The sequence below is a fragment of the Legionella sp. W10-070 genome (assembly GCF_900640175.1).
Lineage (GTDB): Bacteria > Pseudomonadota > Gammaproteobacteria > Legionellales > Legionellaceae > Tatlockia.
Genome location: NZ_CAAAJC010000001.1, coordinates 115,343 through 216,729, shown reverse-complemented (window position 1 = coordinate 216,729; position 101,387 = coordinate 115,343). Strand labels below are relative to the sequence as shown.

Sequence of the window (101,387 nt, the reverse complement as noted above, 5' to 3'; positions counted from 1 at the left end):
TGTTGTTCCTGTACCAAGCACTTCTTACTCCATTAAAATAAAAAAGCTCTTAAACAGCATTATAAGAGCTTTGTCAATAAAAACTTAGGGCCAATTGGAAGCTTTATGCGCGGGATCCACTCAAACTACACGAAACTAACCATCCTCTTGACAAGGTTTGAGACTAGATTCCGCGCATAAAGCGCGGAACGTAGGCTCTGGCTCCAATTGTCAACAAACCCTAGCGTTCTGATACAAAGAGTAATGACCTCGCTCGTTGCAGTTAGTATATGAAAGGACGTAGCCTTGATGAGCCTAGGCTCATCAAGGCTACGTATGTTGTCAGATGCCATGAAACTGCAGTTGTCTCCAGGCTTCAAAAAGAATAATCGCTACTGAATTGGATAAATTAAGGCTGCGGCTATGCGGGCACATAGGGATACGAATCGCGGTATAGCGTTCTCTTAAATCAGCAGGTAAGCCTCGTGTTTCTGGCCCAAACAGCAACATATCCTCATCCTGATAACTTACTTCATGGTAATTTTTCTGTCCTTTAGTTGAGCAGGCAAAGATGCGCCGCTTTTGGTTTTGCTCAATAAAATGTGCTTCATTATCGTAATGAATGACATTAGCCCATTCATGGTAATCCAGGCCTGCGCGACGCATGCGCTTATCATCTATGGCAAAGCCTAAAGGATGGATAAGATGAAGCTGTGCGCCGCTATTGGCGCACAAACGAATAATATTCCCTGTGTTAGGCGGGATTTCGGGTTGATACAGGGCTATGTGAAGCATTTTTTATACTGGCATTAGTTGGTTTGGTATTTTTAACAGGGGGAGTGTCATCATCATCAATGTAATTGCCAAAGTCTTCTTCATCGATATACAGTGAACCATCCTCTTGTTGTTCTCCGGTAATCCGGAAGTTGCGATGCTGCAGGTAGGCATCCCGCATAAAGGCATATTTATCCAACGCCTGATCAAATACGGCTTCTGTTTCAAACATCTGTGAACGTAAATCAACATACCTCAAACCTGCCAGTCCCCAGATAACTGCATCATTTCTAATATAAAAATAAGGCGTAAAGATAGAGTAATCAAAAATCATACCCATGCCATCGCGGATGGTGCTTGGGCCTAACAGGGGAATGACGATATAAGGTGATTTCTTATCACCCCATTTGGCAAAGGTTAACCCCATATCATTATAGTGAGGCGGTAGGCTAAAATGTTGATCCGCAACATCAAATAGACCGGCTATGCCAAAGGTTGAGTTAATTAAAAAGCGCCAGCTGTCTTTAATCGCGAAGCGCCATTCCGCCTGAAAAAGATCATTGGCTACCGTTGGTAGCATGGCCACATTATTGTAGGCATTATTAACACCTGCTCTTACCGGGGCAGGTATTGCCGCTTTGTAAACTCTGGCGACCGGTTTCAGCATGGTGGCATCAACGGCCATATTAAATTTATAAATTTCACGGTTAATTGGCTCGTAAGGATCAGCTGGATTGGTTCCCTTATGCATACAGGCAGCAAGCATTAAAGCACTGATTAGGCTCGAAAGAATGGCAATTAAGCGCATGATTTTTTTATTTTTGTTTGCTATTTTAAGATGATGTTACACCAGTTTGAGTACATTGGAAACTCAAAGTTTGGGTCTGCCACAGGCTGTCTAAAACTGAAAAACAAAGGTTACTGGCCCATCATTACAAAGGTGAACCTGCATGTCGGCACCAAATTGTCCACTTGCAACAGTCGGATGATTCTCACGAGCAAGGGTTAACAGTTGTTGAAACAAGTCTTGACCTGCCTTTGGCGGAGCTGCCTTGGAGAAACTCGGACGTAACCCTTTATTGGTGTCGGCAACCAGGGTAAATTGTGGTACCAGTAATAAACCACCGTTGATATTCTTCAGGCTTAAGTTCATTTTCCCTTGATTATCGTTGAAAACTCGATAATTAAGGCATTTCTTAAGCATCTGAATCAGGGTTTGCTGATTATCATGACTCTCAAAGCCACAGAGGATAACTAACCCTTGAGAGATTGAACCTGCGATTTGTTCATTAATAGTGACATGGGCTTGCTGAACCCGCTGGATTACAATTAACATACATCCAAATCCTGCCTTGCAATTTCTTTAGTGGCTGTAACCAACGCATCAATAATCCCTGGCTCCAGCTCAGAATGTCCGGCATCCCGAATTATTCTCAGATTGGAGGCGCTAAGTACCTGGTGCAAATCCCAGGCACCCCCAAGAGGCGAAACCATATTGTAACGGCCATGAATAATATAAGCAGGAATATGCCTGATTTTATCAGCTTCATTAATGACCTGGTTTTCTTCAATAAAATAATGGTTACTGATGTAATAGGATTCGAGCTTGGCAAGAGCCAATGCAAAATGCGGTACGCTGTATTGGTCGATAAGGTTAAAGTGGGGGTGCAGGCTGTTGCAATGTGCCTGCCATAAAGCCCAGTGTTTAGCAGCTGCCATGCGGGCGAGTTCGTTGTTATCCTGCAGGCATTGAGCATAGTAGCCAATGATGTCATGTTGTTCATCAGGGGGAACTATACTGATGAAATGTTGCCAATAGTCGGGGAAAACAAGATTTGCGCCTGACTGGTAGAACCAGTCAATGTCTTTTTTCCTGCCCAAAAAGAGTTGGTTTAATAATAAAGCTGCAATTTGCTGTGGGTACATTTGGGCATAAAGCAGTGCCAGGAGTGAACCCCAGCCGCTGCCAAAGAGGACAAAGCGGGTGAGACCGAGGTAATCTCGGATAGCTTCGATATCATCCAGTAGATGAGGGGTCGTGTTATCCATTAACTCGGCGTAAGGTTTGGAGCGGCCGCAACCTCGTTGGTCGAAAAGGATAATACGGTAAACTTCCGGGTTAAAAAAACGCCGCAGGTCAGGGGTTATAGCGGCTCCAGGCCCATGATGCAAGACGATTACCGGCTTGCCTTTGGGATTGCCAACTTCCTCAATATAAAGAACATGAGGGGGACTGACCGGCAGTTCATGTTGATTATAGGGCTTGATGGCAGGAAAAAGGGAATGCATAACCCTCCTTGAAATTTTAATAGATTTATCCTCTCAATCAACAACAGCTTAGCTTATCCTGCATAAGAATAGCAACTGAAGCGATACTTTTGGGATAGCAATGGAGGGTGCAATTAACACCAACCACAGTTTAATTGCACCCAGCAATGGCTAAAATTTTGTTTTTGGCTGCTAAATTTAAGATAATGCGGGAAATTTAAATTAACAGGTTTTAAATTCAATGAAATTGCTTGACGGGTTAAATGAAAAGCAGCGGGAAGCAGTGACTGCACCGCTAGGGAATACATTAGTCCTCGCTGGTGCCGGGAGCGGTAAAACCAGGGTATTAGTGAGCCGTATTGCCTGGCTTATTGAGAAAGAGCATCTTTCTCCCCATTCTATTTTGGCGGTTACTTTCACCAACAAGGCTGCAGGTGAGATGAAGACACGATTAAATGCAATGCTTGAAACACCCTTGTCAGGGTGGTGGGTAGGGACGTTTCATAGCTTGTGTCATCGTTTGCTGCGGCGTCATTACCAGGAGGCCAGGCTGCCTGAACAATTTCACATTCTGGACAGCGAGGATCAGGCTCGAGTAATTAAACGGGTTTTGGCTTCCTTAAACCTTGATGAAAACCAGTGGCCGGTTAAACAGGCGCAAGCCTTTATTAACAATAAAAAAGATGAGGGGTTAAGGGCTCAGCATGTACATGTTATGCCCTATGGCCCTTCCCGTACCTGGGTAGAAATTTACAAGGCTTATGAGGGGGCATGTCAGACTGCGGGAGTGATTGATTTTGCGGAACTGTTGCTGCGTACCCATGAATTATTACGCGATAATTGCGATTTATTAGCCCACTATCGTCAGCGATTTCAGGCAATTTTGGTTGATGAGTTTCAGGATACAAACACGATTCAGTATGCATGGATTCGTTTGCTTGCTGGTGAGCAGGCTTCTGTAATGGCTGTAGGCGATGATGATCAATCAATTTATGGCTGGCGAGGGGCAAGGGTGGAAAACATTCAACAGTTTTCTCAGGATTTTAAGGGTACTCAGGTTATTCGTCTGGAGCAGAATTATCGCTCAACCTCAACAATCCTTGAAGCGGCCAATACGTTGATTGCCAATAATAATGCACGAATGGGGAAGAACTTGTGGACTGCAGGGGGCAGTGGTGAAAAGATCATTGTTTACAGTGCTTTTAATGAACTGGACGAGGCTCGTTTTATCAGTGAGCGGATCTTAATGGAACTCAACCAGGATCGCAGTGCCGATGAAATTGCTATCCTTTACCGGTCTAATGCTCAATCACGGGTGATTGAAGAAGCCTTGCTGCGGGCGGGCATTGCTTATCGTATTTATGGCGGAGTACGGTTTTTTGAGCGTGCGGAAATCAAGGATTCCCTTGCTTATTTACGCCTGCTGGCTAATCTGAATGACGATACGGCCTTTGAAAGAGTCGTCAATTTCCCTACACGAGGCATTGGTGAGAAGACTCTTGAAGAATTAAGGCATCTGGCTAAAACAGAAGGGATTTCCTTGTGGCAGGCAGCTGAAGGCTCACTAAATGCCAAGCTTCTACCCCAGCGAGCGGCAACCGCACTGTCCAATTTTGTTGAGCTGATTAAGAAATTACAGTTGGAAACGGCTGAGAAGGCGCTGGATGAGCAGATTGATGAAGTCATTAAAACCAGTGGCTTATATGCCCATTTTGCAAAAATCAAGGGGGAAAAAGCACAGTCCAGGCTGGATAACCTGCAAGAATTGGTGAATGCCGCCAAGCAGTTTCGTTATGAACAGGATAGTGTAGAAGAAGAGCTGCCCTTACTGGTTGCTTTTCTTGCCCATGCTTCCTTGGAGGCCGGAGAGATGCAGGCTGAAGCGCATGAACGTTATGTGCATTTAATGACATTGCATGCCGCAAAAGGATTGGAGTTTCCCTTGGTTTTCTTAACAGGGGTGGAGGAAGGTGTATTTCCATCAAAACAGAGTATTGAAGAGCCTGGTCGCCTTGAAGAAGAGCGTAGGCTTTGCTACGTTGGAATGACTCGGGCGATGGATAAACTTATTTTGTCTTATGCGGAAGTACGCCGCCAATATGGACGTGAAGAATACCATCGTCCTTCCCGGTTTTTGCGTGAGCTGCCCACAGAATTGCTGGATGAAATACGTGTTAAGGCGCGTTTCCAGCCTGCAGTTTCTCAACAGCGGTTACCCGATTCCGCCCAGGAGAAATCAGGTTTAAGATTAGGACAGGCTGTCAGTCATGCCAAGTTCGGCCAGGGAGTCATCCTGGCAATCGAGGGAAGTGGTGCCCATACCCGCGTGCAGATAAAATTTTCAGAGCATGGTAGGAAGTGGCTGGTATTGGCCTATGCCAATTTGACTATTCTTGAAGATTGCTCTTTTTAGATAAAGCTATTGAATTTAGTCAGCGCTGGTGCTACGTTGCTGTTGTTAAGTTTGACTCATAAACGACTAAGGGGAAGGGTGTGAAATTAAAAACTTTATTAACTGCCGGTTCACTAATAACAGCAATGGCTTCACCGCTGGCTATGGCTGCTGATGCTTCAGCTGCGATGTCTGAAGCACAAAAAAAAGAAATAGAAAAAGTAATCCATAACTACCTGGTTAATAACCCAGAGGTTTTACTGGAAGCCTCTCAGGCACTGCAGCAAAAACAACAGCAGGTTATGCAGCAACAGGCACAAGTCGCAATTAAGGAAAATGCCAACCAATTATTTGATGACAGTTTAACTGTAGTTGGCAATCCAAAGGGAAGTGTCACGCTGGTTGAGTTTTTTGATTACCAGTGTATCCATTGTAAAAAAATGGCACCTGTAATTAGTGAATTGGTTAAGAAAGACTCTAATTTACGGGTAGTATATAAGGAATTTCCTATTTTCGGTAAAAGCTCTGATATAGCGTCCAGAGCAGCACTGGCAGCAGCAATGCAAGGAAAGTACCAAGCCATGCATGAAGCCTTAATCAAGCAAGACAAGCGTTTGAATGAACAGTTAGTTATGGATGTTGCTAAATCGGTTGGCGTGGACATGACCAAATTAAAAACAGACATGGACAGCAAAACCGTTACTGATGCTTTAAATGCTAATCGTGAGCTGGCTGAAAAATTACATTTAATGGGAACTCCGGCCTTTATTGTTGCTGCCACTGCAAATGGCAAGTTGAAAGAAGGTGCTTCGCCTTCATTTATTCCTGGAGCAGCAAGTGAGCAGGTATTGCAGGAGTTAATCAAGAAGGCGTCCTCCAATAGCTAGACAATCATTTATGCTTGTAGGCTTAAACTTATCGTTCCAGTTCTCGAATAACTGAGATAGTTGCTTTAATAAATTAATTCGCTTTTTTATCCCCCCATGACTCGAATTCCCGCGGTTTGACCGCGGGAACCATAGTAAGCGGAACTGTGGTTTAATAATATCGGAAGTTAGGTTCAGGAAGAAAATGGGGTTTCGATTTTTTGTAGAAATGTTACCATCTGACCATTTCTGGTAGTATTCATGATTTGAGAAAAATATGGCAAAACCTGGCACATTCCAAGATATTATTTTAACGCTACAGCAATTTTGGGCAGAACAAGGTTGCCTGATATTGCAACCTCTGGATATGGAAGTTGGAGCTGGGACTTTTCATCCTGCTACCTTCTTGCGTGCAATAGGCCCTGAACCCTGGTCGGCTGCTTACGTTCAGCCTTCCCGGCGACCGACCGATGGGCGTTATGGTGAAAATCCAAACCGCGTCCAGCATTATTATCAGTTTCAGGTAGTGCTCAAACCCTCACCGCTGAACATTCAGGAAAAATACCTGGACTCTCTTCGTGCATTAGGTGTTGACCCACTGGCTGATGATATTCGTTTTGTTGAAGATAACTGGGAATCACCCACTTTAGGTGCCTGGGGATTGGGTTGGGAGGTCTGGCAAAATGGGATGGAAATATCCCAGTTTACCTATTTCCAACAAGTCGGCGGGTTAACATGCAAGCCGGTTACCGGCGAGCTAACCTACGGTCTTGAACGGATTGCGATGTTTATTTTGGGGGTGGATAATCTGTTTGAATTACCCTGGAGTAAAACCGCTTATGGGACAGTAACCTATGGTGACGTATTCCACCAGAATGAAGTAGAGATGTCTGCTTATAATTTTGAGTATGCCAATGTGGAAGTGCTGTTTAGACAATTTGATTATTATGAGGAAGAAGCGCAGAAGCTGGTTGCCCTGGATCTTCCCTTGCCTGCTTATGAGATGGTAATGAAAGCTTCGCATGCGTTCAATTTACTAGACGCAAGGCGAGCTATTTCAGTGACTGAGAGACAACGGTATATTCTGCGGGTTCGTCAATTATCCAGAGCAGTGGCCCAGACGTACTATAATGCGCGTGAAGCGCTGGGTTTTCCTATGCAGAAAGGTGTGTAATGGTGAATGATTTTTTATTTGAATTAGGATGTGAAGAGCTTCCATCAGGAGCAGTTTGGCCTTTAGCCGAAGCGTTGACAAGTAATCTTCTGGCCCTGCTTGATAAGGCTGAAATTGGTTATGGAAAGGTAAAATCTTTTGCCACACCCAGGCGATTGGCTATTTTAATAACCGATATGCAGGAAAACCAACCAAGTCAAATTGTATCTCGTCGTGGTCCGGCATTAGCTGCCGCTTATACTGCAGAAGGTCAGCCTACGCCCGCTCTGTCAGGATTTGCCAAATCCTGTGGTGCTGCGTTGGAACAGCTTAAGATCAGTAAAACGGATAAGGGCGAATGGCTAATTTATGAAACCTGCCGCGAAGGGGCCAAAACAAAAGAGGTTCTGCCAACCTTTATTCTTCAGGCACTGCATGCTTTGCCTATTGCCAAGCCAATGCGCTGGGGAAGCGGGGATGCAGAATTTGCTCGCCCTGTCCATTGGGCTGTTATGTTATGGGGTGAGGAGCTGATAGATGGAGATATCTTTGGTGTAAAGACAGGCCGTTACAGTTACGGACATCGCTTTCACCACCCGCAATCCATTGAGATTGATAAGGCTCAGGATTATGAACCCTTGCTTCGGGAAGCTTTTGTCGTTGCGGATTTTGCAGCTCGGCGGGAACTGATCAAAGAGCAGGTGCAGAAACTCGCTGCAGAGAATCATGCCCAGGCTATTATGCCGGATGAGTTAGTCGATGAAGTGACCTCTATTGTTGAATGGCCGCAAGCCCTTGTTGCCAATTTTGAGCAGGAATTTTTAGACGTTCCGCCTGAGGCATTGATTGCGTCCATGCAGTCACATCAAAAATGCTTTGCCCTGCAAGACAAGGCGGGTAACCTGTTGCCACATTTTATTACCGTAGCAAATATCAGCAGTTCTAATCCCCGACAGGTAGTAACGGGTAACGAAAAAGTAATGCGTGCAAGGTTAAGCGATGCTGCCTTTTTCTTCCATTTGGATAAAAAACAACCCCTAAGCCATCATATTGCTGCTACCGAGAACGTTGTTTTTCAAGCCAAACTGGGCAGTTTGCGGGATAAGGCAATGCGAATGCAGACATTGATGAGCATGTTAAGTACCCCATTTGCCTTAAATGAGCAGCAAGCAGAGCGGGCAGCAGAATTATCCAAATGTGATTTAATGACAGGAATGGTAGGTGAGTTCCCCGAGCTTCAGGGGCTGATGGGCTATTATTATGCCCTTCATGATGGGGAATCTGAAGAAGTAGCTCTTGCCTTAAGGGAACAATACATGCCTCGTTTTGCAGGCGATAAACTACCCTCCTCTAAATTAGGGCTTGCGTTATCGTTGGCAGACAGAATAGACACCTTAACCGGGATTTTTGCTATTGGGCAAAAACCGACTGGGGTGAAGGATCCATTTAAATTACGCCGCCATGCTTTGGCTGTTGTGCGTTTATTAATTTTAACTTCTGCGCAGTTTAATCTATCGACCTTGATTACTGAAACACTCAAAGTCTATGGGGAGCAATTGCCTGATAATAAGCCTGCAATAGCTGAGTTGCAGCCTTTTATTCTTGAGCGCATGCAATCTTATTATCAAGGCCAGGGAATTAATTCTGAATTATTCCAGGCAGTGCGTGCCCGTCAGTGGGATTGGCTTTTTGATTTTGACAAGCGAATCAAGGCGTTGGCGGAATTTATTCATTTACCAGAGGCTGCTGCATTATCTGCAGCTTGCAAGCGCGTCAATAACTTATTGCAGCAGTCTGAGTTTACAGACAGTACCAGCCCTGTTGATGAAAATCTTTTAGTGGAGGACGCTGAAAAATCGCTCTTTATGCAGCTTTGTATGGTTGAAAAAACGGTTGAGCCATTTTATGCAGCGAATGATTATAAGAATACCCTGACCACATTAGCCAGTATGCGAGAGTCTGTAGATGCTTTTTTTGAGCATGTTATGGTCATGGTCGATGACAAGGCGCTTAAAGCAAATCGGCTGCGGTTGCTAATTCGCTTACAAACCCTGCTGCAAGGGGTTGCAGATATTTCTTTACTACAGCTTAATTTATGAATAAGGTTATTCTTCTGGACAGGGATGGAGTTATTAATCAGGACTCTCTCCATTATATCAAATCGGTTGATGAGTTTATCCTTCTGCCTGGCAGCATTGATGCGTTGGTTCGTCTGACCAAGGCGGGCTATCGTATAGGGGTAGCTACTAATCAGTCCGGGGTATCCAGAGGCTATTATACTGAGCGTGATCTTGCAGCAATTCATGAAAAATTGATGTCAGCCGTAAGGGCAGCAGGAGGTGAGATTGAAGCTATTGAGTACTGTGTTCACTTGCCGGATGCTGGTTGTCTTTGCCGAAAACCCCAACCTGGCATGCTAAAGGCCCTTGCTGAGCGTTTGGGATGTTCTTCTTTTGAGGGAGTGCCTTTTGTTGGTGACAGGGTGTCTGACATCCAGGCAGCAGAGGCTGTTGGCGCCACACCGATGATGGTGCTTTCGCCGATGACAGATAGGCAAGCCCTGCGGCAATATCCCCATGTCCCTGTATTTACCTCTTTGGCGCAGTGCATTGATTCCTTGCTGGTTTACCATGAATGATTCTATTGCGATTGGTTATGAAAGTGCCGCTCAGGTTGGGAAAGCACAACAGCTTGCAAAGCAATTGGGGCTAAGACTTGATAATCAGGCCAAAGATCGACTGCTGGTGACAGCGGACAGGGTTGTTCTCAAGATTAATGGGTTTTCGCCTTTATACGCGGATTTCTCACGACAAACCTGGCAAAAACGCCGTGATGCAGGAAAAAAGCAAGGACTCATCAGGGCGTGTAAGCCGACGAAAGGACTCCGTATTATTGATGCTACAGCAGGTTGGGGGCGTGATGCTGCAGTGCTTGCAAGTTTTGGCGCTGAAGTGATCATGTTGGAGCGACAGCCAATCATGGCTGCTTTGCTTGCTGATGCATTGATGCGGCGTGATGACTCTTCAAAGAAGTCACTACAGTTGCAATTACATCCTTGCAATGCTCTGGATTTTCTCCACAACCTGGCTCCCCAGGATTATCCTGACGTAATTTATATTGATCCCATGCATCCGGAGAGACAAAAATCGGCTTTGGTGAAGAAGGATATGCAGGTATTACAAAAGCTTATTGACAGGCAAGATGACTCCCTTGAGCTTTTAGTACTAGCAAAAGCAAGGGTGAGCAAAAGAGTGGTAGTTAAATGGCCCCAGGGGTACAAGCCTTTATTGCCTCCGGATTTTTCCATAGAGGGAAAAACCGTACGTTTTGATGTTTACATCCCTGTGGACAGGGGAGGCGATTGATCTTTTGTTCCTGAACTTTATCCAGTATGCAGATGCATTGGCGTTTAACGGTATGCTATGAGAACTTGGGAAGCAGGAACAAAAGATTGTAATTAAATTAAATCAAATTCGTCCAACTCTTTTCTTAAGCGTTTTTCCTCAAAAAGCTCTTCGATGCGCCGGCGCCTTTCCAGTTTGGTACATAAGCCTGTTTCATTGACGCTGTCTTGTGATTCAAGGTAATCTTCAAGTTCTGTCTCGAAGTCATCAAAACGTCGAATAGCCATCGTCTTCTCCCTGTACCGAGTATTTAATTCCATAAAAAACAACTTGGGCTTTTTTGACAATAACAGAATTCCACTGTCAAAAACAGTGGAATTTTTTAGACATAATAATATTGAAATTTCAAGTGTTACCTAATGTATTGCCAGGTTGTGGGGCTGGTGCAGGCTTAGCGCTTTCGCGCATACCCTTAAGCTCTTGCTTTAGAGCAGACTGCTGTTGGGCACTTGGCTTGAATACTGCTTCGTTATATTGTTTTATTTCGCTTGCTATGCGTTGTGTACGAGCATAACGGGCACTTTCCCCTTTGAATAATTCACCAGGGGTGGTAACTTCACCCGTTTTAGGATCATATTTATCGCTCATTTGTTTACCATTGACGATGATGGTGATTTTCTTGGGGTCGAAGCCTGCGTTAATCGCTGCCTCATACATAACTCGCCCTGCTTCTTCCGCTTTTTTGGGATCATGATCATGATTTGCTTTCATCTCAATACTGTCATGACCACAGGCTCTGACTGCTTCGGCCAGACTTTGAGCCTGATATTCCATTCGCTTATGGCGGCTGAAAAAACTTTTAAGGAATTCTATTCTGCTTGACCCAATAGAAAATTCGCCGTCGCTATAGTTTACTTTCATACCGGTTATGGTTTGGATGGTATCCAAATTTTCTACTTTAACGTTTCTTAAGCTAATTTTCCCTTTATCCATATTATACTGAATGCTGGGGGCAGGATCTGCCGGGTGCTTTCTGGCCTCTCTTTCTATTGCTGCCCGCATATCCTTATTGTGTTCATACATGGCTGCCAGATAGGTAATACGATCCCTTTCCCGCTGTGCGGCACGGTGGATATCAGCCAGACTTTTATTAAAGGAATCCTCAAACGCTTTCAGGTTTTTTTGATGGGAGCTTTCCAATGCGTTTGTCATATCCTGCCTAATCTTTTCCAGCTCGACTTTCGATTGGGCAGGATCAGTGCTGACTCCCAAACTGGCTGTTAAATTATTAGTAAATTCAGGGTCTTTAAATAATGCGGCCAGCTGGGTTTTTTCATGTTGCTGTTGGGCTTTAATTGCGTCAACGGCTTCGGCTTTTGTTATATGCAGAAAACCAACAATCTTATGAGGATCGAATTCGGGGGGCGTCTTTTTTAATGCATTGTTAATGACTTCCAGGTTTTTTTGATACTCTTTTCTTTTAGTTTCAGTGCCAGGAACTGCCGGAGAAGCAGCTGATCCTGGAGTATCAGGAATTTCCTTTAATGCATTTTCCAAAGCATTGGCAACCGCTTCTTTCGAGTTTTTTATTTGCTCTGAATCAGTTGTTGATGGTTTAAAGGCATCGGCAAAAGAGGTGCCATCGGGTGCTTTGAGAACAGCATTGCCCTTGTCGTCCTTTAGGGAAGAAAAACCATTCATAGCTGAAATACGATTCTGGTTATAGGTTTCAAAGCTCTGGGTACCAGAAAGCCCCTTATCGAGGTTTACACTTTTTCGATAATCAGCAAAGAATTTTTCCTGTGCTTCATGGCTAAAATATTTATTAATATCTTTAGATGTTCTGAAACTACGCAATATGGGTCTATCCCAAAGAGACGACATAACGTTCCCCCTTTAAAACCGGTTAGATAAATTATAACATTAAATTCTTACGTTATAATTAAGCAAATTTAAAACAAAACGACAACATTTTTTATGCCGCACAAGTTTTTTACGGGCTTCTGAAATGAGATTAGCCCGGCCCATTAGTTTCAGTTGGGGTTTTCTCTTCTTCACTGATAGATATCGGGGATGGGGGTGGAAAAAATTGAAACCAGGCGGAAGGAAAAGCTTGATTTTTAGCAGGCTCTTTAGTCTGTTCAATATTTGAAGCAGTCTTTTGAGAGGTCAGGGTATCAAGAAAATCGCACAGGCCATCGGTATCCTTTATTTGCATGATTTTAGAATTTGAAGCGGGGTCTTGAGAGGTCAGGGTATCAAGAAAATTGTACAAGCTATTGAAATTTTCTATTGGTGGGAATGGAGGTAAATCCTCAGTGACTACCTTTCTTCTCTTCACCCCAGCTGCTGGATTTTTCTCTGGATGGCTGATTTTATGTAACGGTGAGGAAAATACTTTACTCTTGGATTTAGGTTTCCTGGCTAAATTGACAGATTGATTACGTCGGGATTTCAGTGCCTTATCATAATCCCCTTTAAATTCGGCTCTGGCCTCAGCAATACTCATCCTTGCTAAATTATTTGCTTGTAAGTTATATTTTTTCAGCTGATCCGTTAACGAGCTTGGGCATACACCAAGCAAAGTACTGGCTTTATTTACTCGCTTATCCCCTGTAAACGCATGATGAACATCTGAAAAAGTCAAACGACGAAGAAGGATTGTTTGTAGTGGCCACTTATATTCTTTACCAAACGAAGCCTCGTTTCTTTTACACAAGTTTATTAATATTTGATTTTTATCTTCTACCTTAAGGTATCTTGATAGAGAAATTTCTAATTCTTTTTCATCAACCTCAAGCATTCTTGCTAATAGTCCAAAAGAATTTTCCATAGAATTCACCAATAATGCCATTTGGTGGATAGTAGAAAGTTTCGTTTTAATTGGCATGGGCTCACCTGCAAAAATGTATATTATAAATATTGCTGTTTATTTTATCAGGAATTGTTAGGTTGTTAACCACTATGACAGGTTAACAACCTATAGGGTATTTGACTCTACCAGGCTGGTATAGCTGCATCGCCAAATAGCTCTTTAGCTTTGTCTTTAACTTCCTGTGAATTAAACGCCTTGACAAATTGCTCAAGCTGGGGCTTTTTATTACTGTTCTTACGAATAACGATTAAATTAGCATAAGGGGAATCCTTGCTTTCCATATAAATTGCATCGCGAGAGGGGCTTAAGCCTGCAGGAATTGCAAAGGTGGTATTAATAACGGCTGCATCAACGTCTGCTAAAACCCTTGGCAGCTGGGCGGCATCCAGTTCTTTGATATAGAGGTGCTTTGGATTGGCGGCAATATCAGCAACCGAAGAGGCGTCTTTGGTTTTCAAGCTTATCAGCCCGGCCTTCTTCAGGAGCAACAAGGCTCGTGCTTCATTACTGGGATCGTTGGGTATGGCGATGATAGCCTTATCGGGTAGTTGAGATAGCGACTTGTACCTGGCTGAATAAATAGCGGCAGGGAAGACAAAGGTTTTGCCTATAGGTTCGATATTGTAATGGTGAGCTTTCACTGCTGCTTGCAGATAAGGTAAATGTTGATATACATTCGCATCCAGACTGCCATCGTCCAATGCTTCGTTTGGCAGATTATAATCATTAAATTCTACGATTTTGATTTCCAACCCGTATTGTTTGCTGGCTACTTCTTTGGCCACTTCAACCAAGTCAGTCTCAGGGCCTGCAATTGTGCCAATAGTTAAGGTATTTGGCGAAGGTTTGCTGCAAGCAACCAGGCTGATAATGAATATAAACAAGCTAAGAATACGCATTAATTATTGTCTCCTTTATTAAGTATGCGAGAAGCGCTGTGCGAGGCGATCGCCGCCCATTTGCAGTAATTGCACGATAACAATAAGCACCACGATTGTGGCAAGCATTACCATCAGGTTAAATCGCTGATAACCATAACGAATTGCCAGATCGCCTAACCCCCCGCCCCCAACGGTACCGGCCATAGCAGAATAATTAACCAAAGTGATAGCAGTGACAGTGGTTGCCTGTATCAAAGCCGGGAAAGCCTCAGGTAATAAAATATGGCGGATCATTTGCCAGGTATTGCTGCCCATAGAAAATCCAGCTTCAATTAAGCCATTAGGGATTCCCTGGTAAACATTATCGACCAGACGGGCAAAAAAGGGCGTTGCTCCCAGAGTGAGGGGAACCATGGCGGCGTGAATACCAATGGATGTGCCTACCAGCAGACGGGTAAAGGGGATGAGCGCTACCAGCAAGATAATAAAGGGGATGGAGCGGGTAATGTTAATAAAGCCAGAGATTAAGCGACTGATGCCAGGGTACGGCTTTATCTTATTATTGGTAAAAAGAAGGGTACCTAGCGGTAAACCCAGTAAAACGGCAAATAGGGTACTGGCGATAACCATATATAGGGTTTCACCGCTGGCTATTAATAAATCATAAAGCATCGTCAGTGACATAACCTAGAATCTCCACGGTTAAATTGGATTTTTCACAACGCTTGATAAACAAGTCCAACAACGTACTGTCTGCTGATAATTCAACGATCAGTACGCCGCATGTGATCATATCAAACCGATCGATATTGGCGAGTAGAATATTAATGTCCAGATTCAACTCTCGACTGGCTTGGCTGATAAAAGGGACGGTCGCATTCTCGCCCTGAAATAGCAGGCGTAACAATGGTTTGTTATTGGGTATAGGTGATAAGCTATGGTTCAGGCATGCAGGTAATTTGGGGCTTAGTTGGCTATAGAGCATGCTGCGGGCCTGACTGTCTTTTTTATTCAGAACATTGGATAAGGCTGTTGTTTCGGTAATTTCTCCAGCCTCCATAACCGCCAATCGATGACAGATTCGCTTTACTACCTCCATCTCGTGGGTGATTAGTACAATTGTAATTCCATAGAGGTCATTAATTTTTTTAAGTAATTCCAGGATGGAGCCTGTGGTTTCAGGATCCAGGGCGGAGGTAGCCTCATCGCAAAGCAGGATTTTAGGCGAACAGCTTAATGCACGGGCTATTGCAACGCGCTGCTTTTGGCCGCCGCTAAGTTGTGCCGGGTAAAAATTTATTTTTTCCTCAAGCTCGACTAAAGGTAATAACTCATCAATTTTAGCCTTGATATCTGGCTCAGGTATCCCCTGTATCTGCATGGGAAGAGCTATGTTGTCATAGACTGTTTTAGAGCTTAACAGATTAAAGTGTTGGAAAATCATCGCCATTTTATAACGTGCCTTACGCAGGCGGCTGGCAGAAAGTGTGGTGATATTTTCATTATCGATAATGACTTCCCCTGTGTCGGGATACTCAAGTAAGTTGATGCAGCGTAGCAAGGTTGATTTACCGGCTCCACTTCTGCCAATTATGCCAAAAATCTCACCTTCCTGGATAAATAAATTAACATTACGCAAGGCAACTGTGGCTGCGTAGGATTTGTTTAACCCGTTTAATTCAATCATCACATAAAAACCTGAAGAGTGGCAGCATGCGGGCAAAGGGGAGGGACATCCGCTTTAGCCGTATTTACAGTGTTCACTGAGCGCCCGCAAGCTGAATTTCAAATCGGCGCAGGGTTAATATACATTGATGCAAGCCATTAGGCAAGCTGCTAATTTATTGTATTAAGGATTAACAAGTCAAGGGTACGGTCAATGGCTCCTGAAGGCAGGCGGGGTTCAGCCCAACCTGTCTGACGTGAGTTTTCCTTGCAGGGAACCATACGCTTGTGTGGCTTTAATTCCTACATTAACTCTCAAGGGGAAGCTGAATCAATAGCTGCCATTATTCCATCTAATTTCCTTTCCGAGTCTGTCTTGCAGAAAAAAATGAAGGAGCGGTTGTTCGCCAGGTTTATAGCTCCTTTTACTAATAACCCAAGTCCCAAAGTTGCTATTCCCAAGGCAAGATTACCCAGGAACTCTGACCAGCCTCTGTGTTCTTCGAGACGAATGCGTGCAGATTTGATGTGGTCTTCACATTGTCCTTTAAAAACTTGATAGTTTTTAGGGGTGGGATCATTAAAGAAAAATTTCCCTTTTTCGGTTAATTTCTCATGAAGAGTTTTTGCTGCCTGATAAGCCTCTTCAAGCTGGTGAAGTTTGAAGTAGCTGGCTATACTCTCATTAGACCAAAAATTTTCCTTTGCTTTATCTTTCCGATCACTCAAATCGCCTATTTTATTCTTCAGTAATCTCAGTTGAGAATAAAAATTTAGTTCTGCCTCGGATTTGGGGGCTTGTTTATCAGAAGGAAGGTTTTGGCTTTGCCCGGCTTTCAATAGTTCTTGTTGAGTTGGCTCTTTGTCACACTCAGGTTCTGGATGGTATGGGTCAATAAATTGTAATCCTTTGCTTGACAGTTGAATTGTTTCATCAGGCTTAAACGTCTCAATATCAGGATTGTTGCCAGGTTCATTCACTTTCGTAAAAAACAGGCATACGTCTTTTTTGTCCATACCTGTTGTGCTATTAAAGTGCAACTGACCTTCTTTTATCGCCTGGTATCCGAAGCGTCGTACGGGTTTATCACTCGCAATGATGCTCGTGCTGACCCCATGTTTGGCAAATTCTCTGGCTAATTTGTGCGCAAAACTGTTGTCTGCACCTGTAGTACCTAAAGCGCCATAACAAATGCTAAGCAAGATAGTTATGTGCTCTCCTGCTTTTAAACCTGCTTCCATTGACGAACTAACTATCTCCGCAGGTTCGCGCCTGATCTGATGATTAGGTTTATGTTCTGAAGAGTCATCGAATGCATCAACATAATTGCCTGAAATTGTATTGCCATTAGGGCTGCCATGACCGGTGATTACAATTAAACTATTGTCTTTCAGATGACCCGATAAGACGTGGTTGGCTTCCCGGCGATTTCCCTCTGAGCGCAATACAACAAAGGGGGCATGTAATGCTTTTGCCATAGCAAACCCCGTATGCCCATCCCCGGTTTTTTCCAGGCCAGGGTTATCCTTTATATAGGACTCTATTTGATCCGCAGGTAAAGCAATTTTTTTCTTATCTAGACTTTGCAAACTTATCACGGCTATTTGACCAGTAGGGATGCCATTTAACTGCTGCTTAAATTTTTTCCATTGCTCAGTTATTGGTGCCTTGTTATCTGTGGCAGTTTTGTGGAAATTAGACACAACAGTTTGTACCATGTGATTTTCTCTTAAGGCGAAATGAAAATATTTTATCACTATGGATTAATTATGTACATAATAATTTTGCTCAGAAAGCTTGCTGCTTCGGGAGAAGGAGCAAGCTTTACGGCTTCTCCTCTAAGAGTTTAAAAGATGAACGTCCGTGAACAGCGCACTGACAGAAGAGTATTTTTATCGAAGCCACCAGTGAAGCCAGATGGAAACTCAATGCTAAATCCAGTGCTGGGATCAAAGAAATCCTGAGACGAACTCCAGTAATCTGCAGATGAAAAGCTACCAAAGTTACAGGGAATTACGGCATTGGCACATAGTCCGGAAGATACTGTGCCTAACTCATTTAGGGCAGGAAGATACCAGTCCGTCTCGCCCTCTCTCATGCTTTCATTGCAGGCGCCGGCTGCGTAGTTGGTCGCTGTAACACCGGGTTGTCCGGATATCGCTGCAACAATATTAGCGGTATTGGTTGCTCCATTATTTAAATCTGTTGCAGCAACATCGGTGCAATCATTTGGATTATTACTGCAAGCGTTGCTTGAATCCCATGGTAGGATTCCCTCATCGGCTTCAGCAATTACTTTGACCTCCAGACCATCAACAGCATATACCAACCCTCCGCCAGCTCTAAAAGCAATCAATGCCTGCGGGCTGTTGCCGGTGTTGCTGCCGCTAACAGTGATGGTACAGGGCGCATAGGGATCATTGGAGGTTAATACCAGGGTACAGGAATCTCCCGGGGCAACAGCTGTGCAATCGTTGTCATCAACCAGAAGACCTGGGCAGGCTGCCTGATTACTGACTGTAACTCCATTGGCATTGGCTGTACTGCCAGCATCATTGCTGACTTCCAGGTTAAGTTGGGCGCCTGATACTGTGACTATCCGGCTTTGCTGCACAGGGCCGGTAATGCTAATCAGTGGTTGACTGGTAACCGTCACGTCCACATTGACCGTATTGGTGTTATTCCCTTCAATAGGGATCGTGGTTGGTCCTTCTACTGTAGGTGAGGTAAAGGTAATTGTACAGCTTGCCCCAACTGCAAGGCTTGCACCGCAAGTTGTGCTTTGGACGCTGATGTTGCTGCCGCCAGGGATGGTGGCTGTGACATTATCCGCTGCAACCGGGGAGCCTGGATCATTGGTGACTGTCACCTCGCCTGTGGAATTTGCGGTAAATGACAATGTTGTCGGATTGACATTTATCGTCGCCATGGGAACCGCTGTTACCGTTATTGCAACATTGACGGTATTGGTATTACTGCCATGAATAGTGATATTGGTAGGCCCCTCTACTGCAGGTGAGGTAAAAGTAATCGTGCAACTTGCCCCAACTGCAAGGCTTGCACCGCAAGTTGTGCTTTGGACGCTGATGTTGCTGCCGCCAGGGATAGTAGCCGCCACATTATCTGCTGCAAAAGGAGAGCCTGGATCATTGGTGACTGTCACCTCGCCTGTGGAGTTTGCGGTAAATGACAATGTTGTCGGATTGACGTTTATCGTCGCCATAGGGACTGCTGTTACCGTTATTGCAACATTGGCGGTATTGGTATTACTGCCATGAATAGTGATATTGGTAGGCCCTTCTACTGCAGGTGAGGTAAAGGTAATCGTGCAGCTTGCCCCAATTGCAAGGCTTGCACCGCAAGTTGTGCTTTGGACGCTGATGTTGCTGCCGCCAGGGATACTGGCTGCTATATTATTTGCAGGCTCTGGCGATGTAGCACTATTGGTTATAGTGACTAATCCATTATTTCCGGCGACAAAATTTAAGCTGGATGGGCTGGCTGTGATCATGACACCGACAGCAGGCCCACGGCTAATGTTTAAACTATTGGCGCTACTGGGCTGATAGCATTGGTTGGGATTGGGGCTGCCATCCGCGTTTGCCAGGCAGACTCTGGGGCCGCCATGAATCCCGTCTTTGGGCAGGGCGCTTCCTGTGATTGAAAGATTCAGCGTGCAACTGCTGTTCACTTGTCCTTTCGGAGCGAGTTGACAGGACGTGGTTTGCACGATACCCGGCATGGTTTGGATCACCAGTTTTTTAGGTTTTTGGGACTGGTTTTGAATGATATATTGAATAGTGGCTGTACGGTTTTCGGGTACCGTCTGGGTGGGATTGCTTCCTGGCGCAGGTGTTATCGTCCACAATGGCCCACCTGCATGCGCCATTGATACCATCAACCAGGATAACAGACTAGCCAATATTTTGTTTATCCAGAAATGTTTGTTTTTCTTTTCCATGTTAATACCTATAAATTATAAGGGCTATAATCGAGCATCGATAACAAATAACAGTATCAGATTTATGTCTCCAACTCCTTAAGGTTTTTAAAATACTTCAGGGTTTCAGGGTTTGCCAAAGATTGCAGATTATTGATGGGGCGACCATGAACTGCCTGACGCACCGCAATTTCTACTGTTTTACCACTCAATGTGCGCGGAATGTCAGGAACCTGCAATATTTTAGCTGGAACATGGCGCGGGGAGGCATTATGGCGAATAGTCTGGCGTATGGTGTTGATGAGTGCCTCATCAAGCTCTATACCTTCTTTTAGCTTGACAAACAATACGACACGGACATCTTCCTGCCAGTGCTGCCCGATAACAACACTGTCTAAAATATCCGGAATTTTCTCCACCTGCCGGTAAATTTCTGCGGTACCTATGCGAACCCCTCCTGGATTAAGGACGGCGTCTGAGCGGCCGTAGATAATAAGGCCATTATGTTTCGTTATTTCGGCAAAATCACCATGAGCCCAGACCTTGTCAAAACGTTCAAAATAGGCATGCCTGTACGCTTTTTTATCGTCATCTTTCCAGAAATAAATCGGCATGGAAGGGAAGGGCTTTGTGCAGACCAGCTCACCTTGTTGTTGGCGGATGGGATTTCCCTGCTCATCAAACACATTGACAGCCACACCTAAGCCAAAGGATTGCAGTTCTCCACGATAAACGGGTAGAAGCGGGTTACCTAAAGCAAAGCAGGAAACAATATCAGTACCGCCCGAAATAGAGCTGAGCTGTACCTCAGATTTTATTTCCTGATATACGAAGTCATAGTTTTTGGGAAGTAGCGGGGAGCCTGTTGACAGAATGGTACGCAGGCTTTTTAATGAAAATTGGTGCCGTGGGCTGGCGCCTGCTTTTTCCACAGCGGATATAAATTTGGCGCTGGTTCCAAAAACAGTGACTTTTTCTTCCTCAATCAATTGAAACAAACGGTTCGCGTCAGGGTAGACAGGTGCTCCTTCATAAAGCGTCAGGGTAGCGCCTAAAGCCAGAACAGAAACCATCCAATTCCACATCATCCAGCCGCAGGTTGTATAGAAGAAGAGGTTATCATAAGGCTGAATATCGGTATGCAAGCCAAGTTCTTTGATATGTTGCAGTAATGTGCCCCCTGCCCCGTGAACGATACATTTAGGTTGGCCTGTGGTTCCTGAGGAAAAGAGAATATACACAGGATGCGCAAAAGGAAGGCTTGCAAACTCACAATGTTGCGCGGGTTTGAGAAAACTGCTCCAACTGATTGCATGGGGGATGTGGTTTAGGTTGACTTGATTATTAATAATTGGGCAAATCACCACCTGAGTCAGCGAAGGCATTGCCTGGCTAACTTCTAAAATTTTGCTGCTGGCATCGTGTTTTTTGCCTAAATATTGATGGCCATCGCAAACAAATAATACTTTAGGTTCTATTTGTCCCAAGCGGTCGATTGCAGCTTGTGCGCCGAAATCTGGAGAGCAGGAAGACCAAATGGCACCTATTGATGTTGTAGCCAGCATGGCAATAATCGTACAAGCCACATTGGGCATGATTGCGGCAACCCGATCGCCGGTGTTTACGCCAGCCTCCCTTAGTCCGGCAGCACAGCGAGCTACTTCATGGTAGAGTGCCTGATAAGTTAGAACTTCTTTTTCTCCTTCTTCATTGACACTGATTAGGGCTGGATGATTGTCTCGGCGACGAAGCAGTTTCTCAGCGAAATTAAAGCGGGCGCCTGAAAACCAGCGTGCATCCATCATATGTTCATAATGATTGAGAATTTCATGAGCCGGAGTATCAAAAGTAAAATCGAAATATTCACAGAGCGCTTGCCAAAAAAGGGCGGGCTGCTCGATTGACCAATCATATAGTTGCTGATAGTCGTTTAATTCTTGCTTATGTGTTTGCGCCACAAAACACATAAACTCCCACATTCTGCTCGCTTTAGGCTCATTGGGCTGCCATACCACTGTATTCATCTGATTTCTTCCTAAGAAAACTTACCCTGTTTCAGACTTATGATAACTTGAGATAAAAAATAATGTAATGACTCAAAAGAGCGGTTTTTCTAATTCAATTCTCGTTCTAAGTTTCAGGGCGAATTTAACTATTTGATATCGGTTGTTGCTGGGTAATACAGTGAATACCCCCGCCGCCTGCAAAAATATCCAGGGCCTCTATTTGAGTAATGGAGCAGGATGGAAATAATTGACAAAAAAGCGTGTAGGCTGCTTCATCATAGTGTCGATGGCCAAAGGCTGGCATGACTACTCCTTTATTAGCCAGATAAAAATTGATATAGGAGAGGGTCAACCGTTCATCATTAAGCCAGGTTGCTGGCGGCTGCTCGACAGTAAACACTTCCAAGGCTCTTCCTCTGGCATCAGTTGCTGTTTTTAATCGTTCCAGGTTTTCATTGAGAATTGGGTAATTGGCATCCTGCTTATCAGAAGTAATCAGGGCTAATACTTTTCCTGGGGCAATAAAGCATGCTATTTCATCGATGTGTCCATCCGTTTCATCACCTGTTAACCCTTTATTTAACCAAATGATTTTTTCTGCTCCCAGGTAGTCGCAAAGATAGCGTTCAATTTCAGTTTGTGACAACTGGGGATTGCGGTTGGGATTAAGCAGGCATTCACGGCTGGTGAGAACGGTTCCTTCGCCATCAACATGAAAGGAGCCGCCTTCCATGACCAGAGGTGCTTTAAAATAATGGGCATTCGTTTTTTTTATAATCGCAGAAGCGATTTGATTATCGAGGAAATAATCCTGGTAATTCTCCCCCCAGGCATTATGAATCCAATCAACGCCGGCCAATTCGCTTTTCTTATTCAACAGGAAAGTAGCCCCTGTGTCTCTTGTCCATGAGTCATTGATAGGCAAACTCATCAGGTCTATTTTTTGACCGCAGAGTTGTTTTGCTGATTCTTCATCACCAGGATTGACCAGCATGGTGACCGGCTCATACTGGGCAATTGCCTGCGCCACCCTTGCATAAGCCTGACGTGCCCGTTGAAGGCCGATGGCTGCCCATGTCTTTGCATGGCAGGGCCAGGCCATCCAGCAGCCCGCGTGAGGATGCCATTCGGGGGGCATGTGAAAACCGGCTTGCTTGGGGGTTATCATGGTAATTATCCTTTTTTATTACTGCCAAGATAGGTTAATTGAGAAAAAATACTTCGCAGTTCATCGAGATAAGTTTGAATTTTTTCTTCTGGCAAATCAGCATGAATTAACTGCTTTTCATAGGATAGTAACAATCGTTTGGTATCAAAATGGGCATAATTTAATACATTCGTTACCGTGTCACCGCTGATTAAATCTGTGATTTCAAATTGACCATTCCCCGTCAGTTTTACATCGAGGGAGTTCGTATCACCGAAGAGATTATGCAAATTGCCAAGAATCTCTTGGTAAGCTCCAACCAGAAAGAAGGCTATCGCATAAGGATTTGTCGCATTATAAGGTGGCAACATCAAGGTGGAGTTGATACAGACACTGCCGGTATATTTTTTAATGGTACCATCCGAGTCGCAGGTTAAATCCTGAAGTACGCTATGCATGGTTGGCTTGTCAGTAAGGTGGGTAATGGGTACTACCGGGAATATTTGCCCGATTGCCCAGGCATCCGGCAAGGATTGGAAAAAGGAAAGGTTGCAGAATATTTTTGCGGCCATACGTTCATTAATCATGGTCAGAAGCTCATTATCACCAGGATTATTTTCATCCAGACGTTGCTGGATTGCAAAACAGATCGCGGTAAAAAACTGCTCTACTTTCGCTTTTTCCCGCAACGAAATGACACCATGTTTAAACATGGAATGCGCCTCTTCCAAAGCATGGGTCGCATAATTAAAAATTTCATTGGGTGAATTTTCAGAAACCGATTGGTAGGTATCCCAGATATCACGAAACACATGCGAATCGTCTACCTCGATAGGAGGTAGCTCGCCTGTTTTCTTAATCAGTTCCACATCGGTGATATTGGTAACCAGCACGGCATGGTGTGCTGTTAATGCCCGTCCCGATTCAGAAATCAGGTTGGGTTCGGGCATGTTGGCTTCTTCACATAAGGGGCGAAGAGCTAATAGAATATGAGTTGCATACTCTTTGATGGAGTAATTCATTGAACAGTCGGTTGAAGTATGCGTGCCTTCATAATCTACTGCCAGTCCCCCCCCCACATCAATTGTGGTTACAGGTGCTTGCAGACGTCTTAATTCAATATAGTAGCGGCCAACTTCCTGCATACAATGACGGATATCATGGATATTGGCAATCTGGGAACCTAAATGACAATGCATCAATTGCAGGCAGTCAAGTGAATTATTGGCTTTTAATTGTGTTATTAAATCAAGAACCTGTTCGGCATTTAAGCCAAATTTGGATTTTGCTCCGCCGGTATTTTCCCACTTGCCTGCTCCTTGGGTAACTAGGCGAATGCGCACACCCAGTTTAGGCTTTATGCCCAAGCGCGTCGATTCCCTAAGAATAATATCCAGTTCGGAGCGCTTTTCAATGACAATAAATACCTCATGTCCCATCTGTTGTGCGATAAGGGCTGTGCGAATGTAGCAGCTATCTTTATAACCATTGCATACGATGGTTGATGGAATTTGTCCCAGCAGTCCTATTACGGCCATAAGTTCGGGTTTGCTGCCGGCTTCCAGACCAACGGAATATTGAGGCGCTTTCAGAAGTTCGCGCACTACACTGGATTCCTGATTCACCTTGATAGGGTAGACAAGCTTGTAAGTACCGCGATAATCATTTTCGAGAATCGCCTGATTAAATGCTTCATTTAGCCTGATGACCCGATCATGAAGGATATCGGTAAAGCGAATCAGCAAGGGCAATTGTAAGCCTGCCCGACTGGCAGCGTTGACTATTGCCTGTAACTCAACCCCGTCAAATTCATCCAGGCTCTTGTTAACCTCTATATTGCCTTGAGCATTAATCGTAAAATAGCCTTCACCCCAGTTACTGATGTTGTATAAATTCTCTTCCGCCAACGCGTTGTTATTCATTAGTTATTCCTATCCTGGCATCCCGGGGGTTTAGCAGCTCCTGATAAGTATCTGGTTCTCGCTGACAGGCAAATGGGAAAAGGCGTCCCCATAATTCACGTTGATTAAAATCTAACTCTGCCACTAATACGGCAGGCTCATTGCGTGGTGCCTGGGCTAAAATTTCTCCCATTGGGGTACTGATAAAACTACTGCCGTAAAATTCAAGACCGTCCTCGCAGCCAATACGGTTGACCGCGACCATAAACGTGTTGGCCATAATCCCCTGGGCAACCATTACTTTTTGCCACATTGGTTGGCTATCGAAACCAGGTGCTGTCGGTTCTGCACCAATGGCAGTGGGGTAAATAATGACTTCAGCGCCTTTTAAACCGTAAATGCGCGATAGTTCAGGAAACCATTGGTCATAACAAGTCGGCAGGCCAAATCGATGCCCGGCAAGATCATGGACAGGGTAATTGGAATCTCCGGGTTTAAAATAATAGTTCTCATGGTATTTTTCCCCGCTGGGAATATGTTGTTTCCGGGTGACGGCAACCAATTCGCCGAATTCGTTAAAGGCCACTGCGGTGTTGTACCCTGCCTTTTCAAATAAGGAGGCGGTAATGCTGATATTTGCCTGTTTTGCCATTGCACTGACGAAACGTGCGGTAGGCCCTGTATTAATTTCTTCTTTGTAAGGGCTGCTGTCTACGTCATGCCGTGTACAAAAGTAGGGGGATAAGGTTAATTCCTGCAGGCAAACCAATTGGGCACCTTGCTTTGCGGCAGTTAAAATGCCTTCGGCAAGGCGCGCTTGGTGTTGCTGGGGATTGTCATGCCATTTCTGTTGAACCAAACCTATTTTGAAAGCAGTCATTTGTGGACTCTGTTTTAAAAGAATGCCAAAAGATATCACTGTTATTAGAAAACAAGAATAGTTTATCAATGAGAAGGGTGCGATTAAAATTGTGGTTGGTGTTAATATTGATGGCAGGCTGGATGGAGCGCCAGCGATCAAAGGACATGAGTTTATTATCAAGCTCCGATCCCGGGTTTTTCTGGCGCTCCATCAGCCTGCAATTTTCAAGAAAAAACGGTACTTAAAATCGCACCCCAATGAGAAATATTAAGGGTACTCCTGATTTGCCAGCAGCGCATTAGCAACTTTCGACTGGTTTTTTTTTCCTAGTGCCTTACAGATCATATCCCCGGCAACCACTATTTTGAAAATATCTACACCAGTTTCTATGCCAAGACCATGCATCAGGTATAAGACATCTTCAGTCGCTACGTTGCCTGTTGCACCACGAGCATAAGGACAGCCCCCAAGTCCTGCCACGGCACTGTCAAAGCGGCTGACACCACATTGAAGCGAGGCATAAATGTTCGCAACTGCCTGACCATAGGTATCATGAAAGTGCATGGCTAACTGTCGGAGGGGAAGGAACTCCAGGATTTCATGAATCACAGTGGTTGTTTGTTTTGGGGTCCCTACACCAATGGTATCCCCCAGACATATTTCATCAGCCCCTAACGATAGCAGGTCACGAGCGACTTTGGCGACTTGTTGTGGCGCTATTTCACCCTCATAGGGACAACCGAGCACACAGGAGATATAGGCTCTTACCGAAATATTATTGGTTTTTGCTAAAGCAATAACAGGCTCAAACCGTCTGATGCTTTCAGCAATGGAGCAGTTAATATTACGCTGATTGAATGATTCACTGGCTGCGGTGAATACGGCAATTTGTTTAACACCAGCCTCCAGGGCTCTCAGCATTCCTCTTTCATTAGGAACCAGCGCTGAAAAATGAATCGCCTGCGGTTTATTGATAGAGGTAAATACGCTTTCATTGTCAGCGAGTTGGGGAATCGCTTTTGCTGAAACAAAGCTGGTTACTTCAATATGCCGCAGGCCGCTTTGGCTGAGTAAATTGATTAATTCAATCTTGGTCTCTGTTGCTACAAAAGAGGCTTCATTCTGTAGCCCATCGCGAGGCCCTACCTCCACTATGGTAACTTTTTGCGGATAGTTCATGGTTATCCCTGATCTGTTTTCAGTGCCAATAACTCAGCCCCTTCATTGACTTGCGATCCTACCTCATAAAATAATTCAGCCAATACCCCATCTTCAGGAGCATGAATAGTGTGCTCCATTTTCATTGCTTCAAGGACGATAAGGCTTTCCCCCTCTTTAACTTTGTCACCCTTATTTTTCAGGATTGCGACGATAGTAGCTGGCATGGGAGCCGTTAGTTGGCCTTTTTTTGCAGCTTCAGAGGCAAGGTTTTGCCAGCTAAAACGTTCAATTGAAACAGGTCCCTCTTTTAAATGAAGCCTGATACTCTGTGCTTGATTATCAACCAGAGCAAACCGCGTTTGACGGCCATCGTCAATCACTAATTTTTCGCCAAGCAGTTGAGCATGCAAAACAAACTCCTCGCTTTCCATGCTTATTTTGAAAGTATCCTTTCCAAGAGGATGAATTTCGACGTTCTCTTGCTTACCTTCAATAACATAGCGCCAATGCCAATGGCTGGATAAATGCATTTGCCATGCAAAACTGCTTTGCTCTAAAGGGTCTTTTTTCTGGTTGACGAGGCTTAAGTAATCATAACTGGCTGCCATCAGCAGTGCCAGAGATTTATCAGGGACAGCAAGATGAATCGTTTCCCGGGTTAAAAAATCAGTGCTGAGTTCGGCATTGACAAATCGAGGGTGCCGACAGATGGCTTGCAGAAAAGGTATATTGGTTTTTACTCCGCCAATGGCATAACATTCTAATGCTCTCTGCAAGCGCTGTAGCGCTTCATTTCGATTTTCACCCCAGGTGATTAGTTTGGCAATCATCGGATCATAATACATCGTAATCGAGGCATTAGGATAAACGCCGCTGTCTATTCGTATGCCTTCTCCCTGAGGCTCTTTTAAAAAATCCAGTTTGCCTATGGAAGGAATAAAGCCCTGGTTAGGATCTTCAGCGTAGATACGGCATTCGATGGCATGCCCCTGTGTTTTAATTTGCTCCTGAAGCAAAGGTAAAGGTTCGTTGGCAGCAATTTTCAATTGCCAGGCTACCAAATCAAGGCCGGTTATCATTTCCGTAACAGGATGCTCGACTTGCAAGCGGGTATTCATTTCCATGAAATAAAAATGTTCCTTCCCATCAACTAAAAATTCTACTGTCCCAGCACCGCGATAGGCAATTGAACGAGCAACCTCACAGGCTGCTTCTGTTAAACCCTGGCGTAAAGTATCAGATAGGTGAGGGGCCGGTGCTTCTTCAATAATTTTTTGATGGCGGCGTTGGATGGAGCAATCACGCTCAAAGAGATGGACAACCTGGCCATGATTATCCGCCATAACCTGCACTTCAACGTGGCGGGGATTGGTGATTAGTTTTTCTATTAACATCGTATCATCAGCGAAGCTTGCCATTGCTTCACGACGGGCACCAGCTAATGCTTGAGAAAAATCAGCTTCCTGATGTACAGCACGCATACCTTTCCCGCCACCGCCACTGGCTGCTTTTAATAAAACGGGAAAACCAATGCGGCGGGCTTCATCCAATAAACGGGCATCGCTCTGTTCATTACCATGATAACCTGGAGTAAGAGGAACAGCCGTTTTTTCAAGAAGTTGTTTGGCTAACTGCTTTGATGCCATTGCTTCCATCGCTAAAACAGAAGGACCAATAAAAATAATACCTGCTTTTTCACAGGCTTTGGCAAAGGAGGGGTTTTCTGACAGGAAACCATAGCCTGGGTGGATAGCCTCCGCGCCGCTGGCAAGGGCTGCAGCAATAATTGAGTCGATGTTCAGATAGCTTGATTTGGCGGCTGCCTCACCGACCCAGAAGGCAGAGTCTGCTTCTCTTACATGTTGACTGTTTTTATCTACAGTCGAGTAGACTGCAACGGTATGAATACCCATTTGCCGACAGGTTCGTATGATGCGGCAGGCAATTTCACCACGATTAGCAATGAGAATCTTGTTAAACATGAGGTATTAATTCCAGTTGGGGGTTTCTTTTTTTAAAAAAGCCTGCAATCCTTGCTGGCCTTCCGCGGAAACGCGTTTTTTGGCAATCAGGGTTGCGGTATCCTTTAGCAATTGTTCATCAATTTCTTTATTACTGATTTTATCTACCAGCGTTTTACAGTCACTGATGGCCTGGGGGGCTCGCTGGACTATTTGTTCTGCGTAACTTAGGCTGAATTCGAGCAGTTTGTCTTTTTCGATAGAATGTTGTACTAAACCCAGCTGCTTGGCTTTTTCAGTATTAAATGTTTCAGCTGTCATAAATAGCCATTTGGCTGCTCGCTCACCAATTGCTTTTACCACATAAGGGCTAATGACAGCAGGAATTAAGCCTAACTTCACCTCTGAAAAGCAGAATTGCGCATCGTCTGCAGCAATGGTGATATCACAAGCCGCTGCAAGACCCGCGCCGCCTCCAAAAGCAGCGCCATGGACTGCGGCGATAGTTGGCTTTGGACTTTTATGCAAAGTAAACATCACCCGCGCTAGTACCATTGCATCCTGAAGATTTTCCTCTTCGCTGAATGCTGCCATTCGCTGCATCCAGGTTAAATCAGCGCCTGCAGAAAAATTACGTCCGTTTGCTTTCAATAGAATGACACGTGTTTGAGGATGGTTTATCGCTTCTTCAAGCTTAAGCTGCAATTGCTCAAGCATATTGTCGTCAAATGCATTATGTTTGCCAAGGCGGTTTAGCGTGACAATGAAAATATTATTATGAAGATCGCTTAATATATCGCTCACTATTTCTCCCTTAAGCCTTCTTGTTAGCAATTCCGGGACTGCAATTTTATTTCCCAGCTCGTTTTTATATTCCTTTCCTGTGACTCATTGTATTACATGCGGAATACGCCAAACCGGGTGGATTCAATCGGTGCATTCAAAGCGGCTGATAAGCTTAAGCCAAGGATTCTTCTTGTATCTTGAGGTGCAATGACGCCATCATCCCAAAGTCTGGCACTGGCATAGTAGGGATTTCCCTGGGCTTCATATTGAGCATGAAGACTTGTCTTAAATGCCAGCTCTTCTTCAGCTGTCCAGCTGGTTCCTGCTTTGGCATGTTTATCACGATTAATTTGAGCCAGTACGTTGGCTGCTTGTTCACCACCCATCACCGAGATGCGGGCATTTGGCCATGACCATAAAAAACGAGGGCTATAAGCACGGCCACACATGGCATAATTTCCTGCACCAAAGCTACCGCCAACAATGACCGTAAATTTAGGGACATTGGCATTGGCCACCGCAGTGACCATTTTGGCTCCATGCTTGGCAATACCCGCTGCCTCATATTTGCTGCCTACCATGAATCCGGTGATATTTTGTAAAAATAATAAGGGTATTTTCCGCTGGGCGCATAGCTCAATAAAATGGGCACCTTTAAGGGCACTTTCACCAAACAATATTCCATTATTAGCCACGATACCAACAGGGTAACCATATAAATGGGCAAAGCCGCAAACCAGCGTTGTGCCATAAAGCGTTTTGAACTCATCCAGTTCCGAACCGTCAACGATACGGGCTATGATCTCACGAATATCATAGGGTTTGCGCGGATCAGCAGGCACAATACCGTTAAGCTCGCCAGGATCATAAACTGGTTCGCGGCTTGGAATGCGACAAAGTCCGTCAGGCTTTTGACGATTTAAATGGCTTACCGCAATGCGTGCCAGATGAAGGGCATGGGCATCGTTTTCGGCATAATGATCAGCGACACCGGAATGCCGGCAATGAACATCTGCTCCGCCCAGTTCTTCGGCACTGATAATTTCTCCTGTGGCGGCTTTGACCAAAGGCGGGCCGCCTAAAAAAATCGTTGCCTGGTTACGTACCATAATTGATTCATCAGCCATAGCAGGGACGTAAGCTCCTCCAGCAGTACAAGAACCCATGACTACTGCAATTTGTGGGATATTAGCGGCTGATAAAGTGGCTTGGTTATAAAAAATACGACCAAAATGGTCTCGGTCTGGAAACACTTCATCTTGAAGGGGCAGAAAAGCGCCTCCTGAATCAACAAGATAAATGCAAGGAAGATGATTGGTTTTGGCTATTTCCTGAGCGCGTAGATGTTTTTTGACTGTCAGCGGGTAATAGGTTCCCCCCTTAACAGTCGCATCATTGACAACTATCATACACTCAATGCCTGCAACTTTGCCTATGCCGGTAATAATGCCGGCAGCGGGAACTTCATCTTCATAAGCCTGATAGGCGGCCAGTTGTGATAGCTCAAGAAAAGGGCTGCCCGGATCAAGTAACTGCTGCAAGCGATCACGAGGCAATAATTTGCCATGCTTTAAATGTCTCTGTCGGGCTTTTTCGTCTCCGCCTTGGGCAATTCGCTTGATTGTATTTTGTAACTTGTCAACCAGCGTTTGCATGCTTGCCTGGTTTTCTTTAAATTCATGACTCGATGGATTTAGCTGACTGATGATTTTAGCCATGATAATCCTAGCGTATTAAAATATTACTAAGCACAATCACAAGCCATAAGCACCAGGTTAATTCGAGAAAATAAGGCATTTCATTCCCTTTGATTAATCGGTAGCTGAATGCTGGAATTGCAGCAATGAGGATTGGTATGAATACCAAAAGAATAATTTTCCTTATTGTCAAACCTAATCCGCTATGACTGAAGATAGGGGTTAATTTAACATTGATGAAAGCATAGAGCATATCGATATAGACAATTAACATATGAGCAAATTTGGCAAAAACTACGACCAGAATACTCAATAATAAGTAGATAAGACTTTGTCTAAGCATGTACATCCTTTGATAAACTAATTAGATTAATTTTTTTGTAGCCTTGATCCAATGAGTCAAGGCTACCGATTTTTATTAAAGCATTTCAATAGCAATTGCGGTTGCTTCGCCACCACCAATACACAATGACGCAACACCACGTGCTTTTTGCCGTTGTTTGAGGGCGTGCATTAAGGTCACAATAATCCGTGCCCCTGATGCGCCAATCGGATGGCCCAATGCACAGGCACCACCATGAATATTCACATTATCGTCATTAAGCTCAAGCTGGGTAATCGCTGCCATAGCAACCACTGCGAAGGCTTCATTTATTTCATAAAGGTCAACTTCACTTTGGTGCCAGCCGGCCTTGCTCAGTACTTTACGAATAGCATCGACAGGTGCTGTGGTAAACCATTCTGGTGCCTGGGCATGGCTTGCATGAGCAACAATACGCGCCAGTGGTTTTAGCCCACGTTTCCTGGCATTAGCAGCTGTCATTAAGATAAGGCTTGCTGCGCCATCAGAGATGGAGCTTGAGTTTGCTGCCGTTACTGTACCGTCTGCTTTAAATGCAGGACGAAGCTGGGGTACTTTGGCAAGCTTGCTTTCATCAGGACCTTCATCCTTATCAACGACCACCTCTCCTTTACGACCGGCTACAGTAACTGGCGCTATTTCCTCAACAAAGGCATGATCTTGTTGTGCTTGAAGAGCACGGGTCATTGAGCGGATTGCATAGTCATCTTGCTGTTTGCGGCTAAACTGGAAATGACTGGCAGTCGCTTCAGCAAAAAAGCCCATTAATTGTCCTCGCTCATAGGCATCCTCAAGGCCATCAAGGAACATATGATCCTTTATTTCACCGTGCCCCAAACGGTAACCTGCACGTGCTTTGCTGAGTAAATAAGGCGCATTGCTCATACTTTCCATTCCACTGGCCAAAACAACATTTGCTGAGCCAACTTTAAGTAAATCATGAGCTAACATTACTGCTTTCATGCCTGAACCACACATTTTATTAATAGTGGTTGCTCCTGATGAGTCAGGGATGCCTGCGGCAATTGCTGCTTGTCTTCCAGGCGCCTGACCAATGCCTGCCTGTAAGACACAGCCTGTGATGACTTCATCAATTTCGGCAGGTGAAATTCCGGCTTGTTCCAGTGCTGCACGATGAGCAACAGCCCCTAATTCAGGCGCTGATAAACTTGATAATGCCCCCAACAGGCCACCCATTGGCGTTCTCCTGGCGGCAACAATAACAATATCATTCTGTTCCATGTTTTATTTTCCTTATGCGGTTTCTTTAAAAAGTTCACGTCCAATCAACATTCGTCTGATTTCCGATGTTCCGGCACCAATTTCATATAATTTGGCATCACGCAGCAACCTTCCAGCAGGGTATTCATTAATATAGCCATTACCCCCTAAAATTTGAATGGCTTGCAGTGCCATTTGGGTCGCTCGCTCTGCGGTATATAAAATAACACCAGCAGCATCTTTACGGCTGACCATGCCTTGATCGCAGGCACGGGCGACGGTATAAAGATAAGCCCTTGAAGCACTTAATTCAGTATACATGTCGGCTAACTTCCCTTGGATAAACTGGAATTCGCCAATTGCCTGGTTAAACTGTTTACGCTCATGTACATAGGGAAGCACAATATCCATACAAGCCTGCATAATACCAACAGGTCCTGCAGCCAGAACGGTACGCTCATAATCAAGTCCACTCATAAGGACTTTAGCGCCTTTGTTAACTTCCCCGAGCACATTTTCCGCAGGAACCTCACAATGTTCAAATACAAGCTCACAGGTATTGGAACCACGCATTCCCAGTTTATCAAGCTTTTGCGCGGTACGAAAACCTTTAAATCCTTTTTCAACAATAAAAGCGGTAATCCCTTTACTGCCAGCTTGCTTATCGGTTTTAGCATAAACGACCAGGACATCAGCATCTGGGCCATTTGTTATCCACATTTTAGTTCCGTTAAGGATGAACTTATCTCCTTCAGCATGTGCCTGAAGCTGCATGCTAATTACATCCGAACCAGAATTGGATTCACTCATGGCCAGAGCACCGACGTGTTCGCCGTTTATTAGTTTAGGCAAATAATGCTGTTTTTGCCTGTGATTTCCATTTAAATAAATTTGATTTACACAAAGATTAGAGTGAGCCCCATAACTTAAGCCAACAGAAGCAGAGGCACGAGAGATTTCTTCCATGGCGACCACATGAGCAAGATAACCCATGTTGGCTCCCCCATACTCTTCACTGATAGTGATGCCTAATAAACCCATTTCGCCTAATTTTGACCATAAATGGTTGGGAAACGCATTTTCGGCATCAATTTGTGCAGCTAAAGGGGCAATTTCTTTCTGGGCAAATTGGTAAATACTGTCTCGCAACAGATCGTAAGTTTCCCCAAGTTGATTTTGAAGGCCTGTGTGCATGGATGACTTCCTGTTAATTAAGCAAATAGGTTAGACTATACTTAATCAAAATTAAGTTGCAATATCTATTTGATATGGATTAATTCGCCCTTGTGAAAACGCCGGTTTTTAAGGCGAGGCATAATTATCAATAGGGTTAGGCAGCCAAAAGTTTAAAGGAGGTATTCATGCGGAAGCTGGTACTTTGGGGGCATCATATGGATGAATACCAGGAGATGTTTGATCTTGCAGGAATAGGCAAGACCGCATCTATTTTGGAATACGGTTGTGGCCCCAGTGCTGTTAATGTGGAATTAACCGGACAATCTCGGCGAATAGTCAGTTGTGATCCTTTATTTAATCTCGATAAAGCGACTTTATACTCTAAAGTGGAGTTGGTATTTGCAGATATGGTGAATAAAATCACTCGCGATCAGGAAAAATTTGATTTTAGCCTCTATGGCAGTCTTGATACCCTCATCAGCAAGCGACGTGATGGAATGGAGCAGTTTTTCAAGGATTATATCGAGGGGAAAAAAGAAAAGCGATATTGCGGTATTAATAGCTATGTCTTGCCTTTTTCTGACTTTTCCTTTGATTATGCTTTAAGCTCCCACTACCTGTTTGCTGATTTGGATGATCAGGATGTGGAGTTTCACTTAGAGGTTATAAGGGAACTTGCCCGTGTTGCCAAAGAAGTAAGAATTTTTCCTCTGATTGATCGCCACGAGAAGCCTTCGCCTTTTTTGGGTCCTGTACTGCTTGGTTTGCAAGAGGAAAATTTTGGTATAGAAGTGAAAGAGGTTGCTTATCATTTACAACCCAGTGGCAATGCCATGTTGCGTGTATGGGCGCAGCAATGCCAGGTTTAGGTATACTCAAGCTAGCGATAAGTGCACAGAACCTAACGTTTGATGATCAAAAAATTGAATCGTCTAAAATGTCGTGTCTTCAAGTATTACGGGTATATTCCCTCGATTACTTTACTGTAGAATAACCAATTAACTTTATATACCGGTTTTGAAGAATTGCCATGTATTCATTAATGCGCCCTTTGCTTTTTAGTATGGAGGCTGAGAAAGCACATCAGTTTACGTTATCGGCCTTGCATTGGTTGCCCAAGACTTGCTTTCGGCAACCTGAAAGTAAGCCAGTGAGTGCTATGGGGCTTAAATTTGCTCATCCGGTTGGTTTGGCCGCAGGCCTGGATAAAAATGGAGAGCATCTTGATGCCTTATCCAAGCTTGGATTTTCTTTCATTGAACTCGGTACAGTGACCCCGCGCCCTCAGAAAGGGAATCCAAAACCGCGTCTTTTTCGCTTGCCGCAGACTGCAGCGATTATCAATCGTATGGGTTTTAATAATCTTGGAGTGGATGCTTTAACAGCCAATATTAAAAAAGCTCAATACAAAGGAGTACTGGGTATTAACATTGGAAAAAATAAGGAAACACCTTTGACAGCGGCAGCAGATGATTATTTACATTGTTTGCGGAAAGTCTATTGTTATGCCTCCTATGTAACAATTAACATTTCTTCGCCGAATACGCCGGATTTAAGGTTATTGCAGCAGGATGAATTTTTTCGCCACCTATTAACCCGATTAAGCGAGGAGCAGCGGCGTTTGGCGGATAAATATCAGTATTTTGTCCCTCTGGTGATTAAGCTTTCACCGGATGAGACTGATGAAACGTTAAAAAAAATGGCTGAGGTTATTCTGGAAAAAGGGATTTCAGGCATTATTGCTACCAATACCACTTGCTCACGAGACAACGTCAGTCACCTTCCTTTTGGTAGTGAGCAGGGCGGGTTAAGCGGCAATCCGCTGGCCAAACGGTCTACTGAATGCCTGGAGATATTGAAAGCGATGGTAGGGGATAAGGTCACGCTCATAGGTGTTGGAGGAATTGATAACCCCCAGGTTGCAAGTGAAAAATTACAGGCGGGTGCTTCCTTGTTACAGGTGTATACAGGCTTAATTTATAAAGGACCAGGACTGGTCCGCTCTTTGGTGGCCGGTATCTAAGGCCATGAGAGGGACTCATTTCCCTTTTAATTACCCCGAATTTAATCAATAATTGGCGCTTCGCGGTAAATAAGGGTAAAATTTGTTCCCATTCAATGCCAACCTTTATCGCGTACAATGAAAAAAAAGCCCCACGGCAAAGCAGGTCCTTTGTATCGGCGTTTGCTTTCTTACGTTAAGCCTTTTTGGCTGATTCTCTCCCTTGGCGTTTTCGCCAATATTTTTTATTCAGTAATCGATGCTGGATTTACTTATATGATGCGTCCTTTTTTGGACAAGGGGTTTATTGACATTGATATGGCTTTTGTCAGGCAAATCCCGTTAATCGTCCTGGTAGGGATCACCATACGTGGTTTAGTAAGTTCTGCGGGCAGTTATTGCATGACCTGGGTGGCACGCTCAGTGGTAAAAGTGTTACGCCAACGGGTGTTTGCCCATATTATTAAATTGCCTGCTGACTATTATGATGAAGCAACTTCAGGACAGCTTTTATCGAAAATTCTTTATGATGTAGAGCAGGTTGCTCAGGTTAGTGCTGATGCATTAACCGATTTTGTACAAAATACCTGTCTTGTGATTGGGCTTCTGACCGTCATGATGATTATTAGCTGGCAACTGTCATTGATGTTTCTTTTTACTATCCCTTTTGTGGGCGTGATTGTTAATTATACAAACAAGCGTGTGCGGCGCATCAGTCATAAAGTACAAAAATCAATGGGTGAAGTAACCGAAATCGCTGGAGAGGCGATTGATGGTTACCAGGTTGTCCGGATTTTTGGCGGAGCATCGCATGAAATTGAAAAATTTAATCAGGCGACAGAATCCTCACGCCAGAACGACATGAAAGTTGCAGTTTCTAAAGCAATTAATGTCTCCGGCGTACAGTTTGTGATTGCAATAGGGATTGCGGTAATTATTTTTGCAGCGATACAGTTAGCAACAGTGATTACGATTACTGCCGGTTCTTTTTTGGCTATTATCGCCGCGATGTTGCAATTAATAAAACCAATGAAAACCTTAACTACATTAAATGCAACCATTCAACGAGGTTTGGCAGGAGCAGAAAGCGTTTTTGATTTGTTGGACAAGCCCATTGAAAACGCCTGCGGCAAGAAATTAACAAAAAAAGCCGGCGGGATTATTCAATTTCATAAGGTTAGTTATGCTTACCGCCAGGGAAAGACAGTCCTTCATGATATCAGCTTTAGTATTGACTCTGGAGAAACTGTGGCATTGGTTGGGCATTCAGGCAGTGGAAAAACAACCATTGCCAGCCTGCTACCGCGTTTTTATGAACCTAACAGTGGCTATATTTCTCTTGACGGGGAGCCAATCTCTGAGCTTGCCCTGGATAGCTTGCGTGAGCAAATTGCCTTAGTAAGCCAGCAAGTTACTCTCTTTAATGATACCCTGGCTAATAATATTGCTTATGGTTGTTTTAATGCCAGCAGGGAAGAGATTGTCCAGGCTGCCCGTCTTGCCTTTGCTGATGAATTTATTCGTCGTCTTCCGCAAGGATATGATACTAAAATTGGTGAAAATGGCGTGTTGCTATCGGGCGGTCAGAGGCAGCGTCTGGCCATTGCCAGGGCTATCTTGAAGGATGCCCCCATTCTTATTCTGGATGAGGCTACTTCGGCTCTTGACAGCGAGTCAGAACGCTATATTCAGGCGGCTCTGGAACAAATTATGGAAACCAGAACAACCTTGGTTATTGCTCATCGATTGTCAACAATTAAAAGAGCGAATAAGATTATCGTCATGAATCAAGGTCGGGTTGTTGAACAGGGATCCCATCAGCAGTTATTAAATCTGGACGGGTATTATGCTCAGTTATACAGAGCACAAAAATTAGGTATAGATAATACAGAAGAAGCCATTGCTTAATGTCATTTAATATTGATAAATTGTGGTACGGAAAACACCCGCTAAGCTGGTTTTTATGGCCTTTTGCCCAATTCTATAAAATTATTATCAAGATTCGTCGTACCTGGTTACGCTGTTTCCATCAGCAACAGTTTTCAGTTCCGGTAATCGTTGTTGGCAATTTGACTGTAGGGGGAGTGGGAAAAACTCCTCTGGTTGTTGCATTGGCGAAAGAAATGAAAGCAAGGGGCTTGCGTGTTGGCATTGTCAGCCGGGGCTACAAGGCGAAAATTAAGCAATTCCCACATGAAGTGTTTCCGGAGAGTAAAGCAGATCTGGTAGGGGATGAGCCGCTGCTTATTGCAAAAAATACCCGCTGTCCGGTAGTGATTGCACCCAGGAGGGTCCAGGCAATTCGATACCTGCTTGAGAAGCACGATTGTCAAATCATCATCAGTGATGATGGTTTGCAACATTATTCTATGGGGCGAGCACTGGAAATCATAGTCATTGATGGAGTCCGTGGCATGGGAAACGGCTTCTGCTTACCCGCAGGACCTTTGCGCGAAGAGCGTCACCGTCTGCAGCAGGCTGATATATTAGTGGTTAATGGAGGCGAATGGCCGGGTGCCTATTCGATGAACTTGGAACCTGGCAGGTTGACCCATCTTCTTACCGGGGAGACGATAAGTAAAGATGAGTTCAAGGTGCCTGTGGCTGCGGTTGCGGCAATCGGCAACCCACAGCGTTTTTTTTCGACCTTGCATAATCTGGGAATTTCATTTAAAAAATACCCTTTTCCAGATCATTATCAGTTTCAGGCTAATGAATTGCGGTTCAATGAAAAAACAGTAGTGATGACAGAAAAGGATGCAGTCAAATGCCAATCATTTGCCGACGAGTCCTGGTATTTTTTACCGGTAGAGGCAAAATTAAGTAATTCATTTTGGCAGATGCTATGGTCTCATGAACAATTAAAAGGCTATATTTAGATGAAATTATATACGTGGTTTCTTTATTTCATTTTATTAACAGGAAGTTGTATAACCGCCACAGTTGTGGCTGAGCCTGAGAAGACCCCGCCTGAACAGACAAAAGAAATACCCTCCTTTGATGCCCTGCAGGCAAATTGGGTATTTTCCGGGATAGTTACTAATGAGAGCGGTGAGCGTTATCATTATTTCTTTCAGATGCAGCGAAACAATAGCCGATTTCATGCAACGGCAATGTTACTTGGTGGTCAGAATAAGCAGGTACTGCTATTTGAGGAAAGCAATGCGGTAATAGAGAATCCTGAACCAGGCAACTGGCATGTAGGGCATAATTTCCTGCAGTTTAATCCTATTAATGACAGTTGGATTTTTGGGGTAAAGCGAAACAATAAGACAGGCTTTAATTTCAAAGCCGACATGCTTTCAAGTACCAAAGATTCCGTAGCAACTCAGGATCTTCGTTCGGGTGTTGAGCTTTTGGTCAGTCAAACTGGCCGTTTAAACGGCCATTTACAAGTCGGGGAGGATAACAAAGAACAATTTGTGACTGGTGAGAAGGCGTGGTTTCGGCAAATATGGGTAAGTCAATTTCAGGAAAATCTCCATCCTTTCACGGGTATTTTATGCCAATTTAATGATGCCAGTGGTTTTTATGCCGTCAATTTACAGGAAGAAGATGCACTGAAAGGTGCAATTGCTGGATGGCGTGATGCGCAGGGAGAGCCTGTTTCCATGTCTCAATTTGTTACTGTTCAGGAGGGAAAGGAAGGGATATGGAACATACATATACCCTCTCCTGAGATAAAATTGATTTTGCAGGATGCCCTGGTGAAGGGAGGTGAAAACTACCAGCTTGTCGCAGGCCTTACTGGCGAACTCAAACCAGGATTTTGTATTATCAATAAAGATAAAATCGGTTAAATCCTGCTTATTTAATTGTCGAGGCCAACTCACTGGCGTTATCCCTGGAATTGAATCGGGAATGATTATTCCTCTAAAGAAACCAGCTCATTATCAGAAATAACGGTTTCACGTTCACTACCCTCTGAATGGGCGAGTTGATTTTCCAGGTTCTTAAACTGCCAAAGGGATTGATCCATCAACTGGCTAGGCTTGATACTTTGCAAGGCATGCAGGATATTGCTTGGTACTTTTGGATTTTCTTCGGCTAATTGATCAATCAGTTTGGCAATACGTTGTCGAGCCAGGTTCTCCTGAGAGCCGCATAAATTGCAGGGGATTATCGGATACGCTTGCTCTTGGGCAAATGCAATAATGTCTCTTTCCTGTACATAGCACAAAGGGCGGATAATCACGTGTTTTTTGTTATCACTTAAGAGTTTAGGTGGCATCGAGCGGATGTCGCCATTATAGAGAATGGACATGAGAAGGGTGCGGATCAGGTCATCACGATGATGTCCTAATGCAATTTTAGTAAAGCCCTGTTCTTCCGCATAGCGATAAATAATCCCCCTGCGCAGCCTGGAACATAAAGAACAATAAGTTTTTCCTTGCGGTATTTTTTCTTTAACAATGCTGTAGGTGTCACGCTTGAGAATCTCATGGGGAATATTTTTTTCATTTAGCCAATCGCGAAGCTTACAATCGTCCCACCCAGGTTGGGCCTGATCCAACGTAAAGGCAAAGAGATCAAATTTGTTATTCGACCGTTGCCTTAGGATATTTAGTAACGTCAATAATGTAAACGAATCCTTACCGCCTGATAAACAGACCATGACACGATCGCCACGCTGAATCATATTGAAGTCTGCAATGGCTTTACCAGTATAATGCAACAGTTTTTTAGCGATAGTTGAGTGCACGCTAGACATATTCTTACAACCTGAAAACTGATTAAAGGGTGTATTTTATCGCAAATTTGCTTTTATTGCCTATAAAACCTGCAAATAGCAGATAAAATCCAGATCAAGGTCATCACATTTTCAAAGATCAGGGGTGTAAATACGCTTTGGTATTGCCTGTTTGTGGGATATGATAGCTTTTTAAAATTGTTATTGTCGGTGGGGGATTACCTTGAAACAAAAAGGGTTCACGCTTATTGAATTAATGATTGTGATTGCAATCCTGGGGATTCTTTTATCAATTGCAGTTCCTGCTTACAGGGAACAGATTATAAGGGCCAGGGTGGTTGAGGGGCTCAATATGGCTTCAGCAGCCAAAGTGGCAGTAGAGGAGACGGTGATGACTACCAATGCGTTCCCTGTTAACCAGGAGGCTACGGGTTATATAAGTCCTGCACCTACTGCTAATGTCAGTTCAATTCTCATTGGCGCTAACGGAGTGATTTCCATTAATTATACGCCTGCAGCGGGCGATGGTACTATTTTATTGGTTCCTACCTTGCAGGCGAATGGTGAATTGACCTGGACATGCAATGAGGGGACGTTACGTCTCCAATACCGTCCATCAACCTGCAGAGTAGTGGATTATTAATAACACATCCTCTGACTTTGCCAGGCCTCACAGCGGATTCTAAAGTTTTTGTTCTACAAGCCTGTTTTTGAGTCGTACATACTCTGGAAGACCATTGTGGTACGGTGGATAGGCTTCCCCCTGAATCAAAGGTGCCAAATAGCGACGACAGGTTTCAGTGATTCCCATCCCATCCTCGCTAATGAAGTCTGCAGGCATGGTTTTCTCCTGATTGGCTACATCAGCCAATGCTACATGGCTAATAGTCCAGCGATAGGGGGAATCTTGTTCGCGTTTTATAATGGGCATAATCGCATTATGGCCTTCCAAAGCGAGTTCGACTGCTGCTTTCCCTAAAGCATAGGCTTGTTCGAGATCAACTTGAGAAGCAATATGTCTTGCTGCCCGTTGTAAATAATCTGCTACAGCCCAATGGTACTTATGTCCCAGTTCGCTTTTTACTAATTGGGCAATAACAGGTGCTACACCTCCCAACTGAGCATGGCCAAAGGCGTCTCTCAATCCCGCATCGCTTAAAAATTGTCCCTGTTCATTACGAATACCTTCGGAGACAACAATCACACAATAGCCATATTGTTTAACGCATTCATCGACTTTGCTTAAGAATTGTTGTTGTTTGAAGGGGATTTCAGGGAATAAAATAATATGCGGTGGTTCTTTTGCTGTACTGCCAGCCAAACCACTTGCAGCAGCTATCCAGCCGGCATGACGTCCCATGACTTCAAGAATAAAAACTTTTGTTGACGAAGCGGCCATGGAGGCGACATCAAAGCCAGCTTCCAACGTTGATACAGCTACGTATTTGGCAACTGATCCAAATCCGGGGCAAGCATCGGTAAAGGGTAAATCATTATCCACCGTTTTGGGAATACCTATGCAGGTGATTGGATAGTCCATATCACTGCCTAACTTTGATACTTTAAATGCTGTGTCCTGAGAATCTCCCCCACCATTGTAAAAAAAGTAACCAATGTTGTGGGCTTTGAAAACCTCAATTAGCCGTTGGTATTCTGCGCCGCTGTCTTTTAATTTATAGCGACATGAACCAAAAGCACCAGAAGGAGTATGCATCAGTTTTGCAATATCGTCGTCACTCTCTAGTGAGGTATCAATCAATTGCTCATTTAATGCGCCAATAATACCATTTTGTGCGGCATATACTTTCCCTATTTTTTCTGGATACAGTCGGGCTGTTTGTATAACGCCACAAGCTGAAGCATTAATAACAGCGGTGACCCCCCCTGATTGAGCATAGATTGCGTTTTTAACTGCCATGATTTCTCCCTGGTGTTGTAATTTTTTGCCATATTAGAGTCTGTTGACATTTCAACTTAAACTGCCCACTTCCCGCGCTTTATGCGCGGGATCCACGCAAACCACACGAAACTACCCATCCTCTTGACAAGGTTTGAGACTAGATTCCGCGCATAAAGCGCGGAACATAGGCTCTGGCTCCAATTGTCAACAAACCCTAATCTAATCAAAAGGACTAACTTGATATAGATTGTCGAATTCATCGATGACTTCGTCAATGCTCTGAATGAGCTCTGCAAAGGTGTTTTTCAATTCGTCGACCTGTTTTGCTGCTTTTGCCTGTTTTTCCAGGCGAACCACCTGGGTTTGCAGCTGGGGAACCCCGCAGAAACAACAGGCACCATGTAATTTGTGAGCAATAGATTCCAGGCCTTTGATATCTTTTTTATTTAAAAGCTGAATAAACTCTTCTCTGTTTTTACGTAATTCTTCCACAAAACGCGCAAGAAACTCTTCTGCCAATGCCTGATTTCCTGAGACTTTCTGTACACAAAGCTGCCAATCAATAGCGGCTGATTTTGATTTTTTTACGATGCGCAGCAGGTAATTCAGCAGCTGTGTTTCATCTATTGGTTTTTGTAAGCAAAAATCTATTCCGGCTTTCTTTAATTTTTCTTTGCTTAAATGACTACTATCTGCACTGATGACGATAATAGGGGTTTGCTTGTTTAACATGGATTCACGACGAATCAGACTTGCTGCCTCAAGGCCATTGAGTTTGGGCATCTGTAAATCCAGTAAAATGGCATTATAACGTTTGCTATGACAAGCTGTAACTGCTTCTTCCCCATTGTCTACCGTTTCAATATGGGAATTTTCACTCAATAAGGAAGACAATAGCATGCGATTGACCGGGTTATCTTCAGCAATTAATAGTTCAGGATGAGCCAGGCGAAGCTGGGCTCGTAAATTATCCAGTTCCTGGTTTGCGTTTATGGATTGTGATGCTTCATTTAGCAGGGACTCAATAATCTCATAAAGCTTTTGAATACTGATGGGCTTAAATAAAAAGGCTTTGGCTCCCAGAGACTGGGGATTATGAATGATCCATTTTGAAACTAACACGCAAGGAATGGATTGTTTACGTAAAACATGGGCGACTTGTTTTTCACAGCCTTCATTAACATTAATGAAGGCCAGAGAACAGTCCTTATAAGTGTTAAATGCTTTTTCAAGCTGATTAAATGCTGTGACACGCACACATTCAATTCCCCAATGGCCCAGTCCGTTACACATGGCTTCCAGATACAAAGGATTATCATCAAAACAAAGCACCTTGAGATTGTCAAAACGCTGGCTTTGCTCTTTTTCAATTTCATAGGCTGCCAGTTTTTCAAGTTTCAAATGTACCGAAAAAGTGGAGCCTTTATTGAGTTCGCTGGTTAGTGAAATGCGTCCATGCATTTGTTCTGTAAGTTTTTTACAAATAACCAGACCTAATCCTGAACCACCAAAACGCCGGGTAATAGTCACATCCGCCTGGTTAAACGCGGTAAACAGTTTCGGTTGGTCCTCAGCAGGGATGCCAATTCCTGTATCGGTCACTGATAAGCAGAGCGTATAATCCTTATCTGATTCCTGTTCAATGCAGGTGCGGATTAAGACATAACCATGATCAGTAAATTTCACTGCATTGCTTATCAGGTTGGTAATAATCTGTTTCAGGCGAATAGGATCGCCAAGTACTTTTCTGGGCACACTGACTTGCGTAGCAGGGATAAGGTCAATGCCTTTTTTATGCGCATTAGGCGCAGCGAGAGCCAACACTTCATCAATACAGCTACGAATATCCAATGGAATACAATCCAAATGTAATTTTCCAGCATCCATCTTGGAGTAATCGAGAATATCATTAATAATGGTTAGCAGGTCCTGGGCTGAGGATTTAATGGTTTTTACATAATCAACCTGCAAGCTATCCAATTTGGATTCTAATAATACGTTGGTAAAGCCGATGACCCCATTCATAGGGTTTCTGATTTCATGGCTCATGTTGGCAATGAACTCTGATTTTTGCCTGCTTTTTTCTTCACATTTCTTTTTTTCAAGTGATAATTCAATATTCTTTTCTTCCAATAACTCCAGGCTTTGTTGTAGATCGGCAGTAGCTACTTCAATATGGTGATTTAAATCATTTATGGTATTCAGATATTGTTTTTGCAAATGGGCGCAGCCTTTTTCAATCAAACCTAATTCACCAGAGCTGGTGGTGTTGATATGGGTTTCAAACTCATTGCTAAGAATTTGTTTCATACTCCGCCGCAGGCGTGATACGGGTTTATAAATCCGTTTTGATAGAAAATAATGGATAGTCAAGCTCATCAATAATCCCAACAGAGTAATGAAAATAGTGATGATATACATTTGATATCGTTTAATGAGCATGGATTGGGTATCGATATCGAGAGAGAGCCATCCTAAAATATCATAAGCATCAGAGTTAGCATTGACTGCTTCCTGCAAAGCGCTTGAAGAGTACAGATTAAACTTGGGAATAGTAATTGGCGCCAGGAAGTTAATGGTGTAAGGCTTCATCTGCTTGCTTTCTACGTAGTCGCCGCTGAAAGGGGCAGGTTTGAAAGAAAGATGAATGGAATGTTTTCCACCCCGATAAGCCAATAAATGCCCTTGGGCATTATAAAATGCAAGCGCCTTGACCTCAGGGTTTATCGTTGAAGCATTAATCAGACCTTGCAACGTTTTCATGTCATTATGCATCATGGCAAATTGTGCGGCAGGCAGCAGTTGGCGAATATAGGCTTCACCGAGTCCTGACATGTGCTGATTGAGGTCTTTATTAAATTGGCCGTTATAAAAGACGGCAAACAAAAGGGCAACCAGCAAAACTGGAATCATTGTGGTGATTCGAAGTTGGTATTTGATGCCAAGACGTTTCATTTTTGGCACCCGTTGTCAAATTTAAGTACTATAAACACATTAAATTTCCTGCAAACTCTGCCCTGATCTCTTAGAGATAATGTCAAACTTGTAATTTAAAAATCTGCATCTAAGCTAAGCTTAGCAAACTGTAAGGCATGTAATAACGCATTCCGTTGTTTAAATTGATGAATCTCTCTCTTTCGGAAGAGCTAACAAAGGGTGCTGGTATGAAAAGCAAAATGAAAAAACCCATGCGTTAGTTTTGCGTTGCCGGGAAAGTTAGATATTATAGCGCGATTATTTATTTGCTTACAATGGAGCATTTAATGGTTGTCAGAACTCGCTTTGCCCCCAGTCCTACGGGTTATCTTCATGTTGGCGGTGTGCGTACCGCTTTATTCTCCTGGTTATTCGCAAGACATCATCAGGGCGAATTCATATTGAGAATAGAAGACACCGATCAGGAACGCTCTACAAAGGAATCAGTAGAAGCTATTCTGGAGGGTATGAAATGGTTAGGGCTCGATCATAATCAGGGTCCTTTCTATCAAAGCAAGCGTTATCCTCGTTATCAGGAAATTGCTAAAAAACTGTTAGAAGAGGGGAAGGCTTATCGTTGTGTATGCAGTAAGGACAGGCTTGAGGCATTGCGTGAAGCGCAATTAACTGCCAAAGAGAAGCCTCGTTATGATGGTCATTGCAGAGATAAGAACTTACCAGCCACTGATGCCCCTCATGTATTACGGTTCAAGAATCCTCAATCCGGTGTTGTTTCCTTTAAGGATGAAGTTTATGGAGAAATTCATATTGATAATAGTGAATTGGATGATTTGATTCTTGTTCGTTCTGATGGTCATCCTACCTATAATTTTGCAGTGGTAATTGACGATTGGGATATGGAAATCACCCATGTAATTCGTGGGGATGATCATATTAATAATACGCCAAGGCAAATCAATTTGTTTAAGGCATTAAATGCCCCGGTCCCTGTCTTTGCACACTTACCCATGATTCTGGGGGATGATGGCAAGCGTTTATCCAAACGTCATGGTGCTGTTAGCGTTTTACAGTTTAAGGAGCTCGGTTTTTTGCCTCATGCCTTATTGAATTATCTGGTGCGCCTGGGGTGGTCTCATGGTGATCAGGAGATTTTCAGCGTTGCTGAAATGATTGCCAGCTTTGATTTGAAAAGTGTCAGTCGGGGAGTATCAAGCTTTAATTATGAGAAATTAAATTGGTTAAATCAGCATTACCAAAAAAGTGATTCCCCGGAAGAGGTTGCAAAGGCATTAAGGTGGCATTTTGAACAACAAGCCATTGACTTTAGCCAAGGCCCCTCTTTAGTTGACTTGGTTGCTATCCAGGCCGAGCGTTGTAAAACGCTCGTTGAGATTTGTAGGAAAAGTCTCTATTTCTATCAGGATGACATTGAGTATGATGAGGAAGCGGTCAAAAAGCATCTGCGCCCTGTTATTTTAGCCCCTCTTGAATCATTGTATGAACAATTTGTGCGGCTGGATAACTGGGAAAGGGATGCATTGCAGGAATGCATCAATAATGTCAGTGCTGAATATAACATTAATATGAGTAAAACAGCTCAGCCTTTGCGAGTGGCAGTTACTGGCAGCAGTAACTCACCTGCCATTGATATGACGCTTAAACTGCTTGGCAAAAGGCGGACATTAGTCCGTTTGGAACAGAGTTTACAGCGGCTTCGGGAACGTGCCGCCAATAGTCAATAATAGAGGAATAAATGGATCTCTAATCATTAGCAAATGCAGCCTTGATGAAGCGCAGCGTAATCAAGGTATTTCGTGTGTGATAATTAACCATTATAGCCCTGCAGTAATTGATGGGGTTACATTAATAAAACCTTGATTACGCTGCGCTTCATCAAGGCTACTTGAATTAAGCCAGATTAAAATCATGATAGGAAATTACAAATATAGTTTCTTTTCATTTTTTTATTTGTTAAAATGACCAACCCGGTTTTGCTTTGCTTTACGCATCCCTCCTTGTGGATAATTTTTGCATCCTATACCCCAAAATGATAAATATCTGATACTTCTACCTGTTAACCACTTGAGAATAAAGAACTATTTACTATTTTAAATAGTTTGCTTTGCTTTCCTTATCCACAGATTCTGTGGATAAGATTGTGTATAGGTTGTCAGGTATTCTTAGTAAATGCAGGGAAAAAATCGTCAGAATAGTCAGGATCGACTGATTTTTCTATTCTTGTGTAGTTTGAGTTTTCAGGATCATAACTGTCTCTAGGCTGGAAACGTGAATATCGGTTTGTTGAAACGGCTTGAATTTCAGCCAACTTGAAGTTTTTCCATTGCGGAGGCTCTTCTGGCTCACTCTGACTCTCTGTTTGATAACAATGCAATTGTTCCGTTGCGTCTAAAATTCCATAGTGATAGGGCTCAATAACCCCTTTTCTTGTCTTATGATCTTTGTCATGATAAGTACAATTCAGAGTGTTTCTGGCTTCTATTGCCTGAGAGAGTTTCTCTTCAATTATAGAAGAAACTATCACCTCCTCTAAATCAATTTCTTTGGGTTTTGAGACAGTAGGAGTACAGCAATTAGCTAAAAAAATGGCTAGAAGCGGGCTGCAGCAGAAACCTAAACAGGTTCCTACGATAAAAATAACAGGGGTTATCGCAATCCAGGTTACCTGAGTTGAGACATCCATCATCCCATTTGTTTTGAGCAAAAAATAAATACCCAAGTATAAAAGAGTTAAAAAAACACTAGAGACTAAACCTGAGGTTTTAGGAAAACAATGGTTAGAGTTAAGGTCATTCTTACAATCGCTAACTTTTCGATTTCTTTTTTGTACTTCCGCTTTATAGTCGTTAGTTTGCTTTTCTCTTGCTCTATCAAACATAGGTTGAATATAATTTTGATAGATTTCAAAGTATTTTTCTTTGTAGTTAAATAATCTGAAAAGTTGAAGGGGATCGGATTTTTTTAATTCTTTAGCGGCTAATTGCTTCAAAGAAGGGACTTCTCGTGTTATAGGCATTTTTTTATAAACCCCAAAATTTATTATAAGCTAATTTTCTTTTCTTATTGATACAACTTCAATGAAAAATTAGTTTAATGATCCTATTTAAACTATTGCTATAGGCTATAATTCAACCAATTAAAGCAGGAATTTAACTCATGCCGCAACATTTAAATGAAAAAATCGAGCTATTTAATCGGGCTGCGTTGGAGCGAGAACTAACTGTAGCAACTAATATCTACCACCAGATTCATGCAATTACTCAGGATATAGTTGATAACTATCGCCCGACAAACGAGGCGGTAGCACTTCAGAAAAATCTTCTTTTGATAGCCAAAGAGGCTATGCAGGGAATGCTTGGAGCTGATTCCAAAGAAACGTTTCTAATGCATCAAAAACGCCTGGATCAATTGATTGCCAGTTTAAAAAATCATCTTGACTTACAGGGTGATCTGAATAATTTACTTGATAAATATCGTTTTTTTAACAAACTACATCAATTTTTACAACAAGTGAATTTAGACAATCGGACAAAATTAACTGAAGCGCTACCCGCATGGTTTAAAAAGCATGCTCTTTTTAAAGACTGGAATGAAGAACTTGATTTATTAGTTAATCAATCAGATAAAACGAAATTCGAGTCGCATAGAAATGCATGGATTAAAGCACTTCTAGAGAAGGAATCGTATCAGAATTTGGCAAATTTTGCATCAATGGCTCTGGTCGAGCAAAATACCCGCTTACTGGCAGATAGCCGTTTATCCTATTTAAAAGAAGCCAATAGCCATAAAAAATTATTAAAGGATGTGGCATGGATGGGCGGGGGAGTATTACTTATAGCTGCAGCCGCCGTGCTAGGTCTTGCTTTTCCTCCTTTGGTTATTCCTGGTCTGGTATTGGGAGCTGCTGTTTTAGGTTATGGGGCAGTTGATTTCTCCAAGGAAAGCGCCGAACTTTACTCTGAATTTAAGACTAAAGAATTAGGGGCGCGTGAATTTGCGAATATTCATGATAAAGCAAACGGCAATAAGAAACCTCATCCTGGTGAGGCTAAATGGATTAAAGGAGCAGGCTATGCGGCTTCTTTCGCAGGCTTGGGATTAGCCATGGCTGCATTGGCTTTAATTATTCCGGGTATAGGGATTCCATTAGCAGCAGTGATAGCAGTCACCGTGGCTTCACTGGCTATTGCGGGTGTTACTGCAGGTATTTTAGGATTCAAAACTTATCACGAACAGAAGTCACTGCAAACCGAACAAGCCAAAGTAGATAGGCAAATTACAGAGGATGCGATTGTATTTAAAAAAATTGATGAAATGGAAGTCAGGCATCACTTAAGCAGTATGGCGAAAGTGATGAAAATTGAGATGGAAGAAAGTAAGCAGTCTCTCGCTATGAAGCCCTCGATAAAGCCACTGGTGCCTGAAGAGGAGGACGAGGAGAGCGAAGGAGAAACAGAGAGCAAAGAAAAAAAAGAGAAGGTCGTAGAAATTAAAGAAGAACTGCAAGATGAAGAGCAGGAAGAGGGCTCTGGCATTAAAGAATCGCTTTAAGCAGGGAACGCAATAATTCGTTGCTAAATAGTTCTAGAGCGCCGAATGATTTAAATTTAAGCTTGCCCCTACGTACCACGCTTTATGCGCGGTATCCAGTGCGATATTCGCGCTTAACACAGCGTTTTTTTGAATCAGGTCTCTGGATACCGCGCATAAAGCACGGTACGTAGACAGTAGGGATCAATTGTCCACAGCCCCTACGAGGTTAAAAGAAAAAATCGAGTATTTTGCTAAATTGGCAATGCGGTAACTAGAGCTTTATGGGCAAACGTAAATCATTTTGTACTATAATTACCCTAAGCATCTTTAGGGAGGAAGAGCTATGCATAAGATGATTTTAGCCGCTTTAGCCATTGGAGCTTTATCAGTCGGCATAACAGGATGTGGTACACGAACCCAAGCAGCTGGTATGGGTGCAGGAACAATGACTGGAGCCGGTGTTGGCTTTCTTGCAACCGGTTTTAACCCCGCTGGAGCTGCTATCGGAGCTGGCGTTGGCGCTGGTGTTGGTGGCCTAGCTGGTACGGTAGCTTCCGATCGAGATGTGGTTATCTACCGTCAAAAAGGGGTAGTACATCGTGATGGCGTAGCCTACCATATTAGGAATGGACGATACGTGGTTGTACAATAACATTTGATTATGCTATCCATTAATTTAGGCCACTCCTGAAAAGCTGGGAGTGGCCTGCACCTGTTAGAAAAAACGAATCAAACGAGGTTCGGTAATTTCATGCGACATAACCCAAGGCATCTAGCGCTCCATTAACATTTTTGAAGTACCTTGAGTATATATTCAATGGATTTTTCGAGCGTTACCTTGCTCAGCCAATAAAGCAGTTATCGCTGCATTGATTTGATCGGCAGCTTGAGGGAATATTCGATCAAACTGCTTCTTCGCTTCTTCTGACTGTAAATAATTGGCGCAAATTATCTCTGCAACATTGGATAAAAAGCAATCGGGGTCGAGTTTACGGGCGTGTTTAATCAATTGTTCTGCTTCAACCAGATCCATGCGTAAGGCATTAACGAGGGCAAGACCACCCCAGCCGGCCGCTATTTCTTCAGCAATAGTAACCGCTTGCTGGTAACTGTGTTCAGCGCCTGCTATGTTATCCTGAAATAGTTGGCACCAACCTAAACTAATCCAGCTGTCATAAAATTTTGGCCATAACTCATTGGCTTTTGTGAACGCCTGTTGGGCGTCAGAAAACTGTAAGTTACGTAAGTGGGTTGTTCCCAGGGCAAATAATAGCCGACAGTCATTGGGATTAACCAGTAGCAGTTTGTCAATAGCCTCAATGGGCGTTTCACCGCTAGCTAATTGTAATAAAATTTGAACCAGCTGTCCGGAGTAATTGTCAGGATTAATTTTCAGAGTACGTTTTACCATCATCTCGGCATGTTCTTGATCACCATTATCGTAATATAAGAGCGCTAACAAACCGGTGATTTCTGCATCTTCTGTTGCTGTATCGGCTAGCGGTTCTAAAAGTACAATGGCTTCTTCTGTGCGCTGCTGATTGTGTAATAGCTTAGCCATTAACAGGCGAGCCTCATGGAAAAACGCTTCCTCTGCAAGAGGTGTTAAAACCTCAGTTGCCTGGGGAAATTCACGATTTAAATAAAGGGAAAGTGCTAAATAATAACGAAGCAAAGGTGTATCTTGCTGGCTTAACATCTGAGTAAATAATTCTTTGGCTCGAATGAAGTTGCCAGCTTTCAAATCCAATAATCCTTGAGGAATCAAGCAGGACTCCAGGTCAATTTTTTTCGCGGCATCCAGGTATTCTTGCGCATCCTTTATTTCACCTAAGTCTCGATAACAACCACTGATTGACAATAAAAGATTGAGGTTGTTTTTATCTTGTTTGAGAAAATTCAGATAGCGGTTTAATTGATCTTGAAGTTGGCTTTTTTCCATATTTAATCCTTATCCGCTGAAAATGCGCATTGTAATCTAAACTCGGGTTGTTTGCTCTTTTAATGTGTTGTATAACAAGCCTTCAGTTACTCAGGGATTTATCGCTATGAAAATCGACATTAAAGCACTAAACAAGGCTGAAATTTTGGCTGCATTATATAATAATGCTCTGAAGTCGAGAAGGGTTGATTCATGGATAGCCAGTATGCCTTTTATTAGCAGAAACAGCCTTTCAGAAAAAGAGGCAGAGTCGATACTAAAAACGAAAAAATTTATTGATCGTATTGGTATTGTCGAATTTAACATTGACTTCTCAGGCAATGAAATAGAGACAGGACATTATGATAATTGTCATCATGATAATTGTCATCAGGGAGCCAAGAGTGCTGAGGTAGTGATTAAGAAATTCAAACTTCAACTCAACCATGATGCCATGAAGGCGCTCTGATAACAGGTTAAGCCAGGGGCTTGAAATTTTATTTCAAATCGCTATGCTGTAGGTAGCTGTGGGCCGTTAGCTCAGCTGGTAGAGCAGGAGGCTCTTAACCTCTGTGTCATAGGTTCGAACCCTATACGGCCCACCATTATATATTAATAAAAGCTACCAACTAGAGCTTGCACTATCAAATCCCAACCATCGATAAGCACAAAAAGCAGGATTTTAATCGGTAGAGAAATGGTCATGGGCGGCAACATCATCATCCCCATCGTCATTAAAATGCCCGAAACAATTAGATCGACCAAGAGAAAAGGCAGGAAAATCATAAAGCCAATTTGAAACGCCGTTTGTAGTTCACTTAATAAAAATGCCGGTATGAGTTGGTAGAATTTAATCTCTTTGGCACTGGCGGGTAATGGTTCTTTGGCCAGTTGTAAAATCGTTTTCATGTCTTTTTCACGGGTTTGTCTGAGCATAAATTGTTTTAAAGGCTTTTCAGCATTCATCAGTGCCCGTTCGGTACTGATTTGATGAGCTTGATAAGGTTGATAGGCTTCCTGATAAATAATTTTTACAACCGGCATCATGGTAAATAATGTTAAAAAAAGGGACAGGCTTATGAGCACTGTATTTGGCGGTGTTTGTTGTAGACCCAAGGCGTTTCTTAGCATGGAAAGCACGACGACAATTCGGGTAAAGGAGGAAAGCATAATCAAAAAACTGGGAGCAAGACTTAAGGCGGTTAACAGGCCAAAGACTTGTAAGGCGGGTGAAATATCCTGATCGAAACGGATGGGGCCGAAAGTTGGCCCAGCACTAGCCATACTTGCCAGTGGCAGGAGAATCAGACTGCCTGATAAGAATAAATTACTATACCTCATGGTCATTCTCTTTCGGCAAAGCATGGAGTGCCAAGGCTTGTTGATTATCTGCGACAAGGAAACCCTGATTTTTATACTCAATCACATAAACCACCGTTTTATTACCTAAGTGTTTTTTATCTAAAATTTTGCAAAGCGACTGCTTTGAGGCAATCGGGTTGTTTTTCTTCATTAAAACCAACCCAATGGCAAGTAACGCCAGGATTGCTAAAACATAACTGAACCAGCCCTGTTTAGGTTCAATTGCTTCTTTAAACGGAATTTTTCCAGCAAATGCAGGTGCTGACAGGAAATACATCAGCAGGTTAAAACTTAATTTCATTGTGAAGCTACCTCAGTCACCTTAACAGCAAAGCAATCCCCTGCGCTCATTAACTCACCACGGGCAATGACCTGATTGTTGAGCAAGATGTCCAGTGGTTCATGGAGTTTTTGATCCAGTGTCAGAATTTGACCCTGTTTGAGTTTATGCAACGCATCGATTGTTAATGTGAGACTACCGATGCGAATGGTACAGCCTACTTCAACTGAACCAATGATATTCAAATAATTATCGGAGAGCAGGGTACCATCGATTGGAGTGGTTTGTTCCGACAGAGCAATTTTTTTAACGGTAATCGTCATGATGATTTCCTCAATTGAATGGATTTGTAAGTTTGGTTTTGGCCGATATCAACGGTAGCAACGATTTTCTGCTCATGCTGCAGGTGTAGCGGGAGTGTTAATCGATGATCAGTCTTAATCAGATCACCCACTTGCAGATTAAGTAATTGGTTTACGGGTAAATCGAATGGCTCAAGCACAACCTGCAGTTCAAGATGCTCTTCGGCTAAGGCATCGTGAAGCTTGCCTAAGGCACTTGCTGGCTGGTATTGATAGTCAGGCAACTGAGCTAACACCCACTCAGGATGTAGATATAAGTCAAAATGAGAATGGTCACTGGTAAACTCCAGGGCCAAGCAGGGCGAGCCAGGATAAAACCAGTCCTCAGTATTTATTGACCCCATTGCCCATGCTGGATCTTCCACTGTAAGGAGCTGTTTTATTAAGGAAATAAACAAATTTTCGCTAACGTCATCAAAACAGTCGGCAGTACTAAGGAAATGACAATCGTTCATAAAGGATAAATAGCAACTATCGACAAGCGCCAAAGGACGCTCATGCTGCTGTAAAAGCCTCAGTTTGTCTGGTTTTTCTGGCTTGTGTGCCGATGTTAACTGACAATGAATGGGTTTAGCGGGATACTCCTGATTCCATTGGTCAATAACTTTAAGAAAATGTTGCTGCAGAGTCTGGCGTTCATGGGGGCTGAGCAGGCGATAAGGTTTACATTTTCCACTCATTTTTTAGCCAGCTCCTCAAGTAGCTGCTTATCAATATCCATGATTTGGGAGCAGGCTTGAAACATACGTTGCAATACGACGATATTGGCAAATTCGGTGGTGGAATCCACATTGGATGATTCGAGTTTTTTGGATTGAATCGCACCGAATCCATCTTTGTTGGCACGACCAATTTTCCTTCCCTGCTCATCTTTGGCGCGAAAGAGGTTATCATTGGCCTTTATTAATTGATGCTCCATATCATCAAATGTAGCCAGTGCAACATGAATGCCGCCAGTACTGTGTCCATTGCTATAGTTGTAAGAAATCTGACCATTGTCATCAAAAGAAAAACCAATTTGTTTTCCTTCGCCATAACCGTCTTGTTTATCAATATGTATCTTGGTTTCGCTGTTGCCAATTTCTGATTTTTTTAAGCGAACACATTTGTCGACATCACTTTGATAGCTGCCAAATTTCAATGTCACCATCTGATTGTTGTTAATTGTAAGATTGATGGCATTGCTCCCTTCCTCTGCATAACCATCCAGTTGACTGGTGAAACGCAAGGTTTGCTGTTGAAAATCAAGTTCTTTTCCATCGCAGATGAGCTTGACTAACTCCCACTCCTGGCCATTATCATACCTTTCATCGCCATTGAGAGGATCCTGGGCTTTGAATTCGACACGAACTTTATGGCTTTTTCCTTTGGCATCAAAAATATTATTTAACTCAAAACTGATATTCTGAAATTTACTTTGAGGAATAGGGGGCTTTGGAGCGTCGTCTTTTTCCTTTTCCACAAGAATGAATTCTCCTGCCACATTCACATAGCGAGTGGCTTTACCTGCAAGTGTTTCCGGTCCGAACTGGTGGATAGGGGCGAGATTACCTTGAGCGTTGTAGCCTTGCACCAGCCCGCCGCTGTGCTTGTCGATCATCATGCCCTCGTTATCAAAACCAAACTCGCCATCACGGGTATAAAGCAATTCACCATTCTTGAGTTTGACAATAAAAAACCCTTGTCCGACGATAGCAAGGTCAGAGGGATTGGCGGTTTCAAGATAGCGGCCGGCACTAAAATTAGAACTGCTGCCGCCAATACAAACTCCTGATCCTAAACCTTCATAGCCGCTGCCGAGGGAAGAATAGAACAGATCCGTACGTTTAAAACCAGGGCTTTGCATATTGGCTACGTTATTGGATGTATTTTGCAGACCGTAGCTTGCGGCAAACATACCTGACAGACTGGTATAATAAGTGTTCATTTCTTATCCTTAATTTAATACGGCGGTTATTTCAGTTAGCTGTACCTGATTTGTTCCACCATTCATCGTCACATGAATTTTGGGTGGGGCTTTGTCTGGGAATTCTATTTTATTCACCAGTCCTTCTTCGTCACTGTTCTTAATTTTCACCCTCCTGCCTAAAAGCATCAAACTCTGATTGCCACTGGTCATACTGGTCAATAATGTCAGCGTATCGTGCATGGTTTGCATTATCTGCAGGTTAGAAAATTGTGCCATCTGGGCCATAAATTCCCGATTGTCTACTGGCTTTAGCGGATCCTGATAAGTTAATTCCTGCATGAACAGTTTTAAGTAATCGGCCTGATTGACGCCTGAAGCCTGAGTGGGCTCGATAGAATCGGTCATTGTTTTACTCCGTTAATGATTAGTTGTAGTAAGCGAATTTTTTTCTTTACAAACCATTGCTTGATAAGTGTTGTTAACTGGCTGCTTTCCTGGGAGTTGAGACAGGTGGTATTTAATGCGAGTTCAGCCTGGTTTTCCTTGATAAATAACTGATGATTTTTAAATTTTAGTGGCGCTTCCTGATAAACTTGGGGGGCGGCGGTTTTCACTGAATCTTTATTCTTGATGATTTCTGAAATCGATAAACTTTGATTGAAAGCCAGATATTGAAGTTTTTGTTGGTTTCTTACTGTTAGTAAGGGATTAACACCCTGATTTCCGATAACAACCGAGTGATTAATATCGGGCTTACTCAATGGTGCATCAGCAACGGGATTGGGTGACACTTGTTTGTCTTCAAGTCCGGTATTAGGCATCCTGGTTTTTTTCTCTTTCGTCAGTGATTGGCTATCGGGGGAAATCTTAGTCTTTGAATCACTGGGATTAAATTTTAGGGCGGAGCATTGCAGGCGTTGTTGATTAAGCCAATAGTACTCATCACCAGTGACTGCTCTGCCAGGCTCTAACCAGTGAAGAAAGTTTTCAGCTGTTTGATTGGTTACTGATGTATGATTGGCAGCAGGCACTAGTTGATCATTGATTTTCATAGCGACTCCTTTTTTGCAGAACCCACTCGTCTATTGCGTGTTGCTCCACTCCAGCCAGTTTTTGCCGGGTGAGTGCTGACTGCCTCTCCTGGTATTTTTCCAGCATTTTTAGTTCCGTATTCAGACGAAGTTGACGTGCTTGTAATTGGGTGCGTTGCGACTCAATTGCTTTTATCTCAATTGTTAGTTTTTCATATTTTTGCTGCTGTTGAATAATAAAATTAAGGCGGATAATTTCCTGTTCCGGATTGATAATGGCTGGGGTAGAGCAGGCGTTATCTACCTGTTGTTTAGTATTCAGCAGTGCCGTTTGTAGTGTTGTATATTGCTCATCAATTGAGTGCAATTCCTGGACGAGGTCGTTAAGTTGCCAGGTTAGTTTATTCATCAGGGCAAGTAAGCTTCCTCTCATTGCAACACCTCCTTAAAACGTTCCAGCAACGTCTCAACAGGCAGCGATTGATCTTCAGCCTGTATCAGTAGTCGATTTAACCCATCGATACGTTCTACAGCATGGTCTAATTTAGGGTTATTCCCCGGTTTATAAGCACCAATTTCAATCATGTCCTTATGCCGGTAGTATTGGCTGAGGGTAGCGGTGACCTGATTAATCAATTGTTGTTCCTCTGTGGTTAACAGTTGTGATGCCAGGCGCGAAATACTTTGTAGTATGTCAATCGCTGGATAATGCCCACGGTGAGCGAGCTCTCTTGTCAGCACAATGTGGCCGTCCAGCAGGGCTCGCATGTGATCAGCAATAGGCTCATTGAAATCATCGCCTTCTACCAGGACAGTGTAGAGTGCAGTAATACTGCCCTGTTCTTTAAAATTACCGGTGCGCTCTATGATTCCGGGAAGCAGGGAAAATACTGTAGGCGTATAGCCACGTGAGGTAGGCGGTTCGCCCAGGCTGAGGCTGATTTCCCTTTGGGCCATGGCAAAACGGGTGATTGAATCCATAAACAGCATCACCTGCTGCCCTTTACTGCAGAAGTATTCTGCAATGGCTGTAGCTGTGTAGACAGCTTGTCTGCGCATCAGGGGCGAATCATCACTACAGGCTGCTATCACCACGGTTTTTTTTAGGGTTGCTTCCTCCAGGTGTTGTTGAATAAAATCATTTACTTCCCGTCCACGTTCTCCAACCAGTGCAATGACATTGACATCACTGGTCATATGTTTACTCATCATCCCCAGTAATACTGTTTTTCCTACCCCGCTTCCGGCAAATAATCCCATGCGCTGACCCTGACCCATGGGCAATAAGCTATCAATCGCATGAATTCCTGTGTTAATTCGTTGGTTAACGGCTTGTCGGGATAAGGGGTTGATTCTTGCTTTGAATAAGGGGATTTCATCGGCGCAGTGAAGCGCTCCCTTGCCATCCAGCGGTAGGGCAAAAGCATCAACAATACGGCCTAATAAATTATTTCCCGCTTTAATCGTCATACCAGAGCCGCGAGCCCGAACTTTAAAGCCCATGCTGATTTGGGTGTGGAAAAAGGGCATGAGAAATACTTTTCCTTTCTCAAACCCGACCACTTCAGCCGTGGTGACCACTTGATTTTTTAGATCAAGAATATCGCATAACTCGCCAACAAAAGCCTGTGGAGGTCCGTTTGCTACCAATTTTAAACCAAGGTATTGTTCAATTTCCCCTACACGTTCAACTGCTTGCAAATCAGGGAGCCAGTTAGCCATGAAGTTCCCTCTGTTTGATTTGTACGAGAACCTGCTTCAGGCGATCAATTTGTCTTTCAATAGAGGCATCAAAAATACCGTGCTCGCTTTTAATAAGACATCCTCCCAAACGAATAGTTTCATCGGCAGTAATACGTAAGTCCTGGTACTGATGAGCATTAATTTTTAATTGATTGTTTTGTAGCAAGGCCAGATCATTAGGGTGCAGAATAAGCGTTATCGATTGTTTGTGATTGACTTGCTCCAGTGCATGGTTGATTTGCATGGTAATTGCTTCTTTGTTTTGTTGCTGATAAACAAAGAATTGCTGGGCAATGGCCAATACAATGTCTGCAATCTCTGTTTTTAGTGCCTGACGGTTTTCTTTTACTGCCTGGGGAATGGTTTGTAACAGGTTTTCCAGTTGTTGTAACAAGCGTGTTGCCTGCCTGGCTGCTTGCTGTTCCCCTTGCTTGAATCCCTCCGCCATGCCTTGGGTAAATCCTGTTTTATAACCCTCCTCACGTGCCTGCTCCTTTAATAGGTTGAAGTCTGAGTCATGTTCTTCTGCACAGGATTTTTCCTTAACTGGTTTGGGGCTTTCTTCCTCAATGGCCTGATTTAAATAAACGGACTCTTCATTGGTTATAATCTGCTTGAACACTTCAGCCATTGCCAGACTCCAAATGAAGTTCAAAAGACAGGGTATTTTCCCACTGACTCAGCAAGGCTTTTTTAGTTGCCGGTTTTAGTTGAGGTAATTGCTTATCAAGGCAATTCTTGATACCGCCATCAAGATCGAAAGTTCTCAGGAAATGAGCTTGCCAAGGGTATTGCCCCTGTTCGAGGACAATAGCAACGTAGAGTGGCGTTCTGGTTGCCAGTAAACGGCAAAAAGCAGGAAGAACAGGTGGTGAAGCCGGGGGCGGCGCTTTTTTAAATTTTAAATGGCGAAAGCGGCGGGCTTGCATCAATAGCTGTTCGCCGCCAAATCGCTTAAACACAGTCTGTTGGCCTATAGACAGATTTTTTAAAACCCATTGTTGATCTTTTTTGGGTAGCTGGGCGACTTTCAGCATAAGGTGTTTTAATGTACTAGTCATGTTTATCTAGCCATTGGGTTAATTCAGAAAGTAATTGCCGACGTTTCTTATAGCGGTTTTTCAGGTGAAATATACCAGTTAAGGCAAATAAGCTGGCCAGGATCAGGAGTATCTTGTCTATTTTATCAACAGGCCAGGGAGGTTGAGGAATGGAGGGAGTTTCTGGCAGAACTGATGAATGAGGATGGTTTATCAATGCCTCTACACTAATGCTGTCTCCTCTTTCAGGTTCAAAGCCCACTACCGATTTTACCAGCCTTGTAATTTGTTCTATGGTTGCTTTGGGGGTTGATTGAGGTACAACGACGCTGATTGTCAGGCGCTCAATACTCCCTGTCGCGCGGATGAAATGTTCTTTTTCCCTGCCAAACTCATAGCTTTTTTCGCGTGTTATGTCTTGATTGGTTTGTGCTTTTGCGGTTTTGGTAGCGGTGGAATGTTGCGTTTCCTTCTCATGAGTTACCATTCCATCTTGCTGGGGTTTAATCAGTTCTCGTTGTAATTCATCATGGTTTAGTCTGACATCAATTTTAACCATGACGTCATCAGCATTAAAAACGTGGATTAACATCTGTAATACTTTGTCATTCAAATAATGTTCTACTGATTTTTTCAAATCCAGGTGATTTTTGACTGTATCCTCTTGTTCACTTACCAGACTATTACCATTCTGATCGACAATGACGACATTGTTAATCGGCAGATGGGCAACACTTGCGGCAATGAGTTGTTGAATGCTGTGAACCTGGGGAGCCGTTAGCGAATGATTTAAGTGAAGCGTTACAGCCGCTCGAGGTTGATTATCGTCCTGTTGGAACAAATGGCTTTCGGGGATCACAAGGTGCACACGTGCCTGGCTTACTTCATCAAGGCTGCTGATGGTTCGTTCTAGTTCACCTTGTAAGGCACGCTGATAGTTTATTTTTTGCGAGAAATCAGTCATGCCAAAATCACTTTTATCAAATAACTCAAAGCCAACACCGCCAGTTAACTGCATGCTGCTTCCCATTAATTTGATACGGGTTTTATCAATTAAATTTTTATCAATCAAAATATCCTGGCCCTGGTTGTTAATCTGATAGGCAATATGCGATTCTTCCAGTTGCCGCAAAATCTGATTGGCATCGCGACTGTCCAAATGATTAAACAGCACTGCATAAGTGGGTGAAAATACCCATATACAGCAACAAAAAGTAAACAGGATGATAAGGACTAAGCTGCCAAATAAGCTTATTTGCCGCTTCCTGTTCTGATTCTTAAACCACTGAAGGCTGTCGTGTAAATAATTCACTTTAAATCTGCTCTCTCATTATTTCCTGGTATGCGTTCATTAGCCGATTGCGAAGCTGCTCTAAAAATTGAAAGGATAATTTAGCCTGTTCCAGCGTCAGCATTGTTTGATGCAGGTTTGTTGTCTGGCCAATTGTTAACTGTTGCAGGGCATTATCAGCTGCCTGCAATTGCTCATTGGTTTCTTCTACCTTTGATGTGAGCCAGTTAGCAAAGGAGGGGCTTTCCGGCTTTTCAATTGTTTTAAGCTCCGGACTCAATTCAATCGCATTAAGAGACTCGATTCTCATCGTTCATCCCCGATGCTTAATGCTTGCAAATAGAGGCTGTGGGCGGTGTTTATAATTTTGATATTGGCTTCATAACCTCGAGAGGCTCGTAATAAAGTCGTCATTTCATCAACCATACTGATGCCTGGATAACTCACATAACCTTGTTTGTCGGCCGCCGGGTGACCGGGTTGATAAATTTTACTGGCGGGCAGGTTTTGCGGGATTAAATTGACACTTTCAATCCCGCCTTCTTCCGTATTTGAAAGGTATGCAGAAAAGGGCTTGGCAGTAGCGACCACTTGCATGGGGTGAAAGGCGGAACCATCGCTATTTCGCAAGGTATGCTGATTAGCGATGTTGTTGGCTACTACATCAACACGCAATTTCTCAAGATTCATGCCCTGCATGGCAATTGCATAGATTTGATTATAGCTCATGATTGATTGTTTCCTTGCAGTGCTAATTTCATGATGGCAAATTTCTGATTTAATCCCTTGATTAAAGCGCGGTAATGGGTTGCATTCTGGACACTTAAGGCAACTTGCTCATCAATAGAGGTTGCTTCTCTTTGCTGGTAGAACGGCTTGATGTTTCCAGAAACCTCAGTGGCTTGTCTGTTTGTTGCCAGAGGATTGGCTATTGTCAATTGCTGTTCAAAATTGACTTCAATGGGTTGGTAGTCAGGGGTGTTGGCGTTGGCAATATTATTGGCTACGGCCGTTTGACGCATTAAGGAAGCGTCAAGTGCCAGGCTTATTAATTCTATGGTGGTATCGTAACTCATCTTTTTCCTTTATTGAATAATCAACTCAGCATGTAATGCACCTGCACGCTTGAGACTCTCCAGAATGGCAATAATGTCGCGCGTTGAGGTTTGTACTTTATTTAAAGCAGCTATCAGATCGGCGATAGTGGCGCCTTCGGCCAGTTTAACGGAATTGGCAACGGGCTCTTTGACATGAATATTAGTCGAGGGGGTAATTGCTGTACGTACTTGTTTACCTACCTTGCTGATTAGCGTGGGCTGTGAAACATTGTAGTCAGTGGCAATGGCAATCTGTAAATTTCCCTGGGAAATGGTTACGGCATCGATTTTTACATCCGCACCAGCGACCACGACCCCGGTGCGTTCATTGACAACAACGGTTGGTAGGTTATCAGGAATAATGATGATATTTTCCAACTGGCTGATAAAACGAATAAAATGCTTTCTGGCTTGAACAGGCGGGTGGATTTCAATGTCTTGCGCAGTTCTTGCGATGGCAGTTTTGTTGCCAAATTTTTTATTCAGTGCAGTTTCAACCTGGTCAGCAGTAGTAAAATCAGGGTGATTCAGGATAACGTGCAGCTTTCCTTCCTTGGTTACCAATTCATTGTACAGTGTTTTTTCGACAATAGCCCCGCCGGGAATGAGGCCTGCGGTTGGATGATTTTTTTGAATGACATTGCCGAATAAATCATATTTGAAACCGCCTATCGAAATAGGTCCTTGGGCAAGTGCATAGATTTGATTATCAGGGCCTTTTAGTGCTGTAACCAATAAGGTGCCGCCAAGTAAACTTTTAGCATCCCCCAGGGAGGCGACATTGACGTCTAACTTATCACCCTGATGGGTGTGGGAAGGCAGGTTGGCTGTGACAATAACTGTGGCGGTATTTCTGCTGTTCACATCATTAGGATTAATGTTAATGCCAAAAGTTTGTAGTAAGTTGGCAATGGCCTGGGTAGTGTCTTTGTTGCGGCGTGAGTCGCCTGAGCCTGCCAGGCCAATCACAAGCCCATAGCCGGTAATCGGGTTTTCCTGTAAACCGGAGAGGTGAGCCAGGGATTTTAACCGGACAGCAGAATTACTCAGCGCTAAAGAGGGAATAAGAAGCCACAGGATTAGCAAGCAAATTCTCATCAAACCAACCCCATAAAAGATAGCATCTTATAGAGATAGTTGTATCGCTGGGAATCGGACACGGAGCCATCACCCGTATAAGTAATTTGCGCATCGGCCAGGCGGGTAGAAAGGACAGTATTTTGAGGGCTGATATCTTCCGGTCGCACGATGCCACTTAACAAGATGGTTTGCTGCTCACCATTAATACGGATCAGTTGGTGTCCTTCAACCTGGTAACTGCCATTAGGCAGGCAATCCTTAATACGTACGGTAAGCGCTGCTTTAATTTTCCCATTACGGCCTGTTTTTGCTGCGGTTCGTCCTTTGCCATTTAATCCAAGGCTCACCTGATGCTTATCTCGGTTGTAACCGACTTCCAGGGCAGTTTTAATTTCTTTACCGGAAGCTAAATCAGCACTACTTTGAGCGTTAGAGGTTTCGAGAACAATAACAGTCAAAAGGTCGCCAGGAAGATAAGCGACCCTATCGGCAATCAGGGGACGATAGATTGTTTCATCGAATAAACTAATTGCTTGCCCCAAGGAACTAAATAAAAGACAAAACAAAAGAAGCCCAATCTTAATCATGCTCGAACCTCCGCCTGCTTTTCCGCAACGATTCTGGCCATAAAGAATTTGTTGCTCACTGGGTTTTTCATGCGGATTGCCTGCCCCGGATAACCATCTTTCAAGGCTATGGCGGCGGTTTTAATGGTGATTCCAGAACTATATACATTGACCTGGATTTTCTGGCCCTTGGTTACTGCTGGTATTGGCTCTAAATTTTCTGCCAATAAAACGTCATTGGGCTTTAGGGTAGTTTTCAGACGTTTGTCCCCGGATATTCTCTTATCAGGCTCACTATGCAGGCCTGCGATATTACGCTTTTTCCATAAAAAACCCTGGTTATTCACCCGAGAGTGGTAAGGAAGGGGCGCCTTTGCGACCAATACGCGTTGATAGGCTTTAACTTTAAACCAGACAGGAATCGTTTGTTGTGGATTTATTAACCAGACACAAACCCGTTTGGCTGTAGGGGATTGCACTCTGATGTGCGGATGAAAACTCGCCAGAGGATATTCACTGCCTTTGGGATTCGTTACGGCATCGACTTCCACAGCCAGGTATTTTGGATTCAGTTCTTGGATTAAGGCCTGTTTTGCTTTGTCTACCAGAATCTGGGGGGCTGTTAAAAACTTTGCTTTTATCTTTACCCTGGTTTTGCCTTGCCATTGCCAGTTAAATGGACCGATGCGGGAGATCATCCATTGAATAATATGTTCCCGACTGAGTGATTCTCCCGCTTTAGGGTGGCTGTCGAGGGGTAATAAGGCCCATTGGTGGCGGTCATTGGAGATTTTTATCACATCGCCCAAGGTCGCTGCCTGCTGATTTATTGATGGCTGAAAGCTTAGTACGACTTGATGCGCATTGGCTAAATGGCTCATAAAAAGCAGAAAGAGGCTGTTAATCACGGACTTCATTGATCATTTTTTCCAATTCGTCGGCAATCTGTATTGCCTTGGCATTAAGTTGATAAACACGTTGAGCGAGTGTTAATTGCATTAGAGAATTCACCATGTCTACGTTAGAGCCTTCAATCTGTTTCTGTATCAGCAAACCCATGCCGCTACCACCCGGAGCGTCAACGATTGCTTCGCCAGTTTGTTCCGTAGGCTTGTAAAGGCCAGATCCAAGCGGTGTTAGTGCTTCAGGATCTAAAAATTTGGCCAGTTTTATTGTTCCTAGCAACTGTGGTTCAGGATCGTCAGCTAAAATGGCTTCAACATCGCCATTTTTGTGGATATTGATGGCAACAAAATCCTCCGGGATTTGGATGTTGTCAGCCAGTCTTAAGCCATCCTGGGTCGCCAGATAGCCGTCCACGTCTATGCTGAAAGTTGAATTGCGTGTGTAGCTGATATTGCCGTCAATATTGATGACCTGAAAAAAGCCATTACCGTCAATAGCAATGTCATTCCAGTTATTACTTGGCTTTAAAGGGCCTTTACTAAAATCTTTTCCTGTTTTGTAGACTGCTGTTCCTAATCCCAGTTTTGCACTGGCTTGATGTTGAAATAATGGATTTGTCCCATCAATATTTTGATAAAGGACATCTTCAAAGGTTATTTTGCTGGCTTTGTAATTAGGTGTATTCAAATTTGCCAGATCATTGGCAATTTTATCAATGAAATATTCTTCTGATTTCAAGCCGCTGGCGGCAATAGCAAGTGCATCAGACATTCCCTTCTCCTAATTGATTAATGGCTGTCGATAACAGCCTGTCGGCAATACGCATGACTCGTTGAGCCGCTTCAAAATGCCTTGAGGTTTTGATTAACTCCATCATTTCATCGATGGATTTCACATTCGATTGCTCAATGAAACCTTGCAATGTTCTGGTGGTTGAGTTCACCGGTATCGCAGGTTCCAGACTTTCATACAAACCCTGTCCTCTGTATTGTAACTGCTGGGAATGGGCAAAATGGACAATGTTTAATTGGTCAACCTTACGGTTTTCAATATACAGAACGCCTTGTTTGTCTAATGTAAATTGGTTGTCATCAACCCGGATAGTTCCGCCTTTGCCCAGCAATAATCCACCGGTGGCCGTGGAAAGCTCCCCATGCTCATTAACATGAAAGTCACCACGGCGTGTATAAAAGATCCCTTCGGGAGTCTGGACTTCAAAAAAGCCATCACCGGCTATGGCAATATCATTGGGCTGATGGGACTGAATTACTGTGCCTTGAATCTGTAGTTGGCTGACTTGCATCTGCTGGCTTATAGAGGCCATTTCCGTTTGCAATTGCTCATCAAAGCCTGTGCTTTCGATAATTTGTCGCTTATAGCCGGGGGTCTGCATATTACTTATATTCTGGTTAATGGATTGCAGCCTTAGCTGATCTTGTATCATTGCAACGTGGGTTGCGCTTATTGCATCAAACATCATCTTCCTTATTTCACAACGGCAAAAGATTCGACTGGAATATTAACGGGTACCTCATTCATTGCCAGAACAGTCAAATGAGGCATTATCCGTTGAGTTAACTGCTTAATCTGTCTGCGTAATGCAGAAGAGCAAAGCAACACCGGCCGTTTTCTTTCGCCCAGCATTTTTTCGACCTGATGGGCAAGAGCAGTTAATAAAGCCTCAGTAAGCGTCGGTTCAAGTGCCCAATGTTCCTTAGTCAAGCTTTGGTTGAGCTTTTGTTCAAGCGAAGGCTCCAGGGTCAGAACGTACAAGCTGTTCTGGTTAGAGATTAATTTCTGGCAAATTGCCGTACCTAGCCGGGAGCGTACCAATTCAGTCAACTGTCCTGGATCAGTAATTGTTTTACCATGCTCTAGCAACGTTTCAAGAATGGTGTTCAGGTATCGGATAGATACTTTCTCCTGTAAAAGATTTTGCAGGATACGCTGAACATGACCAAGCGGTAATATGGCAGGAATTAGTTCATCACGAAGGTTATGTACAGAAGGTTGATCCAGTAAAATCTCTGTTTCTGCCCGGGTTAATAAATCAGCGATATGGCTATGAACCACTTCGTTTAAGTGAGTGGTCAGGACAGTCAGTGGTTCACAAATAGTGTAGCCTGCTGCCATCGCCTGAGCTTGCATGGAGGTATCAATCCAAATGGCAGGCAAGCCATAGCTGGGATCACGTACTTCTATGCCCTGATTGAGAGCAAGCGTTTTATCAGTACGATTGGAGGCAATAGCGAGGATTTTATCTACATGAAGTTGATTATATCCTTGAGTATTACCTTGAATAGTAAGGCAATAGAAAGGGAAATTTAATTTCTTATCGGTTCTCAGTTTAACCTCGGGAATGACAAAACCAAGCTCATAGGCAAAGCGCTCGCGTATTTGCTGAATATTTTGCAAGAATGTTGCTTCCTGTTGAGTCAACTGGGTAAACAAGGATTTATTAAGATGAATCTCTATGGGATGAATTCTTATTTTTTCGTAGAGATCCTCTTCTGGCTGTTCAACTATTTCTTCATGCTTGGATTTCAAGGCAAACCAGGTACCAATTACAAACAGGATTAAAATGGCGAGTACAGGCAGGGTAGGCATTCCCTGGAGAAAAAGCAGGCCTGCTAATCCACAACAGACCATCAGCAGACTTTTCGGGTAGGCGGCAACTTGCCTTACTACTTCACTGCCCAGCTGGGCATCCGTTGCTGCCCGGGTCACGATAATCCCGGTCGCAGTGGAGATGATAAGCGCTGGAATTTGGGTAACTAACCCATCTCCGACAGTCAACAATGTATAATGATGAATGGACTCAGCGAGACTAAAGCCTTTTTGGGTCATACCAACAGCAAAACCACCGATAATATCGACGAGGATGATTAAAATGCCGGCAATAGCATCGCCTTTGACAAATTTACTGGCTCCATCCATTGCGCCATAGAAATTGGCTTCTTTTTCAATCTGTGCCCGGCGGAATTTAGCATCACTTTGGGAAATAAGCCCCATATTCAAGTCGGCATCAATACTCATCTGTTTGCCAGGCATGCTGTCTAATGTAAAGCGGGCCGCTACCTCCGCAACACGTTGGGCACCATTGGTGACCACCACATATTGCACAATAATGAGGATTAGGAAGACGACCAGCCCCATGACATAGTTGCTGTGGATAACATAATTTCCCATCGCCTGGATCACACGCCCTGCATCGCCATCGGCTAAAATCAATCTTGTGGCAGAAATATTGAGGGCCAGGCGGAAAAGGGTAGAGATAAGTAACAGGGATGGGAATGTCGAAAAGCTCAGCGGCTTATCGGTGTAAAAGGTTAATAAGAGAATAGTCAATGCCCAACTGAAATTAACAATCAGCAGCAAATCAAGCAAGACGGCCGGAATGGGTATAAAAAGAATAAGCAGGATACCAACGGCAAAACTGATGGCTATTAGATTACTGCCGTTCTTAACCCAATCGACGTTTTTGGCTGTTGATAGTGTTTGGGGTGAACTCATACAGCGCTCCGTTGGTGATAAACTTCACGGAAAATAGCAGCGGCAACTGGAAAATGCTCACGGTGAATCCATTGATTTAATTCCACCGTTGCAAACAGAGACTGAGCGAATGGTTTGTTTTCGATCATTGGCACACAATAACGACGGGCAAGCCATTTAGCCCGTTTCACTAATTCCCCCTGTGCCTTACATACTACCTTGGGTGCTGGCATTGTAGTTCGCTCATATTTTAAAGCAATTGCTAAATGGGTAGGATTGGTTATGATGACGTCTGCTGTTTTTATTTGTTCTAATGAAGCAGTCTTTTGCCTTAAGTTTTGCTGAAGTTGCTTGATTTTAGCCTTAATTTTAGGGTCCCCTTCGCGCTGGCGGTACTCATCCTTTACCTCTTGTTTGCTCATACGGTTATCTTTTTGATACTTCCAACGGGTATATAGCCTGTCTATTATTGCCAGAGTTAATAATAAGAGCAGGAGTTGCAGCATTATTTTTAATAGTAGATGCATGATGAGTGTTGGTTGTTCAACCGGCGTGGCGCTTAATAATTGCAGCAGGATTTTTGTTTCATGATGAAAACTCAATAGAAGCAAGAGGAAAGTCAGACTTAGCTTCAGGCTGTTTTTTGCGGTTTCAAAAATTAATCTGGAGGAAAATAAACGTTTAAATCCTTGTACCAGATTCAATCTTTTAAAATCAGGCTTAAGCGGTACTGCAGACCAGACAAAACCGGTTTGCATAATTGTTGTAAGGATAACAGCAATTATCCCGGTTAAAGCGAAAGGCAGCCATAATGAGGTGATAGTCGGCCAGATAAATTGAGATAGCTGGCTCAGATTATCTACACTAAGCGATAGGTGGCCAGCAAGGTTGAGAAGATGGATTAATAGTTTCTTTATTTCCTGCAGGGCTGAGAGCCAGGAAATAGAGATTATTCCAAGAAAAATAATCAGTAGAAACGAAGTATTTAGTTCAGTACTCTTGCTGACCTGTCCTTTTTCCCGGGCTTTTTGCAGTTTATAGGGGGTTGCTTTTTCTGTCTTTTCGCTCATGGCAAAATCTCTAGCCAGGATTGAAAGCCATGATCAAATACCTGTCCCATTAAGGGGCTAATATAAGTAAGCATCAGGGAAAATAGAAATAAGCCTAGCAGTATTTTAACAGGCAGGGTTATGAAATACGGATTTGCCTGGGGCATGTTGCGAGTTAGTACGCCTCCACAGAGATCTATAATCCATAACCCTATAACAACCGGACTTGCGATGATCAACCCTAAAGAAAACATGAAGGAAAATTGCTTGATTATGGAGTTTAAGCCTTTTAAAAGGATTAATTCGCCTGGTGGGATCATCAGAAAAGAGTAAGTCAGTCCCTGGATTAACCACTGGAATCCGCCCAGAGAGAAAAAAAACAGCAAGGCAAGCATAGACAGCAAGCGGCTGGTTAGCGGCTCATGAGAATGATCAGCGGGATTAAGGATGGCGAGTGAGTTAAGGCCCATTTGGGTATCGATCATCTGTCCTGCGATAGAAAACACGGCGAAAGCAGCGTATAAGCTCATGGATAAAATCAGGCCATTAGCGAATTCTGCCAGGGCTCCGGCAACTAACGCAGTTTCATTAACAGGTGCTGCGGGAAGCGATAAATTCGCTGTCAACAGGGTGCTGAGAGCGATGACAATTAGCAAGCGTGCATGTATAGGCAATAATCGGATAGCTTGAATCGGCGCGAATAACAACACAGTACCAAGGCGAATAGCCACAAGAAAGACAGAGGCCAGGGTTGGAAAAATCAGTGTGATCATTTCACCAGCTCCGGTATGCTATGAAGCAGGTTTTGGCTGAAATCAATCAATGAATGCAGCATCCAGCTACCGCAAAGCATTAACGCGACGACGACAGCCAGAATTTTGGGGACAAAACTTAAGGTGGAATCCTGGATTTGTGTAACTGTTTGCAGGATTGAGACAACCAGGCCGCAAATCATGGCAGTAAGAATAATAGGGGCTGAAATAAACAAGGCGTGTAAAAGCAGTTGCTTGGATAAATAAATAGCCAGATCGTTCGACATCTTCCTTTTCCATGTAGTTAGAGCTTACTTGCAGTCTTCCATGTGAAATATCCTCATGGTACAGCGAATACGGCGCCGCAGATTAAATCAAAACATCAGCTAATAATCAACCCCGCTTTTATAAAATAAATGGAATCCATATAAAAATCGGTAAGTCATTTATCTTATTTCAGAGAATTAAATTAAAGATAACTTCTTTTAATAGAGAAGTGTTTTATACTCAAAATGCCAGAGCGCCGAATGATTCAATGTGCAGATCTGGCATTTTGAAGTATCTTGAGTATATTCCTTTAACCTTTTGTTGTTACTTTCACAATAAAGTATCCACAGGTATAATCGCCATCCTCATTAAAGGTGATATTTCCGGGCTGCAATTAAAAGTGTGGTATCCCTGGTCGATGCTGCTTGATAAAGCCGCGGGATATCGGGATAGTGAAAATCATGCCCTAAGTTAGAAAACCCGCGTTTTTAATCGCGCCCGTATTTCTGGATTGATGTATAGAATGAATAAAGGAATAATAAGAAACATGATTATCTTATATCAATATCCTGGTGTTTGGGGACTACCTAATGCAAGTCCTTTTTGCTTAAAAATTGAGACTTATTTGCGAATGGCTGAAATTCCGTACGAAATTCGATTTATGATGAATCCTGCCAAGGCACCAAAGGGCAAGTTGCCATTTATTAAAATAGATGACGAAACTATCGCGGATAGCGAACTGATTATTGAATACCTGATAAGAAAATTTGGTGATCTATTGGATAGGGAGTTAACCAGGGAGCAAAAGGCAGAAACTTTCCTGTTGGATAATCTTTTTGCTGAGCGACTTTACTGGATAATGCTTTACTTGCGTTGGCAGGATGAGCAGGGTTGGTCTTCTCTGTGTGATTCTTTTTTCCCCAGACTACCCAGGCTTGCGAAATTGTTTGTTCCCGGGCAGGTACGTAAGCAGGTGAAGCGCGCATTATATGCTCAGGGTATGGGACGGCATAGCTATGATGAGGTTTTATCTATGGGAAATAAAACCCTGGATGTGATTGCCCAACGGCTTGCTCAAAAGAGATATTTTCATGGCAGTGAATTAACAGGCATTGATGCAACAGCATTCGCTTTTTTAGCCAATATTGCTTGGCTACCCCACGAGGATGCCCTAAAAAAACAACTGCAGCAGCACGACAACTTATTAGATTATTGCGATAGGATTTGGGGTGCTTTTTACTCGGAAATGACAAAACCATTTGATATTTGTTGCTAAGGGAGACTTTAATAAACGTATATTCTTGAAACAAAAAGAGTTGCTTTGCAATCATGATTTTATTTGTTAGAATTTACTCGTTTAAATTAACATTTGAGGTTAAATATGCCAATTATCAATGGAACTCGAGTACAGAAAAAAGAAAAAATTAAAGCAGAAATCAGCAGTGAAACTTTCGATAAGATTAATGAATATTGTGCATGGGCAAATATTGATGATATCGGATTTTTTATTGAAGAGGCTGCAAGCTTTGTTTTTGCTAAAGACCGTGACTGGAAACAGCATAAAAAAGCAGCAAAAAAGCGTGCTGAAGCAGCACAGGCTTAAAGTGGAATGAAATTAAAGGCGCCTGACCAACAGGTGCCTTTAATTACTATGAGTATCCTGATATACCAATCATTTCAATCTTAACTCAGTCCTCCTGAAAGTTCTCAAAATAGCCAGTAATCCGATGAACTTTTCCGGGTGCTGATACTCCTTTTCTGCCTTTAGTTGGTCGCTGTTATCAATACTAATCAGCTAACAAACCTCTCCAAAAAATTCCGATAACTCTAGACTATAATTTAACATGCAATAATTACGATTACCTAAGAAAGGAATTTAATCATGGATATTGTAGGAGTGATAGTTAGTTTAATCAGTGGGGCTGTAGGCGGTAATCTAAGCGGAGCAGCATTAAAAAACATGAGTCTGGGAGCTATCGGCAATTCAATTGCGGGTGCTATTGGTGGTATAGGCGGTGCCTATATTGCACAGGCAATGAATTTGCTGGATTCGCTAGGATTAGGTGCTATGACGGTTGGTACGCTGCTAGCGAATGTCGGTTCCAGTGCTGTGGGTGGGGCGATATTAACTGCTATTTTGGGTGCATTAAAAAAGTCACTCAGTAAATCTTAAAAGCGCCAGGTTTTCTTGAAGCCTCTGGAAGTAACCAGTGAGTAATCCTCTCAAGTTCAACTAAAGAAAGTGCGCTGTGTTATCAAGCCGTCGTCATTGCGAATGCAGTGATGACGAACACCCAAGCAAATAATCTCAGTGTGTCTTTCCCTGCAAGTTCATTAAAATTATTAAAAATTGCTTGACAGTATTAAGGTCCATCATTAAACTGCCAATTCTTAAATTCGGGGCTATAGCTCAGCTGGGAGAGCGCTTGCATGGCATGCAAGAGGTCGGCGGTTCGATCCCGCCTAGCTCCACCACCATCAACTTCAGGTTGATGGCGGGAATGTGTTTAGGTCCCCATCGTCTAGAGGCCTAGGACATCGCCCTTTCACGGCGGTAACAGGGGTTCGAATCCCCTTGGGGACGCCATTTTTGGCGTTAAATGTTGTATTAAACGTGTTATATTAAAGTTCCAGGTCCCCATCGTCTAGAGGCCTAGGACATCGCCCTTTCACGGCGGTAACAGGGGTTCGAATCCCCTTGGGGACGCCATTTACGGTTGGCTTAAAGTCGTTCAAAGATAGTCCTGGTGTTAAATCCAAACAGCCGTTCATGCATACGGTAAGCATATTCATCAGTCATATTGGCTATATAATCACAAATCACCCTGAAAGCGGTTATCTCGTTTTCTGCCTGATGAAATAACTGACGATTTTTAGTATCCAGTAAACTGCCGGGATTTGAGCTAATTGCTTCAAAAAGGCGAAGTATTACTGTTTGTCCTCCATATTCAAAAGTGCGTGCTTCCTGGGAGTCAATAACATGTTGATAAATAATATTTTTAAGATAATCTAATAAGATCGCTGCTTCTGGAAAGAGGGTAATATTGTGCTTTAGCAGCTGATTTGCAAAATTTTCATGGGTAATGACAATTTGAGTCGCAGTAATAAAATAGTTAACCATTTCCCCAATTGCCTGTTTACGTTCATGAAGTTCCTGGCTAAATAAGAAATTGAGTAGCTGATCTTTGTTTTTGACAAGCGGCGTTTCGGAAAGCAGGTTATGGAACGCTTCATTATCCAGTTTTTCACGACTAATCAATCGCAGATGAATGGCATCTTCCAGATCATGAACACCATACGCAATATCATCAGCAATATTCATAATGGAGCAATCAAAGCTATGATAGGCTGATTTTCCATGCTGCCTTGCCTGGGGGGGCTTTATCAAGGACTGGAATAATGCTTTATCCTGGTCGATAAAGGGTACCATGAGCCAATCAACCTCAGCCTGCTCCGTATCAAAATACGCTTTTGGAGGAAGCCAGTCATTCACTCGAATGGTTTTATTCAATAATACTGGCGCCTCAGGAAGCGCTGTTGCGATTACTTTATTGCGATTAACGGGGTATTTCAAAATTCCCAATAAAGAACGGCGTGTCAAATCAAGGCCATGCATTCCATAGCTGTTTTCTACCTTCGTCAGCAAGCGCAGCGTTTGTCCATTCCCTTCAAAGCCTCCATGATGACGCATCATATAATTAAGAGCGACCTCACCACCATGCCCAAATGGTGGATGGCCAATATCATGAAGCAGGCAAATAACAGATATCAGATCATCACTGGGCAGTAATCCGGGTAATATACCTTGTTGCTGATTCATAGCAAGATTGCGGACAATACTGCGACCAATAGAGGCTACCTCAAGGGAATGAGTTAGCCGTGTACGATGAAAATCGCCTTCATCAGTGCCTAGAATCTGGGTTTTTCGTTGCAGGCGACGAAAAGCAGGACAATGAATTACTCTCGTTCTGTCTCGTTCGTAAGGATCTCGATGATCTTGATTGCCACGTTGATAAGTTTGTCCGGAGCGTCTATGAGTCCACATCGTTAAATTATCAGCTAAATTACATACTTTATGCGATTGTTTGAATAGAAACAACTCAAAAGAACCTAAAGTTTTTCAGACTTTGGAAGATAACTAGCTTAGGATAGGACTTTCATACCCATAAAAATAAGGGTTTTTCTTGAATAAGATGCTCAAGGGAGACTTGAATAAGGGAGAAAATATTATGAATAGAGTAAAAATTCTAACAGCGATAATGGCTGTTGCTGGCCTCTCTGCTTGTTCTTCAATTCATAAGAGCAGCTATACAACATACACAGATTATAATAGCGGTTATCAGCCCTATCTATATACCACTAACTACTATCAAGATTACGATGGGAGAGTAGACTATAGCGATCAGGCAATGCCTCGGAGGGAGGTGAAAGTGCCTGACTCTTATCATGTAGGCTCCGCCCATTCACCAACTTCTCATAAAGACAGGGATAGAGGTTGGGTAAGAAGCCAAAACCCACAGGGATATACCATAGAAATTGCTGAGAGTGAAAAAGCCTCCCAGGTGGCAGGCAGGCTTTATAAAATACCCAAAAATGATCGTACGGCGCAGATAAAATATCATCGGGGTGATAAATCCTATTACAAAGGGTTGTACGGCAGTTATAATAGTTATGAGGAAGCGCAAAAAGCCCTGAGCAATCTGCCGCAAGACATCAGGCAGGGGGCGGGAATAAAAAATTGGGGAAGCATCCAAAATAACGTAAATAATTAGGGCAATGATATTGGCCAGGCAACACTGCATGATGACCATCTGGTTGAATTGCTAATGGTGTAATAAGTTCATGTTACGCACGTGCGATTAAAACGGCGGTTTTTCCTTGAAAGTTGTGCCTGGATGGAGCGTCAGCGGAAGGGTATGAGTTTATTATCAAGCTTCGATCCCGGATTTCGCTTGCGCTTCATCCGGACTACCATCACCAACAGCTCTCTTAATCGCACGAGTAATAAGTTGAAGCAAAATGATTTCATACTAAGCATCCTGCCTGGCGGTGGCAATGATAATCATCAATTTTACTATGCCTGGCGTCTCTGTGTTTTCTGTATTAATTTGCTTGATGCTGAGCGCATAATCCCTGCTTAAAGTCCATAACCAAAATACAAATTGACTAAAAGGTACTTTTTCAAATGATAACTGAATTTCCCCTGAGCTTGTTTGTTGCATCTGATAGGGGAATTGCCTTAAGACTCCGCTGGTTAATTGACTGTCGATCAAGGCTAATAACTTCGTATTACTGATGGTTTGCGGGGCACGATGGTTTTTAGGTTGCTGGCGAATTTTTTCCATCCAGGCCAAAGTTTCCTGTTTTTCTGTTAGTTGGGCAGAGTGGGTGTTAATTGCGGTAGTCAGAGGGGAATAAATCAAAAGATAGAATAAATAACTCAGCAAGAAGACAGCAGTAATAATGACCATCCAGCGCTCTCGGACATTTAAATTATTCCAATGATTAATCATAGGGTTAGCTCCAGAGTTCCAACTACTCTTTCTCTATCTGTTGAAGCTTGCGTTTGCCTTACCTGAATATTTGCCTTTTGTAAACGGTTCTGAAAAAGCTCCAGTTCTGCGAAATTTTTTGTTGTCAGAGTAAGCTGGAGTGATTGGTTTTGAAAACGGAGTTGCTCAAAATTCATGGTGTCCGGGTTAAAATTTTCCGCCAGGATATTTAATAGAAGCCAAAAACTGTTATCTTTTTCGGTTTGACGGGATTTCAGTAATTGACTAATGCGAAATTTAGGACTGATTACCTGTTGTGCCTGAGGAAAAAACGCATGGTAAATGTGTGCTACTTTAGCATCAACTTCCTTTATTTCTTTATTAAGATGATGAAGTTTGGTGAGGTTTCCACCAATGAAGGTGGCTAGCCAGATTACAGTCATTATTGCTGCAGCCTGATACCAGCGTTTTGCTTTAGTATCGCCCCCATGACGTAATTCACCCTGGCATAGATTCATTGGCTTTATTTTTTGCAGGCGCCTGGCAAGCCAGATAAAGGAATCTTCTTCTGATTTTATCGACCTGACAGGCTGTGTGACTGTGAAAGCCTTATTACTGTTGGGAAAGACAAGAAATGAATAATTGCTTGCTAAAGGCAGTTTTTTAAAATAAAGAGTAGCTAATTCAGGGGAGAGGGCGCCTTGGAAATTCGTGTCGTTAATCAGCAGATAAGAGTCCATTCCAGCTATTTCATCTTGATTAAGTGCAAACCAATCAATGGTTATGGCATCGAAATAAATTGCCTGTTCGTTAAGTTGGATTATTAATTTTTCTAACTCGCTCTTATTGCCAACAATTACCAGGTAGTGACCATCCTGATAATAATTACGGTCAAAAGCAAAGTGTAGGGTGTTAACATTTTGCGCAAGGTTTTCTTCCAGTGCAAAGGGGATGGCAGCACGTGCTTTTTTGTCGTTAAGCCAGGGTAGGGCAATACGATGCAGACTAAAAAGCAACGTGGGCAGAACAATAATGGTCTGATGACCTTTCTGCAGGGATTTGATGCTGTCAAAGTCACGTTGTGCAAGTGGGGCTATTATCTGGTTTTGATTATCCAGAACCAGACTTAAGCAACCCTCTTGGTTAAGCTGATGAGCAAATAGAAAGCATGTGGCCACAGGGCACCTTGATCTGATCAGTTGAGTCGCTATTCAGGCCAGACAGTTTAGCCTGAATAACGATAAAAAATTTAGGCTCTGTGAAGCAATTGTTTTGCAGAGCGAAAATATGGATAATTGATCGCCATTTTGTCTTTGAATGAGGCGAATAGCGAACCCTATTCAAGAAACTCAAAGACGGAATGGCGTCAATTAGCCGCATTTGCAGCCGCGAAAAAATTGGTTCACGGCTAGGCATAAGCATATTTTTTGTCAGCAGAAGCCAGGGTCCATTGGCTCTTTAATTGCTGGGACAATAAATAAACTGCCATTGCATATTGAGGACTGGAATTATAGCGGGTGATTACATAGAAATTAGGATAAGCAAGCCAGTATTCCTGTCCGTCTTGTGTATTTAACTCAATCAGGCCAATTTTCGATGGCGCGTGGATGGAAGCTGTGAGGGGTTTGATTCCCGCTGCTTTCAATTGTTGCCATTGGTATGTCGCACTTTTATAGGCAGTATTGATATTTTTATAGTGGTTACCTTCTACCCTTGCCGGCTGTGCGATGCCTTCATTGGTTGCCCATCCGTGTTTACGAAAGTAATTTGCAACACTGGCAATGACTGCTTCATTGTCATTAACCAAATCTTTTTTGGCATTTCCTGCGAAATCGGCAGCATAGTAGCGGTAACTGCTGGGCATAAATTGTGGCATGCCAATAGCGCCAGCATAAGAACCCATATATTGGGTGGCGGGGACTTTATGTTCGCGGCAAAGTAATAAATATTCTTTCAATTCTTTAGTAAAAAACTCAGCGCGTTTGGGATAATTAAAGGCCAGGGTTGATAAGGCATCAATGACCCGGTAGTTGCCTTGTCTTTTGCCGTAGAGGGTTTCAACACCGATAATGGCGACAATGATATGGGCAGGTACACCGTATTTTTTCTCTGCCTTCTTTAAGGTTTCCTGATTGCTCTTCCAAAACTCGATACCACCTTGTACTCTGTCTGAGGTCAAGAATAATTGTTTGTACACATCCCAGGATTTCTTCTCGTAGGGCTTGTCCATTGATTCGATGATTTGGGGCTGTAGCTTCACCTCATCCATAATCTGCACCAGCTCTTTGCGGTCAAACTGGTGCTCTTTAACCATTTTTTCAATAAATTGCTGAACATCTTTACGCTGACTGAAGGCTTTGTCGGCTTGAGCAATGCTGCAAACGAACAATGTAATCAAGGCAAAACACAGTGTGGCTATTCGTCGCATTCCCGATCCTTTAGTGACTATCAAATGTTTAAGTTTAGTATAAAAAATAAAACGGCAGCAAATTTTTTATAAAAACAGGGTGCGATTAATGTACGGTTTATTGGCCATGCCCTGTGCCCAAGGCGCAGGATATTGAGAATCAGTGAGAATAAATCGCTAAATTAGAAAATCGCGGGTTTAAATCGTGCCTGCTTATTACGCGGTACTTTCTGGACGCTGATAATTAAGCTAGAATAGCACCATTTTACTAGCAGGTTTTTCAGTTGAGCGACTTAACGCGAATTCGTAATTTTTCCATCATAGCCCATATTGATCATGGTAAATCGACTTTGGCCGATCGATTTATTCAGCTTTGTGGCGGTTTATCTGACAGGGAAATGGCTGAACAGGTGCTTGATTCCATGGAAATCGAGCGAGAGAGGGGCATTACCATCAAGGCTCAAAGTGTATCTTTGAACTATACTGCCCGTGATGGCAAGACCTATTTGCTCAACTTTATTGATACCCCTGGCCATGTCGATTTTAGCTATGAGGTATCACGTTCCCTTGCGGCTTGTGAGGGGGCTATCCTGGTTGTGGACGCAGCGCAGGGGGTTGAAGCCCAAACCGTCGCAGTTTGTTATACTGCAATTGATCAATCTTTGGAAATTTTACCGGTTTTAAACAAAATTGATTTACCTCAGGCAGAGCCGGAACGGGTAATTGCTGAAATTGAAGATATTATCGGGCTTGAAGCGCAGGATGCAATTCGAGTTAGCGCCAAAAGCGGCCTTGGTGTTGAAGAAGTCCTTGAGGCACTGGTTTCTCGCATTCCGCCGCCACAGGGTGAAATTGAAGCGCCCTTACAAGCTTTAATTATTGATTCCTGGTTTGACAGTTATCTTGGTGTTATTTCGTTGGTTCGTATCGCTAATGGTTCGCTTAAGAAAGGGGATAAGTTGCGGGTCATGTCGAGCGGTAAATCCTATGAGGTTGACCAGGTGGGTATTTTTACCCCCAAGCGTAAGAAACTTGACATATTACAGGCAGGTGAGGTTGGCTATGTCGTTGCGGGTATCAAAGACATCCAGGGTGCGCCAGTCGGTGATACTTTAACACTTGAAAAGAATCAGGCGTCAGCCCCCCTTCCTGGCTTTCAGCGCGTCAAACCACAGGTTTATGCAGGTCTTTTTCCAATCAGCTCGGATGATTTTGAAGCTTTCCGTGAAGCATTGGCCAAGCTGAGTTTAAATGATGCCTCTTTATTTTATGAGCCAGAATCTTCCGAAGCATTAGGTTTTGGCTTTCGTTGCGGCTTTCTTGGCATGCTGCATATGGAAATTGTCCAGGAAAGATTGGAGCGGGAATATAATCTGGATTTAATATCGACAGCCCCTACGGTAATCTACAAGGTAGTGACCACTAAAGGGGAAACTTTGATGATAGATAATCCATCACAGTTACCTCCTACGCAACAAATCAAGCAGATGTTTGAGCCAATTGTACGCGCCAATATTCTGGTACCGCAGGATTACTTAGGCTCTATCATCAGTCTGTGTGTAGAGCGTCGTGGCGTTCAGGTTAATATGACCTATAGTGGCCGTCAGGTATCAGTTGCTTACGATTTGCCTATGAGTGAAGTGGTATCTGATTTCTTTGATCGTTTAAAGTCAGTGAGTCGGGGTTATGCTTCTCTTGATTATAATTTCTTACGCTTTGAGGAAGCAGATCTGGTCAAAATGGATGTTTTGATTAATGGAGAACGTGTTGATGCCCTGGCTGTCATTGTTCATCGCGATGCGGCCTACAGTCGAGGTAAGGCATTGGCTGACAAGATGCGGGAATTAATACCAAGGCAAATGTTTGATGTCGCTATTCAGGCTGCTTTAGGTAATCATATTATTGCCCGACAAACGGTAAAGGCTTTGCGTAAGAATGTTACCGCCAAATGTTATGGGGGGGATGTGACCCGTAAGCGAAAATTACTGGAGAAACAAAAAGCGGGAAAGAAACGTATGAAGCAAGTCGGGCATGTGGAAATTCCTCAGGAAGCATTTATGGCAGTTTTTCAAACTGATAGAAAAAAATAATCGCTGCTGTAGTTTACTCTAAAGTATCCTGAATGCGGGATTAAGCAATAAAGTGGTGCTCCTTACAGGATAAGGTTTCAGGTGGTTTAGTAGATATGCAATTAATTGATAGGAACAATCAGGTATGAATTTTGCTTTATTATTAGTCATTCTCTCTTTAGTCAGTGGTATTATTTATTTACTTGATGTTCTTTATTTTGCAAAAAAGCGCAAGCCTGAAGAAAAACCTGGGCGTATTATTGAATATTCCCGTTCTTTTTTTCCTATCTTTGTGATTGTGCTGTTGTTACGTTCTTTTTTGGTTGAACCATTCCGTATACCTTCAGGCTCACTTGAGCCTACGTTGCTGGTTGGCGACTTCGTGGCGGTTAATAAATTTGCTTATGGTTTAAGGCTTCCGGTTTTGGAAAAAAAGATAATCCCTATCGCCAATCCAAAGCGGGGAGAAGTTGCCGTATTTCGCTGGCCGCCTGATCCGAGTTTTGATTATATCAAGCGTGTTATTGGAGTACCTGGTGATAAGGTAAGTTATCACAACAAGAGACTGACCATTAATGGAAAAGAAATGAAGCAGACTTTTGTTGAGTATACTACGGATGAAAGTTCAGGGCATGCAGTAGCGAAGTATCGGGAAAATTTAAATGGCATTGAACATGATATCTATATTCGTCCGGATGTTCCTGCTGAAGACTTCGATGTTGTGGTACCGCAAGGGCAATATTTCATGATGGGTGATAATCGTGATGATAGTGCTGATAGCCGTTATTGGGGTTTTACTTCGGATGAATATTTACGAGGCAAGGCTTTCCTGGTATGGATGAGTTGGAATAGTAAGACTGACAGTATCAGATGGTCTAAAATAGGCAGGGTTATTCACTGAGGTTTAGTTGATTTTCAGGAGTATCAGTTTCCATTATCCGTTGATGACGGCATGTTAATAAAATCAGAGGTAAAAATTGATCCCCAATGATTTACAGCGTCTAGGCAGGCGATTAGATTATCAATTTAAAAAAATGGCTTATTTAAAGCAGGCTTTAACTCATTGCAGTGCCGGCAGCGTTAATAATGAGCGTTATGAATTTTTAGGCGACTCGATTTTAAGTTTTATTATTGCCGCGGTATTGTTTGAGCGCTTTCCCGAGCAAACAGAAGGCCAGTTAAGCCGGTTGCGTGCATTTTTGGTTAAAGGAGAGACGCTTGCAGAGATTGCGACCGAAATAAATCTAGGTGATCATCTCTATCTGGGGCAAGGAGAGTTAAAAAGTGGCGGATTTCGTCGAGCTTCAATTCTTGCTGATGCGCTCGAGGCTGTCATTGCGGCTGTGTTTCTTGATGGCGGCGTGGAAGAGAGTAAAAAACTGGTCTTAAGGCTGTATAGTTCTCGTTTGGGAAGTGATCTGTTGAAGGATAGCTTAAAAGACCCAAAAACCCAGCTTCAAGAGTATTTGCAAGCTGAAAGAAAACCTTTGCCCGAATATTCCCTGGTGAAGGTTGAAGGAGAAGAACATGAACAGGTTTTTTATGTAATGTGTAAGGTAAGCGGCATCAAAAAAACAACAACAGGCTACGGCGCCAGCCGCCGTAAGGCCGAGCAGGATGCAGCAAGTCAACTATTGCAACAGTTAACCAATAATTAGTTGTAAATTCACGGATGTTACAAGCGTCAGGTATCCTCTGGTCAATTTTCCATGAGGTAGCTGATTATTACTTTTGTAATAATTCATGGTATAAGTACTAATGACCTGGTTCTAACCAAATTATTTTAAGGCGCATGAGCAACATAAAAGGGATACTTTTTGCAATACTTATGGTGGTAATTTTCGTCATTGCAATTGGCTGGTGGAAGTTTTTGGGCGCGAGAATAAATAATCTTCCCATGACGGCATCAATATCAGGGGCTGGGGAAGATAAACGTCCTGTTCCACTGCTTTCAGTAGTGGTAAAAAATCTGCAGATCCCCTGGGCCCTGGATTTTTTACCTGATGGTACAATGCTGTTTACGGAGCGACCGGGAAAGATCTATTCAGTAGATTTAAAGAAAAGTAATGAGCCTGTGGAAATAGCCTCGATTGAGGAGGCAGCTCCTATAGGTGAAGGCGGATTGCTTGGTCTTGCGGTCCATCCAGACTTCCAGCATAACCCTTTTGTTTACGTTTATTATACTTATCAATTGCATGATAATTACCTCAATAGAGTAGTTCGTTATCAATTGTCAGAGAATAAACTGCATGATCCCAGCCTTATAATTGATAAAATTCCAGGCGCCCCAACTCATAATGGAGGACGGATTCGTTTTGGTCCGGATAATTACCTGTATATTACAACAGGTGATGCTCAAATTCCGGATGCGGCGCAGGACATTAATTCTTTTGCTGGAAAGATACTAAGGATCAAAGATGACGGTTCAATTCCTGAAGATAATCCCTTTATAAATTCCCCTGTTTACTCTTATGGGCATAGAAATCCACAAGGAATTGCCTGGGATGAGCAAGGACAGCTTTGGGCCACCGAACATGGCCCCACGGCGCATGATGAAATTAACCTGATTAAGCCTGGTAGAAATTACGGCTGGCCAATAATCACAGGTAAAGGGTCTCAAAGCGGCATGGAGACACCGGCCATCGAAAGTGGTTATGTTACCTGGGCACCTGCAGGCGCGGAAATTCTTGACAATGTACTCTACTTTTGCGGCCTAAGAGGTAGAGCTTTGTATGGCTTTGATTTGAAAACAAAAAAGCTTAGTAAATACCTAAGTGGTAGCCTGGGAAGACTGCGAGAGATTAAATTAGCCCCTGGCGGACTATTTTATGTCGCGACTAATAATAGAGATGGAAGAGGCATTCCTAAAAAAGATGATGACATGATAGTCATTATCAATCCTGAAAAACTTAGGTAACATTGAGCAGTATTAAAGGTGAAAACCGTGCTTTAATCGACCGAGAATATTCCTGCCTACCGTTTGATAAGCGATAGTAAATAATAAATTGATAAATAAATAAAAATTGGTTTAACAAAAAAATTAATCATCAAAATAAAGCGTAAAAAAAGATCGCCAGAAAGCCATAGGGTTTTGATAACAAGAAAAATGCCAGGATTATCAGGTAATAAATATAACATTACAGTCACTTCATTAATCAGCCAAATACCAATCAAGGTGCAACAGACAGCGATAACATGCCTTGATAAATAGATAATATTAAGAAGAAAATGCACGGTTTACCTGGCTTATAATTTAAATTCCATTGATTCCATTTTAATTTTAGGGCTGTTTCCAGCATCTTGCCAGGGAAGGATCAACCTATCACCTATAATTAACAGTAGTTGGGAGTAAAAGGAAACTCCTATGGGATTGAATTTATATCATCAGAAAAGAAATTTTAACAATACTCCAGAACCAAAAGGTCAAATGCATCGGGGAAAGGATTATCGTTTTATTATTCAAAAGCATGCAGCGAGTCATCTTCATTATGATTTTCGATTGGAACTTGATGGGGTACTAAAAAGTTGGGCTGTGCCTAAGGGACCCTGTTTGGATCCTAAGGTCAAGCGCTTGGCTGTGCATGTGGAAGATCATCCTGTCGAGTATGGTTCTTTTGAGGGAATTATTCCAAAGGGACAATATGGCGGCGGTACAGTGATGCTTTGGGATCAAGGTAAATGGGAGCCATTGGATGAAGATCCAGGAAAAGCCTATGAGAAGGGTCATTTACGGATCCGGTTAAACGCGGAAAAATTAAATGGGCGATGGGATCTTATCCGCTTTAAGCAAGAGGACGACAAGTCCTGGTTTCTCATTAAATATAAGGATGAATTTGCAAAACCTTTGGCTGATTATGATATCACTCAGGAAGAGCCTGACAGTGTTTTAACTGGACAGTCAATTGAAGAGATTGCAGAAAATTATGACAATATTTGGCATAAAAAGGGTTTAAAGAAAGCAGTAGGGAAGAAAGTGGCGATAAGCAAATTACTTCCTTCTGATCTTAAACCTGCTTCTTTTCCCAGGAGGATTTCTCCTCAATTGACAACCCTGACAGATAAAGCACCCGGAGGGCCAGAGTGGTTACATGAAATTAAATTGGATGGCTATCGAATTATTGCCTCTAAAGAAGGGAAATCTATCCAATTAATGTCGCGAACCCATACCGACTGGACGGAAAATTTCCCTAATATTGTCAATAAACTAAAACAATTTCCGGTGAAGCGCATAATCTTCGATGGCGAAGTCGTTCTGTTAAATAAAAATCATCAATCTGATTTCCAACTTCTACAGAATGCTATTAAATCAGAAAAGGGACAAGCTTTCATTTATTATATTTTTGATCTTATTTACTATGACCAATATGATCTTAGAGGATTAACTTTAGTAGAGCGAAAGAAGATACTCAGAAATTTATTGCCAGATAACGACGCTGTATTACGTTATAGTGATCATATTATCAATCATGGTAACGAAGTGTTTAAGAAAGCCTGTGAACTGGCTTTGGAGGGGATTATTTCCAAAAATATACAGAGCACCTATCAGGGAAAACGGACTAAGTCCTGGGTTAAGGTGAAGTGTGGCAAACGCCAGGAGTTCGTAATTGGCGGTTACTTAAAACCAAGAGGGTCAAGACAATATTTCCGTTCTTTGATGCTTGGTGTTTTTAACAATCGGGGTGAGTTGGTATACAGTGGAAATGTTGGTACGGGATTTACTAACCAGACGTTGAAAGAAGTATTCAAACAATTGCAGGAAAATCGCAGTAATGAAAATCCTTTTCACAACAAACTTTCGGGAGTAAAGGATGCGCTATGGGTTAAACCAAAACTGGTTGCGGAAGTAGAGTTTACCGAATGGACAGCGGAAGGGAAATTAAGACATCCCAGCTTTAAAGGACTAAGGCGGGATAAGGCAGTGAAATTGATAAAAAAAGAAGAAGAGATGCCTGCTGAGGAATTAGCCAAGGAGAGTCCTGGCAAGATTATTTTGTCAAATCCTGATAAAGTTCTTTATGAAGAAGATAATATCACCAAACAAGATCTCTTTAATTATTACGAGACGATTTCGCCGTTTATTTTACCGTTTATTCGTAATCGTCCACTTACTCTGCTTCGATGTCCAAACGGTTATGAGGATTGCTTTTACCAAAAGCATTTTAATGAGTCTACCCGAAGTGAACTTTGTGCGATTACCATAAAAAATAAAGCAGGTGAGGCAGAAAAATATATTTATCTGAAAGAGGAAACGGGCTTATTGAGTCTTGTGCAAATGGGGGTTCTTGAAATACACCCTTGGGGGAGTACTGTTAATAATATTGAATGCCCCGATATGATGACCATCGATTTGGATCCAGCCCCTGATGTGCTCTGGAAAAAAGTCGTGGCAGCTGCCTTTGAAATAAAGAAATATCTTGAGGAATTTAGCCTGATCTGTTTTGTAAAAACTACCGGCGGCAAAGGACTTCATGTCGTTATCCCCATCCTTCCGGAATATAATTGGGATGAAGTTAAACACTTTACTCAGGTTTTTGTTCAATTTCTGCAGAAACGGGATCCGCATTCCTATACCACTAATATGGCAAAAACCAAGAGAAAGGGTAAAATATTTGTGGATTATTTGCGCAATCAACGAGGTGCTACGGCAATCAGTGCTTACTCTTCACGAGCCAGACTGCATGCACCTGTGGCAGTGCCTATTCACTGGTATGAGCTTACGGACGATATCAATGATACCTTTTACACTATCCAAACCTTGCCAATCCGTTTAAAAAATTTGAAAGAGGATCCCTGGGAAGGATTTTGGGAAATTAAACAATCCTTAAGGCTCAGGGAATTATAATTTTCTGACTATCTAGGCGCTGTCGACAATTGATCCCTACTGCCTACGTACCGCGCATAAAGCACGGTACGTAGGGGGCAATTAGACTATTGCTTAAATTTAAATCATTCGGCGCTCTAGAGGCTGTTGTCTAAGACTCCTCAGGCAAGGGATTGGTTCGCAGCATTTGTTCAAACCAGCGTTTACCACACCAGCAGACGGCTGCAAAATAGGGTAACCCACCAACAACCCACATAATTAAACCGGCCAACTGCTGATGTTCAAGGTTTCGATTAACGCCATAAATGGATTGATGAGCAAACGTCAATAAAGCGCCTAAAAATCCAGTGTGCATGAGGGTAAATAATAGCGCGAGAAAAGCGCGTGGTGCTCTGGATGGTGAGCAATGCAGGATTGACCACCAAAATAGACCGGCACTTAGCAGGAAACAGGCATGCTCTATAAAATGCCACCAGGGATTGTCCAGTGCAAGAAGATAAAGTTTCGGAGCATGCCAAAACCAGATAGCCAGTCCCTGGATGGCAGCGGTTAAGAGAGGATAATGGGCAATGATTAACAAAGGACTCCATAGCCAGATGATGGGGCGGCCTACTGCCTGGGCTAATTGCGGTAACGGCCGGGCTAATACCCATAAAGGAGGAATAACAACCAGCATGAACATATGTTGCAGCATGTGTACTGCCGTGTTGGTTTCAGCCCATTCATCAAAAGGCCCAAACACGGTAAAGGCCATAATTAAAGCGGCTGTTTGAAAAAAAGACCATCGCTGCCACCCTGGCCACAACTGATAGGCGCCGAAGCAATAGCTCAACCAGAATGAAAATAAAAGCAATGCCCCTAAAATGACAGGCAGTTGGGTTTTTTCACTGGCTGCAAAGGGATCATGGGCAAATACAATAGCGGGTAATAATAAGAAAGCCAAACTGATAAGCGCGCGTAATTTCATATTTATTTCTCATAGACAGGGTGGAAGAAACAAGGTCATCAATCCAATACTAAAAGTGGCTGCTGCTGCAATCAGGTTGACCCCAAGCCCTATCCAAATAATAAAACGACGCATCTTGCCGGGAGGATAAGGGGAATTTGTTGCACGCCAGCTCTTATAGGACAGATAGAGTAAAGAAGCGGTACTTATCAAGGTTGTTAAAAAAAGCAAACCATTTAACCAGGTTAACGATGATGCAGGTGGTGAGGAAACTGCGCAACCAACAGACAAAACAGTGTACATGAGCACAAACCACAAGCTCCAGATAATCAGACCGAAAACCAGTTGTAAAGGATGGGCTGGCGATAGCATCAGGCACCTCCCCATGACATCGGCAACAGGACAATTGCAGCATAAGTTAGCCAAAAGACAATAGCAGTATAAATCCACCATTGCTCAACCACTACCGGTTCATAGAGCGATTGCGTACCGATATAGCCATAAAAAACTCGCAAGGCAAGCTGAAAGGTGATGATAACGGCAATAACGCCATGAATTAGCTGATACAATAAAATTACTTCGATTACTGCATCATGAGCAATTTGGGTAGGATTAAGGGATGAATTGATGATTACCCATAGCAAGATAACGCAATGAATTAATCCAAGAAAACCAATGCCCCAAAGATTGGCTTGCAGATGGGCAACTTGACGAGCGCGGACTCGTTTCATTAAACGGTAAAGCCACAGGACATTAATTGACAGCAGTAATCCACTGTTTAACAGGAGAATCCTTGAAAATGGCATTTGCTGAGGGGTTTGCCAATAGGGTGCCGCAGTCCATAAATAAAACCAGCCAAACACTAATGACATATAGAAAGCGCCATTCGCCAACAGACTAACCGCCATTCCCCAGAATCCTGGTCCATCAAAAGTTCTCGAGTGTAATGGCAGATTATGGCTCCTGATTTTAGTTTCAGGTGCTGCTTTTTCATGCATACCGTTAATCCAGGCCCAACGGAGCAAAATAGTGAAGCAGACCAATGTAAAAATGGCCGCCCATAGATAATTTCGCACAATCAGTGACAAGCATAAAATCATGATGGCCAGCGAAGCAAAAAAGGGTAACCAGGAGTTGCCCGGTAAATGAATGATTTCACGTATTTTACCAGTCACAGGATCAGTACCCCAGGTTTCTCGACGCCCATGACTGGCAATTGCCAGATCATGCTCTCCTGCGGCTATAGTCTGCTGCAGGTTAGGCTTATCCCAAAGCGGGTGACGGGTTGGACAAGCAGGCAAGCTGATGAAGTTATAAGGCTGAGGAGGAGTGGCTGTAGCCCATTCCAGGGTATCGGCATTCCATGGGTTGGTTGATGCAGGACGACCAAAGCGAAAATGCAGGAGAATATCAAGAATAATCATCGCAATCCCGGCTGCCATGATAAAAGAGCCAACAGAAGAAATAAGATTTGGCCAATCCCAGCCCAGGCCTGTTTCATAAGTATAAATCCGTCGAGGCATACCAAGAAGACCAGTTAAATGCATAATTAAAAAAGTAATATTAAAGCCAATAAAGGTTAACCAGAATCCTAAGCTTGCCAATCGCTCCGAAGGCATGCGGCCAGAAAAGTGCGGCAACCAATAATAAAGGCCTGCCACCATGGGGAAAAACATGCCGCCAATTAACACATAATGAAAATGGGCAACGACAAATTGCGTATCATGGACTTGCCAGTTAAAGGGTACAAGTGCCAGCATGACGCCGGTTAATCCCCCAGCGACAAAGATGACTAAAAAACCAAAAACCCAAAGCATGGGAATGCGAAAAACAGGACGACCGGCAATAAGGGTTGCCAGCCAGGCAAATAATTGAATGCCAGTAGGAATAGCCACCAGCATGCTGGCAACGGAAAAGAAGGCTTGTGCCAGTTGGGGGATGCCTATGGTAAACATATGGTGTACCCATAAACCAAAACTGATAAAGCCCGTAACAATCACTGCAAGCACAATCCAGCGATAACCAACAATGGGTCGCCTGGCAAACACGGGGATTAGTGTGGAAATAATTCCTGCTGCCGGCAAAAACATAATATAAACATCAGGATGGCCGAAGAGCCAGAATAAATGCTGCCAAAGGATTGGATCGCCTCCGCGGCTTACATCAAAGAAAGGCAGGCCTGCTGCACGCTCCAATTCAAGCAGCACACTGCCAAGGATCAATGGCGGAAAACCAAAGATGATCATCCAGGCCATGACCAGGATATACCAACAGAAAAGCGGCATCTGATGTAGCGCCATATTGGCGGTGCGTGTACGAAGGATGGAAACCACCAATTCAATGCCGGTTGCCAGTGCTGAAATTTCAGCAAAAGTAATACCAATTAACCAGAAATCCGCATTTCTTCCCGGTGAATAAGCAGTGCTTGTTAAGGGGGTATACATGAACCAACCGGTATCGGGCGCAAGATTAAGTAACAAACTGATTATTAAAATGATGCCGCCGAACAAGTAACAAAAATAACCAAAGGCGCTTAGACGAGGAAAGACCAGATCGCGTGCGCCTATCATTTTGGGTATCAGGTAAAGAGCCAGCCCCTGGATGAAAGGAACAGCGAAAAGGAACATCATAATGGTGCCATGCATGGTAAAAAGCTGATTATAGATATCAGGTTTAATCAGCTGTTGCTCTGGAAGTGCCAGTTGAGTGCGCATTAGCATGGCAAGTAAGCCACCGAGAATAAAAAATATGCCTCCGGTTATCATGAAGCGGATGCCAACGGTGGTATGGTTAACAATAGTCAAAGCACGCCAACCGCGAGGATTACCCCAAACCTCGTAGAATTCAGTATGCATGCGGGCGTGATCGTTTGTGTTATTTTCATTGGCCATCTGGGTTCTCCGGCCTGATACCAGGGGAAAGAGGAATTTTGGGCATAAAGGAATGTTGTCGTTTTTTTTCAATCCATGCGCTGAAATCATCTGCCTTGTGTGCTTCGACTTTAAGAATCATCTGGGCGTGCAGCAAACCGCAGAATTCGGCGCATTGACCGCGAAAATGACCTGGTTTTGTAACCTGAAGGCGTAAAACATTAATCCGTCCTGGGATCATATCGATTTTCCCATTGATTCTGGGTATCCAGAACGAATGGATGACATCTTGACTGGTGGCATGGATATCAACAGGATGTCCTATGGGTAGATGCAGTTCGTTAATCAGGGTAATCCCGGCTTCCGGGTAGTGGATTTCCCACCACCATTGATGACCAATGACATCAATGCGCAGAGGTGGGTTTCCTGATAAGGGCAGGGGAAGCATGCGATAACCTGCCGGGGTGCCGAAGAGAAGTAGTATGATGATACTTATGGTTGGCAGGAGAATGCCGCCGCCGATAATTAACTGCCGCTGCAGGGGGATTATTCGTTTCTCATCCATTACTTCTGATTTGGGGCGGATTGCATAAAACCACAGGAGAATAATTCCCAGCAGTACCAGGCTAAAAAAAACAAACATCCCCCACCACAACCAATAAACAGCAAGTGCTGCAGGACCTGCAGGTGCCAGAGCAGATTGCGGCCCCTGACATCCTGACAATAAAAAAGAGAAGAAGATTGCAAAGCATGCAGTTAATGGTTTAAATGATCTATTGCGGGTTACACGGAATGCCTCAAAGGGGAACTCATGGCTCATGAACCAATTAACAGTCGCATGTCTATTGCTGGTCATCCGATTCATCCTATGCTGATTCATTTTCCTGTAGCGGCCTTGCTCGGTCTGGTTGCTACGGATGTTGCCTATATTTATAGCCATGATCTTTTTTGGGCAAGGGCAGGATTGTGGCTTGTCGGTGTTGGTACAGTAGGAGGAGCATTCTCCGGTATTATTGGCCTGATTGATTTGATTACTGTAGCACGTATCCGTAACCTGATCACTGCCTGGTGTCATGCAATTCTTGCAGTCATGATGCTCTCGGTGTCCTCGTTTAACTGGTTGCTTCGTCTTGATGATTTTGCAAGTCACATACTGCCAATAGGGGTATATACCTCGTTGCTGACTGCTTTGCTGATTTTCCTCACCAGTATCTTTGGTGGGCAGCTGGTGTATGAATATGGGGTGGGAGTGGACATTGAATCCTGAGTATTTAAAGACTGTGCTTGATTGATGGAAAAGGGTTGACATAGGTACTCCCTAGAATGGTTTGCCAAGTACCAGGCTGACAATGAGCACAATTAAACTGACTGTCATTAGATTTATCCCATAGCAAAGTAATTTCAGGAATTGTGGGGGGATTTTTTTTGCCTTGATTATAAGCAAGCCATTAAAAACATGACAAACTACCAAACCACTAACCAGGGTCAATTTGGCGAGAAGCCATAATGTGAGGGTGTTCATCTGTAAAAAAATGATTGTCCCTGAAACAATAGCGATTAAGGCGGCTGGTGTGAGGATAAGGGTGAATATTAAACGTGAAATGGCAATTTGCTCGTTGATTTCATCCTTTGTTTGGCTTGCTATTCCCGCAATTAATGTGGGCACATAGAGTAATGAACCACACCAACAAAGTAATGCTGCGATATGCAGAATCAGCGTCCAGGGCATGGGAACTATCCTTATTCCATCGATGAGGAGCAGGCTTTTACTGAAGATTCTAACCGAAAAATATTCAACCAACCTACCATAGTTACTGCTTTGAGGCAAATTTGTATTGAGGGTGCGATTAAAACTACGGTTTTTATTTGAAAGTTTTAGTGGTAGCCCGGATGGAATTTTAATCACCCCCTTTTGGTGCAGGCAAGCGTATTAAAGTCTAATTAATAAACATTTAGATAATTTGCAGGTTGAGCCAAGGTAACCATGCTTAAGTTTAGACTTAACAGCTTGATACTCATTTATACTAGGGAGTGCGTTTCAGGCTCATCTGTTTCTTGCTTACCAGCGTTTAACGCAGCAGCAAATTGATTGACTGCTTTCATTTCAGAAGGCATCTTAAAGAATAAAAAATTTGTTGCCAAACCTGATAAGCCACTGGCAGAGGCAACCATAACCGCAGCGGTACTTCCAGCAGCTATCCCGCTGAGAAAAGCGCCCGGACCACTCCAGATGCCTAATGCAAAGCCGATGCCAAACCCAATGATGGCTACTACTGCGGTAATGGCCGCTGCTGCCGCGAAAACAAAAACAGCCTGTGTGGCATTTGGATGTTTGCCTTCCAGGATCACCTGGCAGTCTTTAGTAAAATCATGGATTGCTTTTTCTCTATCTGTCTCTGGTTTTTTAAGCTTGTCAATAAGCTGGATTACCTTTTGCTCAACTTCCTTGTGTTTTTCCTGAGGGATTGTTTTAAAGAGGGCTTCTGCCGAGGAGTACAGAGGGGAGGTTGGGGGGATTTTATTCTTCCAGGCACAGGCATTTGAACCTTTACCAAGGTTGGGCTTATTGTCGTCAGATTTTTTTTTATTTTTAAGGTTATCTGATTTCTTTGAATTTTGGGGATGAAAATTTGTCCACAAATAATTAGCAAGCTCTGTAATGCCGATATTGTTTTTGGATGATGTGAGAAAACGGGATGTAAATTCCCCTTCAATTGAATTGAGAGCGTCTATATCTTTTTTATCTTCAAGCTTATCAGCTTTAGTGCCAACCAGCATAATAGACGGCTTGTTTATTTTTTCTTGGAGTTCTTTAATATCATCGGTAATCTTTTGCTGATTAATGCCGGAAGCTAAATCCACGCAATAAAGGACTACTATGTTTATGCTGCTAGTTATCGTCATTGTGAGGTCATAAACATTCCTCTCTCCGGAATCCCAAATACCGAAAAAAACATCTTCAAGTTTAACTTCCTCGGGGATTTTATGATAATCCGTCCCAATAGTATGCCGGTAATTTTCATCATAAGTATTTTCTGGTTCTTTTTTGAGTACTTTACCTAGCAGATGATTTTTAAGTTGTGTCGCTAGTTTGCTTTTACCGGCATTTTGATTGCCGAGCAGTAGAATGTTAGTTGGCATATTAAGTCCTTAGAAAATTTGCCGCATTCTATCTCATCCTGACTTTATAAGAAACATTTGTTAAATTTAATAAACTAAAAGCAATAATTTTAATAAGGAAATTAATCATGAAAAGAATATTAGTCACTGGCGCAAACCGTGGTATAGGGTTGGAATTCGTTAAGCAATTGAGCCAGCAGGGCATGGAGGTGATTGCGACCTGCCGCAATCCTCAACAAGCCTGGGAGTTACAGCAACTTGCCGGGGAGAGAAAATCGATTATCATCCATAAGCTTGATGTGACTGATGATAGTGAACTGCGGCAGTTAGCTAATAAATTAAAAACAACATATCTTGATTGGATCATTAATAATGCCGGGGTCAGCGGGCAGTCTGGAGTCACTGCAGGTAATATTGAACGTGATAACTTTTCACAGGTTTTTAACGTTAATTGTTTGAGTGCGCTAAAAGTTAGTGATATTTTTTTACCTTCATTGTTAAAGGGAAAGGACAAATTGATTGTAGCAATCAGTTCCCGTTTGGGGAGTATCAGCGATAATCAGTGGGGTAGAAGCTATGCCTATCGGACCAGTAAGGCTGCGCTAAATTGTGTGATGCGATCCTTTGCACTGGATGTGGCAAAGGAAGGGGTAAAGGTCATGCTTTTGCACCCCGGCTGGGTTAAAACGCGCCTGGGTGGACCCGATGCCAGACTGGCTGTAGAGACCAGCGTGAATGCCATGTTAAAAGTGATTGAAAAATATAAAGATAACAGCCATGCTGAAGTATTGCGAAGCTATAATGATGAGGTAATTGACTGGTAACCTTAATTGAAGACCATTCATCAATCTGAGGAAAAAAATGAATCAAAAAGTGTTTGTAAACCGTATCGTCAACATGAAAAAAATCAAATACATTGGTTTGGACATGGATCATACCCTTATTCGCTATCAGACAGAAAATTTCGAGTCCCTGGTTTACAAACTGGTGGTGGAAAAATTAATAAAAGATAAAAATTATCCGGTTGATGTAAGAAAATTTAAATTTAATTTTAACAATGCAATCCGCGGATTAATTATCGATAGCCAGAATGGTAACATTCTAAAGCTTAGTCGTTATGCTGCAATTCGCCAAAGTTATCATGGCACCAGGGAAATCAGTTTTGCCGAGCAAAATAAAATCTACCGCAGTATTTATGTTGATTTGAAAGATCCCAATTACATTGCGATAGACACTTCTTTCTCCATTGCGTTTTGTGTCTTGTATAGTCAGCTGATTGACCTTAAAGATGAACAGCCCCATGAGTTGCCGACTTATACCGGGATTGCCCTGGATGTGCTGAGTGCAGTTGATGAGGCGCATGCGGACGGCAGTTTGAAGGAGTATATTACCAAAAACATGGCTACTTATGTGCTAAGGGAAAAAGCAGTAGTCGATGGACTTAAGCGTTATATTCATCATGGTAAGAAATTATTTCTTCTTACCAATTCGGAATACTATTACACTAATCTTTTACTTGAATATGCCATTAATCCTTTCCTGGAGGAAGGGGAAAGCTGGCGGGATTTATTTGAATTTGTGATTACCTTAGCCCATAAACCCCGCTTCTTCTATGATAATTTAAGGTTCTTGGCAGTAAACCCGACAGATGGGGCAATGTCAAATACTTATGGAGCGATTGTCCCTGGGATTTATCAGGGAGGGAATGCGAGAAAATTCACTGAAGACCTGGCAATCAGCGGTGATGAGATCCTCTATGTGGGTGACCATATATACGGCGACATTCTTCGATTGAAAAAAGACTGTAATTGGCGAACAGCACTTATAGTTGAAGAGCTTGGCGAAGAGATAGAAGCACAGAAAAAGGCGTTGCCGGTTGAAAAGAAGATTGTTGAATTAATGAATATTAAAAAAATTCTCGAGCAAAGGAACATCGATCTTCACACTCGTAGTGTGGAAGAAATTACAACGGAATATGATGAACAAATTGCAGAAATCCAAAAGCAAATTTCTGCACTGGATAGTGAAATCACCAAATTGCTTCAGGAAGAACAAACCTTTTATAACCCACATTGGGGACGGGTTTTTCGTGCTGGTGCAGAGGAAAGTTATTTCGCTTATCAGGTTGATCGCTATGCTTGTATCTATATGGAGAGGTTTTCCGATTTATTAGAGCATTCTCCAATCACTTATTTTCGCGCCAATCGGCGGTTACTGGCTCATGATGTGGAGAACCTGTCCCAACCTTTATTATTTTAACCCCGGCTATTGGGGTGAGTCAGGGCGTGTCTTCATTGCAATTTTCGCTTCGCAAAACCAAATGAAAACAGGCCCTTGTTAATCCGGTTTTTTGAGATTATCCGTTTCCTGCTCAGCCAGTTCGGAGCTGAAAATACCAGGGTCTTCCCTGGAATAATCTGTGTAGCCAAGATGATCCTTGAAAAAACTGTCCAGCAATTGAGGAAAGATGCCGACATGATAATCAACTATTTTTTTATTTACCTCATGAACTGCACTTTCCAATTCATGATAAGACGTACAGTCTGACTCAATAATTTTTTGTAACTGTTCCGGGATGGTCGCATTAATAAATACGGCTGAACCGAAAAGACCGGAAGATACCCTGTTAATCGATGATAAAAAGCCAGGATTGGTACTCGACCCACGCATGACATTGACAATTTTCTGTAATTTTTTCTTGTCCGCAGTAATCCTTTCTTCATTTGATAACCCTGCTACCTTGCTGGAATAAACAGCGGTCAGGTTACTATAATTTTTAATGAAACCATAAAGGGTTGTTTTTAACATACTAATGGTGGAAGTTATGATATTTTGCGTATTCTCAACATCTTTCGTCCAGTCAGATTGATTATCCTTGGCATAACTGGCTGATAATTCTTCCAGTTGCTTTTGAAGCTGCGAAAAATAGGCTTTAGCAATATCAGGATTGAATTTCCTGAGAAACATCTTCTCTGCATCGTTTATGCCGGGACGCAACGTTTCAAAGAGCTTACGGCTAGTTGAGGTTTGGATATTGCTATCGATTGCCTCTAATGTTTGAATGATGCTGGTCATCAACTCCAATGATTCTTTTCTAAAATCAGTAATCGATTTTCCTGATTTATTAAAAAATAGTTGTTTTACACTTCGAGCGTCACTGACTGGTAGTAAAACAGGGGCATCACTATGAGCTTTTCTTGTCGGGACTTGCTCATCAGGGATTTTACTCTTTCCTTTGGCTTCACTTGCCTGTTGCAGCAAGACGGATTTTCTTTTCTCTATGGCGGATTGAATAGCCAATAATTCTTCATGAGGTGTTTCTTTCTCTATGTTTTTGAAAAGAAATTGAGTGTTGGCGGTTGGTTTGGAAAAATAGTCACCTATTTTTTCTACAGTTTCTGGTTTATCAACAATACTCAGTATATTAACCACTGTATCATAACAACATATACGAAGATCTTCTTCTTTCATAGAATATGTTTTTAAGTCATATTTTAACAAAGATAAGGCTTCAGTAGTTGTTTTGACAGCGTTAAACAAGTCATCATCAAGATTTTGCTGACCAGGTTTGTCAGCAACCAGCGGGGCAGGGGCTTTATCTGGTGCTTTATTTGTGCCAATCGAAAAAAAGAAAAATTTATCAAAAAACATTCCAGATTGTTTGTATTGATTCATCATTAAAGTGAAGAAAGTAACGAAAGACTCCTTACTGTAAAAGAAAAAAGTGCCGTAATTGGGTTCATAGTATTCAATCATATTTGTCTTTGGAACGATTCGAACACGTGTAGAATGCCCGCCTGGGCCAATGAACCCTATTTTGTACACGTAGTCTTTTTGCATTTTTGCCATTGCTTTTTCTGTATATTTTTTAAGCTCATCCATTTTCTTGACGGATAAATTCATCGCCTGCATATTCGTAAGTGCGCTCCAATTCACACTGATTAATGCCTGTGCATCCATGTGATATTGAGTATGCTCATGTGTAATGGGAAAATATTCCGGTGTCCCTGTTTTTTCAATTAGATCCCTTCCTTGTTTGACAAAACCATCACATTTGCCTTCATCATTTTTGAAACGTTCGAAAGGAATGTTGCTTTCTAATTTACCAACCAGGGGGTCTAAGGACTGAATCATTGGCAAGAAATAACCGCCTAATGCCTTACAATAAAGATAAATGTCCTTGTTATTCTCCAGGTAATAACTAATATCATAGTTGCTTAAGGAGTTTGATTGTTCAACAACTGCTTCGATATGGGGAGAAATTTTTTCAAGGAATTCCTTCATGTCCGTATTTGCAGTTTTCTTTTTTTCACTTATTTCTTTAAGTAATTTACTGGTTTTTTCATGGCATAGATGATGAGCATCTGCGGTATTATTGTTAATTCGTTGTATCAATTGGCTGGAGCTTAATGATGCATCCATGTTTTTTTGGAATTCATCATGTACGCCTTGTTCAATCGCTGTAATTTTTACTGTGAGATTACTTAGAAAGACCGCATCAGCTCCAGTAAATTTACTTGCTGACAATGTTTCATTGATTTCTTTTTTGGCAACGGAAAGATTGTATGGCATATTTTGCTCAGGTATTTTATTTTATACCATTATATTACAAAATATACATATTGTATGAAATTTGGATAATTTTTCTTTATTTGATGTCAAAAAAGAGCCTCCTCAGATAATAGCAAGGCTGCTTTCGCTGAGTCTTTTGGCTTTATTTTCAGGTGATGAGGATACGGACAGCAATTAAAAACAAGCTGTGGATTTCTCATCATCAGGCTGCAGTTACCAAATAATACACCTGTTTTTATTCACCATTGGGCTATCCTGAGGGATATTAAACGCTAATTGGAATTGAGGCATATTGGCCAAGGTTCCATTGACCCGATAAACCATAGGCGGGTGTGGATCAGTGGTTACCAGATTGCGTGCTTGTTCAGGACGGATATTGCTTGCCCAGACATGGGCTGCCCCCAGGAAAAATTGTTGATCGGGAGAAAAACCATCAATGGTTTTCGCCTCTTTATAAGCTTTTGAGGCGTGAAAAGCATGGTAGGCCAGGGTAAGGCCGCCTAAATCGGCTGTTGCCTCGCCTACCACAAGATTTCCTTGAACGGGTAAATCATCCACCTTGTACTGGGAGAATTGTTTTGCAATGCAAGTGGTTGCCGTCTGGAATTTTTTTAAATCTTGCGGAGTCCACCAGTTTTTTAAATTACCATAGCCGTCAAATAGCGCGCCCTTGTCGTCAAAGCCATGAGTGATTTCGTGGCCAATGACAAATCCAATGGCACCGTAATTCACCGCAGCAGGAGCGTTAGGATCAAAGAAAGGGGATTGAAGAATGCCAGCCGGAAGGTTAATGTTATTCATTGATGGATCATAATAAGCATTAATCGTTTGAGGAGTCATCCCCCATTCACTGCGGTCAACCGGTTTTCCAATCTTGTTAAGTTCACGTTTGATTAAAAATTCATTGGCACGAATGACATTGAGTACATAAGGACCTCTATCGATAACCAAGGTTGAATAATCCCACCATTTGTCAGGGTAGCCAACGCGTTCTTCCATCAGTGCCAATTTTGCAAGTGCTGCTTTGCGCGTGGCAGGTGTCATCCAGCTTAGGGTTTTTAAATCATTCTTTAAGGCTTGACGAATATTATGAAGGATCGCCAGAACCTCTTGTTTTGCAGCAGGAGAAAAATGTTGCTCTACATATAATTTACCAATTGCAAAGCCCAACGCTGCATTTTCGGTATTAATGACACGTTTCCATCGAGGCAGGAGCTTCTCAGCACCTCCTATGGCAGAAATCATTTGAAAATTCTGTTCTACAAAAGGTTGCGATAAATAGGGGGCAAAGGTATCGATTAAGCGCCAGCGCAGATAAACTTTCCACTCTTCCAGTGAGACAGTTTGCAATAATTCATTCATTTTTTTGAAAAAATCAGGCATTGCCAGGTTAATTGCTTTAATTTTTGGTTGCTTCACAGCAGCGAAATAGCGTGGCCAGGAAAAATCAGGTGTTACTGCTGCCAATTGTTTCATGTCCATTAAATGGTAAATAGCATAAGGATCACGTTGCTCGGTTTTTGTTAAAGAGGCTTTAGCCAAATCAGTTTCGATTTTCATGACCGTACGTGCTGCCTCAGCTGCCTGGGCAGGCTTATAGCCCAATAACTGGAACATTTTGCTGATGTGGGTGATATAAGCTGCCCGTATCTGTGCAAATTTTTTATTCTCGTTGAGGTAATAATCCCTGTCAGGTAAGCCAAGACCTCCCTGGACAGCAGCGCCAATCATCTTTCTACTGTCTTTAAAATCCTGCATGCTGAAAAAACCAAATACAGCATCCACACCAATCAATTGCAATTGCGTGATAACTGCCTGGAGATCATCGCGGTTCTTGATGGCATCAATACCAGCCAATTGAGGTTTCAACGGGTCAGCGCCAATCTGATTGATCAATGTTTCATTCATCCCGCTGAAGTAAAAATCACCCACCTTTTGCTCAATACTGCCTGGTTTGGCATTTTTATTATTGGCAGCCTCCATCAGCATTTTATGAACCGTAGCTTGCATTTTATCCTGCAAGACGTAAAAAGTGCCCCAGCTCGTATATTCTGGCGGGATAGGGTTTTCTTTTTGCCAGGCTCCGTTGGCATAGGCAAAAAAGTTTTGGCTGGGCTGAATGGTCTTGTCAAGCCAGTCCAGATGCAACGCGGAGGCATTCACCTGCTGAGCAGGTGTAAACAGAGGGCTCAGCAAGCCAAGGAATACTGTAAAAATTTTAGATAGACGCATATGGATAACTCCTTAAATATCGCTCTCAGAACATTGGTGAATGGTTTCAGTTTAAGCAACTTTTTCCTATTTTCCGAATTCCTGTGGCTTGATTACGGTTTCCATTTAGTTTTGACAGGTTGTTTGTCATTCCCGCAAAGGCGGGAATCCATTTTTAAAGTGCTCCGTGCTATATCCTGCATGGATCCCCGCCTTCGCGGGGATAACAAGAACAGAACAATTTGCACAAGACAACCTGTCAAAACCAAATGGAAACGGTACTAGATCCCGCAGTCAAGCTGCTCAAGTTCGTCAACAACAGCCAACCATTCTTCTTCTGTTATTGCCAGTTCTTGCTGCAATGCTTTTTGTTGCTTTAGCAACGTGTGTAATTGATCTTGTTGACCTTCTTCATAGAGTGCCAGATCACCTAACTTCATTTCAAGCTGCAGCAGGCGTTGATGAAACTGTTCTGTCATTTGTTCCAGTTTTTTCATGCGATTCTGCAAGCTTTTTTTCTCACGGTACTGGTTCGCATTGGCAGAGGCAGGAAGGGTTTCTTTTACTGATTCTCTATTTTGCAACCATTGATGGTAGTCTTCCAAATCACCTTTAAAAGGTTGCACCTGGTTTTGATAAACCAAATAAAAATCATCGACGGTGGTACGTAATAAATGCCTGTCATGGGAAATCAGAATCAGGGCTCCTTCATAGCTTTGCAAGGCAATTTCTATAGCTGCTCTCATACCAAGATCAAGATGGTTTGTTGGTTCGTCAAGCAATAAGAGATTGGGTTTTAGCCATACAAGCTTTGCCAGGGCAAGGCGCGCTTTTTCGCCTCCTGAGAAATAATGGATTGGCTTGGTGGCCATTTCGCCAATGAAATTAAAACCTCCCAAATAATCGCGGATGTTCTGTTCTCTGGTTTCTGGCGAAAGTGCCTGAATAATCTCAACAGGGCTTAAATGCGCTTCCAGTTCCTCCAGCTGATGCTGAGCATAGTAGCCAATTTCCAGGTGGGGTGAGCGATGGATTATCCCAGATAGCGGTGAAAGCGAACCGGTTAATGTCTTGATAAGTGTTGATTTACCTTCGCCATTAGGACCCAGTAACGCTATTCGATCGCCAGGTTTAATGATTAGATTCAAATTTTTTAGCACAGCAGTATGATTATAACCTGCAATCACCTGTTCACACCGCAGTAAAGGATTGCCAGCGCGTGGGCAAGGGTAAA

Annotated in this window: 94 protein-coding genes and 4 tRNA genes (1 of these 98 cut by a window edge); 32 read left to right on the top strand and 66 right to left on the bottom strand. The window is 42.9% G+C overall.

Annotated elements, in window-relative coordinates:
* Positions 1–321: 321 nt before the first annotated feature.
* From trmL to pip, 4 genes are all read right to left on the bottom strand, one after another.
* The gene (gene trmL / locus E1O65_RS00980) at positions 322–774 is read right to left on the bottom strand and encodes a tRNA (uridine(34)/cytosine(34)/5-carboxymethylaminomethyluridine(34)-2'-O)-methyltransferase TrmL (protein ID WP_133131724.1); all 453 of its coding nucleotides are present in this window, start codon (positions 772–774) and stop codon (positions 322–324) included.
* Positions 734–1,561: a VacJ family lipoprotein gene (locus tag E1O65_RS00975; RefSeq protein WP_133131723.1), complete on the bottom strand. Its 828-nt coding sequence runs from the start codon at positions 1,559–1,561 to the stop codon at positions 734–736. The genes trmL and E1O65_RS00975 overlap by 41 nt, the downstream gene beginning before the upstream one ends.
* Before the next feature lie 90 nt (positions 1,562–1,651).
* Positions 1,652–2,089 (bottom strand): D-aminoacyl-tRNA deacylase, encoded by a 438-nt coding sequence (gene dtd / locus E1O65_RS00970; protein WP_133131722.1) that lies wholly within the window; start codon positions 2,087–2,089, stop codon positions 1,652–1,654.
* Positions 2,083–3,042 carry a prolyl aminopeptidase gene (pip, locus tag E1O65_RS00965; RefSeq protein ID WP_133131721.1) on the bottom strand — a complete coding sequence of 320 codons (960 nt, stop codon included), beginning with the start codon at positions 3,040–3,042 and terminating at the stop codon, positions 2,083–2,085. The genes dtd and pip overlap by 7 nt, the downstream gene beginning before the upstream one ends.
* A gap of 220 nt (positions 3,043–3,262) precedes the next feature.
* Between pip and uvrD the strand changes: the two genes are divergently transcribed.
* From uvrD to E1O65_RS00935, 6 genes are all read left to right on the top strand, one after another.
* Positions 3,263–5,434, top strand: coding sequence for a DNA helicase II (uvrD, locus tag E1O65_RS00960; RefSeq protein ID WP_133131720.1), 2,172 nt, complete (start codon positions 3,263–3,265; stop codon positions 5,432–5,434).
* An 80-nt stretch (positions 5,435–5,514) separates the two neighbouring features.
* Complete coding sequence (locus E1O65_RS00955) at positions 5,515–6,300, top strand: DsbA family protein (protein ID WP_133131719.1); 786 nt, start codon at positions 5,515–5,517, stop codon at positions 6,298–6,300.
* 256 nt (positions 6,301–6,556) lie between these two features.
* The gene (glyQ, locus tag E1O65_RS00950) at positions 6,557–7,453 is read left to right on the top strand and encodes a glycine--tRNA ligase subunit alpha (RefSeq protein ID WP_133131718.1); all 897 of its coding nucleotides are present in this window, start codon (positions 6,557–6,559) and stop codon (positions 7,451–7,453) included.
* Positions 7,453–9,531 carry a glycine--tRNA ligase subunit beta gene (glyS, locus tag E1O65_RS00945; protein WP_133131717.1) on the top strand — a complete coding sequence of 693 codons (2,079 nt, stop codon included), beginning with the start codon at positions 7,453–7,455 and terminating at the stop codon, positions 9,529–9,531. The genes glyQ and glyS overlap by 1 nt, the downstream gene beginning before the upstream one ends.
* Positions 9,528–10,070 carry a D-glycero-beta-D-manno-heptose 1,7-bisphosphate 7-phosphatase gene (gene gmhB, locus E1O65_RS00940; protein WP_133131716.1) on the top strand — a complete coding sequence of 181 codons (543 nt, stop codon included), beginning with the start codon at positions 9,528–9,530 and terminating at the stop codon, positions 10,068–10,070. The genes glyS and gmhB overlap by 4 nt, the downstream gene beginning before the upstream one ends.
* Positions 10,063–10,797, top strand: coding sequence for a class I SAM-dependent methyltransferase (locus E1O65_RS00935; RefSeq protein ID WP_133131715.1), 735 nt, complete (start codon positions 10,063–10,065; stop codon positions 10,795–10,797). The genes gmhB and E1O65_RS00935 overlap by 8 nt, the downstream gene beginning before the upstream one ends.
* A gap of 92 nt (positions 10,798–10,889) precedes the next feature.
* On the opposite strand, the gene E1O65_RS12510 is transcribed toward E1O65_RS00935, so the two are convergent.
* The 19 genes from E1O65_RS12510 to E1O65_RS00845 form a co-directional block, all read right to left on the bottom strand.
* Positions 10,890–11,063, bottom strand: coding sequence for a hypothetical protein (locus E1O65_RS12510; RefSeq protein WP_165474868.1), 174 nt, complete (start codon positions 11,061–11,063; stop codon positions 10,890–10,892).
* A 118-nt stretch (positions 11,064–11,181) separates the two neighbouring features.
* Positions 11,182–12,660: a hypothetical protein gene (locus E1O65_RS00930; RefSeq protein WP_133131714.1), complete on the bottom strand. Its 1,479-nt coding sequence runs from the start codon at positions 12,658–12,660 to the stop codon at positions 11,182–11,184.
* A 130-nt stretch (positions 12,661–12,790) separates the two neighbouring features.
* Positions 12,791–13,666 (bottom strand): hypothetical protein, encoded by an 876-nt coding sequence (locus tag E1O65_RS00925; RefSeq protein WP_133131713.1) that lies wholly within the window; start codon positions 13,664–13,666, stop codon positions 12,791–12,793.
* A gap of 107 nt (positions 13,667–13,773) precedes the next feature.
* Entirely contained in the window at positions 13,774–14,550 is a 777-nt protein-coding gene (locus E1O65_RS00920; RefSeq protein WP_133131712.1) for a MetQ/NlpA family ABC transporter substrate-binding protein, read from the bottom strand.
* Positions 14,551–14,568: 18 nt separating this feature from the next.
* Complete coding sequence (locus tag E1O65_RS00915) at positions 14,569–15,216, bottom strand: methionine ABC transporter permease (protein ID WP_133131711.1); 648 nt, start codon at positions 15,214–15,216, stop codon at positions 14,569–14,571.
* Positions 15,194–16,219: an ATP-binding cassette domain-containing protein gene (locus E1O65_RS00910; RefSeq protein ID WP_133131710.1), complete on the bottom strand. Its 1,026-nt coding sequence runs from the start codon at positions 16,217–16,219 to the stop codon at positions 15,194–15,196. Before E1O65_RS00910 ends, E1O65_RS00915 begins: the two co-directional genes overlap by 23 nt.
* Positions 16,220–16,512: 293 nt before the next feature.
* A complete protein-coding gene (locus E1O65_RS00905; protein WP_133131709.1) occupies positions 16,513–17,916 on the bottom strand; it encodes a hypothetical protein in 1,404 nt (467 codons plus the stop codon).
* Between the two features lie 128 nt (positions 17,917–18,044).
* Positions 18,045–20,159, bottom strand: coding sequence for a DUF1566 domain-containing protein (locus tag E1O65_RS12640; protein ID WP_242601503.1), 2,115 nt, complete (start codon positions 20,157–20,159; stop codon positions 18,045–18,047).
* Between the two features lie 62 nt (positions 20,160–20,221).
* On the bottom strand, positions 20,222–22,162 hold the full coding sequence (locus E1O65_RS00895; protein ID WP_133131708.1) for an acetoacetate--CoA ligase: 1,941 nt from the start codon (positions 22,160–22,162) through the stop codon (positions 20,222–20,224).
* 124 nt (positions 22,163–22,286) lie between these two features.
* Positions 22,287–23,312 carry an agmatine deiminase family protein gene (locus tag E1O65_RS00890; protein WP_207384212.1) on the bottom strand — a complete coding sequence of 342 codons (1,026 nt, stop codon included), beginning with the start codon at positions 23,310–23,312 and terminating at the stop codon, positions 22,287–22,289.
* Positions 23,313–23,317: 5 nt separating this feature from the next.
* Complete coding sequence (gene speA / locus E1O65_RS00885) at positions 23,318–25,213, bottom strand: biosynthetic arginine decarboxylase (RefSeq protein ID WP_133131707.1); 1,896 nt, start codon at positions 25,211–25,213, stop codon at positions 23,318–23,320.
* On the bottom strand, positions 25,206–26,072 hold the full coding sequence (locus E1O65_RS00880; protein ID WP_133131706.1) for a carbon-nitrogen hydrolase: 867 nt from the start codon (positions 26,070–26,072) through the stop codon (positions 25,206–25,208). Before E1O65_RS00880 ends, speA begins: the two co-directional genes overlap by 8 nt.
* Positions 26,073–26,321: 249 nt before the next feature.
* Positions 26,322–27,233, bottom strand: coding sequence for a hydroxymethylglutaryl-CoA lyase (locus E1O65_RS00875; protein WP_133131705.1), 912 nt, complete (start codon positions 27,231–27,233; stop codon positions 26,322–26,324).
* Positions 27,234–27,235: 2 nt separating this feature from the next.
* On the bottom strand, positions 27,236–29,197 hold the full coding sequence (locus E1O65_RS00870; RefSeq protein ID WP_133131704.1) for an acetyl-CoA carboxylase biotin carboxylase subunit: 1,962 nt from the start codon (positions 29,195–29,197) through the stop codon (positions 27,236–27,238).
* A 6-nt stretch (positions 29,198–29,203) separates the two neighbouring features.
* Entirely contained in the window at positions 29,204–29,980 is a 777-nt protein-coding gene (locus E1O65_RS00865; protein WP_133131703.1) for an enoyl-CoA hydratase-related protein, read from the bottom strand.
* Positions 29,981–30,072: 92 nt separating this feature from the next.
* Positions 30,073–31,680, bottom strand: a complete 1,608-nt coding sequence (locus tag E1O65_RS00860; RefSeq protein WP_133131702.1) for a carboxyl transferase domain-containing protein — start codon at positions 31,678–31,680, stop codon at positions 30,073–30,075.
* A 7-nt stretch (positions 31,681–31,687) separates the two neighbouring features.
* Entirely contained in the window at positions 31,688–32,002 is a 315-nt protein-coding gene (locus tag E1O65_RS00855; protein WP_133131701.1) for a hypothetical protein, read from the bottom strand.
* Positions 32,003–32,077: 75 nt separating this feature from the next.
* On the bottom strand, positions 32,078–33,262 hold the full coding sequence (locus E1O65_RS00850) for an acetyl-CoA C-acyltransferase (protein WP_133131700.1): 1,185 nt from the start codon (positions 33,260–33,262) through the stop codon (positions 32,078–32,080).
* Between the two features lie 12 nt (positions 33,263–33,274).
* Complete coding sequence (locus E1O65_RS00845; protein ID WP_133131699.1) at positions 33,275–34,435, bottom strand: isovaleryl-CoA dehydrogenase; 1,161 nt, start codon at positions 34,433–34,435, stop codon at positions 33,275–33,277.
* Positions 34,436–34,602: 167 nt separating this feature from the next.
* Between E1O65_RS00845 and E1O65_RS00840 the strand changes: the two genes are divergently transcribed.
* The 5 genes from E1O65_RS00840 (at position 34,603) to E1O65_RS00820 (ending at position 40,219) form a co-directional block, all read left to right on the top strand.
* Positions 34,603–35,286 (top strand): hypothetical protein, encoded by a 684-nt coding sequence (locus tag E1O65_RS00840; protein ID WP_133131698.1) that lies wholly within the window; start codon positions 34,603–34,605, stop codon positions 35,284–35,286.
* A 161-nt stretch (positions 35,287–35,447) separates the two neighbouring features.
* Positions 35,448–36,440 carry a quinone-dependent dihydroorotate dehydrogenase gene (locus tag E1O65_RS00835; RefSeq protein ID WP_133131697.1) on the top strand — a complete coding sequence of 331 codons (993 nt, stop codon included), beginning with the start codon at positions 35,448–35,450 and terminating at the stop codon, positions 36,438–36,440.
* A gap of 117 nt (positions 36,441–36,557) precedes the next feature.
* Positions 36,558–38,327: a lipid A export permease/ATP-binding protein MsbA gene (msbA, locus tag E1O65_RS00830; protein ID WP_133131696.1), complete on the top strand. Its 1,770-nt coding sequence runs from the start codon at positions 36,558–36,560 to the stop codon at positions 38,325–38,327.
* Positions 38,327–39,298, top strand: a complete 972-nt coding sequence (gene lpxK / locus E1O65_RS00825; RefSeq protein ID WP_133131695.1) for a tetraacyldisaccharide 4'-kinase — start codon at positions 38,327–38,329, stop codon at positions 39,296–39,298. The genes msbA and lpxK overlap by 1 nt, the downstream gene beginning before the upstream one ends.
* On the top strand, positions 39,299–40,219 hold the full coding sequence (locus tag E1O65_RS00820; RefSeq protein WP_133131694.1) for a hypothetical protein: 921 nt from the start codon (positions 39,299–39,301) through the stop codon (positions 40,217–40,219).
* A gap of 65 nt (positions 40,220–40,284) precedes the next feature.
* On the opposite strand, the gene ttcA is transcribed toward E1O65_RS00820, so the two are convergent.
* Positions 40,285–41,130: a tRNA 2-thiocytidine(32) synthetase TtcA gene (ttcA, locus tag E1O65_RS00815; RefSeq protein ID WP_133131693.1), complete on the bottom strand. Its 846-nt coding sequence runs from the start codon at positions 41,128–41,130 to the stop codon at positions 40,285–40,287.
* 202 nt (positions 41,131–41,332) lie between these two features.
* Between ttcA and E1O65_RS00810 the strand changes: the two genes are divergently transcribed.
* On the top strand, positions 41,333–41,752 hold the full coding sequence (locus tag E1O65_RS00810) for a pilin (protein WP_133131692.1): 420 nt from the start codon (positions 41,333–41,335) through the stop codon (positions 41,750–41,752).
* Positions 41,753–41,791: 39 nt separating this feature from the next.
* Here E1O65_RS00810 and E1O65_RS00805 read toward each other — a convergent pair whose 3' ends face one another.
* Both E1O65_RS00805 and letS read right to left on the bottom strand, forming a co-directional pair.
* Positions 41,792–43,027 carry a 6-phosphofructokinase gene (locus tag E1O65_RS00805; RefSeq protein ID WP_133131691.1) on the bottom strand — a complete coding sequence of 412 codons (1,236 nt, stop codon included), beginning with the start codon at positions 43,025–43,027 and terminating at the stop codon, positions 41,792–41,794.
* 201 nt (positions 43,028–43,228) lie between these two features.
* Complete coding sequence (gene letS / locus E1O65_RS00800) at positions 43,229–45,964, bottom strand: two-component system sensor histidine kinase LetS (protein ID WP_133131690.1); 2,736 nt, start codon at positions 45,962–45,964, stop codon at positions 43,229–43,231.
* Between the two features lie 308 nt (positions 45,965–46,272).
* Here letS and gltX point away from each other — a divergent pair, with 308 nt between their 5' ends.
* On the top strand, positions 46,273–47,688 hold the full coding sequence (gene gltX, locus E1O65_RS00795) for a glutamate--tRNA ligase (protein WP_133131689.1): 1,416 nt from the start codon (positions 46,273–46,275) through the stop codon (positions 47,686–47,688).
* A gap of 428 nt (positions 47,689–48,116) precedes the next feature.
* Here the strand turns inward: gltX and E1O65_RS00790 are convergent, their stop codons facing one another.
* Entirely contained in the window at positions 48,117–48,980 is an 864-nt protein-coding gene (locus tag E1O65_RS00790) for a hypothetical protein (protein ID WP_133131688.1), read from the bottom strand.
* A gap of 140 nt (positions 48,981–49,120) precedes the next feature.
* Here E1O65_RS00790 and E1O65_RS00785 point away from each other — a divergent pair, with 140 nt between their 5' ends.
* Both E1O65_RS00785 and E1O65_RS12505 read left to right on the top strand, forming a co-directional pair.
* Positions 49,121–50,515, top strand: coding sequence for a hypothetical protein (locus tag E1O65_RS00785; protein ID WP_133131687.1), 1,395 nt, complete (start codon positions 49,121–49,123; stop codon positions 50,513–50,515).
* A 325-nt stretch (positions 50,516–50,840) separates the two neighbouring features.
* Positions 50,841–51,149: a hypothetical protein gene (locus E1O65_RS12505; protein ID WP_165474867.1), complete on the top strand. Its 309-nt coding sequence runs from the start codon at positions 50,841–50,843 to the stop codon at positions 51,147–51,149.
* Between the two features lie 162 nt (positions 51,150–51,311).
* On the opposite strand, the gene E1O65_RS00775 is transcribed toward E1O65_RS12505, so the two are convergent.
* Positions 51,312–52,439 carry a tetratricopeptide repeat protein gene (locus E1O65_RS00775; protein ID WP_133131686.1) on the bottom strand — a complete coding sequence of 376 codons (1,128 nt, stop codon included), beginning with the start codon at positions 52,437–52,439 and terminating at the stop codon, positions 51,312–51,314.
* Between the two features lie 106 nt (positions 52,440–52,545).
* On the opposite strand from E1O65_RS00775, the gene E1O65_RS00770 reads away from it, so the two are divergent.
* Both E1O65_RS00770 and E1O65_RS00765 read left to right on the top strand, forming a co-directional pair.
* Positions 52,546–52,887 carry a hypothetical protein gene (locus E1O65_RS00770; protein ID WP_133131685.1) on the top strand — a complete coding sequence of 114 codons (342 nt, stop codon included), beginning with the start codon at positions 52,546–52,548 and terminating at the stop codon, positions 52,885–52,887.
* A gap of 60 nt (positions 52,888–52,947) precedes the next feature.
* Positions 52,948–53,023 (top strand) — tRNA-Lys (locus E1O65_RS00765).
* A gap of 7 nt (positions 53,024–53,030) precedes the next feature.
* Here E1O65_RS00765 and fliP read toward each other — a convergent pair.
* Genes fliP through fliQ form a run of 24 tightly spaced genes read right to left on the bottom strand, consistent with a single transcriptional unit; the run spans position 53,031 to position 70,665 of the window.
* Entirely contained in the window at positions 53,031–53,759 is a 729-nt protein-coding gene (gene fliP, locus E1O65_RS00760; protein ID WP_133131684.1) for a flagellar type III secretion system pore protein FliP, read from the bottom strand.
* Entirely contained in the window at positions 53,749–54,081 is a 333-nt protein-coding gene (locus tag E1O65_RS00755; RefSeq protein ID WP_133131683.1) for a hypothetical protein, read from the bottom strand. Before E1O65_RS00755 ends, fliP begins: the two co-directional genes overlap by 11 nt.
* A complete protein-coding gene (locus E1O65_RS00750) occupies positions 54,078–54,383 on the bottom strand; it encodes a FliM/FliN family flagellar motor switch protein (protein ID WP_133131682.1) in 306 nt (101 codons plus the stop codon). The genes E1O65_RS00755 and E1O65_RS00750 overlap by 4 nt, the downstream gene beginning before the upstream one ends.
* Positions 54,380–55,102, bottom strand: a complete 723-nt coding sequence (locus tag E1O65_RS00745; protein WP_133131681.1) for a FliM/FliN family flagellar motor C-terminal domain-containing protein — start codon at positions 55,100–55,102, stop codon at positions 54,380–54,382. The genes E1O65_RS00750 and E1O65_RS00745 overlap by 4 nt, the downstream gene beginning before the upstream one ends.
* A complete protein-coding gene (locus E1O65_RS00740; protein ID WP_133131680.1) occupies positions 55,099–56,349 on the bottom strand; it encodes a flagellar hook-basal body complex protein in 1,251 nt (416 codons plus the stop codon). Before E1O65_RS00740 ends, E1O65_RS00745 begins: the two co-directional genes overlap by 4 nt.
* A 9-nt stretch (positions 56,350–56,358) precedes the next feature.
* A complete protein-coding gene (locus E1O65_RS00735; protein ID WP_133131679.1) occupies positions 56,359–56,736 on the bottom strand; it encodes a flagellar hook capping FlgD N-terminal domain-containing protein in 378 nt (125 codons plus the stop codon).
* Positions 56,733–57,383 carry a hypothetical protein gene (locus E1O65_RS00730; RefSeq protein ID WP_133131678.1) on the bottom strand — a complete coding sequence of 217 codons (651 nt, stop codon included), beginning with the start codon at positions 57,381–57,383 and terminating at the stop codon, positions 56,733–56,735. Before E1O65_RS00730 ends, E1O65_RS00735 begins: the two co-directional genes overlap by 4 nt.
* Positions 57,370–57,795, bottom strand: a complete 426-nt coding sequence (locus E1O65_RS00725) for a hypothetical protein (protein WP_133131677.1) — start codon at positions 57,793–57,795, stop codon at positions 57,370–57,372. Before E1O65_RS00725 ends, E1O65_RS00730 begins: the two co-directional genes overlap by 14 nt.
* A complete protein-coding gene (locus E1O65_RS00720; RefSeq protein WP_133131676.1) occupies positions 57,792–59,084 on the bottom strand; it encodes a FliI/YscN family ATPase in 1,293 nt (430 codons plus the stop codon). The genes E1O65_RS00725 and E1O65_RS00720 overlap by 4 nt, the downstream gene beginning before the upstream one ends.
* Positions 59,077–59,736 (bottom strand): FliH/SctL family protein, encoded by a 660-nt coding sequence (locus E1O65_RS00715; protein ID WP_133131675.1) that lies wholly within the window; start codon positions 59,734–59,736, stop codon positions 59,077–59,079. The genes E1O65_RS00720 and E1O65_RS00715 overlap by 8 nt, the downstream gene beginning before the upstream one ends.
* Positions 59,729–60,166 carry a hypothetical protein gene (locus E1O65_RS00710; protein WP_133131674.1) on the bottom strand — a complete coding sequence of 146 codons (438 nt, stop codon included), beginning with the start codon at positions 60,164–60,166 and terminating at the stop codon, positions 59,729–59,731. The genes E1O65_RS00715 and E1O65_RS00710 overlap by 8 nt, the downstream gene beginning before the upstream one ends.
* Positions 60,159–61,457: a flagellar basal-body MS-ring/collar protein FliF gene (fliF, locus tag E1O65_RS00705; RefSeq protein WP_133131673.1), complete on the bottom strand. Its 1,299-nt coding sequence runs from the start codon at positions 61,455–61,457 to the stop codon at positions 60,159–60,161. The genes E1O65_RS00710 and fliF overlap by 8 nt, the downstream gene beginning before the upstream one ends.
* 1 nt (position 61,458) lies before the next feature.
* On the bottom strand, positions 61,459–61,746 hold the full coding sequence (gene fliE / locus E1O65_RS00700; RefSeq protein ID WP_133131672.1) for a flagellar hook-basal body complex protein FliE: 288 nt from the start codon (positions 61,744–61,746) through the stop codon (positions 61,459–61,461).
* A complete protein-coding gene (gene flgC / locus E1O65_RS00695) occupies positions 61,743–62,165 on the bottom strand; it encodes a flagellar basal body rod protein FlgC (protein ID WP_133131671.1) in 423 nt (140 codons plus the stop codon). The genes fliE and flgC overlap by 4 nt, the downstream gene beginning before the upstream one ends.
* Positions 62,162–62,512 (bottom strand): flagellar basal body protein, encoded by a 351-nt coding sequence (locus E1O65_RS00690; protein WP_133131670.1) that lies wholly within the window; start codon positions 62,510–62,512, stop codon positions 62,162–62,164. The genes flgC and E1O65_RS00690 overlap by 4 nt, the downstream gene beginning before the upstream one ends.
* A gap of 9 nt (positions 62,513–62,521) precedes the next feature.
* Complete coding sequence (locus E1O65_RS00685; protein WP_133131669.1) at positions 62,522–63,631, bottom strand: flagellar basal body P-ring protein FlgI; 1,110 nt, start codon at positions 63,629–63,631, stop codon at positions 62,522–62,524.
* A complete protein-coding gene (locus E1O65_RS00680; RefSeq protein ID WP_133131668.1) occupies positions 63,631–64,200 on the bottom strand; it encodes a flagellar basal body L-ring protein FlgH in 570 nt (189 codons plus the stop codon). Before E1O65_RS00680 ends, E1O65_RS00685 begins: the two co-directional genes overlap by 1 nt.
* Complete coding sequence (gene flgA, locus E1O65_RS00675) at positions 64,197–65,096, bottom strand: flagellar basal body P-ring formation chaperone FlgA (protein WP_133131667.1); 900 nt, start codon at positions 65,094–65,096, stop codon at positions 64,197–64,199. The genes E1O65_RS00680 and flgA overlap by 4 nt, the downstream gene beginning before the upstream one ends.
* Positions 65,080–65,856, bottom strand: coding sequence for a flagellar hook-basal body complex protein (locus tag E1O65_RS00670; protein WP_133131666.1), 777 nt, complete (start codon positions 65,854–65,856; stop codon positions 65,080–65,082). The genes flgA and E1O65_RS00670 overlap by 17 nt, the downstream gene beginning before the upstream one ends.
* Positions 65,849–66,565 (bottom strand): flagellar hook basal-body protein, encoded by a 717-nt coding sequence (locus E1O65_RS00665; protein WP_133131665.1) that lies wholly within the window; start codon positions 66,563–66,565, stop codon positions 65,849–65,851. The genes E1O65_RS00670 and E1O65_RS00665 overlap by 8 nt, the downstream gene beginning before the upstream one ends.
* A 5-nt stretch (positions 66,566–66,570) precedes the next feature.
* Positions 66,571–68,598, bottom strand: coding sequence for a flagellar biosynthesis protein FlhA (locus tag E1O65_RS00660; protein ID WP_133131664.1), 2,028 nt, complete (start codon positions 68,596–68,598; stop codon positions 66,571–66,573).
* Entirely contained in the window at positions 68,595–69,647 is a 1,053-nt protein-coding gene (locus E1O65_RS00655) for an EscU/YscU/HrcU family type III secretion system export apparatus switch protein (protein ID WP_133131663.1), read from the bottom strand. Before E1O65_RS00655 ends, E1O65_RS00660 begins: the two co-directional genes overlap by 4 nt.
* On the bottom strand, positions 69,644–70,399 hold the full coding sequence (locus tag E1O65_RS00650) for a flagellar biosynthetic protein FliR (RefSeq protein ID WP_133131662.1): 756 nt from the start codon (positions 70,397–70,399) through the stop codon (positions 69,644–69,646). The genes E1O65_RS00655 and E1O65_RS00650 overlap by 4 nt, the downstream gene beginning before the upstream one ends.
* A complete protein-coding gene (gene fliQ / locus E1O65_RS00645; RefSeq protein WP_133131661.1) occupies positions 70,396–70,665 on the bottom strand; it encodes a flagellar biosynthesis protein FliQ in 270 nt (89 codons plus the stop codon). The genes E1O65_RS00650 and fliQ overlap by 4 nt, the downstream gene beginning before the upstream one ends.
* A gap of 527 nt (positions 70,666–71,192) precedes the next feature.
* On the opposite strand from fliQ, the gene E1O65_RS00640 reads away from it, so the two are divergent.
* The 6 genes from E1O65_RS00640 to E1O65_RS00615 all read left to right on the top strand — a co-directional run bounded on the left by E1O65_RS00640 (position 71,193) and on the right by E1O65_RS00615 (position 73,355).
* The gene (locus E1O65_RS00640; RefSeq protein WP_165474866.1) at positions 71,193–71,921 is read left to right on the top strand and encodes a glutathione S-transferase family protein; all 729 of its coding nucleotides are present in this window, start codon (positions 71,193–71,195) and stop codon (positions 71,919–71,921) included.
* A 105-nt stretch (positions 71,922–72,026) separates the two neighbouring features.
* Complete coding sequence (locus E1O65_RS00635; protein WP_133131659.1) at positions 72,027–72,248, top strand: hypothetical protein; 222 nt, start codon at positions 72,027–72,029, stop codon at positions 72,246–72,248.
* A 279-nt stretch (positions 72,249–72,527) separates the two neighbouring features.
* A complete protein-coding gene (locus E1O65_RS00630; protein WP_133131658.1) occupies positions 72,528–72,818 on the top strand; it encodes a hypothetical protein in 291 nt (96 codons plus the stop codon).
* A gap of 226 nt (positions 72,819–73,044) precedes the next feature.
* Positions 73,045–73,120, top strand: a tRNA-Ala gene (locus E1O65_RS00625).
* A 36-nt stretch (positions 73,121–73,156) separates the two neighbouring features.
* Positions 73,157–73,232 (top strand) — tRNA-Glu (locus tag E1O65_RS00620).
* Between the two features lie 47 nt (positions 73,233–73,279).
* Positions 73,280–73,355, top strand: a tRNA-Glu gene (locus E1O65_RS00615).
* Positions 73,356–73,367: 12 nt separating this feature from the next.
* Here E1O65_RS00615 and E1O65_RS00610 read toward each other — a convergent pair.
* Entirely contained in the window at positions 73,368–74,690 is a 1,323-nt protein-coding gene (locus E1O65_RS00610; protein ID WP_133131732.1) for an anti-phage deoxyguanosine triphosphatase, read from the bottom strand.
* A gap of 184 nt (positions 74,691–74,874) precedes the next feature.
* Between E1O65_RS00610 and E1O65_RS00605 the strand changes: the two genes are divergently transcribed.
* On the top strand, positions 74,875–75,417 hold the full coding sequence (locus tag E1O65_RS00605) for an SPOR domain-containing protein (protein WP_133131657.1): 543 nt from the start codon (positions 74,875–74,877) through the stop codon (positions 75,415–75,417).
* A gap of 258 nt (positions 75,418–75,675) precedes the next feature.
* Here E1O65_RS00605 and gspM read toward each other — a convergent pair whose 3' ends face one another.
* The 3 genes from gspM to mltB all read right to left on the bottom strand — a co-directional run bounded on the left by gspM (position 75,676) and on the right by mltB (position 78,565).
* Entirely contained in the window at positions 75,676–76,158 is a 483-nt protein-coding gene (gene gspM / locus E1O65_RS00600; RefSeq protein WP_133131656.1) for a type II secretion system protein GspM, read from the bottom strand.
* Positions 76,155–77,315, bottom strand: a complete 1,161-nt coding sequence (gspL, locus tag E1O65_RS00595) for a type II secretion system protein GspL (RefSeq protein ID WP_133131655.1) — start codon at positions 77,313–77,315, stop codon at positions 76,155–76,157. Before gspL ends, gspM begins: the two co-directional genes overlap by 4 nt.
* Before the next feature lie 230 nt (positions 77,316–77,545).
* Positions 77,546–78,565: a lytic murein transglycosylase B gene (gene mltB, locus E1O65_RS00590; RefSeq protein ID WP_133131654.1), complete on the bottom strand. Its 1,020-nt coding sequence runs from the start codon at positions 78,563–78,565 to the stop codon at positions 77,546–77,548.
* 263 nt (positions 78,566–78,828) lie between these two features.
* On the opposite strand from mltB, the gene lepA reads away from it, so the two are divergent.
* From lepA to E1O65_RS00570, 4 genes are all read left to right on the top strand, one after another.
* Positions 78,829–80,634, top strand: coding sequence for a translation elongation factor 4 (lepA, locus tag E1O65_RS00585; RefSeq protein ID WP_133131653.1), 1,806 nt, complete (start codon positions 78,829–78,831; stop codon positions 80,632–80,634).
* Between the two features lie 124 nt (positions 80,635–80,758).
* A complete protein-coding gene (gene lepB / locus E1O65_RS00580) occupies positions 80,759–81,514 on the top strand; it encodes a signal peptidase I (RefSeq protein ID WP_133131652.1) in 756 nt (251 codons plus the stop codon).
* Between the two features lie 79 nt (positions 81,515–81,593).
* Positions 81,594–82,271, top strand: a complete 678-nt coding sequence (gene rnc / locus E1O65_RS00575; RefSeq protein WP_133131731.1) for a ribonuclease III — start codon at positions 81,594–81,596, stop codon at positions 82,269–82,271.
* Positions 82,272–82,405: 134 nt separating this feature from the next.
* Positions 82,406–83,530: a PQQ-dependent sugar dehydrogenase gene (locus E1O65_RS00570; RefSeq protein WP_133131651.1), complete on the top strand. Its 1,125-nt coding sequence runs from the start codon at positions 82,406–82,408 to the stop codon at positions 83,528–83,530.
* A gap of 56 nt (positions 83,531–83,586) precedes the next feature.
* Here E1O65_RS00570 and E1O65_RS00565 read toward each other — a convergent pair whose 3' ends face one another.
* On the bottom strand, positions 83,587–83,847 hold the full coding sequence (locus E1O65_RS00565; protein WP_133131650.1) for a hypothetical protein: 261 nt from the start codon (positions 83,845–83,847) through the stop codon (positions 83,587–83,589).
* Positions 83,848–83,977: 130 nt separating this feature from the next.
* On the opposite strand from E1O65_RS00565, the gene ligD reads away from it, so the two are divergent.
* The gene (gene ligD, locus E1O65_RS00560) at positions 83,978–86,455 is read left to right on the top strand and encodes a DNA ligase D (RefSeq protein WP_133131649.1); all 2,478 of its coding nucleotides are present in this window, start codon (positions 83,978–83,980) and stop codon (positions 86,453–86,455) included.
* Positions 86,456–86,585: 130 nt separating this feature from the next.
* On the opposite strand, the gene E1O65_RS00555 is transcribed toward ligD, so the two are convergent.
* Genes E1O65_RS00555 through coxB form a run of 4 tightly spaced genes read right to left on the bottom strand, consistent with a single transcriptional unit; the run spans position 86,586 to position 91,106 of the window.
* Entirely contained in the window at positions 86,586–87,401 is an 816-nt protein-coding gene (locus E1O65_RS00555) for a cytochrome c oxidase assembly protein (protein ID WP_133131648.1), read from the bottom strand.
* Positions 87,402–87,410: 9 nt separating this feature from the next.
* A complete protein-coding gene (locus E1O65_RS00550) occupies positions 87,411–87,752 on the bottom strand; it encodes a hypothetical protein (RefSeq protein WP_133131647.1) in 342 nt (113 codons plus the stop codon).
* The gene (gene ctaD, locus E1O65_RS00545) at positions 87,752–90,271 is read right to left on the bottom strand and encodes a cytochrome c oxidase subunit I (protein ID WP_133131646.1); all 2,520 of its coding nucleotides are present in this window, start codon (positions 90,269–90,271) and stop codon (positions 87,752–87,754) included. Before ctaD ends, E1O65_RS00550 begins: the two co-directional genes overlap by 1 nt.
* A complete protein-coding gene (gene coxB / locus E1O65_RS00540) occupies positions 90,261–91,106 on the bottom strand; it encodes a cytochrome c oxidase subunit II (protein ID WP_207384211.1) in 846 nt (281 codons plus the stop codon). Before coxB ends, ctaD begins: the two co-directional genes overlap by 11 nt.
* Between coxB and E1O65_RS00535 the strand changes: the two genes are divergently transcribed.
* The gene (locus E1O65_RS00535) at positions 91,062–91,517 is read left to right on the top strand and encodes a DUF2231 domain-containing protein (protein WP_133131644.1); all 456 of its coding nucleotides are present in this window, start codon (positions 91,062–91,064) and stop codon (positions 91,515–91,517) included. The two genes, coxB and E1O65_RS00535, sit on opposite strands and share 45 nt — an antisense overlap.
* Before the next feature lie 51 nt (positions 91,518–91,568).
* Here the strand turns inward: E1O65_RS00535 and E1O65_RS00530 are convergent, their stop codons facing one another.
* Positions 91,569–91,979, bottom strand: coding sequence for a CopD family protein (locus tag E1O65_RS00530; RefSeq protein ID WP_133131643.1), 411 nt, complete (start codon positions 91,977–91,979; stop codon positions 91,569–91,571).
* Positions 91,980–92,269: 290 nt separating this feature from the next.
* Positions 92,270–93,391 (bottom strand): GTPase domain-containing protein, encoded by a 1,122-nt coding sequence (locus tag E1O65_RS00525; RefSeq protein WP_133131642.1) that lies wholly within the window; start codon positions 93,389–93,391, stop codon positions 92,270–92,272.
* Positions 93,392–93,498: 107 nt separating this feature from the next.
* On the opposite strand from E1O65_RS00525, the gene E1O65_RS00520 reads away from it, so the two are divergent.
* Together E1O65_RS00520 and E1O65_RS00515 are read left to right on the top strand one after the other, a co-directional pair.
* Positions 93,499–94,194 carry an SDR family oxidoreductase gene (locus tag E1O65_RS00520; protein WP_133131641.1) on the top strand — a complete coding sequence of 232 codons (696 nt, stop codon included), beginning with the start codon at positions 93,499–93,501 and terminating at the stop codon, positions 94,192–94,194.
* A gap of 37 nt (positions 94,195–94,231) precedes the next feature.
* Positions 94,232–95,629, top strand: coding sequence for an HAD-IG family 5'-nucleotidase (locus E1O65_RS00515; RefSeq protein WP_133131640.1), 1,398 nt, complete (start codon positions 94,232–94,234; stop codon positions 95,627–95,629).
* A 78-nt stretch (positions 95,630–95,707) separates the two neighbouring features.
* Here E1O65_RS00515 and E1O65_RS00510 read toward each other — a convergent pair whose 3' ends face one another.
* The 3 genes from E1O65_RS00510 to E1O65_RS00500 form a co-directional block, all read right to left on the bottom strand.
* The gene (locus E1O65_RS00510; RefSeq protein ID WP_133131639.1) at positions 95,708–97,942 is read right to left on the bottom strand and encodes a hypothetical protein; all 2,235 of its coding nucleotides are present in this window, start codon (positions 97,940–97,942) and stop codon (positions 95,708–95,710) included.
* 213 nt (positions 97,943–98,155) lie between these two features.
* Positions 98,156–100,174 carry a M13 family metallopeptidase gene (locus E1O65_RS00505; RefSeq protein WP_133131638.1) on the bottom strand — a complete coding sequence of 673 codons (2,019 nt, stop codon included), beginning with the start codon at positions 100,172–100,174 and terminating at the stop codon, positions 98,156–98,158.
* 260 nt (positions 100,175–100,434) lie between these two features.
* A protein-coding gene (locus E1O65_RS00500; protein WP_133131637.1) for an ATP-binding cassette domain-containing protein crosses the window boundary here: on the bottom strand, positions 100,435–101,387 show its 3' portion. It continues 904 nt past the right edge of the window; 953 of the gene's 1,857 nt are visible here — the last part of the coding sequence; its start codon lies beyond the right edge, outside the window; the stop codon is at positions 100,435–100,437.

Bases quoted from the DNA above. Each gene is read 5' to 3' on its own strand.
- trmL (WP_133131724.1), bottom strand. From the start codon at position 774: ATGCTTCACATAGCCCTGTATCAACCCGAAATCCCGCCTAACACAGGG.
- E1O65_RS00975 (WP_133131723.1), bottom strand. From the start codon at position 1,561: ATGCGCTTAATTGCCATTCTTTCGAGCCTAATCAGTGCTTTAATGCTT.
- dtd (WP_133131722.1), bottom strand. From the start codon at position 2,089: ATGTTAATTGTAATCCAGCGGGTTCAGCAAGCCCATGTCACTATTAAT.
- pip (WP_133131721.1), bottom strand. From the start codon at position 3,042: ATGCATTCCCTTTTTCCTGCCATCAAGCCCTATAATCAACATGAACTG.
- uvrD (WP_133131720.1), top strand. From the start codon at position 3,263: ATGAAATTGCTTGACGGGTTAAATGAAAAGCAGCGGGAAGCAGTGACT.
- glyQ (WP_133131718.1), top strand. From the start codon at position 6,557: ATGGCAAAACCTGGCACATTCCAAGATATTATTTTAACGCTACAGCAA.
- glyS (WP_133131717.1), top strand. From the start codon at position 7,453: ATGGTGAATGATTTTTTATTTGAATTAGGATGTGAAGAGCTTCCATCA.
- gmhB (WP_133131716.1), top strand. From the start codon at position 9,528: ATGAATAAGGTTATTCTTCTGGACAGGGATGGAGTTATTAATCAGGAC.
- E1O65_RS00935 (WP_133131715.1), top strand. From the start codon at position 10,063: ATGAATGATTCTATTGCGATTGGTTATGAAAGTGCCGCTCAGGTTGGG.
- E1O65_RS12510 (WP_165474868.1), bottom strand. From the start codon at position 11,063: ATGGCTATTCGACGTTTTGATGACTTCGAGACAGAACTTGAAGATTAC.
- E1O65_RS00930 (WP_133131714.1), bottom strand. From the start codon at position 12,660: ATGTCGTCTCTTTGGGATAGACCCATATTGCGTAGTTTCAGAACATCT.
- E1O65_RS00925 (WP_133131713.1), bottom strand. From the start codon at position 13,666: ATGCCAATTAAAACGAAACTTTCTACTATCCACCAAATGGCATTATTG.
- E1O65_RS00920 (WP_133131712.1), bottom strand. From the start codon at position 14,550: ATGCGTATTCTTAGCTTGTTTATATTCATTATCAGCCTGGTTGCTTGC.
- E1O65_RS00915 (WP_133131711.1), bottom strand. From the start codon at position 15,216: ATGTCACTGACGATGCTTTATGATTTATTAATAGCCAGCGGTGAAACC.
- E1O65_RS00910 (WP_133131710.1), bottom strand. From the start codon at position 16,219: ATGATTGAATTAAACGGGTTAAACAAATCCTACGCAGCCACAGTTGCC.
- E1O65_RS00905 (WP_133131709.1), bottom strand. From the start codon at position 17,916: ATGGTACAAACTGTTGTGTCTAATTTCCACAAAACTGCCACAGATAAC.
- E1O65_RS12640 (WP_242601503.1), bottom strand. From the start codon at position 20,159: ATGGAAAAGAAAAACAAACATTTCTGGATAAACAAAATATTGGCTAGT.
- E1O65_RS00895 (WP_133131708.1), bottom strand. From the start codon at position 22,162: ATGAATACAGTGGTATGGCAGCCCAATGAGCCTAAAGCGAGCAGAATG.
- E1O65_RS00890 (WP_207384212.1), bottom strand. From the start codon at position 23,312: ATGATAACCCCCAAGCAAGCCGGTTTTCACATGCCCCCCGAATGGCAT.
- speA (WP_133131707.1), bottom strand. From the start codon at position 25,213: ATGAATAACAACGCGTTGGCGGAAGAGAATTTATACAACATCAGTAAC.
- E1O65_RS00880 (WP_133131706.1), bottom strand. From the start codon at position 26,072: ATGACTGCTTTCAAAATAGGTTTGGTTCAACAGAAATGGCATGACAAT.
- E1O65_RS00875 (WP_133131705.1), bottom strand. From the start codon at position 27,233: ATGAACTATCCGCAAAAAGTTACCATAGTGGAGGTAGGGCCTCGCGAT.
- E1O65_RS00870 (WP_133131704.1), bottom strand. From the start codon at position 29,197: ATGTTTAACAAGATTCTCATTGCTAATCGTGGTGAAATTGCCTGCCGC.
- E1O65_RS00860 (WP_133131702.1), bottom strand. From the start codon at position 31,680: ATGGCTAAAATCATCAGTCAGCTAAATCCATCGAGTCATGAATTTAAA.
- E1O65_RS00855 (WP_133131701.1), bottom strand. From the start codon at position 32,002: ATGCTTAGACAAAGTCTTATCTACTTATTATTGAGTATTCTGGTCGTA.
- E1O65_RS00850 (WP_133131700.1), bottom strand. From the start codon at position 33,262: ATGGAACAGAATGATATTGTTATTGTTGCCGCCAGGAGAACGCCAATG.
- E1O65_RS00845 (WP_133131699.1), bottom strand. From the start codon at position 34,435: ATGCACACAGGCCTTCAAAATCAACTTGGGGAAACTTACGATCTGTTG.
- E1O65_RS00840 (WP_133131698.1), top strand. From the start codon at position 34,603: ATGCGGAAGCTGGTACTTTGGGGGCATCATATGGATGAATACCAGGAG.
- E1O65_RS00835 (WP_133131697.1), top strand. From the start codon at position 35,448: ATGTATTCATTAATGCGCCCTTTGCTTTTTAGTATGGAGGCTGAGAAA.
- msbA (WP_133131696.1), top strand. From the start codon at position 36,558: ATGAAAAAAAAGCCCCACGGCAAAGCAGGTCCTTTGTATCGGCGTTTG.
- lpxK (WP_133131695.1), top strand. From the start codon at position 38,327: ATGTCATTTAATATTGATAAATTGTGGTACGGAAAACACCCGCTAAGC.
- E1O65_RS00820 (WP_133131694.1), top strand. From the start codon at position 39,299: ATGAAATTATATACGTGGTTTCTTTATTTCATTTTATTAACAGGAAGT.
- ttcA (WP_133131693.1), bottom strand. From the start codon at position 41,130: ATGTCTAGCGTGCACTCAACTATCGCTAAAAAACTGTTGCATTATACT.
- E1O65_RS00805 (WP_133131691.1), bottom strand. From the start codon at position 43,027: ATGGCAGTTAAAAACGCAATCTATGCTCAATCAGGGGGGGTCACCGCT.
- letS (WP_133131690.1), bottom strand. From the start codon at position 45,964: ATGAAACGTCTTGGCATCAAATACCAACTTCGAATCACCACAATGATT.
- gltX (WP_133131689.1), top strand. From the start codon at position 46,273: ATGGTTGTCAGAACTCGCTTTGCCCCCAGTCCTACGGGTTATCTTCAT.
- E1O65_RS00790 (WP_133131688.1), bottom strand. From the start codon at position 48,980: ATGCCTATAACACGAGAAGTCCCTTCTTTGAAGCAATTAGCCGCTAAA.
- E1O65_RS00785 (WP_133131687.1), top strand. From the start codon at position 49,121: ATGCCGCAACATTTAAATGAAAAAATCGAGCTATTTAATCGGGCTGCG.
- E1O65_RS12505 (WP_165474867.1), top strand. From the start codon at position 50,841: ATGCATAAGATGATTTTAGCCGCTTTAGCCATTGGAGCTTTATCAGTC.
- E1O65_RS00775 (WP_133131686.1), bottom strand. From the start codon at position 52,439: ATGGAAAAAAGCCAACTTCAAGATCAATTAAACCGCTATCTGAATTTT.
- E1O65_RS00770 (WP_133131685.1), top strand. From the start codon at position 52,546: ATGAAAATCGACATTAAAGCACTAAACAAGGCTGAAATTTTGGCTGCA.
- fliP (WP_133131684.1), bottom strand. From the start codon at position 53,759: ATGAGGTATAGTAATTTATTCTTATCAGGCAGTCTGATTCTCCTGCCA.
- E1O65_RS00755 (WP_133131683.1), bottom strand. From the start codon at position 54,081: ATGAAATTAAGTTTTAACCTGCTGATGTATTTCCTGTCAGCACCTGCA.
- E1O65_RS00750 (WP_133131682.1), bottom strand. From the start codon at position 54,383: ATGACGATTACCGTTAAAAAAATTGCTCTGTCGGAACAAACCACTCCA.
- E1O65_RS00745 (WP_133131681.1), bottom strand. From the start codon at position 55,102: ATGAGTGGAAAATGTAAACCTTATCGCCTGCTCAGCCCCCATGAACGC.
- E1O65_RS00740 (WP_133131680.1), bottom strand. From the start codon at position 56,349: ATGAACACTTATTATACCAGTCTGTCAGGTATGTTTGCCGCAAGCTAC.
- E1O65_RS00735 (WP_133131679.1), bottom strand. From the start codon at position 56,736: ATGACCGATTCTATCGAGCCCACTCAGGCTTCAGGCGTCAATCAGGCC.
- E1O65_RS00730 (WP_133131678.1), bottom strand. From the start codon at position 57,383: ATGAAAATCAATGATCAACTAGTGCCTGCTGCCAATCATACATCAGTA.
- E1O65_RS00725 (WP_133131677.1), bottom strand. From the start codon at position 57,795: ATGAGAGGAAGCTTACTTGCCCTGATGAATAAACTAACCTGGCAACTT.
- E1O65_RS00720 (WP_133131676.1), bottom strand. From the start codon at position 59,084: ATGGCTAACTGGCTCCCTGATTTGCAAGCAGTTGAACGTGTAGGGGAA.
- E1O65_RS00715 (WP_133131675.1), bottom strand. From the start codon at position 59,736: ATGGCTGAAGTGTTCAAGCAGATTATAACCAATGAAGAGTCCGTTTAT.
- E1O65_RS00710 (WP_133131674.1), bottom strand. From the start codon at position 60,166: ATGACTAGTACATTAAAACACCTTATGCTGAAAGTCGCCCAGCTACCC.
- fliE (WP_133131672.1), bottom strand. From the start codon at position 61,746: ATGAGAATCGAGTCTCTTAATGCGATTGAATTGAGTCCGGAGCTTAAA.
- flgC (WP_133131671.1), bottom strand. From the start codon at position 62,165: ATGAGCTATAATCAAATCTATGCAATTGCCATGCAGGGCATGAATCTT.
- E1O65_RS00690 (WP_133131670.1), bottom strand. From the start codon at position 62,512: ATGAGTTACGATACCACCATAGAATTAATAAGCCTGGCACTTGACGCT.
- E1O65_RS00685 (WP_133131669.1), bottom strand. From the start codon at position 63,631: ATGAGAATTTGCTTGCTAATCCTGTGGCTTCTTATTCCCTCTTTAGCG.
- E1O65_RS00680 (WP_133131668.1), bottom strand. From the start codon at position 64,200: ATGATTAAGATTGGGCTTCTTTTGTTTTGTCTTTTATTTAGTTCCTTG.
- flgA (WP_133131667.1), bottom strand. From the start codon at position 65,096: ATGAAGTCCGTGATTAACAGCCTCTTTCTGCTTTTTATGAGCCATTTA.
- E1O65_RS00670 (WP_133131666.1), bottom strand. From the start codon at position 65,856: ATGTCTGATGCACTTGCTATTGCCGCCAGCGGCTTGAAATCAGAAGAA.
- E1O65_RS00665 (WP_133131665.1), bottom strand. From the start codon at position 66,565: ATGATGTTTGATGCAATAAGCGCAACCCACGTTGCAATGATACAAGAT.
- E1O65_RS00660 (WP_133131664.1), bottom strand. From the start codon at position 68,598: ATGAGTTCACCCCAAACACTATCAACAGCCAAAAACGTCGATTGGGTT.
- E1O65_RS00655 (WP_133131663.1), bottom strand. From the start codon at position 69,647: ATGAGCGAAAAGACAGAAAAAGCAACCCCCTATAAACTGCAAAAAGCC.
- E1O65_RS00650 (WP_133131662.1), bottom strand. From the start codon at position 70,399: ATGATCACACTGATTTTTCCAACCCTGGCCTCTGTCTTTCTTGTGGCT.
- fliQ (WP_133131661.1), bottom strand. From the start codon at position 70,665: ATGTCGAACGATCTGGCTATTTATTTATCCAAGCAACTGCTTTTACAC.
- E1O65_RS00640 (WP_165474866.1), top strand. From the start codon at position 71,193: ATGATTATCTTATATCAATATCCTGGTGTTTGGGGACTACCTAATGCA.
- E1O65_RS00635 (WP_133131659.1), top strand. From the start codon at position 72,027: ATGCCAATTATCAATGGAACTCGAGTACAGAAAAAAGAAAAAATTAAA.
- E1O65_RS00630 (WP_133131658.1), top strand. From the start codon at position 72,528: ATGGATATTGTAGGAGTGATAGTTAGTTTAATCAGTGGGGCTGTAGGC.
- E1O65_RS00610 (WP_133131732.1), bottom strand. From the start codon at position 74,690: ATGTGGACTCATAGACGCTCCGGACAAACTTATCAACGTGGCAATCAA.
- E1O65_RS00605 (WP_133131657.1), top strand. From the start codon at position 74,875: ATGAATAGAGTAAAAATTCTAACAGCGATAATGGCTGTTGCTGGCCTC.
- gspM (WP_133131656.1), bottom strand. From the start codon at position 76,158: ATGATTAATCATTGGAATAATTTAAATGTCCGAGAGCGCTGGATGGTC.
- mltB (WP_133131654.1), bottom strand. From the start codon at position 78,565: ATGCGACGAATAGCCACACTGTGTTTTGCCTTGATTACATTGTTCGTT.
- lepB (WP_133131652.1), top strand. From the start codon at position 80,759: ATGAATTTTGCTTTATTATTAGTCATTCTCTCTTTAGTCAGTGGTATT.
- E1O65_RS00570 (WP_133131651.1), top strand. From the start codon at position 82,406: ATGAGCAACATAAAAGGGATACTTTTTGCAATACTTATGGTGGTAATT.
- ligD (WP_133131649.1), top strand. From the start codon at position 83,978: ATGGGATTGAATTTATATCATCAGAAAAGAAATTTTAACAATACTCCA.
- E1O65_RS00555 (WP_133131648.1), bottom strand. From the start codon at position 87,401: ATGAAATTACGCGCGCTTATCAGTTTGGCTTTCTTATTATTACCCGCT.
- E1O65_RS00550 (WP_133131647.1), bottom strand. From the start codon at position 87,752: ATGCTATCGCCAGCCCATCCTTTACAACTGGTTTTCGGTCTGATTATC.
- ctaD (WP_133131646.1), bottom strand. From the start codon at position 90,271: ATGGCCAATGAAAATAACACAAACGATCACGCCCGCATGCATACTGAA.
- E1O65_RS00535 (WP_133131644.1), top strand. From the start codon at position 91,062: ATGGCTCATGAACCAATTAACAGTCGCATGTCTATTGCTGGTCATCCG.
- coxB (WP_207384211.1), bottom strand. From the start codon at position 91,106: ATGACCAGCAATAGACATGCGACTGTTAATTGGTTCATGAGCCATGAG.
- E1O65_RS00530 (WP_133131643.1), bottom strand. From the start codon at position 91,979: ATGCCCTGGACGCTGATTCTGCATATCGCAGCATTACTTTGTTGGTGT.
- E1O65_RS00525 (WP_133131642.1), bottom strand. From the start codon at position 93,391: ATGCCAACTAACATTCTACTGCTCGGCAATCAAAATGCCGGTAAAAGC.
- E1O65_RS00520 (WP_133131641.1), top strand. From the start codon at position 93,499: ATGAAAAGAATATTAGTCACTGGCGCAAACCGTGGTATAGGGTTGGAA.
- E1O65_RS00515 (WP_133131640.1), top strand. From the start codon at position 94,232: ATGAATCAAAAAGTGTTTGTAAACCGTATCGTCAACATGAAAAAAATC.
- E1O65_RS00510 (WP_133131639.1), bottom strand. From the start codon at position 97,942: ATGCCATACAATCTTTCCGTTGCCAAAAAAGAAATCAATGAAACATTG.
- E1O65_RS00505 (WP_133131638.1), bottom strand. From the start codon at position 100,174: ATGCGTCTATCTAAAATTTTTACAGTATTCCTTGGCTTGCTGAGCCCT.